We start from the raw sequence: 115343 nt of genomic DNA, 5'->3' as shown, positions 1-115343 counted from the left end.
CCACGGACCCCGCCGTACGGCGGGCGATCGAGGCCGCGCAGGCGGCTGCCCAGGTGCCCGACCATCCACGCCTGGACCAGGTCTTCGACGTCTTCGCCGAGGCGGGGTCGCTCTGGATAGTGAGCGAACTCGTCCCGGCGAGGCCACTCGCCGCGCTCCTCGCGGAGCGGCCCCTCAACCCCTACCGGGCGGCCGAGATCGGTTCCGACGTGCTCACGGCACTGCGGGTGCTGCACGCGCACGGCTGGACGCACCGCAACATCACGGTCCGTACGGTGCTGGTCTGCGACGACGGGCGCGTCGTGCTGACCGGGCTGGCGGCCGGTGCGGCGGAGGAGGCGCTCTGCGGATACGTCCCGGTGCCGCAACCGGACGAGGAGAACGCCTACGGGCCCCCGGCGGTCGAGTCAGGACCCACCGGCCCCTACGAGCCACCGGCCGTCGAGGCAGGCCCCTACGAACCGCCCGCCGTGGAGCCGGGCCCGTACGGGGCACCCGTCGACGAGGCCGGCCCCTACGGCCCCGCCGACGGATCGGAACCCGCCGCCGCCTACCAACCCCCGGCCGTGGGACCCGGACCGCACCGGCCCTCCGCGGCCGAGCCCGCTCCGGAGGCGCTGCCCGCGCCCCGGGCGTCCACCGACGGGGTGCCGGTCTCCGGGTCCCGCGCCGAGATCGAGGTGGCACCTCCCGCGGCCCCGCCCGCGCCGGGGAGTGCCGCGCAGTTGCGTGCCGCCCGTGCCGGAGCCATCGCGGCGTACCGGGCGGGAGCCCGCGCCGCTGCCCGCGCCGGTGAGGACCGGGATCGCGCGGACCATAACCGCGAAGGCGGCCCCGGGACGGACGCACGGGAGGAGCCCGCCGCTCCTCCGGCCCCCGGGCGCCCGCAGCTGCCCAGCACCTGGGGCAGGCCGGCCGAGGGCCCGTATCCGTACGACGACGAGGACGACGACGAGGACGGCGACGGCGACGAGGGCGACGGCCAGGGCCCCGGCGGCCCCGTGCCCCCCGGCCAGCGCGTCCACCTCGCCGGCACCTGGGGCGACGGCCCCGGCTCCGGCCGTCCCGTGCCCGCCGGCGGTTCCGGAGGACGGGGCGGCTCCGGTGAGGACGCGCTGCGCGCCGACGCCCGGCGCCTCGGCGGTGGACCCGCCGGGCGACCGGACAGGCTGCCGGAGCCGGTGGCGGCCCGCGCGTCCGCCGGGGGCTGGGACGAGGTCGTCGCCGCGAGCGGTGCCACCCCCGCCTACCGGGGCCCGGCCACGCCCCTGGCCGCCGAACGCGCCCGGCAGGCCCGTATCGCCGTCGTCGGAGCCGTCACCGAGCGCTGGGCGCCCGAACAGGCGGGGCCCGTCCACGACAACTGGCAGCTCGCTCCGCCCATCGGCCCCTCCACCGACCTCTGGGCGCTCGGCGCGCTGCTCTACCGCGCCGTGCAGGGCCACGCACCGTATCCGGAGGAGAACGCCGCCGAGCTCGTCCAGATGGTCTGCGGCGAACCGCCCGCCTTCGCCGAGGAGTGCGGCCCGTTGCGCCCCGTCGTCGAGTCGCTGCTGCGTCAGGACCCCACGGAACGGCCCGACTTCGAGGAGCTGAGCGGCTGGTTGCGCTCCCTCGTGCGCTCGGCCCCCGAACCCGAGGCCGGCGCCGACATCGTCACGATGCCGCCCGCCGACGCCACCCGTCTGCCGGTCGTACGCCGCCGGGGCGAGCTGGTGCGCCGTCGCAGAGGACGCGGTGGCGCTGCCCACGGCCGGCACCGCCAGGGGAAGGCACGGCGCCGCGACACGCAGCAGGCTTACGAGCAGCCGCACACCTACGAGGAACCGCAGACCTACGAGAAGCCGGCACGCCCGCCGCGGGAGCCCAAGGGGCCCAAGGTGCTGCGCCAGCCGCAGCCCGGCGGCAGGGCGCCGCGACGGCTCGGACGGCTGCTGCTGGTCCTGGTCCTGCTGGCGATGGCCGCAGCCATCGCCTACGCCATGCTGTTCATGCCCAAGGAGGGCGAGGGCACGGGGGCGGCGCCCTCGGACTCCATTGCACCGGCGGACCCCGGCGGCAGCCCGTCCACCGGGGCGTCCTCGTCCTCAGGATCCTCCGGTCCGTCGGGTTCCCCGGGCTCGGAGAAGCCGCAGACCAGCCGCTCCGCCGTCGCCCTGGCGTCCGGTTACGAGCTGCGCAAGGACCCCGAGGGATTCGAGATCGGCGTGCCGGAGGACTGGCAGCGCAGCCCGGCCAACGCGGACCGTCAGGTCCGTTACGGCAGTGACGGGTTCAGTGTCCTGGTCGTGCCCGGCAGGGACACCGTCAAGGCCAACGGGAGCGACCCGCTGGACTACCAGCGGACCGCGGAGCCCGAGCTGAAGCCCTTCCGCGACTCCAGCTGGGCCACGTCCACCGGTCTGCGCCGCGTCGACGTCGGACGACAGGTCATGGCGGAGGGGCAGTTCACCTGGCAGGAGAGCGACGGCCGTCAGGTGTACGTCCGTAACCTGGTCGTGATCGTCGACGGCAGGTACCACATCGTGCAGGTCATCGGCCCGGAGGAGGAGCGGGACAAGGTCTCCGACATCTACGGCCAGGCCATCTCCAGCTACCGCGCGGGCTCCTGACGGGACGACAGCGTAAAGCGACAAGCATCACAGTGCGGTCTCGTGGGCGGTGCGAGGTTCCGTGGCACCGCCTCCCGTCCGTAACCTGGCGTCCCAAGGAACGGGGCGGGGACACACGTGGAACACGCACAGGGCACGGGCGCAGGGGTCGTACTGGCCGGACGGTACCGGCTGGGTGACGTCCTGGGCCGGGGCGGCATGGGCAAGGTGTGGCGCGCCCACGATGAGGTGCTCCACCGGACCGTGGCCGTCAAGGAGTTGACCGCGGGTCTGTACGCCACCGAGGCGGACCGGGCCGTGCTGCACGCCCGGACGCAGAAGGAGGCGCGCGCGGCGGCCAGGATCACGCACCCGGGCGTCGTCACCGTCCATGACGTCATCGAGTACGACAACCGCCCCTGGATCGTCATGCAGTACGTCGACGGGCCCTCGCTCGCCGACGCGGCCAAGGAGTCCGGCGAGGTCGAGCCCCGCGAGGCGGCCAGGATCGGGCTGCACGTGCTGAGCGCGCTGCGGGCCGCCCACGGCGCGGGAGTCCTGCACCGGGACGTGAAACCGGCCAACGTCCTGCTCGCCCGGGACGGGCAGGTCCTGCTGACCGACTTCGGGATCGCCGCGATCGAGGGCGACTCCACCATCACCCGGACCGGCGAGCTGGTCGGCTCCATCGACTACCTGGCACCCGAGCGCGTGCGCGGCGGCGATCCGGGCCCCGCGTCCGACCTCTGGTCGCTGGGTGCCACGCTCTACACGGCCGTCGAGGGCAACTCGCCGTTCCGCCGTACGTCGCCCATCTCCACCATGCAGGCCGTCGTCGCCGAGGAGCCGCCCCCGCCGGCGCGCGGCGGCGCGCTGGCGCCCGTGATCACCGCTCTGCTGCGCAAGGAACCCTCGGACCGTCCGACGGCCGAGGAGGTGGAGCGCATGCTGCTGGACGCGATGGAGGGGCGGAGGCCGCGTGCCGCGCAGGCGCACGTGCCGACACAGCGGCTCTCCGAGGACGACCTGCGCGCCTTCCCCACGCCGGAGGACTCCACGGCCCGGCTCCCTCAGCCCCAGCCGCAGACCCCGCTGCCCGTGCCCCCGTACACCGCGGCGTCCACCACGCGGCCCGGCCGGGGCCGGTGGCGCACCGTCCTCGTGGTCGTCGCCGCGGCCGCGGTGATCGGCGGGGCGGCCGGTCTCGTCGCGATCAAGGCGCAGGACCGGAGCGGAGGCACGACCGGGGGCGGGGTGGAGCAGAGCGCCACCGGCCCGGACCCCTCCGCCCCCGCCTCCGCGTCGGCCTCCGCCGTCGACGGTCAGGCGGGGGACGGGAACGACTCCGCGACGAAGGACATCCCCGACGGCTGGAAGCGGGTCACTGCCCCCGAGGGCTTCAGCATCGCCGTACCCGAGGGCTGGGAGCGGAAGGCGGACACCGGCCAGATCGACTACACCCCGGACAACGGCGCGCACAGCGTCCGCATCAGCCTCGACCCCGATCCGGACTTCGGTAACTCGTACGCGCACATGCGGAGCATCGAGAAGGACCTGTCCAGGCGCCTGCCGGAGTACGAACGTCTGACGCTGGAGGAGAACGTCTTCCGCGACCGCCCTGGCTCCCGCTGGGAGTTCACCTGGGTCGAGTCCAAGGACCACGCGGGGCCGCGCCACGGCATCGACCAGATGTACTTCGCGGAGACGGGCGGGCCGGAGTACGCGCTCTACTTGACCGGGCCCGAGGAGGACCGGGCGGAGAACCGGAAGATCTTCGAAACCATGCTGCGGAGCTGGGAACCGCCGGAGGAAACCGCCTGAGGGCCGGGAGCGGACCGACCGCCGGCCGAATTCATGATCTCCGGCTCCTGATCCCGCGAACGACGGTGGATCGCCCCTGATCAGCGGTTATGCCGCCAGTGATCACTGGCTGAATGGGCGGACGCCGCAGGAGTGTCCGGCGGGGTCTGTGAAAACCTGTTACCCACGGGTACCCAAAGTGCGCGGGTGGACATACTCTCGCCCTCATGACGGACTCGCAGGCACCCACGACCACCTCCGCCGCCTCCGGCAGCCGCGTCGGCACCAATCCCGTGGCCGCCGCCCCGGCGAACGCGCGCACCGCCGCCGACGTGGTGACACCCGAGGTGATCGCCCAGCTGACCCGTGACGTCGTGGGCACCGGCCGCACGGCCAACCACAGCCCCTTCACCGGGGAGAAGCTGGCCGACCTGCCCGAGTCCACGCCCGAGGACGTCCAGGCGGCCTTCGACCGCGCCCGCGCGGCCCAGCCCGCTTGGGCCGCCACGCCGGTCCGGGCCAGGGCGGCCGTGCTGCTCCGCTTCCACGACCTGGTCCTGCAGCGCCAGTCCGAGGTCCTCGACCTCATCCAGCTGGAGACCGGCAAGGCGCGGCTGCACGCCCACGAGGAGGTGCAGGCCGTCGCCGTGGCCGCCCGGCACTACGGGCGCCGGGCCGCGTCCTACCTCAAGCCCAGGCGGCACACCGGGGTCGTCCCGACCCTCACCAAGGTCACCGAACTCCGCCAGCCCCGCGGGGTCGTCGGCCAGATCGCCCCCTGGAACTACCCGCTCGAACTGTCCGTCGGCGACGCGCTGCCCGCCTTCGTCTCCGGCAACGCCGTCGTGATGAAGCCCGACACGGAGACCGCGCTGACCGCCCTGTGGGCACGTGACCTGCTGATCGAGGCCGGGCTGCCCGCCGAGGTGTTCCAGGTCGTCATCGGTGAGGGGCCCGTCGTCGGCCCCGAGGTCGTCAGCCGCGCCGACTACGTCTCCTTCACCGGCTCCACGCGGACCGGCCGTGAGGTCGCCCAGGGTGCCGCCGCCCGGCTCGTCGGGGTGTCCCTCGAACTGGGCGGCAAGAACGCCATGCTCGTCCTGGAGGACGCCGACGTGGAGAAGGCCGCAGCGGGCGCCGTCCGCGCCTGCTTCTCCTCCGCGGGGCAGCTCTGCATCTCCATCGAGCGGCTGTACGTCCACGAGTCGGTGGCCGACGCCTTCGTGGAGCGCTTCGCCGCCCGCACGAAGGCCATGCGGCTCGGCGGCTCCCTCGCGTACGGCGCCGACATGGGATCCCTCGTCGGCGAGCGGCAGCTGGAGACCGTCAGCCGGCACGTGGCGGAAGCCGTGGAGAAGGGCGCCACGCTCGTCGCGGGCGGCGTCGCCCGCCCCGACATCGGCCCGCTCTTCTACGAGCCGACGATCCTCGACGGTGTCGAGGCGCCCATGGCGGTGTGCGGCGAGGAGACCTTCGGGCCCGTCGTCTCCATCTACCGCTTCAGTGACGACGACGAGGCCGTCGACCTCGCCAACGCCACCCCGTACGGTCTCAACTCCAGTGTCTGGACCAGGAACGCCGGGCGAGGACACCGCGTCGCCGCGCGGCTGCGGACCGGCACGGTCAACATCAACGAGGGGTACGCACCCGCGTACGGCAGTGTCCAGTCGCCCATGGGCGGCATGAAGGACTCCGGGCTCGGCCGCCGGCACGGCTCCGAGGGCATCCTGAAGTACACCGAGGCCCAGACGGTGGCGCAGCAGAGGCTGATGCCCCTCGCGCCGGCCTTCGGGATGGACGACGAGAAGTACGCCGCCTTCATGACCCGCAGCCTCAAGGCGATGAAGGCCTTCCGGCTGCGCTGAGCCGCACCCCCCAGCGCCCCCATCCGCCCTTTTCGCACCGAGGAGAGCCATGTCCCAGGACAGCCATGCCCAGAACCAGGCCGGCCGGGCCGTTCCGGCCGCGGACGACGCCGCGTACGACTACGACGTCCTCGTCGTCGGCTCGGGCTTCGGTGGCGCGGTCTCGGCCCTGCGGCTGAGTGAGAAGGGATACCGGGTCGGCGTCCTGGAGGCCGGCCGCCGCTTCACCCGCGCGACCCTGCCCAAGAACTCCTGGGACATCAAGAACTACCTGTGGGCCCCGGCGCTCGGGCTGTTCGGCATCCAGCGGGTGCACCTGCTCGGAAAGGTGATGGTGCTGGCCGGCGCGGGCGTCGGCGGCGGCTCCCTCAACTACGCCAACACCCTGTACGTGCCGCCGGCGCCCTTCTTCGAGGACCGCCAGTGGGCCGGCATCACCGACTGGAAGGCCGAGCTGGCGCCGTACTACGACCAGGCGAAGCGGATGCTCGGAGTGCGGCTCAATCCGACCGTGACCCCGGCGGACGTCCACCTCAAGGCCGTCGCGGAGACCATGGGCGTCGGCGACACCTTCCACCTGGCGCCGGTCGGCGTCTTCTTCGGCGACGGGAAGGACGCCGACGGGACCGCGCGCGCGAAGCCCGGGGCGGAGACGGCCGACCCCTACTTCGGCGGCGCCGGCCCCGCCCGCAAGGCCTGCTCCCAGTGCGGCGAGTGCATGACGGGCTGCCGCCACGGCGCGAAGAACACCCTCAACGAGAACTACCTCCACCTCGCGGAGAAGGCCGGTGCCGTGATCCACCCGATGACGTCCGTCGTCGCGGTCACGGACGGCCCGGACGGGGGCTACCGCGTGTCGACCGTGCCCACGAACCGGCGGCGCAAGGCCGAGCCGACCGTACTGCGGGCCCGGAACGTGGTCGTCGCCGCAGGCACGTACGGCACCCAGACCCTGCTGCACACGATGAAGGACGAAGGGCTGCTGCCCCGGCTGTCGCCCCGGCTCGGCGAACTGACCCGGACCAACTCCGAGGGTCTGGTGGGGGCACAGACCAGCGACCACCGCTACCGCAAGAAGCACGGCACCGGTAAGGCGGACTTCACCCGGGGTGTCGCCATCACCTCGTCGATCCACCCGGATGAGAACACCCACATCGAGCCGGTGCGTTACGGCAAGGGCTCCAACGCGATGGGCGCGCTGACCATCCTCCAGGTGCCCTACAGCACCCACCGGGTGCTGGGCTGGTTCGGCAACGTGGCCAGGCACCCGTGGCTGATGATGCGGTCGCTGTCCAACCGGCGCTGGTCGGAGCGGACCATCATCGGCCTCGTCATGCAGTCCCTGGACAACTCGCTGACCGCGTACCGCAAGCCCGGCGGCCTCGGCAAGGGCCTGCTCACCGCACGGCAGGGCCACGGCTCGCCCAACCCGACGCAGATAGCCGAGGCCACCCAGGGCGCGACGCTGCTCGCCCAGGAGATCAACGGCTTCGCCGGATCGAACGTCGGCGAGCTGATGGGCACGCCGCTCACCGCCCACTTCCTCGGCGGCTGCCCGATCGGAGCCGGCCCGGAGGAAGGCGTCATCGACCCGTACCACCGGCTGTACGGGCACCCGGGCATCTCCGTGGTCGACGGTTCCGCGGTCTCCGCCAACCTCGGGGTCAACCCGTCGCTCACCATCACCGCGCAGGCGGAGCGTGCGATGTCCTTCTGGCCCAACAAGGGCGAGGCCGACCCGCGCCCCGCCCAGGACGCGGCCTACGAACGGCTCGCCGCGGTCGAGCCGCAGGCGCCCGCCGTGCCGAAGGAGGCCTTCGGCGCGCTGAGGCTGCCGTTCCTGGGGATCCCGGTGGTACCGCCGAAGGCGGCCGCGGAGGAGGCGTGAACGCGGGAACGCGAAGGGGCTGCACCCCCCTCCGAGTGCAGCCCCTTCACGTACCTGTCGGTGACGCGCCTACGCGGCGGCGTCACCGCTCTTGCGGCGCCGCACGACGAACATCGCGCCGGCACCGAGCACCACGGCCGCGCCACCCGCGAGGGCGATCACCGGAGTGGTGGAGGACGAACCGGTCTCCGCGAGGTTGCCGGTGACCTTGGCGGTGTCGCCGACGGGCTTCGTGTCGGGGACGGGGATCTTGCCGCCCTCCTGGGGCTCCGTGCCGCCGCCGCCGTTCCCGGTGTCGACGATCTGGAACTTGTAGGCGACGTCCTGGAAGCACGGCACGGCCTCGAGTTCGTCACCGAAGACGAGCCCGCCGCCGAGGCTGAAGCCGGCACCCACGGGGGCACTCGCCTCCACCTTGAGGCGCAGGTCGATGTCGACCTCGTAACCGGGCTTGATCGAGTCGGTCTCGCCGACGTAACCGGACGAGCTGCCCAGGTCCTCGATGTCCTCCCAGGTGCCGTCCGCCTCGTTGAGCGCCTGCAGCCGGACCTGCTTGGTGGTGAAGAGCTTCTCGCCTGCCTTGTCGGCGGCGGCGCCCGCGAAGAAGGCCACGTTCTTCACGGTCTTCTTCGAGTCGTTGTAGATGTTGAAGGTGAACCGGTCCCAGCCACTGCCCCGGGCGATCTTGCCGGAGAGGCCGTTGATGGACAGCTCCAGCGGGCGCGGCTCGCACTCGCCGAGCGGCTCGTCGTCGCCCTCGCCCTCGTCCTCGGTCTCCGAGGCGGTGGGCGTCGGCTTCGCGGACGCCGTCTCCGACTCGGTGGCCGTCGGGGTCGGAGAGGTGGTCCCGGGCGCGACACCCTCGGACGACTCCGTCTCCGACGGAGTGGTCGTGGCGGTCTGCGACGCGGACTCGGTGCTGTCCGGGGTCTCCGTGGCGGACGGTGTCTCGCTCGGGGTCTCCGTGGGAGCCGGCGAGGTCGTCTCGGTCGTCGTGGTCTCGGTCTCCGCGAACGCGGCCGGTGCCGAGAGCAGGACGACCGGGCCTATGACGGCGGTGGCGGCAGCGAGTGCCAGGGTGCGGCGAAGCTTCATCTGGGGCCTCAGCGAGTCCGTGGTACCGCGCGAGTTGCGGTACGGCGCGAAAAGAGTGAACGGGCCTGCCGTCGTGGGGCACGGAACGAGCCGGTGTGTTCGCCATGCATGACCTGTGAAGTGCGGAAACGGTTGTACTCGCTTTCACATAATCTTTATGTGGCGCTCGCCACACGCTGTCGCGCCGTGCTCATTTCGTGATCCTGTCCGGCGCAACTCCCGGCGCCGCGGAGCGGTCGAACCCTTACCGAGTCACAGCAGTCACACAGCTATGCCGATCCCCAGAGGTTCGCGATGACACGCCTTTCCCCGAGAACAGCGCTGCGCCGTACGGCAGGAGGCCTCGCCGTCGCAGGGCTGCTCGCCGCCGGCTCACTCGCCGGCGGCGCCCCGGCGCAGGCGGACGGCCCCGCCTTCACGCTCGGTGGCCCCGCCGAGACGGCCCTGCACCCCTACCCGGAGACCGGAACCCCCCAGAAGTCCTCGCTCGGGCTCACCGTCCACAACCCGGACCCGGACCCGGAGAGCACGGGATACGAGGGCGAGGTGACCTACACCCTCGACCTCGGCGGCATCGCCGGCATCGCCGAACTCTCTCCCGCGCAGGACACCGGAGCGGACTGCGAGATCACCGGGGACACGGCCGTCTGCCACGACCACGGCGTACACGCGGGCCTCAGCTCCGTCGCCGACTTCGACCTCGCGGCCGCCAAGGGCAGCAAGGACGGCGCCTCCGGCACCATCGAGGTGACCGGATCGGCGGACGGGGTCGCCTTCACACCCTTCGCGGCGAAGGTCACCATCGGCGGCCCCGACCTGGTCATGAAGCAGCTCCCCTTCGAGCAGCGGCTCCGGCCCGGCGACCTCCAGCCCGCACCGATCACCTTCACCAACAAGGGCACCACCGCCGCCGACGGCGTCCTGCTGACCCTCATGTACTCGCGTGGACTGGACATCCCCGAGCGCTACGCCAACTGCGAGTACAGCGGCGAGGCCGGGGAGGAGCCGTTCGAGGGCTTCGTCTGGGCCACCGCGCTGTGCTCGGTCCCGGGCTCCTACGAACCGGGCGCCACCTACACACTGGCGGCGCCGCTGTCCGTCGAGGCCACCGACCGCGCGTACCACGACACCTTCGTCTACCGCATCGACGAGGACGGCGCCGCGCAGCGCTCCGCGCAGCGCGCGGGCGCGCCCTTCACCAGGGGCACCGGCCCCGAACTGGCCCTGAGGAAGGTCACGGCCTCCGCCCGGAGCGCGGACCTCGATCCCCGGGACAACCAGCAGGAGGCAGACTTCCGTACCGAGAACACCGCGAACTTCGTGGCGGTCGGCAGCGAGACGGTCGGCGCCGCGGGTGAGACCGTCACGGTCGACATCGGGTTCCGTAACGACGGACCGGCCTGGATCGGCAACCTCCGGTCCGGCGAGCCCGTCGCCGCCTTCGACTTCACCGTCCCCGAGGGCGCCGTGGTCACCGGGAAGCCGGACTCCTGCCAGGGCGTGACGGCGGAGGGGAAGTACCGGGAGGACCGGACCGGCGCGCCCCGCTACGTCTGCGACACCTCGATGACCGTGCGCGACGGGGCCGAGGTCTCGTACCCGTTCGAACTGAAGATCACCGCTGTGGTCCCCGGCGCCGAGGGCGCCGTCCGGATCCGCGACCCCTGGCTGAGCGACCCCGGCCTGCCCTTCGACCCGAAGCCGGCCGACAACACCGCACAGCTGGTGCTCAACGGCGGCGACTCCGGCTCCGCGAACACGGGCGGCACGTCGGAGGGCACCACAGGGACGGGCTCGACCGAGGGGGGCGCCGGCGGTGACACGGGAGGTCAGGGCACGCAGACGTCCGGCACTCCGGGTACGCCGTCCGCGTCGGGTACGAGCGGGAACACGGGAGCGTCGGGCTCCGCGTCGACGGACACGGGCGGTGGCCTCGCCTCCACCGGATCGGTCGCGCTGACGGCCTCCGCCGCCGGGGCGGTCGCCCTGGCCGCCGGTGGTGTGCTGTACGCCACGACCCGGCGCCGCGCACAGCGGGTCTGAGGTCCGTCGTCCACGACACGGACCGGAGGCGGCCGGTCCCGGGCGTTCCCGGGGCCGGCCGCAGGGGTGACCGGACCGCTGTCCCCTGCCGACCGGTCACACACGCCGGGCCGTGGTCCCACGACGCACCTGGGTACGTCGCACGTCCCGGCGGAGCCACGCGTGGATTCCTGCCGATGCCGCCCCTGGCCGGCACGGACACCCGGACCAACGAAGCGGTCCCGGACCCGGTCACGCGCCGTACGGGTGAGTCGGGGCCCGAACGCGGGTGCGGCCGTTCAGCCTTCGCGCGCGTCGCACCCGGCTGCTCCCGTGCCTCGCACCCGGCCGCTTCCCGTATGTCACACCCGGCCGCGGCACAGTTCCAGCAGCGTCATGGCGAGGGCCGTTCCCGGCTTGCCGAGGGCGTCGCTGTAGTGGCTGAGGACCTCCATCTCCCGGGAGAGGTTCACCCGCCGGCCGCCGGACGTGATCCTGGCCTCCTGGATCACCGCCGAGACGGCCATCCGTTCCTGGACGAGGCCGATGATCCGGTCGTCCAGCGCGTCGATGCGGGCCCGGGCGCCCCCGATCAGGGACGCCGCCTCGTCGGTGTGCGCGCCGGTCCGCTCGGCGGCCGTCTTCGTGGGTGCGGTGCTGGTCATCTGTGACTCCCGGTGGGCTGAGGCCCCCGGAGCGACAGGCCCGGAACGCCAGAACGCCCCGGGCCTGTCGGCCCGGGGCGCCTTGGAGAAGTTGCTTGTCAGTTGCTCAAGCAGCACGACCATGGCAGCCGGCGGGCCGGGTGCCATAGGTAAAGACGAAGATCGTGTGCTGACGCATGGGGCAAGTATGACCCCGCCCGGGGCCCGGGTCCACGCAGGGCCCGGATGGTGAGACGGGAGCCCGGCGGGGCGATGTCCCACGGCCGGTAGAATTGGGTGGACCGACCCCTCTCCACCGCCGGAAGGCCGCCCCAGTGCCAGCAGCACCCCCCGCCGCCCCCGACACCGCGACCGACGTCGTCCTGGTTGTCGACTTCGGCGCCCAGTACGCCCAGCTCATCGCCCGCCGTGTCCGTGAGGCCCGGGTCTACAGCGAGATCGTCCCGTCCACCATGCCGGTGGCCGAGATGCTGGCCAGGAACCCCCGGGCGATCATCCTGTCCGGCGGCCCGTCCTCGGTGTACGCGGAGGGCGCGCCCAGCATCGACCGCGCGCTGTTCGAGGCCGGTGTCCCGGTATTCGGCATGTGCTACGGCTTCCAGATCATGGCCACCACCCTCGGCGGCACGGTCGACGACAACGGCGCACGCGAGTACGGCCGCACCCCCCTCGCCGTCTCCAAGGCGGGCTCCACCCTCTTCGAGGGCACCCCCTCCGAGCAGCCGGTCTGGATGTCGCACGGCGACGCCTGCTCCGCCGCCCCCGAGGGCTTCACCGTGACCGCGTCCACGGACGTCGTCCCGGTCGCCGCCTTCGAGAACGACGAGAAGAAGCTCTACGGCGTCCAGTACCACCCGGAGGTCATGCATTCGACCTACGGCCAGCAGGTCCTGGAGCACTTCCTCTACCGCGGCGCCGGCATCGAGCCGACCTGGACGACCACCAACGTCGTCGAGGAGCAGATCGCCCTGATCCGCGAGCAGGTCGGCGACAAGCGCGCGATCTGCGGCCTCTCAGGCGGCGTGGACTCCGCGGTCGCCGCGGCCCTCGTGCAGAAGGCCATCGGTTCCCAGCTCACCTGCGTGTACGTCGACCACGGCCTGATGCGCAAGGGCGAGACCGAGCAGGTCGAGAAGGACTTCGTCGCCGCGACCGGCGCGAAGCTGAAGGTCGTCGACGCGGAGAAGCGCTTCCTCGACGCCCTGGCCGGTGTGTCCGACCCGGAGCAGAAGCGGAAGATCATCGGCCGCGAGTTCATCCGCGTCTTCGAGCAGGCCCAGCTGGAGATCCTCCAGGAGGACGGCCCCGAGGTCGCCTTCCTCGTCCAGGGCACCCTCTACCCGGACGTCGTCGAGTCCGGTGGCGGCACCGGCACCGCCAACATCAAGTCCCACCACAACGTGGGCGGGCTCCCCGACGACATCGAGTTCCAGCTCGTCGAGCCGCTGCGCCAGCTGTTCAAGGACGAGGTCCGGATGGTCGGCCAGGAGCTCGGCCTGCCGGAGGAGATCGTCCAGCGCCAGCCGTTCCCCGGCCCCGGCCTCGGCATCCGCATCGTCGGCGACGTCACCAAGGAGCGGCTCGACCTGCTGCGCGAGGCCGACGCCATCGCCCGCGAGGAGCTGACCGCGGCCGGCCTGGACCGCGACATCTGGCAGTGCCCCGTGGTCCTGCTCGCGGACGTCCGCAGCGTCGGTGTCCAGGGCGACGGCCGCACCTACGGCCACCCGATCGTGCTGCGCCCGGTCTCCTCCGAGGACGCCATGACGGCCGACTGGTCGCGACTTCCGTACGAGACGCTGGCGAAGATCTCGACCCGCATCACCAACGAGGTCGCCGAGGTCAACCGCGTGGTGCTCGACGTGACGAGCAAGCCGCCGGGGACGATCGAGTGGGAGTGACCCCTGCTCCCTGAGGTCAATGCCGATGCCGTCGCTCATTCGTTTGGGCGGCGGCATCGTCGTATCCGCTGGGTACGCTGGCTGAGGAGACGAGACTCAGCCAGATGGGAGCCATCATGAGTGCCGCACCCGACGACGATCTGGCCGAGCACTACCACTACCCCGTCCCCCCGCCACAGGGCTGGGTGGCGGAGGATCTCGATCAGCTTCCGGACCTGCCGCGGCACACAGAGCTGATCGACGGGAGTCTCGTCTTCGTGAGTCCGCAGCGGAAGTTCCACACGCGCGTGATGTGGTTGCTGGAGAGGGCGCTGCTGGCGCACCTCCCGACCGGCCTGGACGTAGACCGGGAGATGAGCATCAGGCTCGACAGCAGCAACAGACCGGAGCCGGATCTGCTGGTCTACCGCGCTGAGGCGGACACGGGTCCCGATCAGACGTGGTACGCCCCGGAGGACGTCGTCCTGGCCGTCGAAGTGGTGTCGCCCGATTCCGTCGGCCGGGACCGTGACGTCAAACCACGGAAGTACGCGGCTGCTGGGATCGGACACTTCTGGCGGGTCGAGGCGAACGACGACGGCTTGCCCATCGTGTACGTCTACGAACTCGACCCCGCGCTCAAGGCCTACACGCCGACAGGAATCCATCACAACAAGCTCAGGCTGGATGTGCCGTTCCCGGTCGAGGCTGACCTCACGGAGGTCTACAACCGGGGCCGGTGACCGGGGGCGGTAAAACGCATGGCCCGTCGGGGAGCTGCCGTGCCAGGCTGAGGCGCATGTCAGCCGAAGAAGTCCGCGCGCTCATGTCCGCCCCCGGCAACGACAGCCTGATCTGGAACACCCCGCTGTCCGAGGCGCATGCCGCCCAGCTGATCGCCGCTTGCGCGCCTGCTCCCGGCGCGCGGATCGCCGACTTCGGCAGCGGCTGGGGTGAACTGCTGATGCGCCTGGTCGAAGCGGCGCCCGGATCCACCGGGGACGGTGTCGAGACGGACCCGGACGCCGTCGCGCGGGGGGTGCGGCTCGTGGAGGAGCGGGGGCTCGCCGACCGGGTGAGGTTCCACGAGGTCCCGGCGGCGGAATACCCGGGCGAGGACTACGACCTCGCCGTCTGCATCGGTTCCTCGCATGCCTGGCCCGGCGGCACCCCGGAGGCGCTGAAAGCCCTGAAGGCAGCCGTACGGCCCGGCGGGAGGGTGCTGTTCGGCGACGGGTTCTGGGAGCGCGAGCCCTCGCCCGCCGCGTTGGAGGGCCTCGGCGCGGAACCGGACGACTTCGGCTCGCTCCTGGAGCTGATCCGGCAGGCGGAGGCCGCGGGGCTCAGGGCGCTCCAGGTGACCGTCGCCGACCAGCGCGAGTGGGACCTCTTCGAGTCCGCGGCCAACATCGGGCGCGGGGAGCGCTGGGCGTCGGCCGACCCGGGGCACCGGCTGCACGCCGCGGTGACCGAGGCCGTCGACGCGCGCCGCACCGGGTACTACGGCGGATACCGGGGGACGCTGGGCCTGGCCTACCTCGTCCTCGGCGCCTGAGAATCGCACATTTAAGCGACGCGTGACCCCGGCCCGCCCCGATGCGGGGACAGCCCGCTCCGTACGGCACAATTCGCAGAAATAAGCGGCGAGTTGGTTCGATCAGGGTGGGAAAGGGCGGCGTTCTCCGTGGCGTTGGACGAGGCGAGGGCGAAAAGCACGCACGGCGGTGGCTGTACGTGCGGTGACTGCCCGCACGGAGCACGCGAAGGCCATCGGCGGGCCGTGGCCGCCTTCCTCACGAAGCGGGACGAACTCGCCGCCGGCCAGGGACTGCCGGGCGGAGTCGCCCAGTCCGTCTCCGCGTCCCGGCAGTGGGTCTCGGACGAGCTGACCGAATCGGCCCGCACGGTCGCCGAACGCAGCCGCGAGGCCGGTGACGCCTGGCTCCACACCCTCTGGCGGCGCACCCTGGCCGTGGTCTGGGCCGGTGTCGCCCTGCTGGTCGTCGGCGAGTCCGTCACCGCCATCGGCGCCGGCTGGTCCACGGCCCGCACCGCGGGCCTGATCGCCGCCTGCGTGACCGCGGGCCTGCTGACCGGTGCCGCCCGCGTCCACCGGGCCCGCGGCGGCCTCCTCGCCCCGCTGATCGGCGAGGACAACCGGCTCTCCACCTCGCGCACCGTCGCCGCCTCCTGGGTGCTGCTCGCCGTCTTCGCCGTGCTCGTCCTCGCGCTGCAACTGGCCGGGGCGTCCGACCACGCCGACCGCGACACCCTGATCGAGGGCCTGGACCTGGTCCGCTCGGCCGGCGTCCTGACCGTGCTCGCGCTGGTCTGCGCCGTCGCCGTCGTCGTACGCCGGGTGGTGACCGTGCGCGTGCTGTCCCAGCGGCTGCAGAAGCTCCGCGCCGACCGGCCGCGCGCCGCCGATCTGCTGACCGACGACTCCGGGCGCGGCAGCTTCACCGATGTGCAGTACGTGCTGGTCAGCACCGTTGCCGTACTCTTCGCCGCGGTCCGCCTGGCCCGCCGCCCGGAGCAGTTGCCCGACCTCCCGTGGGGCCTGGCCGTCCTGGTGGCCGTCTCGGCGGTGACGTACTTCGCCGGGAAGTACGCGGAGGGTGGCCGGCCGGTCATCCTGTCGGTCGTGCGGGCCAGGGAGGCCGGGGACCTCGACGCCCCGATCCGTACCGGCGACGACATCGAGATCCGCGGCGCGGGCTTCGTCCCGCCCGGAGCGGGCAGCCCCGACCGGCTGGCGCGGGTGGTCGTCAGGATCGGCCGGGTGCACGTGCACGTACCGCTCATCCCGGTCACCGGAGGCTTCGCCAACCCGGCGGACACCGTGCTCACCGTGCCCGTACCGGTCGAGGTCGAACCGGGCGCCGTGGAGGTACAGGTGGTCACGGCGGCGGGGGTGGAGACGAACTCCTGCGTCATCGATGTCATGGACTGAGCCGCACACCTGGTGAGCGGCCCCGAACCCGGCGTACGTATGGTCTGTCCGAAGGCCAACGGAAGGCGGAGCGGTGATGCACGGGTACAGGGGCGGTTCCTACGGACTGGACGAGCCCAGGAGTCTCAGGGACCGGGCGGGGGAGTACGCACTCCTTCCCCTGCGGATCTTTCTCGGCGTCACCTTCGTCTACGCGGGGCTGGACAAGCTGACCGACGGCGCGTTCCTGTCGGCGAACGGGGCGGGTTCGATCGGCGAGATGATGCACGCCGTACGCGACAGCGCGGCGATCCCGGGCCTCGTCGACCTTGCGCTGAAGAGCCCCTCGGGCTTCGGTTACGCCATCGCGATCGGTGAACTCCTCGTCGGCCTCGGCACCCTGGCCGGTCTGTGGGCCCGGCTCGCGGCACTCGGCGGGGCGCTGATCTCGCTGAGCCTGTGGCTGACGGTGAGCTGGCAGAGCACGCCGTACTACTACGGCAACGACCTGATCTACCTCATGGCCTGGCTGCCGCTGCTTCTCGCCGGCGCGACCTACTGGTCGGTGGACGCCTTGCGGGGCGGGCGGCGCCCCGGGCGGATCTGAGGACACCGGGCCCCTGCTGACGGGACATCCGCCGGCACTCAGGGCGCCCTGGTGGAACCACTGTGCGAGGGCTCACGGGCCGCCGCTCCCTCCGCCGCCGTCCTCCGCGCCGCGCGCCGTCGCCGCGCGCGGTAGCTCACCCACGTCACCGTGGCCGCAAGCCACAGTCCGCCGAGGAACACGGCGGCGAAGTACGTCCACGGTGCGTTCCACGCACCTGCCGCGTCCGCCGCGTAGCCGCCCGCCAGGGTGAGCATGACGAGGCCCGCCACCGCGCGGCCCGGCCGGAACTCATGACGCGGCACGGATGACCTCCAGTTGTCCGATTCCGGTCCCCATGCCCAGTTCGAGGGTTCCGGCGGGCTTGCTGTTCTCCGCGGGGCCGATGGTGCGCCGGATGTGCCGGTCGGGGGCGATGTCCACGTCCTTGCGCCGGTCCGTGGGGAGCCGGATGTCGCCGAGGCCCGCTTCGGCGTCCACCTTCACCGTCACCCCCGCGGGCACGACGACGAGCGCGCGGCCCGCCGCGACCTGGACGCGGGTGCGCAGGGTCTCGCCCTTCGGCACGGTGATCCGGGAGAGGTCCAGCTTCGCGATACCGGTGTTGACCTTGTACTCCGGCCGGACCGTGGCCACCGACGCGGGACGCCACTCCTTGCGGACCCAGTCGGTACCGATGTCCCGGGGGATGGCGGAGGCACCCGCGAGCAGCCCGGCCGTGATCATGGCCAGCACGATCGTGCCGAAGCCGGTCCTGCCGACGACGGACGCGATCAGCAGGCCCAGGCCGAACACCCCCAGGGCGGCGGCGAGTCCGATCTGCAGACTCGTCCCCAGCGGATGGGTCTCCCAGCTCAGCCCCGTCCCCAGGCCGCCCGCGACCATGGCGAACAGGAACACCAGGCCGGCGATCGAGCGCGGGCCCCGGGTGCCCTGCACGCGGTGGGGAGGGCGGAACGGGTCGTCCGGAGTCGCCCTGCGCCCGCCCGGCTCCGCCGCCTCGGAGACCGCGTCGGCGGGGCCCCACAGATAGCCGGTCCCCGCCGGGCCGGTCGTGCCGTCCTTGACGATCGGATCCCGCCACCAGGACGGGCTGCCCGGGGAGGGCGGCGCCTTCACCTCGGGGGGTGCCCCGTGTCCGGCGGTGTGCGCCGCGCTCTTCGGGGTGTACGCCGCCGTGCCCGGCGCTTCCTCGGGGGGCACGGTCCGGCGGTGCTGCGTCCAGACGGAGAAGCCGACCACGGTCAGCGACAGCATCGCGGCGAAGGCGAGCATCCCGCCGTTGTGCAGCATCGACAGCAGCAGCCCGCAGCCCACCAGGGCCAGCAGCAGCGCGACGAGGGAGGCGCCTTCGACCCGGCCCGAGAGCAGTCGGCGCGCCTCGTTCCCGTCCTCGCCCTCCACCGGGAGGAGCAGCCACGCGAAGCCGTAGAAGATCAGGCCGACGCCGCCCGTCACCGCGAGGACACCGAGCACGATCCGGAAGATCACCGGGTCCACGTCGCAGTACCGGCCGAGCCCGCCGCACACCCCGGCCACCACTTTCTGCCGCGGACTGCGCTGCAGCCGCGGTCCCGGCTCGGGGGGCGGAGCGACGCCGGGGGAGGCGTCCTGGGGAACGGTCATGGGTCCATGGTGACGGCCCGTACGCCCTCGTGGGGCCCCCGACGACCCTGGCCGATCCCTGATATTGCCTCCCGGAGGTCCCCGGGGGCCCGGACCGCACGGCAGCCGGGCCCTCAGGGTCGAGTCCGGGCAGACCCTGATGCCACGACCCGCCGGAACGTGTGACGATCGGTGCATGCCAGCAGCCACGACCCGAGCCCCGAGCTCCCACGCCCCGGACCCGGAGGAGCCGGCGCCGCGCAAGCTGTACCGCAGCGCCGACGGACGGATGCTCGGCGGCGTCGCGCGCGGACTGGCCGGCCATATGGGACTGCCCGTCGTCTGGGTCCGGTTCGTCTTCCTCGGACTGTTCTTCGCGGACGGCCTGGGCGCCCTGCTCTACGCGGTGTTCTGGATCGTCGTGCCGCTCGGGGTCGGCGGGGTCGGCGGAGCCGGCGGGGTGGATCGGTCCATCTTCGAGACCGCCCCCGACGGGCGGCGCAGACTCCGCAAGCCCGACAAGGGCCAGGTCTTCGCGCTGGTCGCACTGCTCGTCGGCGCCATGATCTTCGTCGGTAACGTCGACATGGGCAGCAAGGCGGACCGTTACGTCTGGCCGGCGCTGCTGATAGGCGCGGGCTCCGTCCTGGTGTGGCGCCAGGCGGACAACGCGCGACGGGCCCGCTGGATGGAGGCCGGACGCAGTCGCAGGGTGCTGCACCTGGCGCGAGGACTCGCGGGCGTCGCGCTCGTCGGCCTCGGCCTCGCCGCCTTCATCGTGGTGCGGGGCTCGGCGGCCCAGCTCGGTACAGCGCTGACCGCCGCCATCGCCGTGCTCACCGGAATCGCGCTGCTCGCGGGCCCCTATCTCGTACGGATGACGCAGGACCTCTCCGAGGAACGCCTGATGCGCATCCGGGCCCAGGAACGTGCCGAGGTCGCCGCCCACGTCCACGACTCGGTCCTGCACACGCTCACCCTGATCCAGCGCAACGCGGACGACGGCGGCGAGGTCCGCAGGCTCGCCCGCGCGCAGGAACGCGAGCTGCGCAACTGGCTGTACGACCCCTCGGGTACGGGCAAGGACGAGGACGACGAGCCCACGAATCTGGCCGAGGCGGTCAAGCGTGCCGCGGCCGAGGTCGAGGACAAGCACGGCGTCCCGCTGGAGGTCGTCGTCGTCGGCGACTGCCCGCTCGACGAGAAGCTGGCGGCCCAGATGCAGGCCGCACGCGAGGCGATGGTCAACGCCGCGAAGTACGGTGGCGAGGGCGGCGCCGTCCAGGTCTTCGCCGAGGTGGAGGGCCGCACGGTCTTCGTCTCCGTACGGGACCGGGGGCCTGGATTCGACCTGGACGCGGTACCGGGCGACAGGATGGGCGTACGAGAATCGATCATCGGCCGGATGCAGCGCAACGGCGGTACGGCGCGGCTGCGTTCGGTGCCCGGCGGGGGCACGGAAGTCGAGCTGGAGATGGAGAGGGCGAGCCAATGACCGAGAACACCGAAGCGACCGGGGGCCCGGAGCGCCGGGTACGGGTCGTGCTCGTCGACGACCACCGCATGTTCCGCACCGGGGTCCAGGCCGAGATCGGCCGCACCGAGGAGACCGGGGTGGAGGTCGTCGGCGAGGCCGCCGACGTCGACCAGGCGGTCACCGTGATCACCGCGACCCGGCCCGAGGTCGTCCTCCTCGACGTCCACCTCCCCGGCGGCGGCGGCGTCGAGGTGCTGCGGCGCTGCGCCCCGATGATGGGCGCGGTCGAGAACCCGGTGCGCTTCCTGGCGCTGTCCGTCTCGGACGCCGCCGAGGACGTCATCGGGGTCATCCGCGGTGGCGCCCGCGGCTACGTCACCAAGACGATCACGGGTAGTGACCTCGTCGACTCCGTCTTCCGGGTCCAGGAGGGCGACGCGGTGTTCTCCCCGCGGCTGGCCGGCTTCGTCCTGGACGCGTTCGCCTCGACGGACGCCCCGCCGGTCGACGAGGACCTGGACCGGCTGACGCAGCGCGAGCGGGAGGTGCTGCGGCTGATCGCCCGGGGGTACGCGTACAAGGAGATCGCCAAGCAGCTGTTCATCTCGGTGAAGACGGTCGAGTCCCACGTCTCGGCGGTGCTGCGCAAGCTCCAGCTCTCCAACCGGCACGAGCTGACCCGGTGGGCGACGGCCCGGCGGCTGGTCTGAGCCGCGCGCACGCTCAGGCGGGGGCGAGAGAGATGTTGAGCTTCTCGCCGGTCCTGCGGTAGCCGATGGACGCGTAGATCCGCTCGACGTCGGGGCCGCCCGGCTCCAGCCACACGGTGTCGAAGCCGCGGTCGAAGGCGGTGCGGGTCAGCCAGGCGGAGAGCGCCGCGCCGACGCCCCGGCGGCGGAAGGCGTCGGCGACGGCCAGGCCGGCCAGTTCGCCGATTCCGTCCGCCGGGGCCGAGCAGCCGCCCGCCCCGGCGGGCAGGCCGTCCACGGTGGCGAGTGCCGAGACCCCGCCACCCGCCGTCGCCCCGCGGAGCCACGCGATCTCTCCGTCGTCCGGACCGCCCGCGCCGCCGAATCCCGTGTGCTGCACGGATGCCGCGGTGATGAACTCCGTGTCGGTGACGGGCTCGGCGACCCGGAGGCCGTCCACCGGTTTCGGCGGGACGAGGCCTTCAGGGGCGCAGGCCATGACCGGTGCGCGGTTCTCCACGGTGAAACCGGCGGCCAGCAGGGCCGGTTCGACGGCCGGAGCCCAGGCGGGCAGGAATTCCAGCCGGGGCAGCCGCTCGTGTTCGCGGAAGGCCGCGACCAGGTCGCCGATGTCCCGCGCGGTGGGCTCGGCGTGGCGGTCGGGGATGGCGTAGTTCGCGAACTTCAGGTCCCAGCCCGGGTTGTGGCGCACGGTGAACGGCCCCACCCGGTAGTGGTCCGGGGAGCGGAGGGCGAGGGTGCGCGCGTAGTTCTGAATGGCGGTGTCCATGGGCCCGAGAGCCTAGGCGACGCGGGTCGCTCCGGCGAAAGGCATTTCGGAGATCGGCGCGATACGTACGGGCGCTCCGGGGCGCGGGGCGTGGATCATCTGCCCACCGCCGATGTACAGCCCGACATGGGTGACCCCCGGGTAGAAGAACACCAGGTCCCCCGGCGCCAGTTCGGAACGCGACACGCGCTGACCCGCGTTGATCTGTGTGTAGGTCGTCCGGGGCAGGGAGATGCCCGCCGTGCGCCAGGCGGCCTGGGTGAGCCCGGAGCAGTCGAAGGAGGAAGGCCCGGTGGCGCCCCAGACGTACGGCTTGCCGAGGGCCCCGTACGCGAAGTCGACGGCCTGGGCCGCGCGGGCGTCGGGGGCGGCCACGGAACCGCGCGGGGTGCTCCGGTCGGCCCGCACGGCACTGCCGCCGTGCGCGGCGTCGGCCGAGCGCTCGTAGGCGGCGCGCTGGTCGGCGGTGAGGGTGGCCAGCAGCTTGCGCGCACCGGCGAGCTTGGTGCGGACGGCGTCCTTCTGCTTCTTCAGCTCGGCCTGGCGGGACGTGAGGACCGCCAGCTCGTCCTGGGCCCGCGCGCGGAGCCGGGCGATGTCGCCGATCTGCCTGCGCACGCCGTTGATCGCACCGGCCTGGCGGTCGCCCGCCCGGTCCTCGAAGGAGGCGCGCTCCAGATACTCGTCCGGGTCCGAGGAGAGGGCCAGCCGCACGGCCGGGTCGATCCCGGCGCCGCGGTACTGGGCGGTCGCGTAGGAGCCGAGGGCGTCGCGTGCGGTGTTGAGGCGCTCGGTCCTGCGGGCGGCCTCGTCACGCAGGGCGTCCAGGGACTTCTCCGAGGCCGCGGACTGTTCCTTCGCGCCGTTGTACTTCTCGGTGGCCACCTCGGCGTCGTGGTAGAGACGGTCGACCTTGGCCTCGACCTGGGCCGTGGTGAGCTGGGGGTCGGCCTGTGCGGCGCCTTCGAGGGCGGTCGCGGTCGCCGCCCCGGCCAGGGCGAGGGTGGCCGCCGTGCGGGCGGCGGGCCCGGTGAACAGGCGCTGCCTGGGCTTGCGGTGAGCGGCTTCTCGATGGGCGGCCACGGGGGTGGTGCGTCCTTCCGTTCGACTGCCCGGCGGTGGGTGCCGCGGGCCCGCCCGGGTCCGGCGGCGGGTCACCACAGGGGGGAGTGGACCGCCGCCGGACTCCGGCGGGGAGACCGGGGTGCCGCCCCGGTGCGGGGGCGGCGATGGAGATCCGGTCACCTGGGAGGGACGCTAAACCCGGCACAGAGGGAAGAGGCGTAATGACAGCTATTGCCCTCATGTGCTGTTTCGTTTCCGTCGGATGACAGGAAAATTCAGCCGGAGTCCGGCAATTCGTGCAGACCAAGGGGCAACTCATCGGTAAGTCGTACCTGGCCGAAGAGTGGTGATATGGCCGCGGTTAGGCTGCGGCCATGGACGTACTCATCAATGTCTTCGTGGCCTTGCACATCATCGGTATCGCCTCCCTGCTGGGCGGCTTCCTGACGCAGATGAAGGCCATGGGGGCGGGCGAGGCCCGCTTCGTCCCGGCCATGCTGCACGGTGCGCTCACCATGCTCGTCACGGGTGTCGCCCTGGTCGGGCTCAACCAGGCCGACGACCAGAGCGTGAACAACATCAAGATCGGCGTCAAGCTGCTGGTCCTGATCGTGATCCTGGCGCTCGTCTACGTGAAGCGGGACGACGAGAAGGTGGACAAGGGCGCGTTCGCCGCGGTCGGCGGACTGACGGTCGCCAACATCTTCATCGCCACGCTCTGGACCTGAGCGGCGGCGGTCGCACGGAGGAGGGCCCGGGGACCGACCCCGGGCCCTCCTCCGTGTGTGAGTGGCGTGGCTACGCCGGGCGCACGCTGCCGTAGATCGGCATGTAGTAGATCGACTCCTCGCGGACGTTCGCACCCGGCTTGGGCGCGTGGATCATCATGCCGCCGCCCTTGTAGATGCCGACGTGGCTGATGTCGTCGTAGAAGAAGACCAGGTCCCCCGGCCGCAGATCCGCCGTGGCCACCCGGGTGCCGACCTCGACCTGGTCCCAGGTGGTGCGCGGCAGATCGACGCCCGCGGCCTTCCAGGCGGCCTGGGTGAGTCCGGAGCAGTCGTACGAGGACGGGCCCGTCGCCCCCCACACGTACGGCTTGCCGATCTGGGCGCGTGCGAAGGCCAGGACCTGCTCGGCCTTGGAGGCGTAACCGCTGTCGGAGCCCGTGCCCGAGTCTCCCTGCGCGGTCTCCGCCGCGGCGGGCTGCTCGGCCTTCGCCTTCGCTGCCTGCTGCCGGGCCAGCTCCTCGGCCTTGCGCTCGGCCTCCGCCTCCTTCTTGCGCTCCAGCTCCGCGATCCGCGCCTTCTCCTCGGCGGTCAGCTTCGACAGCAGGGTGCGCGCCTCGGTGAGCTTCGTCTGCACCTGCTGCTTGCTGGTCCGCAGGGAGGCCTGCGACTCGGTGAGCGTCTCCAGGCTCTTCGTCGCCTCGGCACGCTTGGCCGCCGCCTCCTTCTGCTGCGTACGGAAGTCGGCCACCGCCTTCTGCTGCCGGCTGGTCATCCGGGCCATCAGCTGGTCCTGGTCGAAGTACGACTGCGGGTCGTCCGCCAGGAAGAAGGTCGCCGTGGGGGCGATCGAGCCGCTCCGGTACTGCGCGGCCGCGTAGTTGCCCAGTTCGCGGCGGGTCTCGTTGAGCTTGTCGGCCCGCTTCGCCGCGGCCTCCAGCAGTGCGTCCACCTTGGAGCGCTGCTCGGCCGAGGCGGTCTTCGCCTTGTTGTACTGCTGCGTCGCCGTGCCGGCCTGCCGGTAGAGGTCGTCGACCTTCTTCTGCACTTCCTCGATGCCGGGCTTGGGCTCGAGGGGGGCAGCCGTCGCGCTCTGCGTGGAGAGCAGGGTGACGGAGGCGAGTGCCGCGGTCGTGAGACCTACGGCAGGGGTGGTGCGCACGCGGGTGCGCGGCTTGCGATGCGACGCCAAGGCCGGCATCTCCTTCCGTGGACCGCCTGCCGGGTTAGCGATGGGGGTCCCCCCAGGCCGTTCGGGCACTGGGGGAGGGTTCGGGCGGAACGGAAGGCTGCCCTACGGTCCGATGGAGACGGACCGGTTCACCCCGGTGCTGCGTGTGGGTCCCCGGTCCCGCGCCCCTTCGGAGGGTACGGATTCGGCGGGGGTGCCCGTGCGGCGCGGTTCGCCTCAAGGGGGTACGGGGCACCCGTCGGAGCACGCTAGCCAACCCGTGGTGTCCCTGTGAAGGTTGATGTTCGATATGCCCGATACATTTTCGTGACCTTTTCCCGGTGGTGGTCCGCATGGCCGGAATCAGCCCTGGAATCTCACGTTCCGTGGGGGGTCCGTTCCGTTCCGCGCCCGGCTCCGGACTCTTGTCATCGATGCGGCCCGGGCTGTCGGTGCGGCCGCCTAGACTCGTGAGGCGATGAGCAGCCTCTTTGACGACAGTTTCCTGACCGGCCTCCAGCAAGGGGAGGACGGCTCCCCGCCGCCCCCCGAGGAGCACGCACCCGAGACGGTGCCGGAGGGCCTCTTCGAGGACGTCTTCGACGCGCCTCCGCCGCCGCGCGAGGCCTACTACCGCGACGGTGCCCCGCGCCCCGTCGTCGACTCCGCCGCGCTGCTCGACGGGCTGAACACCGAGCAGCGCGCAGCCGTCGTGCACGCCGGCTCCCCGCTGCTCATCGTGGCCGGCGCCGGTTCGGGCAAGACCCGGGTGCTCACCCACCGGATCGCCCATCTCCTGGCCGAGCGCGGGGTGCACCCCGGGCAGATCCTCGCGATCACCTTCACCAACAAGGCCGCCGGCGAGATGAAGGAGCGCGTCGAGGACCTCGTCGGCCCGCGCGCCAACGCCATGTGGGTCATGACGTTCCACAGCGCCTGCGTACGGATCCTGCGCCGGGAGTCGAAGCGCCTGGGCTTCACCTCGTCGTTCTCGATCTACGACGCCGCCGACTCCAAGCGTCTGATGGCACTGGTCTGCCGCGATCTCGATCTCGACCCGAAGCGCTACCCGCCGAAGTCGTTCACGGCGAAGGTCTCGAACCTCAAGAACGAGCTGATCGACGAGGAGACCTTCGCGGGGCAGGCGGCCGACGGGTTCGAGAAGACGCTGGCGCAGGCCTACGCGCTCTACCAGGCGCGCCTGCGCGAGGCGAACGCCCTCGACTTCGACGACATCATCATGACGACGGTCCACCTGCTCCAGGCGTTCCCCGACGTCGCCGAGCACTACCGCCGCCGCTTCCGGCACGTCATGGTCGACGAGTACCAGGACACCAACCACGCGCAGTACACCCTGGTGCGCGAACTGGTGGGCCCGGCGGGCGAGGGCGACGCACCGGGCGAACTGTGCGTCGTCGGTGACGCGGACCAGTCGATCTACGCCTTCCGCGGCGCGACCATCCGCAACATCCTCCAGTTCGAGGAGGACTACCCGGACGCGACGACGATCATGCTGGAGCAGAACTACCGCTCCACGCAGACGATCCTGTCGGCGGCCAACGCCGTCATCGAGCGCAACGAGAGCCGCCGTCCCAAGAACCTCTGGACGAACGCCGGCACCGGCACCCGGATCACCGGCTACGTCGCGGACACCGAGCACGACGAGGCGCAGTTCGTCGCCGACGAGATCGACCGGCTGACGGACTCGGGCGACTCGAAGGCGGGCGACGTCGCCGTCTTCTACCGCACGAACGCCCAGTCCCGTGTCTTCGAAGAGATCTTCATCCGTGTCGGACTGCCCTACAAGGTCGTCGGCGGAGTGCGCTTCTACGAGCGCAAGGAGGTCAGGGACGTCCTGGCCTACCTCCGGGTGCTGTCCAACCCCGAGGACACCGTCCCGCTGCGCCGCATCCTCAACGTGCCCAAGCGGGGCATCGGTGACCGGGCCGAGGCGATGATCGACGCCCTTTCGATGCGCGAGAAGATCTCCTTCCCGCAGGCGCTGCGCCGTGTCGACGAGGCGTACGGCATGGCAGCCCGGTCGGCGAACGCCGTGAAGAGGTTCAACACGCTGATGGAGGAGCTCCGCACGATCGTGGAGTCCGGCGCGGGACCGGCGGTCGTGGTGGAGGCCGTCATGGAGCGGACGGGCTATCTCGCCGAACTCCAGGCGTCCACCGACCCGCAGGACGAGACCCGTATCGAGAACCTCCAGGAGCTCGCCTCCGTCGCTCTCGAATTCGAGCAGGAGCGGGCGGAGGAGGAGGGCGCGGGCACGCTCGCCGAGTTCCTGGAGAAGGTCGCGCTCGTCGCCGACGCCGACCAGATCCCCGACGAGGACGAGGACGGCTCCGGTGTCGTCACGCTGATGACGCTGCACACCGCCAAGGGCCTCGAGTTCCCCGTGGTGTTCCTGACGGGCATGGAGGACGGTGTCTTCCCGCACATGCGCGCGCTCGGTCAGGTGAAGGAACTGGAGGAGGAGCGCCGGCTCGCCTACGTGGGCATCACGCGTGCCCGCGAGCGCCTTTACCTGACCCGGGCGGCGATGCGGAGCGCATGGGGCCAGCCCTCGTACAACCCGCCGTCGCGGTTCCTGGAGGAGATCCCGGACCAGCACCTGGAGTGGAAGCGCAAGGGGCCGATGGCGGCGTCGGCGGGACCGACGTCCGGCATCACGTCGTCCCTGTCCTCGGCCCGCTCGAAGTCGGGGCCGTCGGGGTTCGCGACCCGGCGCACCTCCGAGAAGCCGGTGGTCACGCTGGCGGTCGGGGACCGGGTCACACACGACCAGTTCGGTCTGGGCACGGTGACGGCGGTCGACGGGTTCGGCGACAAGGCGAAGGCGACGGTCGACTTCGGCGACGAGAGGCCGAAGAAGCTGCTCCTGCGCTACGCGCCGGTCGAGAAGCTCTGAACAACCGGCCGTCACGCTCCGAACCGGCCGTCACGCTCCGAACCGGCCGTCACGCTCCGAACCGGCCGTCACGCTCCGAACCGGCCGGAAGGTGCTCACCCGGCCGGTTCAAGCGCGTTGATCCGGCCGGGGCGACAGGCTCCGCCCGGCCCGCGGCGCTGATCCGGCCGGGCGGGCGGCCGCCGGGACGTCATGGCCCGGCGCGGGCGGTCCCTCAGTACGGGTTGACGCCGTGGCTGCGGAGCCAGGGCATCGGGTCGATAGCGGAGCCGCCGCCGGGCCTGACCTCGAAGTGCAAGTGCGGGCCGGTGGAGTTGCCGGAGTTCCCCGAGTAGGCGATGACGTCGCCGGCCTTGACCGAGCCGGAGCGGATCTTGGTGGTGCTGAGGTGGCAGTACCAGGTCTCGGTGCCGTCGGCCGCGGTGACGATGGCCATGTTCCCGTAGGCGCTGTTCCACTGGGTGCGGACCGTGCCGTCGGTCGCCGCCATCACGGGGGTGCCGTAGGAGACGGGGAAGTCGATGCCCGTGTGCACGGACATCCAGTTCACACCGGCCTGACCGTAGGTGGCGCTGAGACCGTGCTGCTGCACGGGGAGGACGAACTTGGGACGCAGCGCCTCACGGCGTGCGGCCTCCTCCTCGCGCTTCTTCTTCTCGGTGGCCTGACGCTCCTTCAGGTCGATGCGCTCCTGGGTGCGGCTGGCACGGTCGGCGAAGTTCTCGGCGTCGGCGCTGAGGTTGGCGAGCTGGGTGTCCAGCTTGTTGTTGGCCACAGCCGGCTTCACCAGGTCCGCGGCGGCCATGGACGTGGTGTCGTCCTTCGTCTCCTCGCCCCCGCCCACACCGCCCACGGAGGCGGCGGCGATGCCCGCGACGCTCATGACGCAGGCGGACGGGACGGCGACGGTGAGGAGCGCGGAGCGCTTCGCGGGGGTGCGGCGCCGGCCACGGCTGCCGCCGCGGGGGGCGGAGGAACGGCCCACAGGGTGTGCGGGGATCTCCACGGCGGCCGATTCCGCGGTCACGTCGACGGCCTCGGGCGTCGTCCCGCCGACTTCGGTTCCGGTCTCGGGTGCCTCGTCGTACACGTCCGTGTACGCGCCTGCCGTCCCCGCCGCGTCGGTCCCGAAGTGATCGTGGGAGCCGGGGGAGTCCTGGAGGTCGTGGGAGCCGAAGTCGTGGGCGCCGGTTCCGTCGAGCGAGGCGAACTCTGCCGTCCCGTACGACTCGTAGGACACCGACGGCTGTTCGTGTGAGGGGTACGACGTCTGTTCGGGTGCGTACGTGGCGCTCTCGGGCGTGGCGCCGGTGTTCCAGGCGGTGGCGTCGTAGGTGCCGGTCTCGGCGGCCGCGTAGCTCTCGTAGCCCGCGGTCTCGAAGGCGGGAGTGCTGAACGAGCCGGTGGCGTAGGCCGTGGTGTCGAACGTGGTGGTGGGGAAGGCGCCGGTGTCGCCCGCCGCCCACTGGCCGGTGTGGTCCCAGCCGGTGGTGTCCCACTGGCCCGTCGCGTCGGCCGGTGCCGGGATCCCGGCCTCGGGCATCCAGCCGGCGGTGGTGTCGTAGCCCTGAGGTGCCTGCGGGTGGGCCTGGGCGTCATAGGCGTCGTAGGAGGCCTGTTGATGTGCTCCGGTGTCCCACTGGCCGCCGTCGTACGCCGGGGCGTAACCGTCGCCGTACGTCGTCGCGGGGCTGCTGTCGTACTGGCCCGGGAGGGACCCGAAGAGCGGGTCGGTGTCGAAACTGCCGGTGGAATGGCTGTCGTATCCGGCATGCCCGGCGTGGGGGTGCTGGTCGTTCACCAACTTCTCTCTCGCCTCGGCAGCAGGACCTGTTCCGGGGTCCGGTGGGGGATCCCGGGGTGAGCAGTGGCCGCGACTGTACCCGGCGGTAGGTGAGGACGACAATCTTCGGGGGCTTTCAGTCCCTCAGGAAACGGGCAATCGGCTGCCTTTCGGTGGACCGAAGAGGCAGCCTTGGCCGTATGTTCGAAACGCGTTCTATTTGTTGGGGGTTCGGCGGTCCGGCGATCGGCTCACGCGACGGAGGCGGCCCCCGGAGCGCCGACGTCCGCGCCGTCGGACTCGAGTGCCTGCCGGATCGCGGAGGCGACCGCGGGGTGCACCGGAAGGGCGAGGTGGCCGATGCCGGTGACGCGCACATTCACCGCGTCGAGGTCGGGATGGTCGACGCAGGCCGTCTCGACGGGAAGGATCACTCTGTCCAGCTCGCTCCAGAAGCTGACGAACCGCGTCCGGCAGCCCGGGGCGGGGCGCCGCAGTTCCTCGATGAGCTCGGAGCCGCTGCGCATCTGCCTGACGATGGGGTGCGCACCGGCCAGCGGGACGGCGGCGGTGCCCCCGTGCGGCGTGCCGAGGGTGACGAGCGTGCGCACCCGGCGGTCCCCGCCGAGCCGCTGGACGTAGTACCGCGCGATCAGGCCGCCGAGGCTGTGGCCGACGATGTCGACCTCCCGGTGCCCGGTGCGGGAGCAGATCTCCTTCACGTGGCGGCCGAGGAGTTCGGCCGCCGTGCGGATGTCGCAGGTCAGGGGCGAGTAGTTGAGCGACTCCAGATGGTGCCAGCCGTGCCGGGCCAGGGAGCGGCGGAGCAGGACGAAGACGGAGCGGTTGTCGATGAAGCCGTGCAGGAGGACGACGGGCGGGCGGTCGCCGCCCGTGGTGGGCAGTGCGGTCGCATCCGCCGAACGGGTGATCCCGTCATCGGCACCCGGCCTGGTGCCGGTGCGGGTGCCCTTGGCGGCGGCCGCGTCGAGGGCGGGCCGGGTCGTGGGGGACCGGCGCTCCGGGGTGAGGCCGGACGGGTAGACCAGCGCGTGCCCGGCGAGGATCACCAGCTCCAGCGCGGTGGCTCTGATCAGCGTCGACGACAGCCAGGCGGGGCGCAGGCACGGGCCGCGCAGCAGTAGGGGTAGGAAGGACAGGACCTTCATGGCCGACCTCCTGCACCGGCGTGCGGGGAGGTGGCTCCCTGCCCCGGACGCCCTCACGGGTGCCGCCGGGGCCCGGCGGCCCTGATGCGCCGGGGTCGTACCACCGTGCCGTGCGGCTGACGGCGCGGTGGTACGACGACCTCGTTGCGGCTCCCTGGCGGCGTCCCCCGCGCGGCCCGTGGACCGCCCGGTGCTGGGAACGACGCCGGCGAACATGTCCCATGTGTGATTTCCCCCTCCCGGTCCACCGCGAAACGACGCCGTGCGGGATGCTGTAGATAACGTTCGTTCACATCACCGGCCCTCCGGGCACGGCAGACGCATGTGGAGGCATTGATGGGTGTGACCGGTCCTATCCGCGTGGTGGTGGCAAAGCCGGGCCTCGACGGCCATGACCGCGGGGCCAAGGTGATCGCGCGGGCGCTGCGGGACGCGGGCATGGAGGTGATCTACACGGGGCTCCACCAGACCCCCGAGCAGATCGTGGACACGGCGATCCAGGAGGACGCCGACGCCATCGGCCTCTCGATCCTCTCCGGGGCGCACAACACACTCTTCGCCAAGGTCATCGAGCTCCTGAAGGAACGTGACGCGGAGGACATCAAGGTGTTCGGCGGCGGCATCATCCCCGAGGCGGACATCGCTCCGCTGAAGGAGCAGGGCGTCGCGGAGATCTTCACCCCGGGTGCGACGACCGCCTCGATCGTCGACTGGGTGAACGCACACGTCCGCCAGCCCGCGGAGGCCTGAGCCCGCGGTCCGCCCGCGCCTGATCCCCTTCCGACTCGTCGTGGTCATGCCGCGTGATTCCCTGCCGGCTCCTCGTGGTCACGCGCTGTCCCGGGACAGCTCCGCGTCCATGGCGGCGCGCAGGCGCAGGGTGGACACCAGGCGCAGGAACGCCTCCGACCAGTAGCCACCCGCACCCGGCGAAGCGCCTTCCGGCTCGTCCGGCGTGGTGGTGAGGACCGCGAGGCGGTCCGCCTCGGCGGGGTTCAGGCAGCGCTCGGCGAGGCCCATCACCCCGCTGAAGCTCCAGGGGTAGCTCCCCGCGTCCCGGGCGATGTCGAGGGCGTCGACCACCGACCGGCCGAGCGGCGCGTCCCAGGGCACGGAGCAGACGCCGAGCAGTTGGAAGGCCTCCGAGAGACCGTGCGCGGCTATGAAGCCGGCGACCCAGAGCGCTCGCTCGGGGGGCGGCAGGGTGGCGAGGAGTTTCGACCGCTCTCCCAGCGACGCCGTCCCGGGGCCGTTCGCCGGGGGTGTCGAGGGGGCGCCGAGCAGCGCCCGCGCCCAGTCGGGATCGCGCTGCCGCACGGCGGCCCTGCACCAGGCGGCGTGCAGGTCACCGGCCCATCCGTCGGCGACCGGCAGCGCCACGAGCTCGTGGGCCGGCCTGCCGCCGAACCTCTCCCGCCAGACACCGAGCGGGGTGGCCTCCACCAACTGGCCGAGCCACCAAGACCGTTCCCCACGCCCCGAGGGCGGTGCGGGCACCACGCCGTCGCGCTGCATCGCGGCGTCGCACTCGTGCGGCGCCTCCACCGCGATGGACACGGCACCCCCCGTGCGGTCAGGGTTCACACAGGAGGTGGCACGGTCCGCCATCCGCCGGGCGAGCGCGGAACCGGGCAGCGCGGACAGCAACTCGGCAGCCGTGGAACGCACGTTGCGGCTGCGGTCCGCCAAGGCCTCCTCCAGGAACCCCTCGTCGTCCCCCGAGAGGCCGGCGCGCAGGGAATCGAGGAACATCAACCTGTCCTCGGCCCGCTCCGAGGACCATGTGGAGGTGAGCAGGGCGCGGGCCCCGCCGGGGTCCTGCTCCCGCAGGGCGTCGAGAACCGCGACCCGCTCGGCGAAGAGGCCCTCCTCCCAGAGCTGCCGCACCGCCTCCGGGTCCGTCGTGTCCGGCCGCCGCGCGTGCCGTGACGAGGCGCGCAGGGCGAACCTCCACTCCGGGTTCAGTCCGGCCAGCCAGAGCCCGCGTGGCCCGGCGAACGCCAGGACGTGCGGCCGCAGATCCGTACGCGCTCTCGCCGCGTCCAGCAGGGCGGGCAGCAGTTCCGCCGGGGCGCGATAGCCGTGCGCACGGGCGGAGGCGAGCCACTGGGGGATCAGCTCGGTGAGGTCGGGGGCCGCCCCCCGCCGCCCGCCGCCGGGCGGCGCCGAGCGGTCGGCGAGCAACTGGGCGAGCCGGCGGCGGGCTGCGGCGGGCAGCGGTGGCCGGTGGTCTGCCGGTGCGGGCACGGGCGGTGCCGCCCCGGTGGCCGGGCGGAGGCCCGCTCTGCGGCGCACGGTGTGCGCAGCGGCCGCGTCGAGCAGTGCCGAGGGGGAGACCGCGGAGCCACCCTCCGTCCGCACGGGCCGTCGGTCGGTGCCGAGCAGGGCCGAGGTGACGAGGTCTTCCCATGAGGCGCTCACAGGCACGCCGGTCGTGGTGACGGTGGTGGGCATCGGGTTCCTTCCGGTGGTCCGGGAGCCATGGGCGGGGTGCTGCGGCGGGTCGGGGATCGCGGCGGGGCGGGAGGCTGCTTCCGGTCGGGGATTGCGGCGCGGCGGGTTGCCGTGGGGCCGGGGCTGCCGCGCGTCGGACGGGAGTGTGGGGTCGGAGTCCGCGGTGCGTCAGGTGAGGGCCACGGCCGCGGCCGCGTCCTCTCCGACGCCGTCGGAGAATTCGGGGCGCCAGGCCACGAGCGGGTCGAAACCCCGGTGTCCGCACTCGCCGAACACCGTCAGGGGATTGCCCCCGGAGAGCGCCACGAGCTTCCACAGGCCCGGCCGGGACAGCGCCGGGGCCGCGACCGGAAGCGCGGAACCGTCCGCGGCACCGACCAGTTGCCATCCGTCCTCCGACGGCGTCGGTACGACATCGCGCAGGGTGACCGGCCAGGCGTCGAGCCACGGGTCGTCCCGCAGCGCGTTCCCGTACGCGACGACGGCGTCCGCCGTCGTGCCGCCCGGCGGACGTGCCGCCGTGACGACAGGCTCACCGAAACGTGGTCCCAGCTCCACCCGCAGCCCTCCGCCGCCGGGATACGGCGTCACCTCGGCGTCGATCACGGCACCCACCGGCAGGGCATGGGCCGGGGCGCGCCCCGGCGCACCGTAGGACAGCAGCAGGGCGACGCGCCCCGAACGCCCGCCGTGCAGCCAGATGCGGCGCGCGACGATCCTGCCGTCCGGGGTGTCGTACTGCGAGAGGACCAGCCAGCGGTCGCGGACGGCCGGTCCTCCGGCCGAGGTGGTCAGCCCCACCCTCGAACGGACGGTCGCCGCCAGTGGGCCGGGCAGCCGGTCGAGCCCGAGCCAGGCCGTGTCCAGCAGATGCAGGAGCGCGCACTCCTCGAGCAGCCGGGCCGGCCAGCCGGGCCCCGAGGCCGGTATCGATTCGAGCTCCCTCACACGGCCCGCGAGTCCTGGAGCCTGCGCGTCGACCATGCGGGCCGCCGTCTCCTCCCACAGCCCGTACCCAGGCGGGCCGGCCGCCGCGAGCCCGCCGCGCAGCAGATCGGTGAGCCGTCGCTCCAGCTCCTGCGCGCCGCCCGTGACGCGCTCGGCCCTGCGCTCGGCGCGCCGGGCCGCCGCACGACCCGCGGACGAAGCGGGCGCCGCCTGCGGACCCGGCGCCCCGTCGACCGTGCGGGACGCCCCGTCAGGAACGCCGGCCGGCGCCTCTTCCGCCGTCCTCCGCCCCGCCGGCCGATCGGAGCGCCTGGGTTCTCCCCCGTGAGATAGCACCATGGAGACGACGGTAGAGGGCGGCACTGACAATCGGCTCCGGCCGCCGATTCAGGGCGTTCCGGCACGTCTTGACCGTTCGGCCCCGGTGCGCTTCTCTGCGAGGAGGACGTCTCATGGGAGAGAACCGGGGGGTTCCGATGAACCGCGTCATGCGTCACACCCATGCCGAACGCACCGTCCGTGCGGCTGTGTCGGTGTCAGCCGTCTGTGGCCTCGCGCTCGGCCTAGGCGCCTGCTCCGACACCGTCGACGGGGCCGTGAACCAGACCTACGAGGTGACGTACGAGGTCACCGGTACGAGCGCCGACGAAATCCGGTTCCACGGCGGTGGCGGCAAGGCCATGGAGCCCGAGATCGAAACCGTCACGTCACCCGCGCTGCCGTGGAGGAAGACCGTCACCCTGCGCGGGATCATGCCTCCGGCGGTCATGCCGGCCGCGTCCGACGCGGGGGCGGCGGACCTCGCCTGCACCATCACCTACAAGGGCGAGGTCATCGAGGAGATGACGGGCGAGGAACTGCTCACCAGCGGCGGATGCGTCGCGGTCTCACCCGTCCCGGACTGATCCGCCGTCCGCTCGCGACCGGTCCCGGACCGCCTTCCGGGACCGGTTGTCAGTGGCATGGTGCACCGTGGAAACCGCATCGGGTCGACCGATCCGGAGGGGGATCCATGACCGTGTCCGTACAGACCGACGCAGCCGGCCGCGAAGCCCTGAGGCCGCACGCCGAGCACACGTTCGCCGGTGAGCTCGAGGCGCTCGCCGCCGCCGACGACCGCCCCAGACCGGCTCGTTGGAAGCTCTCCCCGTGGGCCGTCTCCACCTATCTGCTCGGCGGGACGCTCCCGGACGGCACACTGATCACGCCGAAGTACGTGGGCCCGCGCCGTCTCGTCGAAGTCGCCGTGACCACGCTGGCCACCGACCGTGCGCTGCTGCTCCTCGGAGTTCCCGGCACGGCCAAGACCTGGGTGTCCGAACACCTCGCCGCGGCCGTCAGCGGAGACTCGACCCTGCTCGTCCAGGGCACCGCGGGCACCCCGGAGGAAGCGGTCCGCTACGGGTGGAACTACGCCCAGCTGCTGGCCGACGGGCCCAGCCGTGAGGCACTGGTGCCGAGCCCGGTCATGCGGGCCATGGCGGAGGGCATGACCGCGCGGATCGAGGAGCTCACCCGCATCCCCGCCGACGTGCAGGACGCTCTGATCACGATCCTGTCGGAGAAGACGCTCCCCGTTCCCGAGCTGGGACAAGAGGTGCAGGCGGTCAGGGGGTTCAACCTCGTCGCCACGGCGAACGACCGCGACCGCGGGGTCAACGAGCTCTCCAGCGCCCTGCGCCGCCGCTTCAACACCGTCGTGCTGCCGCTGCCCGCGACACCCGAGGCCGAGGTGGACATCGTGTCCCGCCGCGTCGCCCAGATCGGCCACTCGCTGGACCTGCCCCCGGCGCCGGACGGAATGGCCGAGATCCGGCGCGTCGTCACGGTCTTCCGCGAACTGCGCGACGGCATCACCACGGACGGCCGCACCAGGCTCAAGTCACCGTCCGGCACGCTCTCCACGGCCGAGGCCATCTCCGTCGTCACCGGAGGACTCGCGCTCGCCGCGCACTTCGGCGACGGCGTCCTGCGACCCGGCGACGTGGCGGCCGGCATCCTCGGGGCCGTCGTCCGCGACCCCACGGCCGACCGCCTGGTCTGGCAGGAGTACGTGGAGACGGTCGTCCGGGAGCGGGAAGGCTGGAAGGACTTCTACCGCGCCTGCCGTGAGGCCGCCGAATGACCTCCCGCACCGGCGGGACCGCCGTTTCCGGGGGACCGCTGCTGCTCGGCGTGCGCCACCACGGGCCGGGCTCCGCCCGTGCGGTCCTGGCCGCTCTGGACCACGCGCGGCCGAGCGCCGTCCTCGTCGAAGGCCCGCCGGAGGGCGACGCGTTGCTGCCGCTCGCCGCACACGGCCGGATGCGTCCGCCGGTCGCGCTCCTCGCGCACGCCGTCGACGATCCCGGTCGAGCCGCGTTCTGGCCCATGGCCGACTTCTCGCCCGAGTGGGTGGCGATCCGCTGGGCTTCGGCGCACGGGGTCCCCGTGCGCTTCGTGGACCTGCCCGCGGCGCACTCGCTGGCGCTGACGGAACCCAAGGAGGACGGCGCGGAGGACGGCCGGGGCATCGATCCGATCGGAGTTCTCGCCTGGGCCGCTGGCTACGACGACCCCGAGCGCTGGTGGGAGGACGTCGTCGAGCACCGAGAGGCGGACGGCCGGACGGCCGATCCGCGCGCACCGTTCGCCGCGCTCGCCGAGGCGATGACGGCCCTGCGCGAGGCGTACGGGGACGGAGGGCACCCGCAGGACGCCGTCCGCGAGGCCTGCATGCGGCTTCAGCTGCGCGCCGCCCGCAAGGAGTTCGGTGACGACGTCGCCGTGGTCTGCGGTGCGTGGCACGTGCCCGCGCTCCACGCGAGGACGACGGTCGCCGCCGACCGGGCACTCCTCAAGGGGATGCCCAAGGTGAGGACGGAACTGACCTGGGTGCCCTGGACCCATCGCAGGCTCGCCCGGCGAAGCGGATACGGCGCGGGGATCGAGTCCCCCGGCTGGTACGGGCACCTCTTCGGTGCACCGGACCGGCCCGTCGAGCGCTGGATGACGAAGGTGGCCGGACTGCTGCGCGACACGGACAGGACGGTGTCCTCCGCGGACGTCATCGAGGCGGTCAGGCTCGCCGGGACCCTGGCGGCACTGAGAGGCCGGCCGGCCGTGGGACTGACCGAGGCGACCGACGCCGTCAGGGCCGTCATGTGCGAAGGGTCCGACGTGCCGCTCACCCTCGTCCGGGACCGGCTTGTCGTGGGCGAGACCCTCGGAGAGGTCCCGGAGACCGCCCCGGCCGTCCCTCTCCAGCGCGACCTGGACCGGCAGCAGCGGAGGCTCAGGCTCAGGCCCGAGGCCGGGAGGCGCGACCTGGAGCTCGACCTGCGCAAGGACACCGACGCGGCCCGCAGCCGCCTCCTGCACCGGCTGCGGTTGCTCGGGGTGCGCTGGGGCGAACCCACCACGGGGCGGGGAAGCACGGGCACGTTCCGCGAGAGCTGGCGGCTGCACTGGGAACCGGAGCTGTTCGTCCGGATCGCCGAGGCCGGCGTGTGGGGCACCACCGTGCTCGGCGCCGCGACCGCCAGGGCGGAGGCGGACGCGGTCTCGGCGCCGTCGCTCGCCGGGGTCACCCACCTCGCCGAGCAGTGTCTCCTGGCCGGTCTGTCCGAGGCCCTGCCCGTGGTGATGAGGGCCCTCGCCGACCGGGCCGCCCTCGACGCGGACGTCGGCCACCTCGCCGACGCGCTGCCCGCACTGGCGCGCTCCCTGCGCTACGGAGACGTGCGGTCCACCGGCACCGCGGCTCTGGGAGAGGTCGCCGTCGGTCTCGCCGAGCGCGTCTGCGTGGGCCTGCCACCGGCCTGCACCGGCCTCGACGCGGACGCGGCCGTGGAGGCGTACGGACGGGTGGACGGCGTGCACACGGCGGTCGGGCTGCTCGCCGACGCCACCGGGGCGGAAGGGCTGCCCGAGCGGTGGGCCGGCGTCCTGCGCGAGCTCGCCGTCAGGGACGTGGTCGCCGGGGTGATCCGGGGTCGTGCCGCGCGCCTGCTCCTGGACGGAGGGCGACTGGCCGGGAACGAGGCCGCGCGCCTGATGGGGCTGGCCCTCTCGCCCGGCACCGCACCGGCCGACGCGGCCGCCTGGGTCGAGGGGTTCGTCGGAGGAGCGGCGGGAGGCGGCCTGCTGCTCGTCCACGACGAGCGTCTCCTCGCGCTCGTCGACACCTGGCTGACGGGCATACCGGCCGACACCTTCACCGACGTACTGCCCCTGTTGCGCCGCACGTTCTCGGCCTACGAGCCCGGTGCGCGTCGCGCGTTGGGCGAGCTCGTCCGCCGCGGGCCGGATGCCGGCGGGGGACACGACGGGGGTGGGCCCGCCGCCCCGGGCTTCGGTGACGGACTCGACGAGGCACGGGCGGAGGCGGTGGTCCCGGTGCTGCGGCTGCTGCTCTCCACCGGCATCCCGGCGGAGTCGGGGACGGACGGATGACCGAGGCCGGGACCGGTACGGAGGAGAGGGCGATGGACGCGGAACCTGCCGACGACGAGCGTCTGCGGCGCTGGCGGATGGTGCTCGGGGCGGACGGAGCCGAGAGCACCGGACGTGCGCTCACCGGACGCGACGAGGCGATGGACGGTGCGCTGACCGCGCTGTACGACGGGGGGAGGAAGCCTGGCGGGCGGGGCGGAGCCGAACGCTCCGCGGGGCTCGGTGCCTCCGCCCCGTCCGTGGTCCGCTGGCTCGGAGACATCCGTACGTACTTCCCGGCCTCCGTCGTCCAGGTCATGCAGCGCGACGCCATGGACCGGCTCGGGCTCTCCGAACTGCTGCTCGAACCGGAGATGCTGGAGGCGGTCGAGCCCGACGTCCATCTGGTCGGCACCCTGCTCTCGCTGGCGAAGGCGGTGCCGGAGACGACGAAGGAGACGGCCCGGGCCGTCGTGCGCAAGGTCGTCGAGGACCTTGAGCGCAGGCTCGCCAGCCGTACCAGGACGACCCTCACCGGCGCTCTGGACCGCTCGTCGAGGGCGGGCCGGCCACGCCACCGCGACATCGACTGGGACCGCACGGTCCGGGCCAACCTGAGGAACTACGTGTCCCTGCCCGGCAGGGAGGGCGCCGGCACGGTGGTGCCCGAGCGTCTCGTCGGGTACGGGCGCACGGACCGGTCGGTGAGGAAGGACGTGATCCTCTGCGTCGACCAGTCGGGATCCATGGCCGCCTCGGTCGTCCACGCCGCCGTCTTCGGCGCGGTGCTCGCCTCGATGCGCACCCTGAGGACCCGGCTCGTGGTGTTCGACACGGCCGTCGTCGACCTCACCGACCAGCTCGACGACCCGGTCGACGTGTTGTTCGGCACACAGCTCGGCGGCGGGACGGACATCAACCGCGCGCTCGCCTACTGCCAGTCGAAGATCACCCGTCCGGCGGACACGGTGGTCGTCCTCGTCAGTGATCTCCACGAGGGAGGGATCCATGACGAGATGGTCGAGCGGGCCGCCGCGATGAAGGCGTCCGGTGTGCAGTTCGTGACCCTGCTCGCACTCTCCGACGAGGGAACGCCCTCCTACGACCGGGAGCACGCGGCCGCACTGGCGGCACTCGGCGCCCCGGTCTTCGCCTGCACCCCGGACCACTTCCCCGAGGTCATGGCGGCGGCGATCGAGAAGCGGCCCCTGCCGATACCCGACACCGGCCGGTGACCGGCCGGTCACGGTCGAGGTCCCAGCCCGGTCCCGGGCCGAGGTCCCCCCGGGCCGGGAACCGTCGCGGGATCCTGGCCACGGGCCGCCCAGGAACCCCGGCCGCGTACGGCTCGCGCTGCCGCGCCGACGTGCCGTTTTGTCCCTCGCACCCCGATCACCAGCACGGTCTGTGACCGGTATCACCGCTCAGGTGTGATCTGCAATTTAGGGTCCGGCGCGGCGCGGGGGATAACCTGCCGGATGGACATGCCGCGTACCGGGTCTCCGTGTGCGCCTCCCTTGTGACTGCGCAGTCACGTTGCCCTCGCGGCACGCCCACGCAGAAAACGAACCGCGAGACCACTAAAAGGGACGGACGCGCGTGGACCTGTTCGAGTACCAGGCGAGGGACCTCTTCGCCAAGCACGGTGTACCGGTGCTGGCCGGTGAAGTCATCGACACGCCTGAGGCAGCCCGCGAGGCGACCGAGCGGCTGGGCGGCAAGTCCGTCGTCAAGGCGCAGGTGAAGGTCGGCGGCCGTGGAAAGGCCGGCGGCGTCAAGCTGGCGGCAGACCCGGCTGAGGCGGTCGCTCGCGCGACCGACATCCTCGGCATGGACATCAAGGGCCACACGGTCCACAAGGTGATGATCGCCGAGCTGTCCCCGGAGATCGAGGCGGAGTACTACGTCTCGTACCTCCTCGACCGCACCAACCGCACCTTCCTCGCCATGGCCTCGGTGCAGGGCGGCATGGACATCGAGGAGGTCGCGGAGAAGACCCCCGAGGCCCTCGCGAAGGTTCCGGTCAACGCCGTCGACGGCGTTGACATCGAGAAGGCCCGCGAGATCGTGGCCCAGGCGAAGTTCCCGGCCGACGTGGCCGAGGGCGTCGCCGAGGCCATGGTGACCCTGTGGGACACCTTCGTCGCCGAGGACGCGCTCCTCGTCGAGGTCAACCCGCTGGTGAAGACCAAGGACGGCCGCATCCTGGCGCTGGACGGAAAGGTGTCTCTCGACGAGAACGCCGACTTCCGTCAGCCCGGCCACGAGGCCCTCGAGGACAAGGCCGCGGCCAACCCCCTCGAGGCCGCCGCCAAGGCCAAGAACCTCAACTACGTCAAGCTCGAGGGCGAGGTCGGCATCATCGGTAACGGTGCCGGTCTGGTCATGTCGACCCTGGACGTCGTCGCGTACGCCGGTGAGAACCACGGCAACGTGAAGCCCGCCAACTTCCTCGACATCGGCGGCGGCGCCTCCGCCGAGGTCATGGCGAACGGCCTGGAGATCATCCTCGGCGACCCGGACGTCAAGTCCGTGTTCGTCAACGTCTTCGGTGGCATCACCGCCTGCGACGAGGTCGCCAACGGCATCGTCCAGGCCCTGGAGCTGCTCAAGTCCAAGGGTGAGGACGTCACCAAGCCGCTGGTCGTGCGCCTCGACGGCAACAACGCGGAGCTGGGTCGCAAGATCCTCTCCGACGCCAACCACCCGCTGGTTCAGCGTGTGGACACCATGGACGGCGCGGCCGACAAGGCCGCCGAGCTCGCCGCGGCTGCGCTGTGACGTTGCGCGTCTCCGACACGACAAGGGACTAAGGGACTCCAACACCATGGCTATCTTCCTCACCAAGGACAGCAAGGTCATCGTCCAGGGGATGACCGGCGCCACGGGCATGAAGCACACCAAGCTCATGCTGGCCGACGGCACCGACATCGTCGGTGGCGTGAACCCCCGCAAGGCGGGCACCTCCGTCGACTTCGACGGCACCGAGGTACCCGTGTTCGGGTCTGTCGCCGAGGCGATGGAGAAGACCGGCGCCGACGTGTCCGTTCTCTTCGTGCCGCCGGCCTTCGCGAAGGCCGCCGTCGTCGAGGCGATCGACGCCGAGATCCCGCTGGCCGTCGTGATCACCGAGGGCATCGCCGTCCACGACTCGGCAGCCTTCTGGGCGTACGCCGGTTCGAAGGGCAACAAGACCCGGATCATCGGCCCGAACTGCCCCGGTCTGATCACCCCCGGCCAGTCCAACGCCGGCATCATCCCGGGCGACATCACCAAGCCCGGCCGCATCGGTCTCGTGTCCAAGTCCGGCACGCTGACCTACCAGATGATGTACGAGCTCCGTGACATCGGCTTCTCGTCCGCCGTCGGTATCGGTGGCGACCCGGTCATCGGTACGACGCACATCGACGCCCTCGCGGCGTTCGAGGCGGACCCCGAGACCGACCTCATCGTGATGATCGGCGAGATCGGTGGCGACGCCGAGGAGCGTGCCGCCGACTACATCGCGAAGAACGTCACGAAGCCGGTCGTCGGCTACGTCGCGGGCTTCACCGCCCCCGAGGGCAAGACCATGGGCCACGCCGGCGCCATCGTCTCCGGCTCCTCCGGCACCGCCGCCGCCAAGAAGGAGGCCCTCGAGGCCGCAGGCGTGAAGGTCGGCAAGACGCCGACCGAGACCGCCAAGCTGGCGCGCGAGATCCTCGGCGGCTGACCGCCACCGCGTCACCGCTCCACAGCGGAAACGGCGCGGGCCCGCACTCCTGGACGAGGGGGTGCGGGCCCGCGCCGTTTCCGTTCCCGGGCGCAGGTCAGGGAATGCGCGGAACCAGCCGCTCCGGGCCGTGCGCGAGCTCGTCCCTCAGTGCCTTCTGCAGCTCCACGTCCTGCGCCGTGAGCTTCTCGGGCCCGCCCAGCGGGGGGACGCCGCCGACACGTTCGGCCGGGGCCAGCGGCTGCTCGTAGTGGGTGGGAGCCGTGTGGAGCGTGAAGGTGGTCGCGCCGATGAGCAGCACCCCGAAGCAGAGCGCGGCACGGGTCCAGAGCACCGCGACGCGTTCGCCGCCCGCACGGACCGCCGGGGCCGCCGGGGGCGCGGGGACGTCCTCCGCGAGGGCGAGTGCGGCGAGCGGTTCGCGGAGCGGTGCGGGCCCGGTGCCGGGGTCCGCCGGCTCCGCCTGTGCGGGCAGCCGCTCGGCGACGGCGGCCCGCGCGTTCAGTAGTCTGCCCGCCGCCGCGAGCGTGCTCGCCTCCGTCTCCGCCGCCGTCTCCGGCAGGCCCAGGCCCACGCCGTCGTGGAGCAGGAGTGTGCGGCGGTACGAAGGCGGCAGGCCGAGAAGTGCGTCGAGCAGCGCACGCCGCGCGGGATCCTCGGGCAGCGGATCGGCGTTGCGGTGGCCTCGGCGCAGCCGGTGCCAGGGCGACATCGCGTACTCGTACGAGGCCGCCCGCACCCACCCCGCCGGGTCGCGGTCCCTGGCCACCTCGGGCCAGCGCTGCCACGCGACCCTGAATGAGTGTTCGACGGCTTCCAGGGACAGTTTCCGGTGGCCGGTCAGCAGGTAGATCTGGCGGGTGAGGCCCGGTGCGGTTCGCCCGTACAAGGCGTCGTACGCCTCCTCGGCCGTGAGGCCCTCCACCGGCTCCGGGACAGGGCCGGTCCCGTCCGGCGCGGTCGCTTCCGGTGAGGGCCGGCCCGGCGGCGGGCCGTCCGGGGAGAGTGCGTCCGGGGCGGGTCGGGAGCCGGGCCCGGGCGTGGGCGTGGGCATCGTGCCGCTGCCGCCCGGTTCGGCGGGGCGGGACGGCTCGATGCCGGGTTCGGCGCAGCCGATCAGCCTGGTGTACGCCGCGCGTCTGCGGCCCCGAGGGCCGGCGCGCCCCGTCTCCCAGGCGCGGACGGTGGCGGGCGTGACGCCCACGGCCGCAGCGACCTGTCGCTCACTCAGTCCCTTTGCCTCGCGCAGCCTGCGGCGCTCCTTGGGCGAGGGCAATGGGGCGGTGGGGGCCGGACGGGCGGTGCTCCGCGTCATGCCCGGCCTCCATCCCCGAATACACTGCACCGGGTGAAAAAGTACATAAACGTATATTGAGCGACACGGCGGCTATTCGCCCGTTACACGGAATAAGCGCGTGTCGTTGGCAGCATGGCGGCGTGACCCAAGTGACCGAGCGCAGCCCGATGTTGTCGGCCGAGCGGAGCAGGTCCGCCGCACTGGCCTCCGCCTTCGTGCGCGGAGTGCTCGCGGCGGGGCTCGGGCTCGGCTCGCTGGCCGTCCTGGTCATGCTGCTGTGGATCAGTTCTCCGTACCCCGACAGCGGACCCGGAGGTGCACTCCACGTGGCGGCCGGCCTCTGGTTGCTGGCTCACGGAGCCGAACTCGTCAGAGCCGACACCATGGGAGGGCACCCCGTGCCCGTGGGGACGGTCCCCCTCCTGCTCGGTGTGCTGCCGGTGTGGCTCGTGCTTCGGGCCGCCCGGGACTCCGCGGAGACCGACGGGAAGCCACCGACGGGGAGTTCGGCACTCGGGGCGTTCTGTGCGGTGAGCGCCGGATATCTGCTGGTCGTGCTTGCCGCCGCGGCGTACGCGCGAGGCGGAGCACTGCCCGCCGACCGGGCGTCGCTCGCCTTCCCCGTCACCGTCGTGGTGGCCGTCGCGGCCGCCGCGGGCGTATGGGCGGCGCGTGGCCGGCCGCTGACCCCGCTGCTGGTCTGGGCGCCGCTCAGGGTGCAGGAAGCAGCCGCGCGCTCCCAGGTCCGGGCCGGGGCCGGTGTGGTCCTCCGGTCGGCGGCCGCCGGTGCGCTCACGCTGCTGGGAGGCGGGGCGCTGCTGGTCGCGGTGGCGCTGGTGTGGCACTCGGGCGCGGCGACGGAGTCCTTCCTGGGCCTGTCGGATGACTGGGCGGGCCGGATCTCCGTCGTCCTGCTGGCGGTGGCGCTGGTTCCGAACGCGGCGGTGTGGGGTGCCGCCTACGGCCTCGGGCCCGGATTCGCCCTGGGTACGTCGTCCCTGGCCACCCCGCTCGCGTTCACCGGGCCACCCGCGCTGCCGGACTTCCCCCTGCTCGCCGCGGTGCCGTCGCACGGCCCGGGGACCGGTGCGAACTGGGCGGCGGCCGCGGTGCCGGCCGTGGCGGGTCTGGTCGTCGCCCGGTTCGTCGCTCGGGGGGCGGCTCCCGTGCGCGGGATGCGCGAGGAAGCGTGGGGTCAGGGCCGGACCGCACTGGTGGCGGGCCTGGCGGCCCTGGGCTGTGGGGCCGGCGCGGCGGTGCTGGCGTCGATGTCGGGGGGCCCGTTGGGTACCGGCGCCCTGGCGGAGTTCGGCCCCGTGTGGTGGCTGGTGGGTCCGGCCGCTCTCGCGTGGACGGCCGTGATCGGCCTGCCGGTGGCGCTGTCGCTCAGGGCGTGGCGACTCAGGGAGCACCGGTGGGGATGGCGCCTGGACGCCGCGAAGGACGGGGCGGCGCAGACGGCGGAGCAGGCACCGAACCCGGCCCCGAAGCCGGAGCGAGGAGCGGAGAAGGGGGCCGGGGACGCGGGCGGACAGGAGGAGCCGTACGACTTCCTGTCGGCCGGCCCGTGGCACCAGGAGGGGGCGAGGGAGGCCCGCTGGGCGGCGCTCAAGAAGAAGTCGGGTGGTCTGATGGCCGACTTCTCCGCGCGGCCGCGGACACAGGAGCGGAATCCCGCCCAGGTGCCGGAGGACCCGGTGACCATGCCCGGGCCGGTGCCGTCCCCCGCGGCGGAGCCCGCTCCGGGCCCCGCCGAAGCGTCTGCCCCGACGTCCGCTCCTGCCTTCGGCACCGCACCCGGCACCGCACCCGGGGCGGAATCCGGAGCGGAACCCGGGCCGGCGACCTCATCGGGCCGGGAGTCCGGGCCCGATGAGCAGGCCGGCCGGGTTCCGGATGCCCCTGGGTACTCGGAACCCGGCCGGGAAACCGCTCCGTAGCGAGCGTCCCGGTACTACGGGTGGCGCTACTTCTTCACGCCGAAGAAGGGCTCCAGCGGGTCCGGCAGCTTGTCGTTGCAGGCCAGGGCGCCGGACTTGGTGAGCGCGTCGTTCACGCAGGTGTAGTAGTCGCGGTAGACCAGCTGGACCGTGTAGCCGGTCGCCACGATGGCCAGGGCCAGTACCGCCGTCACCAGACCGCTGACGGCTGCCGTCGTCTGCTGCCGGCTGTTGTTCTGCGCGGGGGTGGAGCCGGGTGCGGACCCCGGCAGCGGGGGAGTGGCCGGGCGGTCTGTGCCGCTCGTGTCCGCCGGGGTCTTCCGGGGGCCACCGCGGAGGGCGCTGATCGACCAGTACACGGCGAGGGCGCCGAGCAGCATCGCGATCTCGGGGAAGTCGAAGAGGGCGAAGAAGAACGCCCACATTCCACCCAGCACCGCGTAGCGTGCGCGCCGCTGGGCGGGGTCGGTCGGGTCCCAGCGCAGACCCCCGGGGCTGCCTTCGGGGCCACCCCCCTGACCGCCGGTGCCGCCGGGTCGGCCGCCGAACCCGCCGCTCTGACGGCCGGGCTGCTGGTCGCTCCACTGACTGCCCCAGACCGGGCGGTCGTCGGAGTTCCCCTCGTTGCCGTCGCCGTTGCCGCCTTCGCCGTGGTGTCCCGGCGTGTGGGAAGGGTGGCGCGGCTGCCAGGGCTGGTCGGGCCGGTCCTCGGGCGGTGCCGCGAACGGATTGTCGTCGGACGGTCCGGAGGGGCCCGGGCCCCCGGAGGAGGAGCCCGGCCCCCTGGAGGGTTCCGGTCCCGACGGGGAACCCGATCCCGAGGAGGAGTCCGGTGATGAGGACTGGCGTTCCCGCATCAGCATGGATGCCCGCTCGGGCAGCGGGTGGCCAAGGGCGGTGCGGAGGCGGTCCGGCATGTGGTGAACGTCTTCCCCATCTCGTCATTTCCGCCCGGGGGCGGTTCCCTGTCCCCTGACGCTACCTCCCGGCCACGCCCCCGTCCCGTGGGGGCCGCCGGGTGTGCCGGTATCGTTGCTGACGGTCGGACCGTTCGTAGAGTTCCCCGTATCGGGGGACGAGCTTCTTTCGTACGACCATACAAACGCACCTCCTGTACATCGCGTACCTGCTGCATCACGCGAGAAAGGGCCCCGCCGTGGCCTCCCCGCCCCCCTCCGCCGCTCCGGCCCGCGTGGTCGTGCTCGTCTCCGGCTCAGGCACGAACCTCCAGGCACTCCTCGACGTGATCGGTGACGACCCCGAGGGCTACGGCGCCCGGATCGTCGCCGTCGGCGCGGACCGCCATGGCACCGTCGGCATCGAACGCGCCGAGCGCGCCGGGCTCCCCACCTTCGTCTGCAAGCTCGGTGAGTACGCGAACCGTGACGAGTGGGACGCCGCCCTGACCGCGGCCGTGGCGGAGCACCGTCCGGACCTCGTCGTGTCCGCCGGGTTCATGAAGATCGTGGGCAAGGGCTTCCTGGCCGAGTTCGGCGGCCGCGTCGTCAACACCCACCCCGCCCTGCTCCCCAGCTTTCCCGGTGCGCACGGCGTCCGCGACGCGCTCGCGTACGGCGTGAAGGTCACCGGGTGCACCGTCCACTTCGTCGACGACGGCGTCGACACCGGTCCGATCATCGCGCAGGGCGTGGTCGAGGTGACCGAAGAGGAAACGGTGGAGGGTGAAGCCGCCCTCCACGAACGCATCAAGGAAGTCGAGCGCAAGCTGCTCGTCGAGGCCGTGGGGCGACTCGCCCGTGACGGCTATCGCATTGAGGGACGAAAGGTTCATCTCGGTCATGTCGGTGAATAAGCCCATCCGCCGCGCCCTGGTCAGTGTCTACGACAAGACGGGGCTCGAAGACCTCGCCCGCGGTCTGCACGAGGCGGGTGTCGAGCTGGTGTCCACCGGCTCCACCGCCGGGAAGATCGCAGCCGCCGGCGTACCGGTCACCAAGGTCGAGGAGCTCACCGGCTTCCCCGAGTGCCTCGACGGCCGCGTCAAGACGCTGCACCCCCGGGTGCACGCGGGCATCCTCGCCGACCTGCGCCTGGACGCCCACCGCGAGCAGCTCGCCGAGCTCGGTGTGGAGCCGTTCGACCTCGTGGTCGTCAACCTCTACCCGTTCAAGGCGACCGTCGCCTCCGGCGCCTCCGACGACGAGTGCGTGGAGCAGATCGACATCGGCGGTCCGTCGATGGTCCGCGCCGCCGCCAAGAACCACCCGTCCGTGGCGGTCGTGACCAGCCCGGAGCGCTACGCCGACGTCCTCGCCGCGGTCAAGGGCGGCGGCTTCGACCTGACCGCCCGCAAGCGGCTCGCCGCCGAGGCCTTCCAGCACACCGCCGCGTACGACGTGGCCGTCGCCGCCTGGTTCGCCGACGGCTACGCGGCCGGGGACGACTCCGGCTTCCCCGACTTCTCCGGTGCGACCTTCGCGCGCAAGAACGTCCTGCGCTACGGCGAGAACCCGCACCAGCCCGCGGCGCTCTACACCTCGGGCGAGGGCGGCCTCGCCGAGGCCGAGCAGCTGCACGGCAAGGAGATGTCCTACAACAACTACACGGACACCGACGCCGCGCGCCGCGCCGCCTACGACCACGCCGAGCCGTGCGTCGCGATCATCAAGCACGCCAACCCGTGCGGCATCGCCGTAGCCGGGGACGTCGCGACGGCGCACCGCAACGCGCACGCCTGCGACCCGCTGTCCGCGTTCGGCGGAGTGATCGCCGTCAACCGGCCGGTGACCGTCGAGATGGCCGAGCAGGTCGCGGAGATCTTCACCGAGGTCATCGTCGCCCCGGCGTACGAGGACGGCGCCGTCGAGGTGCTGGCCCGGAAGAAGAACATCCGGGTGCTGCGCTGCCCCGACGCCCCGGCCTCCACGGTCGAGGTCAAGCCGATCGACGGCGGAGCCCTTCTCCAGGTCACCGACCGGCTCCAGGCCGACGGCGACGACCCGGCGAACTGGACCCTGGCGACCGGCGAAGCCCTGTCCGCCGAGGAGCTGCAGGAGCTCGCCTTCGCGTGGAAGGCGTGCCGCGCGGTCAAGTCCAACGCGATCCTGCTCGCCAAGGACGGTGCCTCCGTCGGCGTCGGCATGGGCCAGGTCAACCGCGTCGACTCCGCGAAGCTCGCCGTCGAGCGGGCGGGCGAGGAGCGGGCCCGGGGTGCCTACGCAGCGTCCGACGCCTTCTTCCCCTTCCCCGACGGTCTGGAGATCCTGACCGCCGCCGGCATCAAGGCCGTCGCGCAGCCGGGCGGCTCGGTCCGCGACGAGCTCGTCGTCGAGGCCGCGAAGAAGGCGGGCGTGACCATGTACTTCACGGGCACGCGCCACTTCTTCCACTGACCCCCAGGTCGTAGCGCCACCGCAGGCCGCTCCCTTTCCGGGGGCGGCCTGCGGTGCGTCCCGGCGCGCGGAGTCCAGTCGTCACTCTGTTCTAATGAATGGCCTTGTCGGGCCGTGACGGACGGGACCGGTGCGACCGGCCGGCAGTGACCAGTGAGGGACTCCGTTGCGGGGGCATCGTGCTTGACCTGAACCAGAGCGAGACAGGCGTGTCCGGCGGGCAGGCCCCGGAACCGGCCGCGAGCAAGACGCACCCGGCGCCGCCGCTGCGCCCGTACCTGATCGCCGCCGCCGTGCTGTGCGCGCTCTACTTCCTCTACGGGTACCTGCGCTACAGCCACTTCCAGTCGCCCTCCTGGGACCTCGGCATCTTCGAGCAGGAGGTGCGCGCCTACGCGGGGTTCGACGCCCCGGTCGTCGACATCAAGGGCCCGGGTTATCTGATTCTGGGCGACCACTTCAGCCCCGTGGTGGCGCTCCTCGTCCCGCTCTACTGGATCTGGCCGTCCGCGGTCGCCCTGCTGTTCGCCCAGGCCGCCCTGTTCGCCGCGTCCGCCGTCGTGGTCGGGCGTACCGTCCAGCAGATTCTGGGCGGCCGCTCGGGCCTCTGCGCGACCGTCGCGTACGGACTGTCGTGGGGGCTGCAGGAAGCGGTGAAGGCCGACTTCCACGAGATAGCCCTCGCCGTCCCGCTGATCGCGCTCGTCTGCCGCGCCCTGCTCATGGAGCGGTGGCGGGCCGTCGTCCTGTGGTCGCTGCCGCTGGTCCTGGTCAAGGAGGACCTCGGGGTCACCGTCGCCGTCGTCGGCGGGCTCCTGGCCCTGTACGGACGCCGGCTCCAGGGCTTCCTCCTGGCGGCTTTCGGCGTCCTCGCGTTCGCGCTGACCGTGCTGGTGCTCATACCGGCGGCCAGCAGCGCGGGGACGTACGACTACTGGAAGAAGATCGAGGAGAACGGCGGGCAGGAGGTCTCTCCGCTCGACTCCGTCCTCGGCGTCCTCGACTCCTCCGTCAAGCTGGAGATGCTGGTCTTCCTGGTCGGCATCACCGCGTTCATGGCGCTCCGCTCACCCTTGATCCTGCTGGTCCTGCCCACTCTCGGCTGGCGGCTGCTCTCCCAGGACTCCAACCACTGGGGGATGGTCTGGCACTACAGCGCGATCCTGATGCCGGTGGTCTTCCTGGCCATGGCCGACGGCATCCGCCGCAGTCGGGGGTCGAAGCGGCCCTGGCTCGTCTCGTACGCGAACGTCGCCGTCCCGATGGCCGCGGCCGTCGCCGTCGCCCTCACCCAGCACCTCCCGCTCCGCGACCTGCTGCGGCCGGAGACCTACAGGACGGACGCGCGCACCCACGCGGCCGAAGCGGCGCTCGACGCCATTCCGGTGGGCGCGCGGGTGGAGACGGACATCACGCTGATGGCGCACCTGACCGCGGACCGCACCGTCTACTGGATCGGCGGTGCCCCGGGTACCGCACCCGACGTCGTCGCGATCAACCTGGACTTCGGCTGGTCGCGGCCGATCGACGACCCGGTGAAGTACGCCGAGCAGCTTCACCCGGAGGCGCGCTACCGGATCACCCGGGAAGCGGGCTCCTTCGTCGTCATGGAGCGGACCTCGAAGGAGCCCGGAAACGGCTGAAGGCCGCACACCCGCCGGGTGGGCGGGTGTCACGGCCTTCGTGGGTGCCCCGCGAACGGAGTGTGCAAGGCGGTGCTGCGCGTCAGTGGCGCGGACGCTGGAACCACTCCGCGCCGTCCTGCTTGGCGCAGAACACGACGACCATGATGCCCAGCGCGATGCTGATGAGGGCGAAGACGTTCGTCGTCAGGAGGCTGATGACGCTGAAGAGCGTGACGAGCGAGCCGTAGACGATCGCCGAGATGCGGATTCCGTTACCGCCGGAGGTGAACTTGGCGGCGGTCAGGATCGCCCACAGCGCGATGCCGAGGGTCAGGATGCCGAGGACGACGAATATGCCCATGCTGATGTCGGCCGCGTCCTGGGTGCTGGTCGAGCTGTAGGACGACTCGGCTTCGGACAGCTTGTCGCTCAGCCAGGCGCCCCCGATGACCATGAAGATCGCGCCGATGACCTGGAAACCACCCAGGACGTAGAGCATGATGCGGGCAGCCTTCACGCCGCCCGGCATCGTCGCCGGTCCGCCCGGGAAGCCGTAACCGCCCTGGACCGGGGGTGCCTGCGGGTAGCCGTAGCCCTGCTGGGGAACGCCCTGCGGGGCCTGCTGGGGGTAGCCGTAGCCCGGCTGCCCGCCCGGCTGTCCACCCTGCTGCTGGCCGTAGGGGTTGTTGGGGTCGCCGAAGCTCATGGCGAGATTCCTCCGTTGTGAAGTGCGGGGACGACGCGGCCCGCGCGGAGGAATCGTGTGCATTCTGAACGGTGGTCCCCCCGACACTGTCCGCGGTGATGCGGGACTTATCGTCGTCATGACATCCATATTTTGTCCAGTCGATTGCGGAATGCGTTGTGCAAGTGCAATCTCGCGTCCACGTGACAGACCAGGATTGGTACGTGGGCGGGGTCATCCGCGAGGATGGGTGTCATGACTGCCCAGATTCTCGATGGCAAGGCCACCGCAGCTGCGATCAAGTCCGATCTGACCGTCCGCGTGGCGGCCCTCAAGGCACAGGGCATCACCCCCGGCCTCGGGACCCTGCTCGTCGGTGACGACCCGGGCAGCCGCTGGTACGTGAACGGCAAGCACCGTGACTGCGCCCAGGTCGGCATGGGATCCATCCAGCGCGAACTCCCCGACACCGCCACCCAGGAGGAGATCGAGGAGGTCGTGCGGGAGCTCAACGCCAACCCCGACTGCACGGGTTACATCGTGCAGCTCCCCCTCCCCAAGGGGATCGACACCAACCGCATCCTGGAGCTGATGGACCCGGCGAAGGACGCGGACGGGCTGCACCCGATGAGCCTGGGCAAGCTCGTACTGAACGAGACCGGCCCGCTGCCCTGTACCCCTCAGGGCGTCGTCACCCTGCTCCGCCGTCACGGCGTCGAGATCAACGGCGCCCATGTGGTCGTCGTCGGTCGGGGCGTCACCATCGGCCGGCCGCTCCCGCTGCTGCTGACGCGCAAGTCCGAGAACGCGACCGTCACCCAGTGCCACACCGGCACCCGTGATCTCTCGGCGCACCTCAGGCAGGCGGACATCATCGTCGCGGCCGCCGGCGTGCCCCACCTGATCAAGCCCGAGGACGTGAAGCCCGGCGCGGCCGTACTGGACGTCGGCGTCAGCAGGGACGAGAACGGGAAGATCGTCGGCGACGTCCACCCCGGTGTGGCCGAGGTGGCCGCATGGGTCGCCCCGAACCCGGGCGGCGTCGGGCCCATGACCCGCGCCCAGTTGCTCGTCAACGTGGTCGAGGCGGCCGAACGCGCTGCCGCCGAGGCCACCGCCGCCTCCGCCGGCTGAACCGGACCGGAGGAGCGCCATGGGTGCTGGTACGAGTCCGGCGGACGGCAGGCACGCGGACCTCGCGCGCGCGGACGACACGCAGGCGGACGACGCGCGGGCGGACGTGTCCGCGGATGCAGAGGGGCCCGGCGCGGTGAAGGCGTCCGAGGGGCGCCGGGTGTCCGCGCGGCCCGAGGAACGTGAAGGGCCCGGGGCAGCGAAGGGCGACGCGTCCGGGGAAGCCGGGGAGGCGGACACGCCCGCCCCCGCCGGAGCACCCGGCACCGCGGACCCGGACGGAGGCGCCGGCTCGGAAGGCGCCGCGGATGCCGGCGGTGACGCCGGACCGGACGCCGCAGGAGCCGGCCCGGACGGGGACGCCGGGGAGACGGGGGCCGGTGGCTCCACATGGGCACCTTCGCGCCGCTTCTCGCTGACCCGTGACACCGCGCGCCCCGAGGGCGGCGGCCGGGCGGCACCGGGGGACGCGCCCGCGCCCGCCCGGCAGTGGCCGCTGCTCACGGTGCTGTGCACCGCAGGGCTCGGACTGCTGATCGTCGGGGCCGACCCCTTCGCCCAGGCGTTCAGGATCGGCACGATCCTGATGGGCGTCGCCCTGCTCGCGGGAGCGGTCCTGCGCTGGGTGGTCCCGTCCGTCGGCATGCTGGCGGTACGGTCCCGGTTCACCGATCTGGTCACGTACGGCTTGATGGGCACCTTGATCGTGCTGCTCGCGCTGATGGCTCAGCCGAAGCCGTGGCTGCAGGTCCCGATCCTGCAGGACGTGGTCCACTTCACGATCCGCTGAGAGGCGTCCGCCTCCGGGAGGACCGCTCCCTCCGGAAGGCGTCCCTCCCCTGAGGGAGTGTCCGTCCCCTCCCCCGAGAAGGGACGGACACCGGACAGGTCGCCGGTGCGAGAAGCACCGGGATGCGGCGACTTGAACGGCCTGCCCTGTCCTGGATCAAGAGTCATGGACATGGGGCGGCGGGTTCAAGGGATGCCTTGCCCCTGTGGCACGGAAGTGACCATTCCGCCACGGTGTGATCGTCAGGCAACGGTGGAGCCCCCGGACCGCTCGACAGGCGCTACGCCACCCGGTGGAGAGTGCGCTCCTGCCGAATGCCCCAGTGCGCCCCTCCACCCGGAACCGGCGGCGTGAGCTCGTGCATCCTTCTGGGTAGTGCGAAACGCGGGGCCAACTCCGGTCGCAGGAGGAGGACCCGGTGCCGGTGTACCGGGGCGCGTCGGGAACACCCGGTGGGGATCGCCTGGGTGGACGACTGGGGGGTGAGCAATGCCTCGCTGGAAGGCGCTACCGCAAGAACTCGATCCGGAGTTACGGGAGTTCGCGGAACGGCTGCGCGGACTGGTGGACCGCAGCGGCCTGAGCCTGGCTGCGGTGGCCGACCGCACGGGCTACAGCAGGACGGCGTGGGAGCGCTATCTCAACGGCAGGCTGCTCGCGCCCAGGGGGGCGATCGTCGCGCTCGCCGAGGTGACGGGTACACAGCCGCACCACCTGACGGCGATGTGGGAGCCGGCGGAACGGGCCTGGAGCCGTTCCGAGATGCGCCACGACATGACCATGCAGACCATCAGGATCTCCCAGGCGCGTGCGGCGCCCGGTGAGGCGGGTGTGGCCGCGGCCCCCGTGGCGAACAGGCGCGCGAGCCGCACGGCAGGCCGCGCTTCGGCCGGTGGCGCTCGGGGAGCCTCCTCGGCCGAGGGGACCGGAGGTGCGGGACGCGACCCGGGCCGCCCGCAGGCGGTACCCGTCCGCCGGGGAACGGCTTCGCGGCTCCCGCGGCAGCGGCGGCCGAACTCGGCACCGGATCCCGGGAGGAGCGGAAGTGGAACGGCCGGTGAGCCCCGTCGGGGTCGCCCTCGCAGGGTGGCGCTGTTCCTGGCGGGTGTCGTGGGCGCGCTCCTGCTGATGGCCGGGGCGGTGCTGCTCGTCGATCTGGGCGGGAACGACGACGGCCCCGGCGCGGTGGCCGGGACACCGTCCGACGGACCCGTCACCGGCGCGACCCGGTTGCCCTCCGGCGTCAGGTGCGGAGGTGCCGACTGCACCGGAAAGGATCCGGAAACCACGGGCTGCGGCGGTCAGTTCGCCGGCACGGTGGCCCGGACGACCCTCGGCGCGGAGCTCGTCGAGGTCCGCTACAGCGAGACCTGCGGGGCGGCATGGGCCCGTATCACCCGGGCGTCTCCCGGCGACACCGTGAAGATCACCGCCGGCTCTGCGGAGCAGGTGGGAACGGTGGACGCCGACGCCGACGCGTACACCCCGATGATCGCGGTCCGAAAGGCCTCCGACGCCGAGGCGTGCGCGACCCTCGCCTCCGGGGAGACCGGCTGCACCACGGCGGAGTGATCACGCGAGCGGCGGCTGCGGTGTGTGACCGACTGTGTGCGGTCCCACAGGGGGGCGGGCGGCCCGGGCTGCGAGGGTCGGATAGCCTGACGGCTGGATATCTCTTCACATCAAGATTCAGAGATGTCCAGCACCAGGGGCAGGGACCCCCACCGCCAGCTGTCTAACGGAGATCGCCATGACCCGCACTCCCGTGAATGTCACCGTGACCGGCGCAGCCGGCCAGATCGGCTACGCGCTGCTCTTCCGCATCGCCTCCGGCCACCTGCTCGGCCCGGACGTGCCGGTCAACCTGCGACTCCTCGAGATCCCGCAGGGCCTGAAGGCCGCTGAGGGCACCGCGATGGAGCTCGACGACTGCGCGTTCCCGCTGCTGCGCGACATCGAGATCACGGACGACGCGAACGTCGGCTTCGCCGGTGCCAACGTCGCCCTCCTGGTCGGCGCCCGCCCGCGCACGAAGGGCATGGAGCGCGGCGACCTGCTGTCTGCCAACGGCGGCATCTTCAAGCCGCAGGGCAAGGCCATCAACGACAACGCCGCGGACGACATCAAGGTCCTCGTCGTCGGCAACCCGGCCAACACCAACGCCCTCATCGCACAGGCCGCCGCCCCGGACGTACCGGCCGAGCGCTTCACCGCGATGACCCGTCTGGACCACAACCGCGCGATCTCGCAGCTGGCCGCCAAGACCGGTGCCGCCGTCTCCGACATCAAGCGCCTGACGATCTGGGGCAACCACTCGGCGACCCAGTACCCGGACGTCTTCCACGCGGAGATCGCCGGTAAGAACGCCGCAGAGGTCGTCAACGACGAGGTGTGGCTGGCCGACACCTTCATCCCGACCGTGGCCAAGCGCGGCGCCGCGATCATCGAGGCCCGTGGCGCGTCCTCGGCCGCCTCCGCGGCCAACGCCGCCATCGACCACGTGCACACCTGGGTCAACGGCACCGCCGAGGGTGACTGGACCTCGATGGGTATCCCGTCGGACGGCTCCTACGGCGTCCCCGAGGGAATCATCTCCTCGTTCCCGGTCACCACGAAGGACGGAAAGTACGAGATCGTCCAGGGCCTGGACATCAACGAGTTCTCCCGTGCGCGCATCGACGCGTCGGTGCAGGAGCTCACCGAGGAGCGCGACGCGGTCCGCGAGCTCGGCCTGATCTGACCGGAGTCCGGCCACCGGCCGGATCCGGAGCCGTAGGAGGGCGCCCCCGGCAGCGACTGCTGCCGGGGGCGCCCTCCTCTGCGTGCTCGGCCGGTCCGTGCCCGGACCGGCCGAGTGCGCTCAGCGGCATCTGCGCCCGTTGTGGTCGACGGGTGCTCAGCGGTCGCCGTGTCCGGAGTGACCGAGGCGTGCTCAGGTACCGAGCAGCCGGGCGGCGAGGCCGCGTACGGCGTCCGCCGCCCCGCGCTGCAGCAGGGGGCCGAAGGTGACACGTGCCGCGCCGAGCTCGCCCAGCCCGCGGGTCGCGGCCGGGCCGTCGGGAGCGCCGAGGGCGTTGAGCGGGACCGGAACCGCGGCGGCCAGACGGGGAAGATCGTCGGCCGGTGCCATGATCGGGTACACGCAGTCCGCGCCGGCCCCGGCGTAGAGGCGGGCCCGGCGGACCGTCTCCGCGACCACGTCCGTGACTGCCGGATCACTGTGGATGTAGGTGTCGATACGGGCGTTGACGAAGAGGGGGTCCCCCGCAGTGGCGCGCACCTCCGCCAGCCGGTCCGCCTGCCGCCGGGCGTTGACGAGAACGCCGTCGGCCGAGTCCTCCAGATTGCAGCCGACCGCGCCGGCTTCCAGGAGACGTTCGACGAGTTCGTCCGGGGCCAGGCCGTACCCCGCTTCGACGTCGGCCGACACGGGAACGGACACCGCCCGGGCGATCCGGGAGACCGCCGCGAACATCTCGGCGGCGGGGGTCCGCCCGTCGGCGTGACCGAGGGAGGCGGCGACGCCGGCGCTCGGTGTGGCCAGGGCCGGGAATCCGGCGTCCTCGAACACCTGGGCACTCGCGGCGTCCCACGGGCCGGCCAGTACGAGGGGGTCACCAGGGGGACGGCCGTGGTGCAGGGCGCGGAAGACGGACACGGGCTCGTTCATCAGGGCGCCGGTGCAGAAAGAACGGGATGGTCATGCCGGGCCGGGGTCGGGGCCACGGGGTCCGACGCCCCGGTGTCCGGCGGCTCGTGCCCCGTGTCCGGCGGCTCGGCCGGGACCGGGTGGCCCGTGTCCCGGCCGCCGGCGGTTCACTGCTTGGTGTCGCCGGGCGTGTAGTGGCCCGGAGTCAGACGGGCGGCCACCCCGAACCGGTTCCAGGCGTTGATCACCGTGATGGCGGCGATCAACTGGGCGAGCTCGGCCTCCTCGAAGTGCGCGGCGGCCTTCGCGTAGACCTCGTCCGGCACGAACCCGTCGGTCAGGACGGTCACCGCCTCCGTCAGCCGGATCGCCGCCAGCTCCTTCTCCGTGTAGAAGTGCTGCGACTCCTCCCAGGCGCCGAGCTGGATGATCCGCTCGACGGACTCGCCCGCGGCGAGGGCGTCCTTCGAGTGCATGTCGAGGCAGAACGCGCAGTGGTTGATCTGTGAGGCGCGGATCTTCACCAGTTCGAGGAGCCTCGGGTCGAGTCCCTTACGGGAGGCCGCGTCCAGCCGGACCATGGCCTTGTAGACGTCCGGGGAGAGTTGGGCCCACTGCAGACGGGCCGGGTGCTGAGGGGCGGTCTCGGTGGGTGCGTGGTGATGCGTGTGCGTGGTCATGGGAAGGACGCTAACGGTCGGATGGCGCACCGGTATGGTCCATTTCCATGACAGATTCCTGGGCCGCTTTCGGCGCCGACCTGCACATCGAACCGGTCGGCGCCGGCCTGCGCAGCGGGCTGATGAACGCACTGCGGGAGGCCGTACGCACCGGGCGGCTGACCCCCGGCACCCGGTTGCCCTCCTCCAGGACGCTCGCCGCGGACCTCGGGATCGCCCGCAACACCGTCGCCGACGCCTACGCCGAGCTCGTGGCGGAGGGCTGGCTCACCGCACGACAGGGATCGGGGACCAGGGTCGCCCGGCGGGCCGCGGCGGGCCGCAGCGTCGGGGCCGCCGGCCCGGGGGCCAGGACCCGGACCGTGCGCCGCCGCCCCGCCCACGATCTGATGCCGGGGTCGCCGGACCTCTCCTCCTTCCCGCGCGCCGAGTGGCTCAAGGCTATGGCAGGGGCTCGCGCTGGAGCGGCTGTCGCGCTTCCGGCACCAGGACACGGAGCCGGGCCGCGACGGACTGGTGATCGGCTACGGCACACCGTCGGAGAGCGGCTGGGCGGGCGCACTCGACGCGCTGTGCCGGGTGCTCCCGTAGACGGGGTGTGAGGGGATGCGGGGGAGTGGGCGGCACCGGGTTTCAGTCGCAGAGGTCATGCATCTAATCTGACTGGCAGTTCGCGGGTGGGCAGCCACCGGCTCTTGGGTCACGACGGGGGAGAACAGAACATGGACAGGCGCAAGCTGAGGTCGGGCACCGTCGTGCTCGGCGGCATGGGCGTACTGGCGGCAACGCTCACCGCGTGCGGTTCCGAACCCGACAGGCGGTGCGTCGACCCGGTGACCCAGGAGATCCTGCCCAGTTACGAGTGCGAGGACAGCAGCGGCAGCGGTTCGTACTACTACGGCGGCAGCAACTACAAGAACCGCATGTCCGGCGGAAGTTTCAACAAGTCGGCGGTCGAACGCGACGGTTTCGGCTCCTCCGGCTCCAGCGGCGGCTGACGACCTCATGGAACGCCGCACCACGGAACCGCGTCCCGGCTGGCAGGAAACCGTCGAGGAACAGGGCCTGATCTACCCCCTGACCCGCTACCCGGACGGATCCCTGCGCCCTTACTGGGACGAGAGCGCCTACTACGTCTTCTCGCTGCCCGAGGTCGAGGCGCTGGAAGAGGTCGTGGAGGAGCTCCACACGATGTGTCTGGCCGCAGCCGCGCACATCGTCGAGCACGACCGCTTCGCCGATCTCGGCATCACCGACACCCGGCTCGCGCGACTGGTGGCCGAGTCGTGGCGGCGCCGTGCCGAACTCCCCTCCCTCTACGGCAGGTTCGACCTCCGGTACGACGGGACCGGACCGGCCAAGATGCTGGAGTACAACGCGGACACCCCCACCTCACTGGTGGAGGCCGCGAGCCCCCAGTGGTTCTGGATGGAGGACCGCTTCCCCGGCGCCGACCAGTGGAACTCCCTGCACGAACGTCTCGTCGATGCGTGGAAGCGCCAGGCCCCGCTGCTGCCGCCGGGCCCCCTGCACTTCGCCCACTCCGACGGCGACGAGCTCGGCGAGGACCTGATGACGGTGGCGTATCTGCGGGAGACCGCCGCGCAGGCCGGGATCGACACCGAGGCGCTGTCCGTCGAACGGATCGGATGGGACAAGCTGTCCGGCCGCTTCGTCGACGAGCGGCTCCGCTTCATCCGGAGCTGCTTCAAGCTGTATCCGTGGGAATGGCTGACGACGGACCACTTCGGACCGCACGTGCTGGACACCCTGGACAACGGCGGAGGCACCGGCAGCACCTGCTGGATCGAGCCCGCCTGGAAGATGCTCCTCTCCAACAAGGCGCTGCTGGCCATCCTCTGGGAGCTGTATCCGGGACACCCCAACCTCCTCCCCGCCTATCTCGACGGCCCCCGTGAACTGGCCGGGGCCGACGGCGCCGGTTATGTCGCCAAGCCGCTGCTCGGCCGTGAGGGCGCCGGCGTCACCGTCCACGAACCGGGCAGCGCCGAGGCGCTGCGTGACGAACCCTGCTGCTACCAGGAGCTGGCACCCCTGCCCGACTTCGCCGGTAACCGTGTGGTGCTCGGCGCCTGGGTGGTCGAGAACGAGTCCGCCGGACTCGGAATCAGGGAATCGGCGGGGCTGGTCACGGACGAGTACGCCCGCTTCCTGCCCCACGTCATCCTCTGAGCCACCGGCCGGCGGCCCCGTCGAACCGGGGTTCCCGTCGAACCGGGGTTCCCGGTCGAACGGGGTGCCTGCCGAACCGGGTGCCCTGCGGAGCAAGATGTCCGCCGAACAGGGGGCCCGCCGAACCGGGTTCAGCCGGTCAGGACGCCGCGAAGCTGGTCCAGGCCCCAGTCCAGATCCTCCTTGCTGATCACCAGGGGCGGGGCGATCCGGATCGTGGAGCCGTGGGTGTCCTTGACCAGCACCCCACGCTCCATCAGCTTCTCCGAGATCTCCCGGCCCGTGCCGAGAGCCGGGGAGACGTCGACGCCCGCCCACAGGCCCCGGCCCCGCACGGCCCGGACCGCGCCGCCGCCGGTGAGCAGACCGAGCTCGGCGTGGAGATGGTCGCCCAGCTCCGTGGCACGCTGCTGGAACTCACCGGTGCGCAGCATCGCGACGACCTCCAGGGCGACCGCACAGGCCAGCGGATTCCCGCCGAACGTGGATCCGTGCTCCCCCGGCCTGTAGACGCCGAGCACCGCGGCGGAGGACACGACGGCCGAGACGGGCACGACGCCACCGCCCAGGGCCTTCCCCAGCACGTACATGTCGGGCACGACCCCCTCGTGCTCACAGGCGAACGTGCGGCCCGTGCGGCCCAGACCCGACTGGATCTCGTCGGCGATGAACAGGACGTCCCGCTCCCGCGTCATCTCCCGCACCCCCGCCAGATATCCCGGCGGCGGAACCAGCACCCCGGCCTCGCCCTGGATCGGCTCCATCAGAACCGCGACCGTGTTCTCCGTCATCGCCTCGCCGAGTGCGGTGAGATCCCCGTACGGCACGATCTCGAACCCTGGTGTGTACGGGCCGAAGTCGGCCCGCGCCTCCGGGTCCGTGGAGAAGCTCACGATCGTGGTGGTCCTGCCGTGGAAGTTGTCCGCGGCCACGATGATCTTCGCCATCCCGTCGGGAACGCCCTTGACGCGGTAGCCCCACTTGCGGGCCGTCTTCACCGCCGTCTCCACGGCCTCCGCCCCGGTGTTCATGGGGAGGACCATCTCCATGCCGCACAGCTCCGCGAGCTGCGTACAGAAATCGGCGAACCGGTCGTGGTAGAAGGCGCGCGAGGTCAGCGTCACGCGTTCGAGCTGAGTCCTCGCCGCGTCGATCAGCCTCCGGTTGCCGTGCCCGAAGTTGAGCGCCGAATAGCCGGCCAGCATGTCGAGGTAACGGCGCCCTTCGACATCGGTCATCCAGGCGCCGTCCGCCGAGGCGACGACGACCGGCAACGGGTGGTAGTTGTGCGCGCTGTGCGCCTCGGCGGAGGCGATGGCGGTTTCCGTGGTCGACACGGGATCTCCGTTCGTCGTGCGGCGTGGGCGGGGGTTGTGCCCACTTTGTATCGTCGGTCGGATTCAGGACCTGGAAACCTTCGCCGTGCGGCGCGCCCCGCCGGCCCCGTGCCAGGCCCGCATCCGCATCGCGGCCGCGTTCCTGGCCCGGGTCGTCTGCCGCTCAGCCGTCGAGGAGCTCCTGCCGGTGCGACCGCCCGCGCACACCGCCTCCAGGCCGCAGCGCCGCCCAGGTGAGCGCCGAGCCGGCCACCAGACCCGGTATCACCCACCACCAGTGATCCAGGCGCGCGTACAACCCGGAGCCCTCCGGTGCCGCTGACGAGGCCGGCGACACGGAGGCCGGTCCCACCGCGGGCGACGCGCCCGCCGGCGCGCGCCCCTCTCCGGAACCGAACAGGCCCGCGCTCTCCCAGGGTTCGGGGAAGAGGGCGGGGCTTCCTCGCTCCGTGTCCGGTCCGCCCATCAGACCGAGCTGCCGCAGGAGGGCGATCAGCTTCTCCGGCTCGGCGGCCCGGTGCCAGCGTCCCCGGTAGGTGTCGGGCACCTCCGTGGCGGTATGGATCCAGACGGTGCCGGTGTCCTCACCGGGGAAGACCCGGTCGCTCCTGACCGGCCGCAGGTCGAGCGCCATCCACGTGACATTGACCTGACGCGTCCCGGTCGAGCCGTCCAGTGACGCGGGCTGTGCACGCCCGCCCTCGTCGCCCGGCCCGAGCAGCTTCTCCAGCGTGCTGTACCGCGCATCGGACTCGGGGAGCGCGACTGCCTCGCCGCTCGAAGGAGAGGTGATCAGCACACTCGTCGGCCCGCCCGCCGACGCCTCGGGTGCCGACAGCAGGCTCAGCCAGGCCGCCGCCGCGAGAACACCGAGGCGACGTGCCCACCTCGCTCCCCGCCGCGCTCCCCGTGTTTTCCTCCCCGCGCCACCGGACTCTTCGCCCCAGTCGTTCCGCGGCGCGCCGGTCCGTGTCCCCGACGATGCCTCCCATGCCGCCCCTTGCTGCCGCTCCCGCATGACGTCCCCCTGTCCGGCCGCTGCCTGGCCGCTGTCCGGCCTTCCGGGCAGCGTCGCCCTGGATACACCGGCCGAGGGCTTCGGGTTCCGTCGAAGGGAAACCGGTCGAAGGCCGGACGGCACATCCGCCGTTCCGGATCGCTCACAGCGTGGATTCGGCGATCTCGCGCGCCCGTGCCATGTCATCCACGCCCTCCAGCCGGAACGTCATCCGGGCGTCCCGCATCCACAAGAGGGTCGGACCGGCGGTCCGTTCGGTCCTGATCCACCGGTCGCCGTCCTCCCCGACCATCATGAACTCCAGGCGATGAGGCTCCGCGAACCAGGCGGCGCCACCCGGATCCCCCGCCCGGCCGCCCAGGTCCTCATCCGTGCCGCCGCGGTGCAGTTCCACCCATTCCGGAGGGACGCGCACCTGCTTGGTGAAGTACGGGTCGAGACCGGCCGCGAACGCGTCGAGCCGTATCGTCCGCCCACCCTCCTTCCAGCACAGCGTGACCATCGACCGGCCCTCGGGCAGCCCGGTCACCGCCACGCTGTCCGGATCGCCCAGCACGTCCGGCACCACCGGCCGGAATCCCGCACGCCGGACCGCATCCGCCATGGACAGCGGGATGCCGCAGCCCGGCCCTCGCGCCCCCTGTGCGGGGGCACCGCCCGGTGTGCCGGGCACCCACCGCACCTCGACCCCGCCCAAGTCGAACCACTCGACGACGGCCGCCCGCACGGGCGGCGTGAGCACCAGCACGACGAGCAGACCCGAGAGGGCGGCGATCCCCGCACGGATGTGTCCACGCCACCACGCACGGGCCCGCTCCAGACGCCCCGCGGGCCTCCGCACGGGCACGGGAACCCCTTCCGCGACGATCTGCGCCAGGACCCTCTCGGCCATCGTCGCACCGGCGGCTTCCGGGACGTCCAGGCCTTCACGCAGGGCCAGCAACTCCGCTCGCAGCCGCTCCCGCGGCCCGCTTTCCGGCACCTGTCCGCTTTCCGGCGCCCCGGGACGCTCCCGCTGCCCGTCTTCCGACACTCCGGGAAGCTCCGACACCGCGGGAAGCTCCGGCTCGTCGCCGTCCGTCGCCCTGCCCATCGCCCTCATCTCGCTCCCGGTCCGTCCGGATCGGGACCCAGCTGCCCGCCGAGCCGCCTCTCCAGCTTCCTCAGCGCGCGGTTGAGCCGGGACTTCACCGTCCCCCGTGGCCAGCCGAGTGTCCGTGCTGTCTCCGCCTCGTCCATCTCCAGCAGATAGCGGCAGGTGACGACCTGACGCTGCTCCTCGCTCAGCTCATCCAGCGCGGCTGTCAGCACCGCCCGGCGTTCCCTGGCGAGGGCAGCCGCGGCGGGGTCCGCCGACTCGGGTATCAGTGGCTCCGCACCCCGGTGGCACGCCTCACGCCCCGCCACCGCCCGCGCGCGCCCTGCCGAGCGGACCGTGTTTCTCGTCTCATTCATCACGATGCGCAGCAGCCACGGCCTGAAGGGCGCACCCTCCCGGAACCGCCCCAGCGCCTGATACGCCTTGAAGAAGGCGGACTGCACCACGTCCTCCGCGTCCGCTCCCGCCCCGAAGGCGACCGCCGCCCGCAGCGCGACGCCTGTATGGGCGCGCACCAGCAGCGCGTATGCCTCCGCCTCCCCGGCACGCACACGTGCGATCACCTGGGCCTCCCCGGCGTCACGGCCGACGGACCGCCCGCCGGCACGCTCGCCACCACCGCTCCCACCCCCGTCGTCGATGGTGCGGCCCTCCTCCAGGCCCGGCTGTGGAGCCCCTTCCCGCGTCCTCACATCTTTCCTACACCGGTTGCCGGAGATCGGTTCCACACCTGAGACAATGAGTTCATGGCCTCTGATCGACCCCGCGTGCTCTCCGGAATCCAGCCCACCGCAGGCTCGTTCCACCTCGGCAACTATCTCGGTGCGGTCCGCCAGTGGGTGGCGCTGCAGGAGTCCCACGACGCCTTCTACATGGTGGTGGACCTGCACGCGATCACCGTTCCGCAGGACCCGAAGGAGCTCCGCGCCAACACGCGGCTCGCCGCCGCCCAGTTGCTGGCGGCCGGGCTCGACCCGGAGCGGTGCACGCTCTTCGTCCAGAGCCATGTCCCCGAACACGCCCAGCTCGGCTGGATCATGAACTGCCTCACCGGTTTCGGCGAGGCGTCACGCATGACGCAGTTCAAGGACAAGTCCGCCAAGCAGGGTGCGGACCGGGCGACCGTGGGCCTCTTCACCTACCCGGTGCTCCAGGTCGCCGACATCCTGCTGTACCAGGCCAACCAGGTCCCGGTCGGCGAGGACCAGCGTCAGCACATCGAGCTCACCCGGGACCTCGCCGAGCGGTTCAACGGCCGCTTCGGCCCGACGTTCACCGTCCCGGCGCCGTACATCCTCAAGGAGACGGCGAAGATCTTCGACCTGCAGGACCCGGCGATCAAGATGAGCAAGTCGGCGTCCACGCCGAAGGGGCTGATCAACCTCCTCGACGACCCGAAGGTCACCGCCAAGAAGGTCAAGAGCGCGGTCACCGACACGGACACCGTGATCCGCTACGACGCGGAGAAGAAGCCCGGTGTCAGCAACCTGCTGAGCATCTACTCCACCCTCACCGGCACCGCCGTCACGGATCTGGAGCAGAAGTACGAGGGCAAGGGCTACGGCGCGCTCAAGACCGACCTCGCCGAGGTCATGGTGGAGTTCGTCACTCCGTTCCGCACCCGGACCCAGGAGTATCTGGACGACCCGGAGACCCTGGACGCCCTGCTGGCCAAGGGAGCCGAGAAGGCCAGGACCGTCGCCGCCGAGACGCTCGCACAGACCTACGACCGGATGGGCCTTCTGCCCGCGAAGCACTGAGTCCAAGGACCCTGGCGAGACGACGTCCGAAGGGGCCACACTGGCGTCGGCACCACCGAAGAGCAACTCTGGAAGATTGAGGAGAACGATGTGGGGACCGTAACGCTTGGCGTTTCGATCGCGGTCCCGGAGCCGCACGGCAGCCTGCTCCAGGAGCGGCGCGCGAGCTTCGGGGACCCTGCCGCGTACGGCATCCCCACCCACGTCACCCTCCTTCCGCCGACGGAGGCCCAGGCGGCCGACCTGCCGGCGATCGGGAACCACCTCTCCCGGATCGCCACGGCCGGCCGCCCCTTCCCGATGCGGCTCTCCGGCACGGGCACCTTCCGGCCGCTGTCGCCGGTCGTCTACGTCCAGGTCGTCGAGGGCGCCTCGGCCTGTTCCTGGCTGCAGAAGCGGATCCGGGAGGCCTCCGGGCCCCTGGTGCGCGAGCTGCAGTTCCCGTACCACCCGCACGTGACCGTGGCGCACGGCATCGCGGAGGAGGCCATGGACCGCGCGTACGCGGAGCTCTCCTCGTACGAGGCCGCCTGGACCTGCGGTTCCTTCGCGTTGTACGAGCAGGGCGCGGACGGGGTCTGGCGCAAGATCAACGAGTTCCCGTTCGGTGGCGGCGGCAGCGCACCGGCCGTGCCCGCCCAGGGCGGCAGCTCCATGGACCGGCCTTCCCTTCACACCTGAGCCCCCGCCCTGATCCGCGCGAGAGCGGACGCGGGCCCACCGCACCCGTGCGATCGGCAGGCGGGCCCACCGTGTGCGATCCGCACGCCGGGCCCACCGCGCCGGACCGTTCCGGCCGCCGCGGGCCCACCGCCCCGCGGCCGGACATGGGTCCTGGTGCCCTACCGCACCGGCAGCCGGCGGAACAGCGGACGCGGCACGTGCCGCAGGGCCGACATCACCACCCGCAGCGCCCCGGGCACCCACACCGTCTCCGAGCGCCGCCTCAGCCCCGTCACGATCGCGTCCGCGACGGCGCCGGGAGTGGTGGCGAGCGGCGCCTCCTCACGCCCCGCCGTCATCCGTGACCGTACGAAGCCGGGGCGCACGACCATCACATGCACGCCTGTCCCGTGCAGCGCGTCACCGAGCCCTTGGGCGAAGGCGTCCAGCCCCGCCTTGCTGGATCCGTAGATGAAGTCGGCGCGCCGTGCGCGTTCGCCGGCCACCGCGGAGAGCACCACCAGCGACCCGTGCCCCTGCGCCTGGAGCGCGCCCGCGCACACCAGCCCGGCGGAAACCGCGCCGGTGTAGTTCGTCTGCGCCACCCGCACCGCGGAGAGCGGCTCCTCCTCGTCGCGTGCCTGGTCGCCCAGCACGCCGAAGGCCAGCAGCACCATGTCGATGTCGCCTTCGGTGAAGAGCTTCCCGAGCACCTCCTCGTGGGAGGCGGAGTCGAGCGCGTCGAAGGCGACCGTACGGACGTCGGCGCCCAGCTCGCGCAGCTCCGCCGCAGCCCGTTCCAGAGCGGGGGAGGGCCGTCCGGCCAGGCGTACGGTCCGGGTGCGGCGTGCGATCAGCCGGCGAGCGGTGGCCAGACCGATCTCCGAGGTGCCGCCGAGGACGAGCAGGGACTGAGGGGCACCGAAAGCGTCCTTCACGGGATAACTCCTAGCGGGATGACGGAGAGGTGGCGGCGGAGCGGACAGGGCGGGACGGCGCCGGCGGAACCCGGCGGGCGGAGCGGTTCAGAGCACGAGGCGCCGCGACAGGTCGGACCGGAAGGCACCCTCCGGGTCCAGCTCCTGGCGCAGGGCCCGGAACTCCGCCAGCCTCGGGTACATCACGGCCGGCAGGCCGGGCCTCAGCCGCGCGTCCTTCGCCAGGCAGACCCGGCCGCCCGCCGCCGCCACCTCCTCGTCCAGCCCGTCCAGCAGGCGCGCGAGGCCCGGCAGGGCGGCGGGCAGTTCGAAGGAGAGCGTCCACCCCGGCGCCGGGAACGAGAGCCACCCCGGGCCGCCCTCGCCGAACCGCTTGAGCACGGCGTGGAACGCGGGGCACCGGCGCGCGGTGAGCTGCCGGACGATGCGGTGCAGGGTCTCCTCCTGCCCGTGACCGACGGTGAACTGGTACTGCACGGAGCCGGACCGGCCTCGGGCACGGCTCCGACCCGGTGCGGAGTCCAAGGGGTGGAAGAAGGTGGAGATCCTCTGCAGTCGCCGGGTCCGCACAGCAGGTGCACAGCGATGGCGGAGCTCGTTCAGGAGGGCCGTCGGCGTCCGGCCCAACAGACCTTCGGGAACGAGCGAGGCTGCGGTGGGCAGCAGGCCCGGACGGAAGGCGAGCGCCGTGCGCCGGGCGTGAGCCGGGAGCGCGTCCAGGGGTACGTGCTCCCCGCGGGTGACGACAGCGCGGCCGGTGGCTCTCCCGCGGGCCAGGAGGTCGATCCAGGCAGCCGCGTACGGGGTGCCGTCGCCGCAGGCGGAGAGAAGGGCCAGCGCCCCCTCCAGGTCCGCTGCCCGCGCGGTGTCCACCGACATCAGCGAGGTGGTGACGGGTCGCAGACCGAGGGTGGCCGAGAGGACGACACCGGTCAGTCCCAGACCGCCGAGGGTCGCGCCGAACAGATCGGTGCCCGGCAGCACCGTCCGCACCTCGCCGTCGGCGGTCAGCAGTTCCAGGGCGCGCACATGACGGGCGAAGGAGCCCGCGGTCCGGTGGTTCGTGCCGTGGACGTCGGAGCCGATCGCGCCGCCGACGGTGACATGGCGGGTCGCCGGGGTGACCGGGACGAACCAGCCGAGCGGGAGCAGCGTCTCCAGCAGGCGGTGCAGGCTCACTCCGCCGTCGCAGACCACCGTTCCCGCGACGGCGTCCACCGCGCGGATCCGGTCCAGCGCGGTCATGTCGAGTACGGAGCCACCGGCGTTCTGCGCGGCGTCGCCGTGGGAGCGTCCCAGCCCCCGGGCGACGACTCCACGCGGTCCGCGGCCGCGCACGACCACCGCGGCCTCCTCGTACGTACGAGGACGAAACCGCAGCGCGGTCGTCGGGGAGGTGCGGCCCCAGCCGGTCAAGGACACCGTGTCGACAGACATGGACGTGACCGTATCGCCAGGGAAAACCCATTTGAGGGATTTGTTACAGCACTCACCGAAATGGGTGATTGCCGTTCCGCGTCGCGACGGACGCCGGTTTTCTGCGCGGGGACGGGTACGCGTAGGGCATGGACTGGCTGAAAGAACTCCCCGTCATCGGGCCGCTCGTCGCACGGCTGATGGAGACGCACGCCTGGCGTTCCTACGAGACGCTGGAACGGGTTCACTGGGCCAGGCTCGCCGCGGCGATCACGTTCCTCAGCTTCCTGGCGCTCTTCCCGCTGATCGCGGTCGGTGCCGCGGTCGGTGCGGCGCTCCTCTCCCCCCAGCAGCTCGACGAGATCAAGGACAAGCTCGCCGACCAGGTGCCGGGGATCTCGGACCAGCTCGGCATCGACAGCCTGGTGGCCCACGCGGGCACGGTGGGGGTCGTCGCCGGTGCGCTGCTGCTCTTCACCGGGATCGGGTGGATCGGCTCGATGCGTGACTGCCTGCGCGCCGTGTGGGAGAAGGACGACGTGGACGAGGGGAACCCGGTCGTCCGCAAGATCAAGGACGCCGGTCTCCTGATCGGCCTCGGCGGCGCGGCGCTGGCGACCCTCGCCGTGTCCACCGTCGCCTCCACGGCCATCGGCTGGACGGTCGACCGCCTGGGTATCCCCGAGAACGGCGTGGGCGGGGTGCTGCTCCAGGTGGCCGCCGTCCTCGTGGCGATGTTCGCCGACTTCCTGATCCTGCTCTACCTGCTGACCCTGCTGCCCGGGGTCGAGCCGCCGCGCCGCCGGCTGATCGTGGCCGGTCTGGTCGGCGCGGTCGGCTTCGAGCTGCTCAAGCTGCTGCTCGGCAGCTACATGAGGGACGTCGCCTCCAAGAGCATGTACGGCGCCTTCGGCGTCCCGATCGCGCTCCTGCTGTGGATCAACTTCAGCGCGAAGCTGCTGCTGGTCTGCGCCGCCTGGACGGCGACGCCGAGCAAGGGCGCGAAGGGTGCCGACGTCAGCGACGGGGAAGGCGGCGCACCAGGTCGGGCAGCGGCCAGCGCCGGTTGACCAGGAACGCTCCCGCGGCCAGGACCACCAGCACTCCGCCGATGACGGACAGCGCGGTCCAGACCCCGCTGGAGCCGGCAGCGGCCGCGTGGGTCGTCGCGGCGGCCTTCCCGTCCTCCTCGTGGCCCTCCGTCCCCTCCTTGCCCTTCCCCGTGGCGGGCTCGGAGCCCTTGGAGGTCACGGCGGACTTCGGCGGCACCAGCTCACCGACGGGGGTCACCTTGCCGCTCGCCGCGAAGCCCCAGTCGAGAAGGCCGGCCGCCTCCTTGTAGACGGCGTGGCTCTCCTCCGCCGAGGGGTTCATGACCGTCACCAGGAGCACCCGTCCGTCGCGTTCGGCGATCCCCGTGAAGGTGTTGCCCGCGTGGGTGGTGTAACCGTTCTTGACGCCCGCGATGCCCTTGTACGGCTCCACCCCGATGTCCCCGGTGATCAGCCGGTTGGTGTTCTGGATCTCGAAGGTCTCCCGCTTCTTGCCCTTCTTCACCTCACCGGGGAACTCGGCCGTCGCCGTCGCGGCGTACTCGCGGAAGTCCGCCTTCTGCATCCCGCTCCGGGCGAACAGGGTCAGGTCGTAGGCGCTGGAGACCTGGCGGGGGGCGTCGTAACCGTCGGGTGAGACGACCGTCGTGTCGAGGGCCTGGAGCTCCTCGGCGTGACGCTGCATCGCGGCGACCGTCGCGGGCACGCCGCCGTACATCTCGGACAGCACGTGCACCGCGTCGTTGCCGGAGCGGAGGAACACCCCGAGCCACAGGTCGTGGACCGTGTACGAGTGGTCCTCCTTCACGCCCACCAGGCTGCTCCCCTCGCCCACGCCGGAGAGCTCCTCCTCGGTCACCAGATGGGTCAGCGTCTTCGGCTGCAGCGCGGGCAGGACCGTGTCGGCGAAGAGCATCTTCAGGGTGGAGGCGGGCGGCAGCCGCCAGTGCGCGTTGTGCGACGCGAGCACCTGCCCGCTCTCCGCGTCCGCGACGATCCACGACCGCGCGCTGAGGTCCTTGGGGAGCACCGGGGCACCCGGTCCCAGATTGACCTGGGTTCCCACCTGGCCGAGCCGTGAACCGCCCACGGTCGACATCGGGCCGGTCGGCTTCGGCTGGTTTTCGTCGGTCTTGTCCTTGTCGGCCGCCCCCGCGGGACTGACGACACATAGGGACAGCAACGCGGCAGAGATGACCGTCACGACGGTCTTTTTCAGAGCAGGCACGGTCGGAAACGTACAGGGCGTTGCCGGGGGCAGAGACCCGGATGGCCTGACCCGCCGGGCATACCGCTGGGACAGCCCACCCCGGGCGAAGCCGCCCGAGCGCGGCGGCGATACTGATTCCATGAAGCTCAGCCGCCCCGTTTCCTGGTTCCTGCTCGTCTTCGGGGCATGGAGCTGGGTCATCTGGGTCACCTTTGTCAAAAATCTCTGGAAGGACGGCAGCGGGCTCGCGTTCGACGACGCGGGAGACCCGACTGCGTACTTCTGGGTCCATCTCCTGCTCGCCATCACCTCGTTTCTTCTGGGGACGGCTGTAGGGGTCATCGGGTTCCGTGGTGTCAGGGCTTTGCGTCACGAAGGCAGATGACGGGCGGCGCGTGGGGCGCCGTCCGGACAGGATCGTTTCAGCGGGGGAGCGTACGTGGTTGTGGTCTTCGTACTCGTGGCGGTCGCGGTTCTCGCGCTGCTCGCGGGCGTGCACCGGTATGTGTGGCGCCGGCTGATCGGTGACACGACGCGGAAGGGCGGCGTAGCGCGCCGCGTGGGCACCGTCGCGGCCTTCGTGCTGCCTCTCCTGTCCGTCGGGGCCCTCGTCTCCAGCCGTGCCGGCTTCCCCTTCTGGCTGCAGCAGGTGCTGGCCTGGCCGGGCTACCTCTGGCTGGCCGCCCTGCTCTACCTGACACTGGCTCTGCTGGTGGGAGAGGCCGTCCGCCCCCTGCTGCGGCGGATACTCGCCCGCCGGGCCGGGACGGCCGGGACATCGGCCCCCGAGCGCGTCGGCCAGGCCCCCGCGACGGCTGAAGCGCCCGCGGACCAGGCCCCCGCGACGGCTGAAGCGCGCGCCGACCAGGCGACGGCGACACAGGCGACCGCGGCACAGACCACCGCGACACAGACCACCACCGCACCGGTCACCACCGCGCCCACCGAGGCCCCCGTCGTCGCCGACCCCTCGCGGCGGCTGTTCGTCGCCCGTGCCGTCGGCGGAGCGGCCGCCCTCGCCGGCCTGGGAACGGTCGGCAACGGAGCCTACGGGGTGCTGCGCGGCCCCCGCGTGAAACGGGTCACCGTCCCGCTGGCCGGACTGCCGCGCTCCGCCCACGGCTTCCGTATCGCCGTGGTCAGCGACATCCACCTCGGCCCGATCCTGGGCCGCGCGCACACCCGGCGCATCGTCGACACGATCAACGCCACCGGATCCGACCTGGTGGCCCTCGTGGGGGACCTCGTCGACGGCTCCGTCGCCGATCTCGGTACCGCGGCCGAGCCGCTCGCCGGCCTGGAGGCCCGCCACGGCAGCTACTTCGTCACCGGCAACCACGAGTACTTCTCCGGCGCGGCCGAATGGGTCGACCACGTACGCGAGCTGGGCCTGCACCCGCTGGAGAACTCCCGCGTCGAGGTCGCCGGCTTCGATCTCGCCGGGGTCAACGACGTCGCGGGTGAGAGTGAGGGCCAGGGGCCCGACTTCGCCCGCGCACTCGGCGACCGCGACCGCAGCCGCGCGTCCGTCCTGCTCGCACACCAGCCCGTCGTCATCGACGACGCCGTGGAGTACGGCGTCGGCCTCCAGCTCTCCGGCCACACCCACGGAGGCCAGCTCTGGCCCGGGAACCTGCTGGCCGGGCTCGCCAACCCGACGGTCGCCGGGCTCGAACGCTACGGCGACACCCAGCTGTACGTCTCGCGTGGTGCGGGAGCCTGGGGACCGCCGGTGCGTGTCGGCGCCCCCTCCGACATCACGGTGGTGGAGCTCGCTTCCCCGCACGCCTGATCCCGAAACCTGTGAGCCTCGGCACCGGCCTTCCATATGTGAATATCGTGTGATTGGGTGAGTGTGAACGTGCGGTGATGATGTGCCTCTCTGTGCACGCGGGCCGGGGCGGGTTGGCAAGGGAGCACGGCACATGCGGATCATCCGTCTACGGATTCTCGCGATTCTGGCGGTATTGGTCATCGCGGGCGTGGGCGCCTGGCAGCTGCTTCCCTCGGACGAGGCCGACCAGGCACCGATCACGGTCGGTACGTCCGACGAGGTCACCTCGCTCGACCCCGCCGGCGCCTACGACGCGGGCTCCTGGGCGATCTACAGCAACCTCTACCAGTCCCTGATGACGTTCAGGTCCGGGGCGGTCGTGCCGGAGCCGGACGCGGCCGAGAGCTGCGGGTTCATCGGCCAGAAGCTCCAGACGTACCAGTGCAGGCTGCGGGACGACCTGACGTTCTCCGACGGCCGCAAGGTCACCGCCGCCGACGTGAAGTACTCCTTCGACCGGATGCTGAAGATCAAGGCGGACGTCGGCCCGTCGGTGCTGTTCCCCAGCCTCGACTCCATCGTGTCCGAGGGCCGCACGATCACGTTCAACCTCTCGTCCCGGGACGCGACGTTCCCCCAGAAGCTGGCCACGGGCGCCGGGTCCATCGTCGACCCCGCCGAATACCCGAAGGACAGGCTCCGCACGGACAACCAGGTCGACGGATCGGGACCGTACACGCTGAAGTCGTACGAGCCCGGCGTGCTCGCCGAGCTGGTGCCCAACCCGGCGTACAAGGGCGCTCTGAAGAAGACGGGCGGCGCGGTCGACATCCGCTACTTCGAGGGTTCCGAGGCGCTCCAGGCCGCCTGGACGGCCGGCGACGTGGACGTCACGCACCGTCAGCTGCCCGCCGGGAAGCTCGCCGAGCTCGACCCGGGCGCCGGCGAACAGCGCGTCACCGAGGCGGACAGCGCCGAGATCCGCAACCTCGTCTTCAACGTCCGTGAGGGATCGCCGCTGGCGGACAAGAAGGTCCGCCAGGCCGTCGCCTGGCTCATCGACCGCGGGCCGCTGGTCACCAGGGTCTACCGGAACACCGTGGAGCCGCTCTACTCGCTGATCCCGCAGGGGTACATCGGGCACAGCACCCCCTTCTTCGACTCCTACCCGCAGTCGGACCCGGACCGGGCCAGGAAGCTGATGCGGGAGGCGGGTGTGACCCTCCCGTTGCACATCACCTTCGCCCACCGCGACGACGACGCCAACAAGGAGGAGTCCGCCGAGCTGGTCCGCCAGCTGGAGAAGGACGGGCTGTTCGAGGTCACGGAGAAGGCCGTGGAGTGGCAGGCGTTCCAGAAGGGGTACGCGGCCGGCGAGTACGACGCGTACACGCTGGGCTGGCTTCCCGACTTCCCGGACCCCGACACCTTCAGCCAGCCGCTGGTCGGCCGCGACAGCTCCCTCCACAACGGTTACACCAGCACCAAGATGGACGCACTGATCTCCGCCACGCAGCAGTACAGCGACCGCGGCCGGACCTCGGCCGACTTCAAGGAGCTGCAGGAACTGGTCGGCAAGGACGTCCCGCTGATCCCGCTGTGGCAGAAGAAGGACTACGTCGTCAGCAAGCAGTCCGTGTCCGGATCCCAGTACCTCTCCGACGGCACCGGGCTCTGGCGGCTGTGGGAACTCAGCTGGATCTGACGTCCCGCGCGCCCCGCGAGGGCGCCCCGGGCATGAACTCCACCAGGACGTCGTGGATTTGCCGCACGAGCGGTCGCAGTACCCGGAAACGGGAGAGCGCGATCGCCCGCGCGGCGATCGGCGCGGTGCGTTCGACGAGCCGACGGCTGCGTTCCGTGCCCTCGGACCGGTCGTAGACCCAGAACAGCACCAGGCCCATCTGCATAAGCCACATCAACTGCGGCAGCAGCCGCGCCAGTTCCGGGTCCGCCTTGGCCGAGGAGCCCGAAAGGCAGCGTTCGTGCAGGGAGATGACCGCTTCGCGTGCCGCGGCGGAATCCTCCGAGAACGGGGAGAGCGGGCTGTCCGGGTCCGCCGCGTTCTTGAAGAACTGCGTGGCGAAGCGGTGGTACTGCCCGGCCACGTCCAGCCAGCAGAGCAGCACGCCCCGGATGCGTACGGTGAGGTCCCTGTCCCCGGCGAGTACGGGCTGTACCGCCGCCTCGTGCTCGGCGGCCAGCCGGTCGTAGAAGCCCTGGACCAGGTGCTCCTTCGAGGAGAAGTAGTAATACGCGTTCCCGACGGAGACACCGGCCTCCTGGGCGATGGCCCGCATCGTGGTCCGGTCGTAGCCGCGCTCCTCGAAGAGCCGCAGCGCGGTCTCCAGGATCAGGGTGCGGGTCTGCTCGCTCTTCGGCGCCCTGGACTTCCCGGCCGGCTTCGCGCCGTCCGCGTCCGCCGCGTTCTTCTCTTGCTCCACCACGGTCCCAAGGCTAACCGGACGGCGGGTCCGGCCGCCCCGGGCGCCGGGGCCGCCGCAGCGCTCCGGAGGCGGACCGGAGCGCCGTGGGCACGGGGAGGAGCCGGCGCCTTCGCTCAGGCGCTCATCGAACGCGCGGTGTTCACCTGGGACATGACCCACTGGAAGGTCTCGGGGCCCGTCGCGGGGATCATCGTCTGGTGGTGCCGGCCACCGCTGGTCACCGTGATCTGCACGAAGCCCGTCGTGCGCTTCTCCTTCATGAGGAGGAACAGCAGACCGATGAGGCAGAACAGGGCGAAGACGATCGCGAGGACGATGCCCACGGTCGGGATCTTCTCCTCCGTGCGCGACATGTCGGTCGCCGTCCACACCGCGCCCTTGAGGGGCAGGGTGCCGGACGGGGTCACGATGCCGTCGTTCATCACCGTGATGTCACCCAGGGACAGCATCGGGACGCCGCCACCGCCCTGCTGCGCGGGCAGGTTGAAGCCGGGCTCCGTCGGCTGGCCCCCGGGGTAGCCGTACCCGGGGCCCTGCTGAGTCGCGGATTCGGGCAGCGGCTGCGGGTAGCCGTACGCCGGAGCGGCGTCCGGCGCCGGATAGCCGTAGCCCTGGCCGTCCGGCATCGTGGGCGGGTTGCCCGGCGGCTGGGGCGGGCCCCACTTGTATGAGTCGTCCGCGTACGGATTCGGATCGCTCACAGCGTTCCCCGTTCTCCTTCAAGCCATCTGCTCCCGCGCTGTGCTGCTCCGGGAGAGGTGAGCCGGTCACGGCTCCCCAGGACCGTACCGTCCCGGACCGCCCGATGCACCAAGAGGCCCCGCTTCCCGCACTGTCCGTGCGCGGAACGGGGCCTCTCGGTGCGACGCGTGGGTCAGAAGCGACGGGTGATCAGCGCGCGCTTCACTTCCTGGATCGCCTTGGTGACCTCGATGCCACGCGGGCAGGCGTCCGTGCAGTTGAACGTCGTGCGGCAACGCCACACACCGTCACGGTCGTTGAGGATCTCCAGGCGCTGCTCCCCGGCCTCGTCACGCGAGTCGAAGATGAAGCGGTGCGCGTTGACGATCGCCGCCGGGCCGAAGTACTGGCCGTCGTTCCAGAACACCGGGCACGAGGACGTGCACGCGGCGCACAGGATGCACTTGGTGGTGTCGTCGAAGCGCTCGCGGTCCTCGGGGGACTGCAGGCGCTCACGCGTCGGCTCGTTCCCCTTGGTGACGAGGAACGGCATGACGTCGCGGTAGGCCTGGAAGAACGGGTCCATGTCGACCACGAGGTCCTTGAGGACCGTGAGGCCCTTGATGGCCTCGACCGTGATCGGCTTCTCCGGGTTGATGTCCTTGATCAGCGTCTTGCAGGCGAGCCTGTTCTTGCCGTTGATCCGCATCGCGTCGGAGCCGCAGATGCCGTGCGCGCAGGAACGCCGGAAGGTCAGCGTGCCGTCCTGCTCCCACTTGATCTTGTGAAGGGCGTCGAGCACACGCTCCTTCGGGTCGATCGAGAGCTGGAAGTCCTGCCACTCGACCTCGTCGGAGACCTCGGGGTTGAAGCGGCGGATCCGGAACGTGGCCGTGATGTACGGGGTGTCGGCGAAGCCGGCCTCGGGCTCGGGGGCCTTGTCCGACTTCTCCAGGGTGGGGGTAGCCATCAGTACTTACGCTCCATCGGCTGGTAGCGGGTCGTGACGACCGGCTTGTAGTCGAGCCGGATCGACTCGGTGCCGTCGTCCGCGACCTCGCGGTACGCCATGGTGTGGCGCATGAAGTTGACGTCGTCGCGGTTCGGGTAGTCCTCGCGGTAGTGACCGCCGCGGGACTCCTTGCGGGCCAGCGCGGAGGTCGCCATGACCTCGGCCAGGTCGAGCAGGTTGCCCAGCTCGATGGCCTCCAGCAGGTCGGTGTTGAACCGCTTGCCCTTGTCCTGGATGGACACGTTGAGGTAGCGCGCGCGCAGCTCGGCGATCTTCTCGACCGCCGTCTTGATGGTCTGCTCGGTGCGGAACACCATCACGTTGGCGTCCATGCACTCCTGCAGCTCCGTGCGGAGCGCGTGGACCCGCTCGGTGCCCGTGGAGTTACGCAGCCGCTCGACCTGGTCCTGGACCAGCTGGGCCGGGTTCTCGGGAAGCTCGACGAAGTCGTTCTTCGCGGAGTACTCGGCGGCGGCGATACCCGAGCGGCGTCCGAAGACGTTGATGTCGAGCAGCGAGTTGGTGCCCAGACGGTTGGCGCCGTGCACGGAGACACAGGCGACCTCGCCGGCGGCGTACAGGCCCGGGACGACGGTGGTGTTGTCGGCCAGCACCTCGCCCTCGACGTTGGTCGGGATGCCGCCCATGGCGTAGTGCGCGGTCGGCTGGATCGGGATCGGGTCCGTGTAGGGCTCGATGCCGAGGTACGTGCGCGCGAACTCCGTGATGTCCGGGAGCTTCGCGTCCAGCTGCTCCGGCGGGAGGTGCGTGAGGTCGAGGTAGACGTGGTCGCCCTCGGGACCGCAGCCGCGGCCCTCACGGATCTCCGTGTAGATGGAGCGGGACACGACGTCACGGGACGCGAGGTCCTTCATGACCGGCGCGTACTTCTCCATGAAGCGCTCGCCGTCCTTGTTGCGGAGGATGCCGCCCTCACCACGGGCGCCCTCCGTCAGCAGGATGCCCATGCGCCAGATGCCCGTCGGGTGGAACTGGAAGAACTCCATGTCCTCCAGCGGCAGACCCCGGCGGTAGCAGGCGGCCTGGCCGTCACCGGTCAGGGTGTGCGCGTTCGACGTCACCTTGAAGAACTTGCCGGTGCCGCCCGAGGCGTAGATGACCGACTTCGCCTGGAAGACGTGGATCTCGCCGGTGGCCAGCTCGTAGGCGACGACGCCGGCGGACTTCTTGACGCCGTTCTCCTCGACGACCAGCTGGTCCAGGACGTAGAACTCGTTGAAGAACTCCACGCCCTCCTTGACGCAGTTCTGGTACAGCGTCTGGAGGATCATGTGGCCGGTGCGGTCGCCCGAGTAGCAGGCGCGGCGGACCGGGGCCTCGCCGTGGTTGCGGGAGTGACCGCCGAACCGGCGCTGGTCGATCTTGCCCTCGGGCGTACGGCCGAACGGCAGGCCCATCTTCTCCAGGTCGAGGACGGCGTCGATGGCCTCCTTCGCGAGGATCTCGGCGGCGTCCTGGTCGACCAGGTAGTCGCCGCCCTTGATCGTGTCGAAGGTGTGCCACTCCCAGTTGTCCTCCTCCACGTTGGCCAGCGCGGCGGCCATGCCGCCCTGCGCGGCGCCCGTGTGGGAGCGGGTGGGGTAGAGCTTCGTGAGCACGGCGGTGCGGCTGCGCTTGGTCGACTCGATGGCCGCGCGCATACCGGCGCCGCCTGCGCCGACGATGACGGTGTCGTACTTGTGGATCTGCATGGTTTTCCTCTGGTCCCTCTGTCCCGGCGCCTAGCGGATGTTCGGGTCGAAGGTGAAGATCACCAGCGTGCCCAGCAGGACGGTGAACACCGTGGCGGTGTACAGGAGCATCTTCAGCCAGAAGCGGGTGTTGTCCCGTTCGGCGTAGTCGTTGATGACCGTACGGAGGCCGTTGGCGCCGTGGAGCATGGCGAGCCACAGCATCGCCAGGTCCCATACCTGCCAGAACGGCGAGGCCCAGCGGCCCGCGACGAAGGCGAAGCCGATCTTCGACACGCCGCCGTCGAGCACCAGCTGGATCAGCAGGTGACCGATGACGAGGACGACCAGCACGATGCCCGACAGGCGCATGAAGAGCCAGGCGTACATCTCGAAGTTGGTGCGCGAACCCTTGGGGGTCCTGCCCGTGCGCTTGCGCGGGGGCTCGATGACCGGGGCCGGGTTGTCGACGTCGTACAGGCTCACGCCTTCGACGTCACCGATCGCGGAAGTGGAAGTAGGTGTCTCGGTGGACATCGGCCTCAGCTCCCGAAGACTTCACGTACGGCGTGACCGAGGACGGGGTACAGGGCCCCCACCATCAGCACGATCCAGATTCCCAGCACGGTCCAGAGCATCTGCTTCTGATAGCGGGCGCCCTTGGACCAGAAGTCCACGGCGACGATGCGGAGACCGTTCAGCGCGTGGAAGAGGATCGCGGCCACCAGGCCGTACTCGAGGAGCGCCACGAGCGGGGTCTTGTAGGTGGCCACGACGTCGTCGTACGCCTCGGGGGAGACACGCACGAGGGCGGTGTCAAGGACGTGTACGAACAGGAAGAAGAAAATGAGGACACCGGTGACTCGATGAGCCACCCAGGACCACATGCCTTCCCGGCCGCGGTACAGCGTTCCAGCCGGCACGGAAGAACCCTCCGGGAGCGGGGATTGGGGTCGGCCGGCTTGACTGTCGGTCTGACCCGGCCGGGTACGGTCCACCGGCCCCGGCCATCGTAGCGACGCTTTGTCGGTTCCATGGCGGCGGGGCCTCTGGTGTGATCAAAGCGGCAGTCAAACAGGCACGGACGGGCTACCGGGGGCCATATGCCGCCGGGGGGAACGGGCCGGGCGTCCGTCCGGCCTCCGTCACCAGCTCGATGATGCGGCCCCGGGCGAGTCGCCGCATCTCCTCCGCGGTCAGGGAACGCTCCTCGTCCGGTTCGTGCGTCAGCCGGGTGCGGATGGCCGCCAGCACCTGGTCGACGTGCTGGGAGGGGCGCAGGCCGTCGAGGCAGATCACGAAGACGTGGCCGAACCGGCTCTCGTACGCGGCGTGCGCGGCGCGCAGGGCCAGATGGGCGGCGCGGGGCGCGTCGTGGTGCAGGCACGGGGCGCTCTCCGCGGCGAGCGCCTCGGCGATGTCGGCGGGCGCGAGGTCGTACCCCGCCTCGTCGGAGGCGGCGAGCAGCGTCTCCACGTCCGGGTAGGGCCGGTGGGCGGCCAGCCGGAGTGCCCACCGGCGGCTTCCGCAGCACTCCAGCAGGGAGGCCTCGGCGAGGTCCCGGGGCCAGGCGTTGAAGCGGGCGAGGCCACTCGAGTGGGCACTCGTGCGTGTGCTCACCGACACTGGTTCCGGAACGGGGGCCTCCGTACGGGCCTCCCGAAGGGCCGGGGCGGGGCCCCGGTACTGGACGGGGACGGCCGTGCCGCCGGCCTGCTGCTGCGGCAGGTCGGGGTGCGGCTCGCTGGACCTGGACAGCGGGACTCCTCGAATGAATGACATCTGTGGCCCTGGAAAAGAGGGGCCGGAGAGCGACGAGGTTGCGCGAGGTGGGAGTGAGGACTGGTACGTATGTCCCTTCACGCTAGCGAGACGTGGAGGCGCACAACCAAATGATGCGAGAACTTCACCCGGACGGGAGAGTTTCGGAACGCTTGATGGACGAATCAACGGGGGAAATGCCCGACTTTCTTAGCTTCTTTGAACTGTTTCTCCCCCGATCCGGAGGTTTCTGACCGATGTCGCCCTCACGCGCACCCCTGGTGGCCGGCGCAGCCGTCGCGGTGGCAGCCGCCGTCACCCTCACCGTCGTCGTCTGGCCCGACGGCTCCGGCCCGCAGAACGGCGCCTCGGCCTCGGCCGGCACGTCCGCCTCGCCGTCACCCACCCGGAGCTACCCGCTCTCCACGACGCCGCGGACCATACCCGCGGTCCGGGAACACACCGCCGCACGCGGTCCCGGCTGGAAGCCGTCGAAGGACAGCGCGGTCGTCGCGGCCGACCCCGAGCTCGTGGACGAGGCGAAGCTGCTCGCCGGGGAGCTGAAGATCGGCTACCGGGGCGAGAAGTCCCCCCGGTCCGGTGACGTCGAGCTGGCCCTCGCGGCCTCCGGCAAGGGGGACCCCGAGTCGTACACGCTGAAGACCGAGGGTGACCGGGTCAGGATCAGCGGGCCCGGCGAGGCCGGCGTCTTCTACGGGACCCGCACCCTCAAGCAGTCCCTGAACACCGACGGCACCGTGCCCGAGGGCGTCGTCGACGACACGCCCGACAGGCCGCAGCGGGGGCTCAACCTCGACATCGCGCGCAAGCACTACACCGCGGACTGGATCGAGGACCGGCTGCGCGAGATGGCCGACCTCAAGCTCAACCAGCTCGGCCTCCACTTCTCCGACGACCAGGCCTTCCGGATCGAGTCCGACTCGCACCCCGAGGTGGTCTCCGAGGAGCACCTCACCAAGGCCGAGGTCCGCCGCATCCTGAAGCTCGCCCAGAGCCTCCACATCACGGTCGTCGGCGAGATCGACTCCCCGGGACACCTGGGTGCCGTCCTGCGCGCCCACCCCGACCTCCAGCTGCGCAACACGCAGGGCGTCGCACGGCAGGGCGCCATCGACATCTCGAAGGACGGGTCGGCGAAGATCGTCGACGACCTGCTGAACGAGTACGCCGAACTCTTCCCCGGCGACTGGTTCCACGTGGGCGCGGACGAGTACCAGGCCCTCACCGTCAGCAGCCCGCAGGCCTCCTACCCGCAGCTCGCCGCGGCCGCGCGCGAGAAGTACGGCACCGACGCCACCGTCCAGGACCTGGCGGAGGGCTGGCTGAACGACCGCGCCGCCGTCATCCGCAAGGCCGAGAAGATCCCGAAGGCCTGGAACGACGGGTTCTTCAGCGGCGGGACGGTCACCGCGGACAAGGGCATCGAGGTCGAGTACTGGACGGGCAAGGAGATCGGCGCCCGGCCTCCGCAGGACTACCTCGCCGAGGGCCGCAAGGTGGTCAACCTCAACGACGAGTACCTCTACTACGTGCTCGGCGAGCCCAACGACTTCACCTATCCGACGGGCAAGCGGATCTACGAGCAGTGGACCCCGTTCGTCCTGCGCGGGACCGAGCCCGTGTCCGAGCGCTACTCGAAGCAGATCCTGGGCGGCCGGTTCGCGGTCTGGGGCGACTTCCCGAACGCGCAGACACAGGCGCAGGTGGCGGCAGGGATCCGGATGCCGCTCAACGCGGTCTCCCAGAAACTGTGGGACCCGCGTGAGCCGAAGCTGACCTGGGCGCAGTTCGAGCAGCTGGCCGACGAGACCCGCTGAGCGGATCCGCCGCACTCGTCGCACCGCGCGTACCGCGCCGCCCGGGAGGGGCGCGGTACGCGCCGCGCACCCGCCCCGCCGGCCCGCGGGCGGGTTGACCCGTTTTCGCGCTTCCCCGCGGTGCCGGGCGGGAAGAATGACAGCCCGGACCGCGGGGGGAGCGCGACGTGGGTTTCTGGGGCTGCTATCTGGTGGGCCGCAGCGGTGAGCCGCTCATCGGCCACCCCGCGCTGCGCGGCGTACGCGAGCGGCTGACGCTGCGGGAGTACCGCGCGGACGGATGGCAGGTCTGGTCCCACCCCACGGAGCCGTCGCCGGGCAGCATGACCGCACTCGCCGGTGCCGCGCGGGCGCCGGTCCTCCTCGGCTTCGTCATGGACGGGGTCTGCGTGGCCGTCGAGGCGGCGGCGCCGCACAGCGGGTCCTGGTACGCCTGCCTCGGCCGGGCCGCGATGGCCGGACACCTCGGCCCGGAGGGGCTGACGCCGGAGGACCTCTTCCTGTCACCGGAGGACGCGGCCGCCCGCGCTGTCCGGTGGGCGGCCGAAACCGGCCGCGGCGTTCTCGAGGGACCGCTCCTCGAACTGCTTCGGATCGAGCGGCCCGAGTCGTCCGGAGAGGAACTTTTCTTCGCTTTCTTGGACCGTCTGGGCATCGAGAGCCTGTCCGACTGAGTCCCGCTGTGGTCTCCGGTGTCGGAAGAGTGACGCTTTTCAGCCATCTGGCGCAGTACGCGGTAACGGGAAGCGGTGTGCTCCCGGGGACCGACGGAACCGATGGGGGAGGCGTCGATGAGCCTGCTGGAGCTGATCGCTCGTGCCGATGAGCGAGGTCTGGCCGCGAGCGGGACCGCCTGTCTGGACCGCTGCCTTCCGGCGCCGGAGGACGGGCAGGATCCGGAGCCGCTGCGCCCGCTCTGGGCGGGCTGCGAGAACGGTGCGCAATGGGCCGCCCGGCTCGACGCCGTGCACACGGCGCTGGAGGGGCCCGCCGGGGGCGACCTCGTCGTGGCCCGCGTCCGCGCGCTGCTGGGCACCGCGCCCCGCGACTTCACGGCGGAGCCGCTGCGCGCGTGGGCGGACGCCTGCTCGCTGCTCGCGCTGGACGTCCACCGTGTGTACGACTTCCCGGCCGGTGACGGCGCCGAGGACCCCCGGGCCGGCGGATCCGCGGGCGCCGGACCGCTCGTCACGGGGGAACTCCGCCGCCAGGGCGAGATCCTGGAGAGCCTCGCCGAGACCGCGGGAACGGGCCTGCGCCGGGTCCTGGACCTGTCGACCGAGGGGCGGCGGGTGCTGCGTGCGGTGGTGTCCCGCCGCGCGCGGGGCGGTGGCCGGGCCGCTGGAGTACCCCTGGGATGACGTCATGAGGGGGAGGGGACGACGACCGGGGCCGCCACCCCCCACAGGAGAGGCCCCGGTCGTCTTCCACAGGGCCGCCGAGCGGCCCCGTACTCATCTCAGCGCCACGGGTGCGTTTTCTGTCACACCGCACTGGGTCAGGAGACAGTTGCAGGTTGTACAAGTCATGGACGGGGTGCCGTCCGACCACGTAGCGTGCTGAGTCGCGCAGGGTGGCGCAGTAGCGGTGACCAGCTACGATTCGGATCAGCAGGGCGGGTTGAGGGAGTGCTGGGGGACGACGCGGAGTTGACTGCCGCGGTGCTCGCGGCGCAGGACGGGGACGAGGACGCCTTCCGTACTGTGTACCGCGCTGTGCACCCACGGCTGCTGGGCTACATACGGACGCTGGTCGGTGAACCGGACGCCGAGGACGTGGCGTCGGAGTCCTGGCTGCAGATAGCGCGTGACATCGACCGGTTCAGCGGCGACGCGGACCGGTTCCGCGGCTGGGCGGCCCGGATCGCGCGCAACCGCTCGCTCGATCACATACGGATGCGGGGCAGGCGCCCGGCGATCGGCGGTGACGAGAGCGAACTGGAGGGCGAGGCGGCCGAGTCCGACACGGCGGGGGAGGCCCTGGAGTCACTGGCGACCGGACGCGCCATGTCCCTGATCGCGCAGCTGCCGCAGGACCAGGCCGAGGCGGTCGTCCTCCGCGTGGTGATCGGTCTCGACGCGAAGAGCGCCGCGCGGACCCTGGGCAAGCGCCCCGGCGCCGTGCGCACCGCCGCCCACCGAGGACTGAAGAGGCTGGCGGAACTGCTGGGCGCCGACCCGGGGCCGGAGGACGGCCTTCCGGCGGCAGGGGCGGAGCTCGACGCGGTACCCCCGCAGCGCCCCGGCCGCCAGGGCGCGGTGACGCCCGCCGGTGTGACGCATTCGCGTCCGTGGACGCAGAAGGACATGTGATGGCCGACGAGCAGCACGAGTGGCTTGACGCGGACGCGGCGGAGCTGTTGCTCCGCGGCGAGTCCGTCGAGCCCGTCGACGATCACGCCGGAGCGGAGGCCCGGATGTTGGAGGCCGCGCTGCTGGCGCTGCGGGCCCCCGCCGCCTCCGGTGCCGAACTGCCCGGCGAGGCAGCCGCGTTGGCGGCCTTCCGTGAGGCGTCCCGGAACGGGAAGCGGGCCGGCGCGCCCGCAGGACAGCAGGACGGTCTGAGCCCCGTACGCATCGGGGCCGTACCCGCGTCCCCGGTCCGGCGGCGTCCGCGCTGGACCCGCCCCGTGCGCTACGGCCTCGCCGTCTCGCTCGCCGGGTGCGCGCTCGGCGGGGTGGCGGTCGCCGGGAGCGCGGGCATGCTCGCCGTACCGTTCATCGGCCACGGCTCACCGGTCCCGGCCGCGTCCGTCTCGGCGGCCGAGTCTCCCGACGAGCTGGGCGCCGAGGCGCCCGACGCCGGTGAACCCTCGCTCCTGCCCTCCGTCCAGCCCCGTCCGTCCGGGTCTCCCGCGCCCTCCGACGTGCCGGGCCCGGGGGCGCGCGAGAGCGACGGGCGGACCGGGCCGGACGGCGGCGGCGCGACGGACCGTGCCGATGGCGCCGGCCAGGACGGCGGTACCGGTGACGGTCAGGACGGGGCGGACCCGAGCCGGACGCCCGAGCGCTCCCCGGCCGAGGTGTACAAGAAGTCGCTCAAGGCCTGCCGTGCCCACCGCGAGGACACGTTGAGCCGTGAGGAGGAGTCCCGGCTCCTCGAACTGGCCGACGGAGAGACCAACCTCGACCGCTTCTGCGACCGCCTCCTGGGGGCGGACGGCCGTGACGACGACGGGCAGGGCGACGACAAGGGCGCAGGCGGTGGCAAGGGCGAGGACGGCGAGGGGGCTCTGCCCTCGATCACCTTCCGTACGCCGTCCGCGGAGGGCACGCAGGACGACGCGCCGCAGGGCGGCGAGACCCCCGGGCCGAAGCCCGGATCCACGGCGAGCCCCGCGTCCACTCTGTCGTCCCTGACGCGCTGACCTGCGCGAACGCTGCGGCTGTAACGTTCTTCGGCGGTACGGCGCAGTAGTGAGTGCCGACTGGTCATCGGCCGCGCGACGAGCCGGGGTTCCCCCCGTACCTTCGGCTCAGCGCATCCGGCGCGGGCGGGACACGTTCCCCCGGTCCCGCCCGCGCCCCTCACCGGACCGGACGCTCCACCGGTGGGCGCCGGCCTCGTCGCCGCTCCGCACCCGGCCGAAGAGCCACGCGCCTCCCCCCTCTCCTCCCGTTCCCGCAGCCGCGCCCTCCCGTCCCCCGGGCCGCTCCTCGCCGTCCGGCCCCGCGTGAGCCGTCGCGGTGTCACGGGCCCTCTCGGAGCGGCCTCCCCCGTCCTGCCCGGCCGCCGAATACTGCGCATGATGGGAGCGAGCGGCAGGGCTCCCGGGCACGGGCTGTGAGCAAGGTCCCAGCAGAGGGAACCCGCAGGGCCCCGCGCCGCCGCTAGAGTCCGTCGCGAGCCTTGTTACCGAAAAGTAGCTTTGAGTGGGAGGCACAGCAGATGACGCGTGAGTCCGAGTCGGGACTGCCCATCGAGCCGGTGTACGGGCCGGAGGCACTCGACGGCTGGCGGGCCGAGGAGAAGCTGGGCGACCCGGGTGCCTTCCCCTACACGCGTGGTGTCTACCCCACGATGTACACGGGCCGGCCGTGGACGATGCGGCAGTACGCGGGCTTCGGTACCGCCACCGAGTCCAACGCCCGCTACAAGCAGCTGATCGCCAACGGCACGGCGGGCCTCTCCGTGGCGTTCGACCTCCCCACGCAGATGGGGCACGACTCGGACGCGGCCATCGCCTCCGGCGAGGTCGGCAAGGTCGGCGTGGCGATCGACTCGGTCGACGACATGCGCGTCCTCTTCGGCGGGATCCCCCTGGGCGAGGTCTCCACGTCGATGACCATCAACGCCCCCGCCGCGCTCCTCCTCCTGCTCTACCAACTGGTCGCGGAGGAGCAGGGCGTGCCGGCGGAGAAACTGACGGGCACGATCCAGAACGACGTGCTCAAGGAGTACATCGCCCGGGGCACGTACATCTTCCCGCCGAAGCCCTCGCTCAGGCTGATCGCCGACATCTTCAAGTACTGCAAGGCCGAGATCCCGAAGTGGCACACGATCTCGATCTCCGGCTACCACATGGCCGAGGCGGGTGCCTCTCCCGCGCAGGAGATCGCCTTCACTCTCGCGGACGGCATCGAGTACGTCCGGACCGCCGTGGCGGCGGGGATGGACGTCGACGACTTCGCGCCCCGGCTCTCCTTCTTCTTCGTCGCCCGTACGACGATCCTCGAGGAGGTCGCCAAGTTCCGTGCCGCGCGCCGGATCTGGGCGAAGGTGATGAAGGATGAGTTCGGTGCGAGGAACCCCAAGTCCCTGATGCTCCGCTTCCACACCCAGACGGCGGGCGTCCAGCTCACCGCGCAGCAGCCCGAGGTCAACCTCGTGCGGGTCGCCGTACAGGGCCTGGGAGCCGTCCTGGGCGGCACGCAGTCGCTGCACACCAACTCCTTCGACGAGGCCATCGCCCTGCCGACGGACAAGTCGGCCCGCCTCGCGCTGCGTACCCAGCAGGTCCTGGCGTACGAGACGGACGTGACGGCGACGGTGGACCCCTTCGCGGGTTCGTACGTCGTCGAGAGGATGACCGACGACGTCGAGGCGGCCGCTCTGGACCTGATGCGCAAGGTCGAGGACATGGGGGGCGCGGTCAGCGCGATCGAACGGGGCTTCCAGAAGAGCGAGATCGAGCGCAGCGCCTACCGCGTCGCCCAGGAGACGGACAGCGGCGAGCGTGTCGTCGTCGGCGTCAACCGCTTCCGCCTCGACGAGGAGGAACCGTACGAGCCCCTCCGCGTCGACCCGGCGATCGAGGCGCAGCAGGCGGCCCGCCTGGCGAAGCTCCGGGCCGAACGTGACCAGGGGGCGGTGGATTCGGCGCTGGCGGAACTCAGGAAGGCGGCCGTGGGAACGGACAACGTGCTGTACCCGATGAAGGACGCGCTCAGGGCGCGGGCCACCGTCGGCGAGGTCTGCAACGCGCTGCGGGAGGTCTGGGGCGCGTACGTGCCGACGGACGCGTTCTGAGGCGCCGGTTCATCCGGAAAGGGTTCTCCCGCTTCCCGGGGAGGGGGAGACCTGCCGCCGATCGGCCTTGGCCGTGGACCGGTTGCCGGGCGGCGACGAGGACTGATCCTCCGCATTCCGGACCGCTGGACGGAGTGTCGTATCCGCGTGCGACACTCCGTTCATGCTGGGTGTCACCGATCTTCCGACCTATCTCGCCGGCCTGGTGCTGATCATTCTGCTGCCCGGTCCGAATTCGCTGTACGTGCTCTCCGTCGCCGCCAGGCGCGGCGTGCGCACCGGCTATGTGGCCGCCGCCGGCGTGTGGACCGGGGACACGGTCCTGATGACGCTGTCCGCACTGGGCGCCGCCTCCCTGCTGCAGACGACGCCACTGCTGTTCGCCGTGGTCAAGTACGCGGGCGCGGGGTATCTGACCTGGCTGGCGATCGGGATGATGCGGACCGCCGTGTCGATGTGGCGTGAAAGGCACCAGCGGGCCGCGGAGCTGAAGGAGGAGAGTGCCGCACCGGCGGCGGGTGTGGAACACCCCTACCGCCGGGCGCTCGTGGTCAGCCTGTTCAACCCGAAGGCGATCCTGTTCCTGATCTCCTTCTTCGTGCAGTTCGTCGATCCCGGTTACGCCTATCCGGCGCTCTCCTTCCTGCTGCTTGGCACGCTGCTCCAGATCGGCAGCTTCCTCTACCTCTCGGTGCTCATATTCGGCGGCACCCGCCTGGCCACCGCGTTCCGCCGCCGCAAGCGGCTGTCGGCGGGGGCCACGTCGGCGGCGGGCGTGCTGTTCCTCGGGTTCGCGGCGAAGCTGTCGTTCAGCGGGGTCTGACCAAGCCGGACCCGGCGGCGGTGCTCAGTGGTGCCAGGCCTTGCCGCCCACGTTGTGGATCATCCGCTGGAGCACCTTCAGTGCGGCCACGAACTCCTCGTCGGGAATCCCGGCGTGGATCTCCGCGCTCGCCCCGCTGACCCGTTCGAACGCCTCGGCACGCAGCGCGTGCCCTTCGGCGGTCAGCCGGAGGCGGGTGGTGGGGTCCTCCGTGACCAGACCCTTGGCGACGAGGGCGTCGATCTCGGGCTCCAGCGAGTCGCCGACATTCAGGTAGCCGCGGAGCATCGCGACCACCTCCGCGCGCGGGCGGCCGAGTTCGTCCGCCTCGGTGAGCTGGTTGAGGACCCACCAGGGAGGCTGGGTCAGACCGTGTTCGGCCAGTGCGGCCCGGATGTGGGTCACGGTCGCTTCGTGGGCGGCCCAGCTCCAGTAGCCGATGGGCTGCCGTGCGAGTCCTGCGTCGTCATGTGAGTAGTCCATGTCCCGGACCGTAGGACCTCAATCAAAGTTGAGGTCAAGGCCCGCGTGGGTGGCGGAGGTGCCGGGCTCCGTGGATCCCGGCACCCCGCGCCGGCATCACATGCGGGCGTAGCCCGTCGCCGTCACCGTCTCGAAGGGGAGCCGCGCCACCGTCGCCGGGCCCGGGTCGGTGCCGAGCGTGCGCAGTGACGTCAGCTCCTGGGCCGTCAGTGCCCGGCGCACCAGCACGAACTCGTCCAGAGATCCCTTCAGGTACTCGGCGCCGTTCGGCCGGGTCCCCAGGTGGATGCCGGACACCTCGAACGCGTCACCACAGGTCACCGCGCCGGAGAGGCTTTCCGCCTCGTCGAGGACCGAACCGTCCACCGACAGCGTCAGCCGGTCGCCGGACCTCTGGAGTACGACGTGGTGCCACGCCGCGTTCCCGAAGGCCGTGCCCGCGCTCGTGTCGACCGCGTGCAACTCCGTGGTGGCGCTGTCCGTCTGGAGGTGGGCGGTCAGCCGGTCCTGCGAGGGTTTGGCGCGCAGCCACAGCTGACGTTCCGCACCTCCGGTGCCGTACGCCCAGAGCAGCACCTGATCGCCGGTGACCGCGGTGGCCGAGTACTTCCACCACAGGGCGACGGTGAAGTCGTCCGCTCCCAGTGCCTCGTCGGCACCGTAGGGGAGCTCGACGCCGTCGTCCGTGCCGTCGAGCGTCAGGGCGGAGCCGAATCTGCCGTCACCCGTGGCCGCGGAGCCCCGCACGTAGGCGTGGTTGCAGTGGGCGGAGGAGTCCGGTGTCGCCGGGCCGGCCGCGGAACGCTGGATCTGGTGGACCTCGGTGTTGCCCGGCTCCATCGACCACCAGACCCGGGGCAGGTCCGACGGGTAGCCGCCGCTGCCGCCGACCGTCGAGGCCGTGGCGGTGGTCAGCTCGGTCCGCGTCAGTGCCCGGTCGAACAGACGGACGTCGTCCAGCCTGCCAGTCAGCACGTCGGAACGGTCCGGCTTGGAGCCGACCCGCAGTCCTTCGGCCGCCGCCCCGGTCAGGGAACCGGTGAGGCCGGAGGCCTCCACGGCCGGCGCGCCGTCGACACTCAGCCGCAGGATGCCGTCGGCGCGTCTCAGGGCCAGCAGGTGCCAGTCCCCGTCCCCGTAGGCAGTGGACGCGCCGGTGTCCGGCAGGGCGACCTGGACGTGTCCCTCGGGTGTCTGGGCCCAGGCCAGCAAGCGGTCCTGGGCCGGCTGGGTGCGTACCCACAGGGAGGGCTTGCCGGATGTCGAGCCGTAGGCCCACAGCAGAGCCGCGTTGGGAGTCGAGGCCGTGGCCGAGTGGGCGAACCACAGGGTGTACGTGAAGTCCGAGGAACCGACGTCCAGGGCGGGCAGGTACGGGGTCTCGACACCGGGCCGGGTCGCCGACACGCCGATCGCACCCCTGCCCACGCGTCCCGTCGTCTCTGCGGGCAGTCCGTCGAGCAGGGTGCCGTCGGCGCAGTGGCCGGAGACGTCGTCCTGGATGCCGACGGAGACCATGGCCGGGGCGTCGGCGCGGTCGATCACCTGGAACGGGAGACGCACCGACAGCGTGTCCTCGGCGCCGGGAGCACCGCCCGCGGTGCGCAGTGCCGTCAGCTGGGCGGAGGTGAGCGCGGCCCGGTGGACCCGGAACTCGTCGAGCGCGCCCGCGTAGGAGTCGCTGGCCGTCGCGTCGGCCTTGGCGCCGAGCCGGATTCCGTCGACGCCCCGGTCGAGGGTGTTCGTCAGGGATCCGGTGACGCCGGTCGCCACCGCGGGCGGCCCGCCGTCCACCGACAGCGCGAGTTGGCCCGCTGTGCGCACCAGCGCCAGATGGTGCCACGCCCCGTCCCCGAACGCGGTGGACGCCGTTGTGTCCGGCAGCGCCAGCCCGGTGGTCCCCGAGGCGGTCTGGGCCCAGACGTAGAGCCGGTCCTGCGAGGGCTGCGCCCTGATCCACACCTGCGGCTCGGCCGAGCCCGTGCCGTACGCCCACATCAGGGCCTGCTGGGGGCTCGTGGCGGACGCGGAGTGGCGGAAGAAGAACGAGTAGGTGACGTCACCGGCGCCAGGATCCAGGGACGGAGCGTACGGCAGTTCGGCGTGGTCGCCCGCTCCGTCCAGGACGAGGGCCTGCTGGGAGCGGCCCGGGCCCAGTGCGGCGTCCCCCGCCAGATAGGCGTCGTTGGCGTCCGGCCCGGTGTCCGGGGTGGTCCGGCCGGCCGCGGGTGTGGGCTGCGGATGGGCCGGGCCGGTGGTCGTGCCGGGCACTCCCACGGAGGAGGGCGTGAACCGGTTGAAGTAGAGGTGCGCGGCGGAGAAGTCCGCACCGCCCTCGTACAGGAGCCCGATCTGGCCGTCCACGAGCTCGGCGAGGTCGGAGTACCCCGCCCGGTCGTCACTGATCGCGCTCCGGGAGGACTGCTGCCAGGTCACCCCCCGGTCGGTCGACCATCGCAACCCCATCTCCTGGCGGTCGGTGGGGTGGGTGGGGGCCGCGAACACGAGCGTGTCACCCGGAGTGCTGCGGTACGTCTGTCGCAGAGCGAGCACCGAACCCTGCACCTGAGGTGTCGTCAGGCCGGTCGCCGGCCGCTGGGCCGGCACGGTGGTCCCCCCGTCCGTGCTCACGGCGCGGGTGCGGTGGACGGGGTCCGTGTTGTTCCGTGCGTTGACGTACACGCTTCCGTCGTCGAGCTCGGCGACGGCGGGCTCACCCGGCTTGACGGTGTCCTTCACATGGGAGTTGGGGGTGGTGGACGCCTGCCAGGTCTCGCCGCCGTCGTCGCTGTACAGCACACCGATGTACGCGGTCGAGGAATCGGGTTCCTCGTACGCCCCCACGACCAGCCGGCCCCGGTGCGCGCCCTCGGTGAGCTGGATGCCGTGACCGGGGCCGGTGCCGTACCAGCCCTTGTCGGTGCCGGCGAACCGCGGCAGCGGACGGGCCGCGCCGAAGGTCAGCCCGTCGTCGGTGGAGCGCTGGACGTGCGGTGTCCGCCTGCCGCCGGGCTGTACCGGCTCGGAGGTCGAGAGCAGCAGGACGTCACCCGTGACGAGGTCGGCGACGGGCGCGGGATTGCTCCGGGTCCAGGGTGTGTGCGGATCGTCGGGGCTTCCGGTCGTCACCACCCGGACCGGGCTCCAGGTGCGGCCGTCGTTGGTGGAGCGCCGGACCACGAGGTCGATGGGACCGCGGTCGGCGCAGGAGGGCGAGCGGCGGGCCTCGGCGAAGGCGAGCAGCGCGTTCGTCCTGGTGCGGACCAGGGCGGGGATGCGGAAGCAGCCGTAACCGCCGGTCCCCGACCGGAAGAGGATCTGCTCGGTTCCGGTCAGGGCGTCGGCGGACGGTGCGCTGCCGGAGGCCCGGGCTGCCGGCGCGGCGACCGTGGGCACGGCGAGGCACGAGAGGAGCAGGCCCAGGCCCGCCAGTACCGCTCTCGTCCTGGTGCTGACAACGGGCAAGGGAAGGCTGCCTCTCTCGGCGGCACCGCAGCCGTCCCGGAAGGGGACGACTGCGGTGGGTGGGGGTGCGGGGTGTCGTGCCGGCACGGGGTCAGCCGGCCGGCGGGGCGTTCAGCTCGGTGCCCGTGAACCGGGCCGACGGGCCGGTGGAGCGGGCGGCGAAAGCGCTGAAGTTGGCGTTGAGCTCGTAGATCCAGGTGGCGTTGGAGGCGGAGCGGAAGGTGAAGCCCCAGCGCGGACCGTTGGCGTTGGTGTAGGTGAACGTGGTGGGCTCGGCGGCCGCGCCGTCGGCCACCCGGTCCCAGGTGCGCCAGACTCCGCTCCCCTGCGTGGTCTCGCCCGTGTTGTGGACGCCGCCCGTGGCGTCGCGCACCATGATCTCGGTCAGGCCCGACGCCGGGGAGACCACGGCGGTCGGCGACCCTTCGGCCACCACACCCGCGATGGTGCTCCACGCGCTGTAGGCACCGCCCTCGGCGTCCTGGGTGGTGGTGACGACGTTGCCCTGGCCGTCGTTGGCGAACACGCGGTAGCGGTACCCCGGATAGACGACGACGGCCGGAGTGCCGGTGACGGTCCGGTCGCCGAGTCCGGTCCAGGACGTGAGGGTGCCGGCCTCGTCGAACCGGGCGGTGACCATCGATCCGGCCGCGTTCCTGCCGAACAGCTGGATACCGTCACGGGCCGGGACGGCGGTCAGCGGACCGGAGAGGCCGAGGCCGTTCAGCGGCATCCAGGCCATGAACGAGACGTTGGGGCGCTGCTGGATCCGGTACCAGGGCCGTCCGTCCGTGTCGGTGGTGAACTGCACCAGCCTGCCGGTGGCCGTCTTCGTGGTCACGGGGTGCTGGGCCATGGCGCCGCCCAGGGAGAGCCAGGGCTCCCAGTCGGCGGAGGTCTTCGCCTTCTGGTTGAGCTGCCAGATGTCACCCGAGAGGTTGTGTCCCGTGACGACGACCCGGCCGTCCTCGTGCTCCGCGAGAGTCGGACGTCCCGAGAAGGCCTCGTTCCCCGAGACCGTCGCCCACTTTGCCGAGTTGATGTCCGAGGGGTCGGCGATCCTGCCGTGCACGAGGTGACCGATGTTGTCCGAGTAGGCGATCTCGAGGGAGCCGGAGGAGGACTGCATGATGGCGGCCGGGCTGTACTCCTCCAACCCGGCAGGCACCGGTGCCGGGGTGTGGGTGTTGACGATCCGGCACGCGTCGGGCGCACCGGCGACGCTCGTGTAGGCGGCCCAGCCCGAGGCGCCGACCGTCTTCTTGTAGACGGGGAAGTCCCGGATGTTCTCGTCGAAGCGGTAGTAGTGCGCGGCTCCGGCCGCGGTGATGCCCATGAGCGTGTCGCCGCCGACCGAGGTGATCCCCTTGGTGTACACGTTCCAGTCGGCCAGGCTCTCGACGACGTGGCGCTCGAGCCAGCGCTGGCTCGCGAAGTCGTAGCGGGAGCGGTACAGACGGCCGTCCGTCGCCGAACGCCCGTACACCACACCCTTGTCGGCCGCCACGATCAGGTTGTACCGCTCCCAGCCCTGGTCGAGGATCTTGCCGCTGTCCGCGGACCAGGCCTCGCCCTCCGAGTCGTACGAGAAGGTCCGCAGCACACCCTCGTTGTCCAGCACCCAGATCCGGTCGTCCCGGTCGATGGTGACCTGGTTGCGGTCCTCCGCCTTGGCCAGCCAGCCGAAGTTGTCGCTGATCTTCTTGTGGTGGATGTCCCAGGTGCCCGAGGACCGGTGGCTCAGGTAGAGGCCGTCGGACTTGATCCCGTAGAAGCGTGCCGACTGCCCGGCCAGCATCCTGCCGTAGACGTTCCAGCCCGTGTCGATGCTTCCGGCGGTCGGGAGGGTCCCGCCGGTGAGCGGGGTGGGCATGTCGGCGCGCAGCAGTTTGCCCGCCGAGTCGACCGCGTAGGTGGGGCCTGTCGTGGTGCAGGCGGCGGCCTCGGCAGCGTGCGCCGTGCCGGGGAGGGCGACGAGCAGGGGGAACGAGGCGGCCACGGCGGTGGCCGCCGCGATCCACCGTGGAGCGGTACGGGACATGTCTGAGGTCATGCTGCTGGACGCTAGGCGGACGCGGGTGAACGGTGCGGTAGCGAAAACATGAAGAAGAAACGCTTCGAAATGGCGTGTACATGAACAATGTGTGCCGGTCTCGACACACGGAGATCAGTGGCCCCAGCATCAACAGGTCCGTGACGTCGCGCACTTGGGGGATCCGTGCTGTCGTACCAGAAAATCGTGCGCGGCTTCCTGATGTCCCGACTGGTGCGGGGGCTGTGGGGCAGGACCGTCGCCCTTGCCCTGCTCGTGACGTTCGCAGTGGGCGCGGTGGCCGTGGCGGGGGCGGGCTTCCCGCTCTTCCCCGAACGGCTCCCCGCGGCCGAGGGCCCCGGGCAGCGCTGGGGCAGCGCGGAAGGGCGCAGCCACGAGGCCGACGCCGGGGCCAACACGGGGGCGCCGCGGACGCAGCGCGCCAAGTACCCGGTCACCCCGCCGCCGGCGGCACGTCCTTCCGCTCGCCCCAATGCCGTGAAGGTCACCACGGCACCCACGCCGGAGGTGGAGGGTTTCGACCCGGACACCAGCGAGGAGATCGTCGCCGAACGCGACGCGCACAGTCGCACGTACGCCAACGAGGACGGCACCCTCACCAGCGAGGTGTCCACCTCGCCCGTCAACTACCGTGACCGGGACGGGACCTGGCAGCCCATCCGGACCGGTCTCGCCGAACAGGACGGCGGCTGGACCAACAGGGCCGACGCCGTCGGCCTCGACCTCGCGGACCGGGCGGACGACGAGCGGCTCGTCACCCTCACCCTCGCCTCCGGCGAGCGCTTCGGTTACGCACTCGACGGCGCCGGGGCGGCCGCGGGAAAGGCGGAGGGCAGCCGTGTCACCTACGAGCAGGTCCTGCCGGACACCGACCTGTGGCTCGACTCCCATGCGGGCGGGGTCAAGGAAACGATCCTTCTGCGGTCTGCCGAAGCCCCCACGCAGTTCGACTTCCCCCTCGCACTCCAGGGCCTGACGGCCCGCACCGAGGACGGCGCGGTCGTCCTCGCGGACAGCGAGGGCCGCACGAAGGCGCTCATTCCGGCCGGCTTCATGGAGGACGCCGCGGGCGCGACCTCCCGGGCCGTGCGGTACGAACTGCGGGAGGAGGGCGGCCGGCAGACGCTCCGGGTGAACGCGGACGCCGCCTGGCTCGCCGAACCCGGCCGCGCCTACCCGGTCCGGCTCGACCCCTCCGTCGACGCCACCTCCGCCTCGACCTCGATGTACGTGCGGGACGGCGGGCCGTCCGTCGTCGGGTCGAGCGAGCTCCAGGTCGGCAGGAGCACGACCGGTGCGACGTACTCCTTCCTCGGCTTCCCCGGACTCGACGAGGAGCTGAGCCACCACCGCATCTTCGGCGCCCAGCTCCAGGTCGTGAACTACGACTCGGGATCGTGCCGACCGCGGGCGGTCTCCGTCCACCCGGTCACCGGCTCCTGGGCGCAGGGCACCGGCACGGCCTACCCGGGGCCCTCGGTGGCCGGCGCGCTCACCTCCAAGTCGTTCGCCTACGGCCACGTCGCCCTCGGGGCGTCCAGCTCGGCCTGTCCCACCGCCGGTGCGCTCTTCGACCTCGGCAAGGGCGGCCGCGACCTGGTCCAGCGCTGGGTCGACGGCACCCAGCCGAACTACGGCCTGTCGCTGCGCGCCTCACCCACGGACGCCCTCGCGTTCAAGAGGTTCACCGGGCACGCCACCGCCAACCCGCCGAAGCTCTTCGTCACGCACTCCCCGTACAGCGCCACCTACTCCTTCCCGAGCCCCGTCCCCGACCCGCCGGTCCTCCAGAACCAGGCCGGCAAGGTCAAGGTCAAGGTCACCAACAAGGGTGCGGAGACCTGGACGCCGAGCACCTACTACCTCGCCTACCGGGCCTACGACGCCAAGGGCCACCTGGTCACGCAGCAGCGCACCGCCAACCTGAGCGGCAATGTGGCGCGTGGGTCCACGGCCACGGTGGAGGCGACGATCAAGGCCCTGCCACCGGGCGCGTACATGCTGGACTTCACCATGGTCCGTACCGGCGGCAAGGTGTTCACGGACGAACAGGTGCCGCCGGGAAGGCTCACCCTCCAGGTCTTCGACATCGCCCCCGTCGTCAAGGAGCAGTTCCCGCCCAACGGATACCAGGCACAGACCCTGACCCCGCAGCTGTGGGCGAGCGGTGTCGACATCGATGCTCCGCCCGGGTCGTCCCTCCAGTACAAGTACGAGATCTGCGAGGCGGACAAGGACGGCAAGCCCGTCGCGTGCACCACCTCCGCGTACCAGACGGCCTCTGCCTACCCGGTACCGGCCGGACGCCTGAAATGGGGCACGACCTATCTGTGGCGGGGCTTCGTCAAGGACGCGTCCAACGAGGTGCCCACCGCCCAGGTGGCCCTGGTCGCGGCGGTCCCGCAGCCCGAGATCACCTCGCGGTTGTCCCAGGCGCAGGCCCAGGAGTTCGATCCGAACGTCGGCAACTTCACCACCTCGGCCGTCGACGCCTCGATCAGCGCCGTCGGCCCCGCCCTGACACTCGTCCGTACCTACAACAGCCTCGACCCCCGGCGCGACCTGGCGTTCGGCGCGGGCTGGACCACCCGGTACGACATGCGGATCACACCTGACAACGACGGCAGCGGCAACGTCGTGCTCCGCTACCCCGACGGTCAGGACGTCCGGTTCGGCAGGAACGCCGACGGCACCTTCGCCCCGCCCCCGGGCCGCTACGCCAAGCTCACGTACGACGCCACCGCCAACACCTACGCCTTCCAGGACAAGTCGGGGACCACCTACGACTTCTCCACCGGCGGTCTGCTCGTCAGGATCACCGACGCGTCCTCGAACGTCGTCAACTACACGTGGTCGTCGGGCAAGCTGCAGAGCGCCCGCCACGCCCGTAGCGGCCGGACCATGACCTTCACCTGGACCGGTTCCCACGTCACCGGGGTCTCCACCACCGCCGTCGGCGCGGCGGCCCGGACGTGGACGTACGGCTACACCGGCGATGTCCTCGACAGCGTCTGCGACCCGCTCGGCGGATGCACCCGGTACGGCTACGGGAAGGGCAGCCACTACGCCACCGGGGTGCTCGACGCCCGTCCCGAGTCGTACTGGCGGCTGGGTGAGGACGAGGGCACCGCGGCCGGGAGCGCCAAGGAGACGAACCTCGGCAAGGACCGGGGCACCTACAAGGACGTGACGCTCGCCCAGGGCGGCGCGCTGAGCGGTGACACGTCCACGGCGGCCAGGTTCAACGGCACCAGCTCGCGTGTGGACCTGCCGGCCGGGACCCTCAAGCGGAGCCGTGACACCGCGGTCGAGGTGTGGTTCAAGACCATCGCCTCGGGGACCGGCGGCCCGCTGATCGGTTATCAGGACAAGGCCCTGGGCACGGCACCGGGCGTCGGTGTGCCCGCCCTGTACGTCGGCAACGACGGGAAGCTGCGCGGCCAGTTCTGGACGGGCTCGGTGTCCCCGATCACGGACATCACCAAGAACGTCAACGACGGCCAGTGGCACCACGCCGTGCTCTCCCTGTCCGGCTCCACACAGTCCCTGTACCTCGACGGGAAGCTGTCCGGGACCCTCACGGGCAGGCAGCCGGTCGCCGGCGAGCTCACCCACAACCAGATCGGAGCGGCCCACGCCTCGACCCCGGCCTCCTGGCCGGGCTGGGGCACCACCGGAGCGCGCTCCTTCAACGGCACCATCGACGAGGTGGCCGTCTACCACCATCCGCTGGGAGCCGAGGCGGCCGCCGGCCACTACCGCGAGGCCACCCGCACCGCGGACGTGCTGACCGGGACGACGCTGCCCTCCGGCCGCAAGGCCTCGGAGGTGTCGTACGACGTCTCCCGGGACCGGGTCGAGGAGTACACCGACAGCAACGGCGGGACCTGGAAGATCGGCCGGCCCGCCGTCTTCGGCAACGACGAGGACCTCCGCCGCACGGTCGAGGTCCACGACCCGGCGGACTCCCCGTACTTCTACGAGTACGACGGCCTGACCGGCCAGATGCTGCGCTACGGCACGCCGCTGGGGCTGGGCGTTCCGGAGCCGGGGGAGTCCCCCGGCCCGGAGGACCCGCCGGAGCAGATCTGCACCGAACCGGACCCGGGGGACCCGTCGTTCTGCACCAACCCGCCGGGCGACGGCGGCAGTGAACCGGACTTCATCCGGCACCCCGTCGACGGCGTCGCGATCCAGAGCTACGAGTACGACGACAAGGGCAACCAGACCGGCGTCATCAGCGAGACAGGTGACAAGGTCACCCTCGGCTACGACGACCGCTCCAACGTGATCAGCCGGACCACGTGCCGGGCCAAGGGCGACTGCCAGACCGCCTGGACCACGTACCCCACGCCCTCCGGCGACCTGGACCTGCGGGCCGACCAGCCGTCCGAGACACGGGACGGCCGCTCCACCGGCCCCACGGACAACCACTTCCGTACGCAGTACAAGTACGACGCCCGCGGTCTGCTCACCCAGCAGGTCTCCCCGGACAACGGCACCGTCAGGAACACGTACACGACGGGGGCCGAGCCCGCGGTCGGCGGCGGCAACACGCCCACCGGTCTGCCGCTGACGTCGACCGACCCGCGGAGCAAGGTCACCCGCTACCGGTACTTCAGCAGCGGCGACCTGGCACAGATCACCGAACCCTCCGGTCTGGTCACCTCGTTCACGTACGACGCGATCGGCCGCAAGCTGACCGAGACCACCGTCTCCGACTCCCGGCCCGCCGGCGAGACCGTGACCATCACCTACGACGCGCTGAACCGCACCGTCTCCACCACGGAACCGGCCACCACCAACGTCGTCACCCTGCAGAAGCACCAGCAGCGCACGACGACCTCCTACGACGCCGACGGCAACGTCGTCGGCACCGAGGTCAGCGACGTGCTCGGGGGAGACGAGCCGCGCGCCATGACGTTCGAGAACGACGAGCACGGGCGTCCGGTGACGGTGACCGACGCGGAGGGCAGCGAGACGGCCTACACCTACGACGCGCTCGGCAACCGCGCGTCGATGGTGGACGCCAACGGCAACCACTTCGACTACGCCTACACCGCGCGCAGCTCGATGGCCGAAGCCCGGCTGCGCGACTGGGACGACGACGGCGGGGACGACGACTACACGGTCCTGCAGTCGTACGCGTACGACATGGCCGGCCGCGTCGCCCGGCACACCGACGCGATGGGCCGCACCATCGCCTACGAGTACTACGGCGACGACCTGGTCAAGTCGGTGACACTGGAGGACTTCCACGACCCCGACGGCAGCACGCGGGACATCGTCGTGTCGGCCAACACCTACGACGGCGCGGGCAACCTCCTGGAGGAGAAGGGCAACAACGGCAGACTCGTCACCGCGTACACCTACGACTCGGTCGGCCGCACCGCGTCGGAGGTCACCGACCCCGACGGCCTGGCCCGCCGCACCACGTACACCTACGACCTCGCCGGAAACGTGCAGACCGTCGCCAGCGGAGGCGCCGCCTCCAACGTGCCGTGGCCGGTCAACGCGACGCCGGAGACCGTCCGCTACACCTACGACGACGCCGGCAACGCCGAGCAGGAGACCGTCCAGGGCGTCACCGAGAGCCGGACCACCCTCTACGACTACGACCAGCGCGGCCTGGTGTCGTCCGTGACCGACCCGGGCGGCAACCGGACGGACTACGCCTACGACGAGATCGGCCGGCCGCTGTCCACCACCGCGCCGGAGGTGCTGACGGAGACCGCCGCCTCCACTCCGACCACGTCCCGCCCCACCACCTACACCGGGTACGACACCTTCGGGGCGGTCACCGAGTCCGTCGACGCGCTCGGCAACGTCAACCGCACCACCTACGACCGGCTGGGCCGGACATCCACCGCGACCGCTCCCGACTACCTGGCGCCGGGCGCCGCACAGGCCCTCACCCCCCGTGTCGGCTACGCCTACGACGCCCTGGGCAACATGGTGGAGTCCACCGACCCCCGCGGCGCCGTCACCAGCTACACCTACGACCGGCAGAACAGGCTCACCTCGAAGAAGGTGCCCGTCGGCCAGGACGACGAACGCGGAGAGTGGTCGTACACGTACACCCGCACCGGTCAGCTCCTGTCGGTCACCGATCCGACGGGCGCGCGGGCGGAGACGACCTACGACGACCTGGACCGGCCGGTCACGAGCACGCAGATCGAACGCAGGCCACAGCCGGGGGCGTTCACGACCCGCAACACCTATGACGACGCCGGCAACGTCGTCCGGCAGACCCTGCCCGGTGGCGGCGACAGCACCTTCGTGTACGACGGGCTCGGGCAGCTGGTCCGGGCGACCGATCCGGGCAATGTGGTCAGCCACCTCGGCTACGACATGAGCGGACGTGAGGTCCGCACCACCGACGGTCAGGGCCGCACCTCGGCCAAGACGTACGACACCCTGGGCCGGCTCGTCGAGGACTCCGACCTCGACGCCACCAACAGCCCGATCCGCGAGGTCACCTACGGATACGACGCCGCCGGCAACCTGACCTCGGCCACCGACCCGCTGGGCGACGTCACCAGTTACGAGTACGACGCCCTGGGCCGGCTCACGAGCCAGCGCGAACCGGTGACCGACGAGAAGTCGATCACCACGTCCTTCGGTTACGACGCGGTCGGCAACCGCACCCGCTACACCGACGGGCGGGGCAACACGACGCTGTACACGCTCAACACGCTCGGCCTGACCGAGTCGGTGACCGAACCCGCCACGGAGAGGGACCCGGGCCTCGCGGACCGTACCTGGACCACTTCGTACGACGTGGAGGGCCTGCCGGTGAAGGTCGTGGCCCCGGGCGGAGTCGTCCGGGAACGCACCTACGACCGGGCCGGGCTGCTCGTGGGGGAGACCGGCAGCGGCGCCGAGTCCGAGACCGCGGCCAAGACGTTCCGGTACGACGCGGCCGGCCGCCTCACCCGGGCGTCCGCGCCCGGGGGCGACAACACGTACACGTACGACGACCGCGGTGCGCTGCTCGAGGCGGCCGGCCCCTCGGGGGACGCCACCTACGCGTACAACAGCGACGGCCTGCTCGTCTCCCGCACGGACGCGGCCGGTACGGCGAGCTTCGGCTGGACCAGCCGGCAGCTGACCTCGACGACCGACCCGCTCACGGGCAGCACCCAGAACTACGGGTACGACAGTTCAGGCGCGGTCGATCGGATCGACTACGGTGCGGGCCAGTCACGCGAGTTCACGTACGACGAACTGGGCCGCCTGGACACCGACACGGTGTCCACGTCCACCGGCGCGCCCATCGCCTCGACCGATTACGGCTACGACAGCGACGACCACCTGACCAGCAAGAAGACCGCCGGTACGGCCGACGCGGGTGAGAACACCTACGGCTACGACGACGCCGGCCGGCTGACCTCCTGGACCAGCGAGGGCACCACCACCGAGTACGGCTGGGACGACAGCGGGAACAGGACCGGGAACGGTGAGAAGGCCGCCACCTTCGACGAGCGCAACCGGCTGCTGTCGGACGGGGACTACACCTACGACCACACGGCCCGTGGCACCCTCGCCTCCCGGACCAGCTCGGGCCTGACCGAAGAGTTCGCCTTCGACGCCTTCGACCGGATGACGACGGCGGGTGAGTCGGGTACCGAGTACACCTACGACTCGCTGGACCGCGTCGCGTCCCGCAACGGCGCGGACTTCAGCTACGCGGGTCTCACGCCGGACCCGGTCAAGGACAACAACTCCACCTACGGGCGCGGGGCCTCGGACGAGATCCTCTCCGTCCTGGAGGGCACCGGAGACGCGCAGCTGACCGTCACCGACAAGCACGGCGACGTCGTCGGGGACATGTCGGCGACCGACGGTACGGCCTCCGCCCTGACGGCGTCCACGGCCTACGACCCCTTCGGGGAGACGACCGGCGACACCACCGGCAACGCCGGCTACCAGGGCGACTGGACCGACCCGGACACCGACCAGGTCAACATGGGAGCCCGCTGGTACGACCCGGGCACCGGGGCGTTCGATTCGCGCGACTCCTACACCTACGCCTCCGGCAGCTCGATCCTGGCCAACCGGTACACCTACGGCGCCGGATCGCCCATGGACTACAGCGATCCTGACGGGAACTGGCCGAGCTGCGGGTTCTGCTCGAAGGTCATAAAGAAGATCAAGAACAACAAGTACGTGAAGAAGGCGTACAAGACCGCCAAGAGGGTCAAGGACGCGGTCGTCTACGCGGTCCGAAACCCCCGCGCCGCCCTCAGCAAGGCCCTCGACTTCGCGGGGAGGGCGGTCAACTACCTCTACCGGAAGTCCGGCCTCAAGACGATCGTCGACTACGGGAAGAAGATCTACCGGTCCGCCGAGAGGCAGACGCGCGAGTGGGCGAGAGAGAAGGCCGCGCAGGCCAGACAGGCGTACCACGCGGCGAGAGCGGCGGTCACCAAGAAGGCCAGACAGTTCGCCGCCCAGGTGGCGAAGCACAATCCGATACCGGCCATCACCGCCGCGATGAAACCGCTGATCACGATCGGCGTCGCGATCGTCACGGCAGATCCCAACCTTCCGGCGATGCTGGTCAACGGCGCAGCGGACGTGATCCAGGACGTCGCGAAGGCGACCGACGCGCTCCGTGACGCTGTGGCTCAGCAGGTCGGGGCGGTAGTCGAGACGGTCAGGGACGCCGCCGACTGGGGCGCGGTGTGGGAGGGCGTCAAGGACGTCGGCAACTTCGTGGGCGAGGTCACCGGCTTCAACGACATCAAGGCCTGCGTCACCACGGGCGACATGGAGGCGTGCGCCTGGGCCGCGGCCACCGTCGGCGGACTGGTCCTCGGAGGTGCGGGCGCGGGCGTGGTCCGGGCGGCGAAGGCCGGCCGGATGATGTCGAAGGCCGCGAAGTACGCGGACGACATCGGGAAGGCCGCCGACAAGCTGGAGCGGGTCGAGACGGCGGTCGACCGCGTCGAGACGGCCGTCTCCTGCACGAGCATGGCCGCGGACGCCATCGGTAACAGCTTCGTCGCCGGCACCGAGGTGGTGATGGCCGACGGCTCCCGCAGACCGATCGAGGAGGTCGAGGCGGGGGACGAGGTCCAGGCGACCGATCCGACGACCGGGAAGACCTCCGACGAGGAGGTGACGGCCACGATCAGGGGCGAGGGCCTCAAGCACCTGGTCCATCTGACGGTCGACACGGACGGCGACCGGGGCGATGCCACGGACGTCATCACCGCGACCGTCGGTCACTCCTTCTGGGTGCCCTCCCTCGGCGAGTGGGCCACCGCCGGCGAACTCGAAGCGGGCCAGTACCTGCGGACGGGCGGCGGTTCATGGGTCCAGGTGACGAAGGTCGCCGACTTTACGCGCTCGGAGCGGGTCTTCAACCTCTCGGTGGACAGCGTCCACACGTACTACGTGGCGGCGGGTGACAAAAGCGTCCTCGTTCACAATATGGGGCGGAAGCCCGGGCAGCGACCCAACTACGATGCTGAAGGGCCGCACACGACGTTCGTCCGCCACGGCGAGACGGGACGAATCAAGAAGTACGCCGAGTGGGCCCCGCAGACGAATCCTCGCAACCCGGCTCCGTTCGAACTCGTGAAGCGGTTCGACCTGGAGGGGCCGGAGCACACGAACGCGGATGGCACAGTCGTGCCGACCCCTCACATCAACTCACCGAACGGCGGCGACGCGCGTGCACCCGAAGACTGGGAAAAGCCCCTCGGATGCTCCTGAAGGGCATCAGGGAATGCGTTTCATCCCATCCTGGTACGCATCCAACTGCGACGGGGAATGGGAGCACGAATACGGCATCAGAATGGCCACGACGGACAATCCCGGGTGGCACATCGAGATCGACGTGAGCGAGACGGACATGGAGAGCGCGAACGTGGAACGCGTGAGGCGCGATCTTCCAGGGGGAGGGTGGATGATCGCTTGGAACGACGGAACCGTCTTCCACGCGGCCTGCGACCCACTCTCCCTCCACGAGGTGGACGCGTTCTTCGAAGAGCTGGCCGGACGAACCGCTCCGGGCTCCGGAGAGCCTTCGCACTGAGAGATGCCTGCGCCGAGGACCGTGGGTGCAGGGCAGGTCCGGGCGGTCGGGTGGCGGACGTGAACACCGTCGGGCGGTAACCGACGCCCTGAAAGTGGCTGTGGTCCGTGTACAGCCGCAGCGGATGCCGCGTCCCCCGGCTCCGCCCCGGCCCTCAGCCCACCCGCTCCCGCAGCGCGACCTTCGCCGCCTGCGCGGCCATCGCCCGCTTCAGCCGGGGGCCGAACGGTTTCTCCACCAGGCGGTGCAGCGCGTACGCCAGCAGGAGCATGCAGCCCACCGCGGCCACCACCGTCACCTGCGGAGGCAGGTGCAGTGCCCGGTTCATGATGCGGATCGCGAACCAGCCCAGATGCTCGTGGAGCAGGTAGAACGGGTAGGTGAGCGCGCCGGCGACCGTCAGCCAGCGCCAGTTCGCCCAGCCGAGCCATCCCAGGGCCACCGCGGCGACGGCGACGAACGCCAGGGTCACGATCGCCTGGATGACGTAGGGCGAACGCGCGAAGTCGCCTTCCATGCCCGGGTGCCAGAGGGCCGTGACCGAGTAGCGCTGGCCCAGGAGCCAGCTGGTGATCACGATGCCCCACAGCAGCAGGTCGCTGCCGTAGCGGTGGATCAGGTAGAGCGCCAGGCCGCCGACGAAGTACGGGGCGTGGTCCCGCATCACCAGGGCGTCGGTGAGCGGCGTCTGCGCGATCCGGGCGAAGACGGCCGCGAACGTCCAGCCGATGCAGAAGACGACCACCCGGCGGTACGTCACGCCCCGCCAGACCACGAACACGGCGAACAGCAGGTAGAACCGCATCTCCACCCAGAGCGTCCAGCACACCCCCAGTACCCGGTCCACCCCCATCGGCTGCTGGAGCATCGTGAGGTTGACCAGGAGCTCGTCGAGCGGCAGCGGGCGGACGACCACCGGCAGCAGCACCGCGGCGCCGGTGATGAGGACGATCGCCGCCCAGTAGGCGGGATACAGGCGGGCGACCCGGGAGCGGAAGAAGTCACCAGGACTCCGGCCCCAGCTGCTCATGCAGATCACGAAGCCGCTGATGATGAAGAACAGCTGCACCCCGAGACTGCCGTACGTCGCGAACGACGACAGCGTGGGGAACTTCAGGCCGGGCGACTGCCCCCAGGCCTCCGCCACCGGGCCGTTCTTGCCCGCGTAGTGGTACAGGCAGACCATCAGGGCGGCCAGGATGCGCAGCCCGTCGAGGGCCCGCAGACGGCCCCCGCCCCCGCGTTCGGCGGGACGGGGTTCCGGGCGGTCGATCGGTGCCTGGGCAGGCAGGGGCGGCGCGCTTGTCACTTCGGTGGTCCTTCCACGTCTTCCACGGTCTTCCCCCCGGGAAGACGGACGGTCGTGCGTGACTTCAGCCGCCGTTGACCCGGCCCGCGCCCGGCAGGCGGCGGCTCGCCGCCCGCTGCCAGGTCCTGGCCTGCCGCGCGAACCTGCGCACGGTGGGGTTGCGGGGGATGAAGCCGAGCTGCGAGGGCAGTGCTCCGGGCAGGGCGAGCGCCGTCAGACGGCGGCGCCGGAAGTAGCGCGCCCGGCCGGACGGGTGCTGCTGGGCCAGGAACGCCTCGGCCGCGGTACGCAGTTCCGGGTAGATCTTCGGCTGCATCGCGAAGCCGACGGAGGTGACCAGCCCGGTGAGCTCCCGCTGGACGCCGCTCTCGTCCGGCAGTGCCCACGCGGTGACCGCCTCGGGGTCCTCCAGGTCGGGCAGCAGGGCGTCGACGATCGTCAGCGGCACACGGTTGCTGTTCTGATAGGGGGTCAGCCCGCTCAGCAGCGCGTCCGTCCCGATACGGGCGACCGGGATGCCGTAGAAGGCGGCGGCGGTGAGCAGAGCCGTGGAGAACGCGCCGACGACGAGGGCCGGAGTCAGCCGCTGGTAGACCACCTCCGCGATGACCGGGGCGTCCAGGACGGTCAGCTCGGCTCCCAGCCGCTCCGCCTCCTCCTCCAGGGCGCGGGACCAGCCCGCCGGGGCGGCGGGGTGCGGCTTGAAGACGATGTGGCGGTGCCCGAGCCCGACGGCACCGCGCACCATGCGCACATGGAGGTCCTCCTCCTCCGCGGGCGTCAGGACGTCGATCGCCGACAGGTACTGGCCGAGCAGCAGCGCGGGAGCTTCCTGATGCCGCAGGCCGGTGAACGCGGGTGCGGCGTCCGACAGTTCGGACAGCACCTTGAGGAACTCGGCCGTGGGGACCAGCTCGGGTTCGACGTCGAACTCGGACAGCAGCAGGGGCCTGAGGCCCGGCACCAGATCCAGGTGGAGGAGCCGCTGCACCCGGGTGCCGATCAGCGGGTCGATCCTGCTCCGGGTCGGGCCGTAGCTCATCAGGCCGTCGGCGTAGACGTGGACGGGGCTCTCGCTGAAGATCTTCGCGACGGCGTTCGACGGGTTCGCCTGGATGGACTCGCAGGCGATCTCCACCGGCCCGTCACCGAGGTCCCAGGCCAGACGCAGATACCGCTCCCAGAGCAGGGTGTCCTGGTCGCGCGGGAACCAGCCCGCGGGGTGGAAGGGGCTGAGGAAGTCGTTCCAGGAGATCACGGCGTCGAACTCGGGCCGCAGGCACTCGAATCCGTCCATCCGGTCGAGCGGGGTGCCCACTTCCGGGGCGTACGAGGTGTCGCTGACGACCAGCAGCCGACGGTGTTCGTCGCGCGGGCCGAACAGGCCCGCCCGGATCGCGGCGGTGACCGTGGCGGCGGCGTACTGCGAGCAGGCGAAGAAGAGCTGGGTGGAACGGCGGCCGGGCATCAGGTGGTGGCTCCTGTGGTGACGGAGGGGACGGTCCCCGCGGGGACCGGGCGGCGGCGGAGCCGGCGGAGCCGCGCCGCCCGCTGGTCACCGAGCGAGTCCAGGGTGTCGCTGAGGAGGTCCTGCGGCAGCCGCTGGAGTGCGGCCGCGCTCATGGAGCGCAGCTTGCGTGCGACGGCCGGTTCGAACCTCTCGATGGAGTTCAGGTGGTGCGCCATGACGGCCGTGTAGGTGCGGACCGCCTTCGGCAGCAGCTTGTCCGCCTCGGGATCCCGCGTGGTCTCCTCGATGACCTGGTCGAACGCCCGGATGAAGTCGAGCTGCCGGACGTCGCCGATCTGAGTGAGTGAGGAGGCGACACCGCGCCGGTAGAACACGCCGAGCAGGCCGACCGCGGCGAAGCTCTCCGCCTCCCGGTGCAGACGCCAGATCCACGGGCGGTCCTCGGCCGTCCGCAGCCCGTCCGTGAAGTGCAGCAGTCCGCGGTCGACGAGACGGCGGTGGTAGATGCCGGCCCAGGCGTACGGATAGTCCACCGACGTGGTGCGGCCGGCCGGGAGGATGGCGTCCCGCGGACTGAAGGGAACGCCCCGCAGCCCGTGCGGCACCCGGTGCACGGTCCGTGCCCTGCCGGTGACCTGCACGTGGTCGGCGCGGACGAAGTCGCACCCCAGGTCCTGAGCGGCGGCGAGCAGCCGCTCGTAGTAACCGGGGGCGAGCCAGTCGTCGCCGTCCAGGAAGGTGAGGTACTCCCCTGTAGCGGCGTCCAGTCCGGTGTTCCGCGCGGTGGCGAGCCCGCCGTTCTGTTCGTGTCTGATCACGACCGCCCCGGGGATGTCGTCCCGCGCACGGCGCAGGATGTCGGTCGTCCCGTCCGTGGAGCAGTCGTCGACGAGGACGAACTCGAAGTCCTTGCGCGCGTTGGCACGCAGGCTTCTGAGGGTGTCGGGCGCGTATGTCTGCACGTTGTAGAACGGCACGATGACGGAGAGCTTGACCACGGGCTTCACGCTAGGCGGCGGCCTGTCATGCGGCTTGTCCCCGGCAAGGACAAGGGATGAACGAGCCGTGTCGGCTCCGTTAACCTGTCCGTCCCACCTGGGCGAAAAGGGCCGTCCGAAGCCCGATCCCCAAGCGTCGGCGGGCTGTTAACCATCTGTTGCCCCCGCGTTGGGCCGCTCCTCGGAATGCCTTCCTAGCTTCTTGGACGTGCCCCCCCGTACCGAAGACACGGCCCCTCCGGCCGACACCCCAGCAGCCGGCCGAGCGGTCCTCCGCATCGCCGTGCTCGCCGACTCCGACACCCGCTGGAAGTGGGGCGCGCTCACCGCGCGCCGCCTCTCCGGGGCCCCGGAGTCCGCCGCGGCGGACCGCCCGGTGGAGATCAGCGGGCTGCTGCTGCGGGGCCGGGCCACGCCGACACCCCGCCAGCTCGCCGAAGTCGGCGAGGTCGGGATCGACGCCGCCCGGGTGCGTGAGGTGACGGCCGTCGAGTTCCTGCACACGGTGCGGGACGAGGCGTACGACGTCGTCGTCCTCGCCCTCGTGGGCGGCGCGGTCCAGGCGATGCTGCACGGCCTGGCCGCACTGGAACTGCCCCGCAGGCCCGTCGTCGTCACGGGCTACGTCGGAGTCGTCTACGAGAAGCTCGCCGACGGACTCCTGCTGCGCCACGGCGCGGACGTCGTCCTCGCCAACTCCCGCCACGACGCCGCGCGGTTCCGCGCCGTGTACGAAGGCGTGGGTGCCGACGCGTCGTCCGTCACCGAGGCGGCCCTGCCGTTCCTCGGCGGGGAACCGCACGGGGCGGAGGAGGGCCGCGACACCGTCGTGTTCGCGGCCCAGCCCTCCGTACCGGCATCCCGCGCCGAACGCACGTACCTGCTGCGCCGGCTCGTCGAGCACGCCCGGCTGCACCCCGGCCGCGAGGTGCTGCTGAAGCTGCGCTCCAAGCCGGGCGAGCACACCACGCACATCGAGGAACTCCCCTACCAGCGGCTCGCCGAGCGGATCCCCGGCGGTCTGCCGCCCAACTTCCGGCTGGTGTACGGGCACATGGGCGAGGTCCTGGACCGCACCGACCTGCTGGTCACCGTTTCCTCGACCGCCGCGCTGGAATCGCTGCACCGGCGGATCCCGACCGCGATCCTCTCCGACCTCGGCGTCCGCGAGGCCCTCGGCAACCACCACTTCATCGGATCGGGCCTGATCACGTCCTGGGACCACCTCGACGGCGGCATGCGCCCGGAACCCGACGAGGAGTGGCTCGCCGGCCAGGGCGTCGCCGCCGACGGCTCGTACGCCTCCGCCTACGACACCGCCCGCGGCCGCGTCGAGGAACTGCTGGCCGCCGGGCCGCTTCCCCGCCTCGCCCCCTACTACACGCCCGCCACCGCGCCCGGATACCTCCCCGGCATCCTCGCCCGCCACCACCTGGGCCCCGACGGCCACCCGCTGCCGGGCGCCGTCACGCCCAGGGAGACGGGCCGGGTCCGGGGTGCCGTCCGCGAGACCGTACGCAACGCGGCGCGCGGCGCCTATCGCCACGGAGTCCAGCGGGTAGCCCCCGTGATCCGGCGGATGGGCGAGCTGTGACCACCGATCCAGGAGCCTCCATGACCCCGACCCCCACCGTGCTCGCCGTGATCCCCGCCCGCGGCGGATCCAAGGGCGTGCCCGCTAAGAACCTCGCCCAGGTCGGCGGCGTGCCCCTCGTCGCCCGGGCCGTCCGCGCCTGCCTCGCCTCGCCCGAGGTCACCGACGTCGTCGTCACCACCGACGACCCGGCCATCGCGGCGGCGGCCAGAGCGGCGGGGGAGGCGCTCGGGGAGGACGCCCGGCTGCACTGCGTCCAGCGCCCCGCCGCCATCGCCGGTGACACGGCGACCAGCGAGGACGCCGTTCTGCACGCCCTGCACGCCTACGAGTCCACGACGCACGGCCGGAAGGCCGACGTGGTGCTCCTGGTCCAGTGCACCAGCCCCTTCATCACCCGTGCGGACATCGACGGCGTCGCCACCGCGGTCGCCCGCGACGGCGCCGACACCGCCGTCACCGTGGCCCCCTTCCACGGCTTCGTGTGGCGCGACGGCAGCGAGGCCGAGGACGAGACCTACGGCGTCAACCACGACAAGGCCGTACGCCCCCGCCGCCAGGACCGGCCCCAGGACTACCTGGAGACCGGCGCCGCCTACGCCATGGACGTCGAGGGCTTCCGTACCCACCGCCACCGCTTCTTCGGTCACACGGCGCTCGTACGGACCGACCCCGCCCGGGTCCTGGAGGTCGACGACCCGCACGACCTGGCCAGGGCCCGCGCCCTCGCGCCGCTCCTGGACCCCTCGCCGTACCCCACGCGGGCGGACATCGACGCCGTCGTCCTCGACTTCGACGGCACACAGACCGACGACCGCGTCCTCATCGACTCCGACGGCCGCGAGATCGTCGCCGTGCACCGGGGCGACGGCCTCGGGATCGCCGCCCTGCGCAGGGCCGGCCTGCCGCTCCTGATCCTCTCCACGGAACAGAACCCGGTCGTCGCCGCCCGCGCCCGCAAACTCCAGGTCCCCGTCCTGCACGGCATCGACCGCAAGGACCTGGCGCTCAAGCAGTGGTGCGAGGAGCAGTCCATCGCTCCCGACCGCGTGCTCTACGTCGGCAACGACGTCAACGACCTGGCCTGCTTCGGTCTGGCGGGCTGGCCCGTCGCCGTGGCGAACGCCCACGACTCGGTGCGTGCCGCCGCGCGCGCCGTGACCACCAATCCCGGCGGCTCCGGGGCCATCCGCGAGATCGCGGCCTGGCTCCTGGGCCCCACCCTCACGCTCCCCACCGAAGTCCCCGCGACCCCCACCAAGTAAGGAAGCACCACCATGAGCAACACCTCCCGCCTGCGCACCTTCGGCACCCGTACCGCCGGCCCCGGCCACCCCGTGTACGTCACCGGTGAGATCGGCATCAACCACAACGGTGACCTCGACAACGCCCTCGCGCTGATCGACGTGGCCGCCGACGCCGGCTGCGACGCCGTCAAGTTCCAGAAGCGCACCCCGGAGATCTGCACCCCGCGCGACCAGTGGGACATCGAGCGCGACACCCCCTGGGGCCGGATGACGTACATCGACTACCGTCACCGCGTCGAGTTCGGCGAGGCCGAGTACACCGCCATCGCCGAGCACTGCGCGAAGCGCGGCATCGACTGGTTCGCCTCCCCGTGGGACACCGAGGCCGTCGCCTTCCTGGAGAAGTTCGACGTCCCCGCCCACAAGGTCGCCTCCGCCTCGCTCACGGACGACGAGCTGCTCCGCTCGCTGCGCGCCACCGGCCGCACCGTGATCCTCTCCACCGGCATGTCGACGCCGAAGCAGATCCGTCACGCGGTCGAGGTCCTCGGCAGCGACAACATCCTGCTCTGCCACGCCACCTCGACGTACCCGGCGAAGGCCGAGGAGCTCAACCTGCGGGTCATCAACACCCTGCAGCAGGAGTACCCGAACGTCCCGATCGGCTACAGCGGGCACGAGACCGGCCTGCAGACGACCCTCGCCGCCGTCGCGCTGGGCGCCACGTTCGTCGAGCGCCACATCACCCTGGACCGCGCCATGTGGGGCTCCGACCAGGCCGCCTCCGTCGAGCCGCAGGGCCTCACGCGCCTCGTCCGCGACATCCGCACCATCGAGGCGTCCCTCGGTGACGGCGTCAAGAAGGTCTACGAGTCCGAGCTCGGCCCGATGAAGAAGCTCCGCCGGGTCGCGGGCGTCGTCGCCGAGGGCGAGAACGCGCCGGCCGCCGAGCCGGTCGCGGTCTGACGGGCCGACCGGTGAACCTCGCCTTCGTCGAGAGCCCGGTCCAGCTCCTGAACGTCCTGGAGTGGACCCACACCCGGGGAGGAACCGACACCACGATCGTCGTCCTCCCCCCGGTCGACCCGATGTCGCGCGGACAGCTGCGCAGGATGGCGGAGCTGGCCCGCGACGAGGGCATCACCGTCCGCTGGCAGGAGGCGCGCGGGGAGACCGGCGCGCCTCTGAAGGCCCTGCGGGCGCTGACCGGACTGACCCGCAAGGCCGACCGCATCGTCATCGGGGACCCGTTCTCCCGGTATGTGCAACTGCTGCTGAGCCTGGTCCGCACCCGCCGGATCACGGTCGTCGACGACGGCACCGCCACCATGGAGTTCGTCGCCCAACTGGCGCGCGGAGAACGACTGGTGCGGTGGCACCGCAGGGGCAGCGGAGGCCCGCGCGAGCTGCTCCTGGCCCCGGTCACCTCCGCGGCCCGGCGAAGCTTCACCCCGTCGGCGTCCCGCACGGTCGAGGTGTTCACCGCCATGCCGGTGGAGGCCCCGGAGGACATCGAGGTCACGGCGAACACCTTCGCCTGGACCCGGGAACGCTTCGGCCCGCCCCTCATCACCAAGGGCGCCGACCTGGTCGGCACCTCCCTGGTGGAGACGGGGGTGATCGACCCCGTCCCGTACGAGGAAGCGGTCACCGCACTGGCCCGCGCCCACGGCGCGACGCGGTACTTCGCCCACCGCCGGGAGTCCGCGGACAAGCTCCACGCCCTGGAATCCGCCACGGGCCTGGAGATAGTCCGCCCCGACCTGCCGCTGGAACTCATCGCCCGCAGAGGCCCCATCGGCCACACGGTCCTGAGCTTCCCGTCCACCGTCGTCCACACCCTCCCCCTGGCCCTGGTGGGCACGGGAGTGAAGGTCGCGGTGTGCGACATAGCGCCGGAATGGCTCCGCGACACGGCGTCCCCGCGCGCGCAGGGCTTCCTGAGCGGCGTCACGGAGACGGCCAAGGACGTGCAGCGGCTGGCGCCGTGGCGCGTCACGGCGGTGGCGGCGACGGAGGGATAGGCGCCCACAACCGGTGCCGCCGCCCGGCTGCCCGTCTCCTGGAGCCGGGCGGGTTCCGAGGCACGCTCCAGGGGGTGTTCACTCCTTCCGGTGGGCCGCCGTATCGCCGGCGGGTCCGCACGGGGCGCGGAGTCCGGAGGGGCGCAGGCTCCAGACCACATCACGGATCGCGGACGCATCGCCTGGTCCGTCCTCGTCGTCCTGGTGCCGGTCGACGACGACGCGCCCGCATTGCACGTATCCCGTGCCGCTGCGGGACCGCAGACGGACCACCAGACGGGTGTCCCGCCACTCCGGCGGGACGCCGGATTCCTCGTAGACGCGCGAGAACTCGGAGTCGTCGACCGTGTGGAGTTCGAGGTCCTCGTACCGCTTCACGAGCTGCATGGACTCGACCGCCTCGAAGTGGAGGACCAGCCGGCTGTCCTCCACCCCGTCCTTGCGGGACCGGAGCAACAGGCGCGAGTGGCTCACCCCGTAGCCCCAGACACGGAAGGTCCGGCCGAACCGGCGGAGGAGGGTGGACTGCGCGCCGCACGGTCTGCTGGTCAACGGGATGCCGCCTCTGCGTCGATGGGTGCCTTCACGGGAGTGTGCGCGATCAGTTCGAGTTCTCCCGGGCAGCGCTTCCGCCTCCCCGAACCACCTGCCGCTCCACACTCCAGCGCCTGAACGCGAGGGCGAAGGCGGCCCCAGCGAGCAGCGCGGGCGCGGCGCACTGTGCCGTCAGCGACGCCCCCCACTCGGGGCCCATGTGCTCTGTCATGCCGCTGGGGTACTGGCAGGTCGCCTGGGCGGGAAGAAGCTGTACTCCAGTGTCCTGGGCGCATGGAACCCCAGTCCCAGGCTGCACGCTTTTCAGACCACAGTGGTTTCCGGATAGCCACTGATTAGTTGCACGGGTCAAATTTCTGGGTCTCCGAAGTCGTCCGCCACACGATGCTGAGCGACCGTCACGATTCGGTCCGCAAGCTCGGCGAGCCATGCACCAGCGCTCAGCGGCTCCGGCGGGTCCACCTCCATACCCAGCTCAGCGACCGCGAGTACGTAGTCGGACTCCCCGAGAGGCAGCGCGAGCAGGTCGCGCAATTCACCGGCCAGCTGTGCCACCAGACCTGGGTCGGTCCCACCTGCGTAGTCCTGAAGCGCCAGATCGTGGTCGCCGAACTCGTCCACCATGTCCTGCGAGAACCAGCCACCAAGGAGCTGAGCGAGCTCCGGGAACCGGGCATGCCACTCCCAGTGAGTGCGAGGAGTCGAGGGCGGTGGGGCCGCTCCGTTATCGACGCTCTCGCTCAGCTGGCTGGCGAGCCGCAGCAACCAGGCCTGGATCTCCGAGTCCGGAAGCCCCACGTCCGGCACCGGGTAGAACTCCCCCAGGCGCAACCGCAACCGCCCTGGGGGGTTCTGGGCGTACTCCCGCAACTGATGCACGGCGGTCGCGATGGCCCACGGGCGAGTCCGCCAACTGTGCCGGAGATAGGCTTCGAGGGCCTCCTCATCATGCGCAGTACGGCCCAGATGCGCCCGAATGACCTGGTCCAGCTCGCCGTATTTTCGGTCGTGTTCAATGGGCCTGAGGGACACAGTTCCTCTAGAGATAGATCGGAAAGGTGGAGTGGACGACGAACCCGTGCGGACTCTCGTCGCTCCGCTTGAGCGTGACCCTGGCGGCCCGCACATCCAAGGAGTCCCTGCTCGCCAGCATCATTGCCTGCAGCATCACGCGCCCGACCGGCTCTCGGCGTGAGGGCCAGGCCGCCTCGACCGTGAGTCGCTGACGAGTTGACTGAGCCAGCCAGCGGTGGATCATCTGCTCGTTACTGGTGACCACCTGTTGCGTAGCCCACTGGGCCGTTGCCTGGTCGGGGTAGGTCGCGGCACGGTTTTGCCGAGCGGTCATGAGTGCTCTCGTTGCATGTGATCGTTGATTGTGTCGATGATTGCTTGCAGTCTGTCCCGGGTGGCCCAGGAGAGATGACTCGTGAGTCCGCCCACCCCCGGAAAGAGGACGAGGGCGCGCTGCGCTTCGGTTGCGTAGGCGACTGCCCGCTCGGCGCAGTACGGATGCTCGTCGGTCACGGACGAACGGATTAGTTCTACGAATGAACGATCCCCCTCGTCCGCGAAAATGGCTCCGAAACCGAACAGGTAGGGAAAGGTCTGCAAGAACTCTCTCCCTCCCATTGTGAGCTCATCGTACTCGGGGGCACCTTGCCGGTCGGCCATGCGAACCAGTTCTGCCAGAATGCTCAAATACTCCGCCGGGTCCATATCGCCGGCCGCGCGAACGGCCTTCCTTCTGAATTCTGATGGGAATGAATTCAGCATTCCGAATTTCTCAATAAAGGTAGACGCGGCATCCAGTGCGCCGGACGAAGAGTAGACCGAGCAATTCCAGTTGGCCACCCAGTCGTGTCGGATCAAGCGAACGTAGCGCCGAATCTCATCGTCAAGGGAAAGTTGTCCCTCGGACTCTTGGACTGCGATAGCGATATCCAGGACTCTTTGTACAGGCCCGTCGGAGAGTAGTGACGCAGGAAAAGTTTGCACGGATCCAACCTCTCTCAAGGTGCCGCATGTGGCATAGCAGTCAAGACGATGAAGGGGGGTTCCAGCCCTTGCTTGTAGATCAGTCGCACCTGGACCCAGCTCCTCTCCTCCACTGTGGCGCTCATGCCGTCCGCATCATAGTCTGAACGCGAGACCGTGCGTCCGACTACTTGTCCGGGGAATTCCATGTAAAGGGGTGGCTGAAGCTCGGATTTGTTGGGGTCGTATCCGGGTCTATTCTTGACCTTCTTTTCGACACTATCGATCCAGTCCGCGATTCTGTTCTCGTTGGCGTCGTTACGCAGGACGTCTTGGGTGTACTTCTGGGCTGACGAGAGGTCAACGAAGGATGAGGCGTCCGGAACCTTCAATTGGTCACGCAGTCGCATTCTCATTTGATCGTCGGTTAGGCCTACGTGTTTGTCGATGGGATGACTTCCGAACATTCCTTCCTGGTTGGCGAGATCCATTGGATAGTAGATTTGATTCGGATCCTGGCC

At 71.4% G+C, this 115343-nt stretch carries 91 protein-coding genes and 1 pseudogene (2 of these 92 cut by a window edge); 51 read left to right on the top strand and 41 right to left on the bottom strand.

Features of this window, described 5'->3' with window-relative positions; genetic code table 11:
• The 4 genes from LWJ43_RS12620 to LWJ43_RS12605 all read left to right on the top strand — a co-directional run.
• Positions 1-2612, top strand: the 3' portion of a protein-coding gene (locus LWJ43_RS12620) for a protein kinase (RefSeq protein WP_277332381.1). It extends 220 nt beyond the left edge of the window; only the last 2612 of its 2832 coding nucleotides appear in the window; the start codon falls outside the window, past its left edge; it ends in the stop codon at positions 2610-2612.
• Positions 2613-2729: 117 nt separating this feature from the next.
• On the top strand, positions 2730-4412 hold the full coding sequence (locus LWJ43_RS12615; RefSeq protein ID WP_277332380.1) for a serine/threonine-protein kinase: 1683 nt from the start codon (positions 2730-2732) through the stop codon (positions 4410-4412).
• A gap of 206 nt (positions 4413-4618) precedes the next feature.
• On the top strand, positions 4619-6256 hold the full coding sequence (locus LWJ43_RS12610; RefSeq protein WP_277332379.1) for a succinic semialdehyde dehydrogenase: 1638 nt from the start codon (positions 4619-4621) through the stop codon (positions 6254-6256).
• Positions 6257-6305: 49 nt separating this feature from the next.
• Complete coding sequence (locus LWJ43_RS12605; protein ID WP_277332378.1) at positions 6306-8144, top strand: GMC oxidoreductase; 1839 nt, start codon at positions 6306-6308, stop codon at positions 8142-8144.
• A 69-nt stretch (positions 8145-8213) separates the two neighbouring features.
• Here LWJ43_RS12605 and LWJ43_RS12600 read toward each other — a convergent pair whose 3' ends face one another.
• Positions 8214-9239, bottom strand: coding sequence for an LAETG motif-containing sortase-dependent surface protein (locus tag LWJ43_RS12600; protein WP_277332377.1), 1026 nt, complete (start codon positions 9237-9239; stop codon positions 8214-8216).
• Positions 9240-9533: 294 nt separating this feature from the next.
• Between LWJ43_RS12600 and LWJ43_RS12595 the strand changes: the two genes are divergently transcribed.
• Positions 9534-11282 carry a COG1361 family protein gene (locus tag LWJ43_RS12595; protein WP_277332376.1) on the top strand — a complete coding sequence of 583 codons (1749 nt, stop codon included), beginning with the start codon at positions 9534-9536 and terminating at the stop codon, positions 11280-11282.
• A 341-nt stretch (positions 11283-11623) separates the two neighbouring features.
• On the opposite strand, the gene LWJ43_RS12590 is transcribed toward LWJ43_RS12595, so the two are convergent.
• On the bottom strand, positions 11624-11926 hold the full coding sequence (locus LWJ43_RS12590) for a chorismate mutase (RefSeq protein ID WP_277332375.1): 303 nt from the start codon (positions 11924-11926) through the stop codon (positions 11624-11626).
• Between the two features lie 314 nt (positions 11927-12240).
• On the opposite strand from LWJ43_RS12590, the gene guaA reads away from it, so the two are divergent.
• The 5 genes from guaA (at position 12241) to LWJ43_RS12565 (ending at position 17345) form a co-directional block, all read left to right on the top strand.
• Entirely contained in the window at positions 12241-13827 is a 1587-nt protein-coding gene (gene guaA, locus LWJ43_RS12585) for a glutamine-hydrolyzing GMP synthase (RefSeq protein WP_277332374.1), read from the top strand.
• Positions 13828-13943: 116 nt separating this feature from the next.
• Positions 13944-14549, top strand: a complete 606-nt coding sequence (locus LWJ43_RS12580) for a Uma2 family endonuclease (RefSeq protein WP_277332373.1) — start codon at positions 13944-13946, stop codon at positions 14547-14549.
• A 56-nt stretch (positions 14550-14605) separates the two neighbouring features.
• Positions 14606-15361 (top strand): SAM-dependent methyltransferase, encoded by a 756-nt coding sequence (locus LWJ43_RS12575; RefSeq protein WP_277332372.1) that lies wholly within the window; start codon positions 14606-14608, stop codon positions 15359-15361.
• Between the two features lie 129 nt (positions 15362-15490).
• A complete protein-coding gene (locus LWJ43_RS12570) occupies positions 15491-16759 on the top strand; it encodes a hypothetical protein (RefSeq protein ID WP_277332371.1) in 1269 nt (422 codons plus the stop codon).
• 76 nt (positions 16760-16835) lie between these two features.
• Positions 16836-17345, top strand: a complete 510-nt coding sequence (locus LWJ43_RS12565; protein ID WP_277332370.1) for a DoxX family protein — start codon at positions 16836-16838, stop codon at positions 17343-17345.
• Positions 17346-17383: 38 nt separating this feature from the next.
• Here the strand turns inward: LWJ43_RS12565 and LWJ43_RS12560 are convergent, their stop codons facing one another.
• Complete coding sequence (locus LWJ43_RS12560) at positions 17384-17650, bottom strand: hypothetical protein (protein ID WP_277332369.1); 267 nt, start codon at positions 17648-17650, stop codon at positions 17384-17386.
• Positions 17637-18971 (bottom strand): PspC domain-containing protein, encoded by a 1335-nt coding sequence (locus LWJ43_RS12555; RefSeq protein WP_277332368.1) that lies wholly within the window; start codon positions 18969-18971, stop codon positions 17637-17639. The genes LWJ43_RS12560 and LWJ43_RS12555 overlap by 14 nt, the downstream gene beginning before the upstream one ends.
• A gap of 175 nt (positions 18972-19146) precedes the next feature.
• Here LWJ43_RS12555 and LWJ43_RS12550 point away from each other — a divergent pair, with 175 nt between their 5' ends.
• Positions 19147-20445: an ATP-binding protein gene (locus LWJ43_RS12550; RefSeq protein WP_277332367.1), complete on the top strand. Its 1299-nt coding sequence runs from the start codon at positions 19147-19149 to the stop codon at positions 20443-20445.
• Positions 20442-21137, top strand: coding sequence for a LuxR C-terminal-related transcriptional regulator (locus LWJ43_RS12545; RefSeq protein ID WP_031096516.1), 696 nt, complete (start codon positions 20442-20444; stop codon positions 21135-21137). The genes LWJ43_RS12550 and LWJ43_RS12545 overlap by 4 nt, the downstream gene beginning before the upstream one ends.
• A gap of 13 nt (positions 21138-21150) precedes the next feature.
• Here the strand turns inward: LWJ43_RS12545 and LWJ43_RS12540 are convergent, their stop codons facing one another.
• Both LWJ43_RS12540 and LWJ43_RS12535 read right to left on the bottom strand, forming a co-directional pair.
• Positions 21151-21906 carry a GNAT family N-acetyltransferase gene (locus LWJ43_RS12540; protein ID WP_277332366.1) on the bottom strand — a complete coding sequence of 252 codons (756 nt, stop codon included), beginning with the start codon at positions 21904-21906 and terminating at the stop codon, positions 21151-21153.
• Between the two features lie 12 nt (positions 21907-21918).
• The gene (locus LWJ43_RS12535; protein ID WP_277332365.1) at positions 21919-22989 is read right to left on the bottom strand and encodes a C40 family peptidase; all 1071 of its coding nucleotides are present in this window, start codon (positions 22987-22989) and stop codon (positions 21919-21921) included.
• 356 nt (positions 22990-23345) lie between these two features.
• Here LWJ43_RS12535 and LWJ43_RS12530 point away from each other — a divergent pair, with 356 nt between their 5' ends.
• A complete protein-coding gene (locus LWJ43_RS12530; RefSeq protein WP_014154518.1) occupies positions 23346-23699 on the top strand; it encodes a hypothetical protein in 354 nt (117 codons plus the stop codon).
• Positions 23700-23769: 70 nt separating this feature from the next.
• On the opposite strand, the gene LWJ43_RS12525 is transcribed toward LWJ43_RS12530, so the two are convergent.
• Positions 23770-24900: a C40 family peptidase gene (locus tag LWJ43_RS12525; protein ID WP_277332364.1), complete on the bottom strand. Its 1131-nt coding sequence runs from the start codon at positions 24898-24900 to the stop codon at positions 23770-23772.
• 448 nt (positions 24901-25348) lie between these two features.
• On the opposite strand from LWJ43_RS12525, the gene pcrA reads away from it, so the two are divergent.
• Positions 25349-27787, top strand: a complete 2439-nt coding sequence (pcrA, locus tag LWJ43_RS12520; RefSeq protein WP_277332363.1) for a DNA helicase PcrA — start codon at positions 25349-25351, stop codon at positions 27785-27787.
• A 214-nt stretch (positions 27788-28001) separates the two neighbouring features.
• On the opposite strand, the gene LWJ43_RS12515 is transcribed toward pcrA, so the two are convergent.
• Together LWJ43_RS12515 and LWJ43_RS12510 are read right to left on the bottom strand one after the other, a co-directional pair.
• Positions 28002-29588 carry a M23 family metallopeptidase gene (locus tag LWJ43_RS12515; protein WP_277332362.1) on the bottom strand — a complete coding sequence of 529 codons (1587 nt, stop codon included), beginning with the start codon at positions 29586-29588 and terminating at the stop codon, positions 28002-28004.
• Positions 29589-29821: 233 nt separating this feature from the next.
• Complete coding sequence (locus LWJ43_RS12510) at positions 29822-30739, bottom strand: lipase family alpha/beta hydrolase (RefSeq protein WP_277332361.1); 918 nt, start codon at positions 30737-30739, stop codon at positions 29822-29824.
• Between the two features lie 336 nt (positions 30740-31075).
• On the opposite strand from LWJ43_RS12510, the gene LWJ43_RS12505 reads away from it, so the two are divergent.
• The gene (locus tag LWJ43_RS12505; protein WP_277332360.1) at positions 31076-31489 is read left to right on the top strand and encodes a cobalamin B12-binding domain-containing protein; all 414 of its coding nucleotides are present in this window, start codon (positions 31076-31078) and stop codon (positions 31487-31489) included.
• A gap of 78 nt (positions 31490-31567) precedes the next feature.
• Here LWJ43_RS12505 and LWJ43_RS12500 read toward each other — a convergent pair whose 3' ends face one another.
• Together LWJ43_RS12500 and LWJ43_RS12495 are read right to left on the bottom strand one after the other, a co-directional pair.
• The gene (locus tag LWJ43_RS12500) at positions 31568-33193 is read right to left on the bottom strand and encodes a DUF5691 domain-containing protein (RefSeq protein ID WP_277332359.1); all 1626 of its coding nucleotides are present in this window, start codon (positions 33191-33193) and stop codon (positions 31568-31570) included.
• Positions 33194-33361: 168 nt separating this feature from the next.
• Positions 33362-34480: a hypothetical protein gene (locus tag LWJ43_RS12495; protein ID WP_277332358.1), complete on the bottom strand. Its 1119-nt coding sequence runs from the start codon at positions 34478-34480 to the stop codon at positions 33362-33364.
• Between the two features lie 149 nt (positions 34481-34629).
• Here LWJ43_RS12495 and LWJ43_RS12490 point away from each other — a divergent pair, with 149 nt between their 5' ends.
• From LWJ43_RS12490 to sucD, 6 genes are all read left to right on the top strand, one after another.
• Complete coding sequence (locus tag LWJ43_RS12490; protein ID WP_277332357.1) at positions 34630-35046, top strand: hypothetical protein; 417 nt, start codon at positions 34630-34632, stop codon at positions 35044-35046.
• Between the two features lie 107 nt (positions 35047-35153).
• The gene (locus LWJ43_RS12485; RefSeq protein ID WP_277332356.1) at positions 35154-36266 is read left to right on the top strand and encodes an ATP-binding protein; all 1113 of its coding nucleotides are present in this window, start codon (positions 35154-35156) and stop codon (positions 36264-36266) included.
• Positions 36263-38575 carry a DUF5682 family protein gene (locus LWJ43_RS12480; protein ID WP_277332355.1) on the top strand — a complete coding sequence of 771 codons (2313 nt, stop codon included), beginning with the start codon at positions 36263-36265 and terminating at the stop codon, positions 38573-38575. Before LWJ43_RS12485 ends, LWJ43_RS12480 begins: the two co-directional genes overlap by 4 nt.
• A gap of 32 nt (positions 38576-38607) precedes the next feature.
• Positions 38608-39789, top strand: coding sequence for a VWA domain-containing protein (locus LWJ43_RS12475; RefSeq protein WP_277332354.1), 1182 nt, complete (start codon positions 38608-38610; stop codon positions 39787-39789).
• A 364-nt stretch (positions 39790-40153) separates the two neighbouring features.
• Positions 40154-41335 (top strand): ADP-forming succinate--CoA ligase subunit beta, encoded by a 1182-nt coding sequence (gene sucC / locus LWJ43_RS12470; RefSeq protein ID WP_277332353.1) that lies wholly within the window; start codon positions 40154-40156, stop codon positions 41333-41335.
• 46 nt (positions 41336-41381) lie between these two features.
• Entirely contained in the window at positions 41382-42266 is an 885-nt protein-coding gene (gene sucD / locus LWJ43_RS12465; protein WP_277332352.1) for a succinate--CoA ligase subunit alpha, read from the top strand.
• Between the two features lie 97 nt (positions 42267-42363).
• On the opposite strand, the gene LWJ43_RS12460 is transcribed toward sucD, so the two are convergent.
• Positions 42364-43581, bottom strand: coding sequence for a transcriptional regulator (locus LWJ43_RS12460; RefSeq protein ID WP_277332351.1), 1218 nt, complete (start codon positions 43579-43581; stop codon positions 42364-42366).
• A gap of 131 nt (positions 43582-43712) precedes the next feature.
• On the opposite strand from LWJ43_RS12460, the gene LWJ43_RS12455 reads away from it, so the two are divergent.
• A complete protein-coding gene (locus tag LWJ43_RS12455) occupies positions 43713-45503 on the top strand; it encodes a cell division protein PerM (RefSeq protein ID WP_277335875.1) in 1791 nt (596 codons plus the stop codon).
• 26 nt (positions 45504-45529) lie between these two features.
• Here LWJ43_RS12455 and LWJ43_RS12450 read toward each other — a convergent pair whose 3' ends face one another.
• Positions 45530-46420 carry a hypothetical protein gene (locus LWJ43_RS12450; RefSeq protein WP_277332350.1) on the bottom strand — a complete coding sequence of 297 codons (891 nt, stop codon included), beginning with the start codon at positions 46418-46420 and terminating at the stop codon, positions 45530-45532.
• Between the two features lie 239 nt (positions 46421-46659).
• On the opposite strand from LWJ43_RS12450, the gene purN reads away from it, so the two are divergent.
• The 3 genes from purN (at position 46660) to LWJ43_RS12435 (ending at position 50499) form a co-directional block, all read left to right on the top strand.
• The gene (gene purN / locus LWJ43_RS12445) at positions 46660-47316 is read left to right on the top strand and encodes a phosphoribosylglycinamide formyltransferase (RefSeq protein ID WP_277332349.1); all 657 of its coding nucleotides are present in this window, start codon (positions 46660-46662) and stop codon (positions 47314-47316) included.
• Positions 47303-48856, top strand: coding sequence for a bifunctional phosphoribosylaminoimidazolecarboxamide formyltransferase/IMP cyclohydrolase (purH, locus tag LWJ43_RS12440; RefSeq protein ID WP_277332348.1), 1554 nt, complete (start codon positions 47303-47305; stop codon positions 48854-48856). Before purN ends, purH begins: the two co-directional genes overlap by 14 nt.
• Positions 48857-49035: 179 nt before the next feature.
• Positions 49036-50499, top strand: coding sequence for a DUF2079 domain-containing protein (locus LWJ43_RS12435; RefSeq protein ID WP_462100880.1), 1464 nt, complete (start codon positions 49036-49038; stop codon positions 50497-50499).
• Between the two features lie 82 nt (positions 50500-50581).
• Here the strand turns inward: LWJ43_RS12435 and LWJ43_RS12430 are convergent, their stop codons facing one another.
• Positions 50582-51187 carry a hypothetical protein gene (locus LWJ43_RS12430; protein ID WP_277332346.1) on the bottom strand — a complete coding sequence of 202 codons (606 nt, stop codon included), beginning with the start codon at positions 51185-51187 and terminating at the stop codon, positions 50582-50584.
• A 234-nt stretch (positions 51188-51421) separates the two neighbouring features.
• Between LWJ43_RS12430 and LWJ43_RS12425 the strand changes: the two genes are divergently transcribed.
• From LWJ43_RS12425 to LWJ43_RS12410, 4 genes are all read left to right on the top strand, one after another.
• A complete protein-coding gene (locus LWJ43_RS12425; protein WP_277332345.1) occupies positions 51422-52300 on the top strand; it encodes a bifunctional methylenetetrahydrofolate dehydrogenase/methenyltetrahydrofolate cyclohydrolase in 879 nt (292 codons plus the stop codon).
• A gap of 19 nt (positions 52301-52319) precedes the next feature.
• Positions 52320-53090 (top strand): DUF3017 domain-containing protein, encoded by a 771-nt coding sequence (locus tag LWJ43_RS12420; RefSeq protein WP_277332344.1) that lies wholly within the window; start codon positions 52320-52322, stop codon positions 53088-53090.
• Positions 53091-53579: 489 nt separating this feature from the next.
• A complete protein-coding gene (locus LWJ43_RS12415; RefSeq protein ID WP_277332343.1) occupies positions 53580-54662 on the top strand; it encodes a DUF2690 domain-containing protein in 1083 nt (360 codons plus the stop codon).
• Positions 54663-54840: 178 nt separating this feature from the next.
• On the top strand, positions 54841-55830 hold the full coding sequence (locus LWJ43_RS12410; RefSeq protein ID WP_277332342.1) for a malate dehydrogenase: 990 nt from the start codon (positions 54841-54843) through the stop codon (positions 55828-55830).
• Positions 55831-56022: 192 nt separating this feature from the next.
• Here the strand turns inward: LWJ43_RS12410 and LWJ43_RS12405 are convergent, their stop codons facing one another.
• Both LWJ43_RS12405 and LWJ43_RS12400 read right to left on the bottom strand, forming a co-directional pair.
• The gene (locus tag LWJ43_RS12405; protein WP_277332341.1) at positions 56023-56760 is read right to left on the bottom strand and encodes an isocitrate lyase/PEP mutase family protein; all 738 of its coding nucleotides are present in this window, start codon (positions 56758-56760) and stop codon (positions 56023-56025) included.
• Between the two features lie 146 nt (positions 56761-56906).
• Positions 56907-57419 (bottom strand): carboxymuconolactone decarboxylase family protein, encoded by a 513-nt coding sequence (locus tag LWJ43_RS12400; protein WP_277332340.1) that lies wholly within the window; start codon positions 57417-57419, stop codon positions 56907-56909.
• A gap of 47 nt (positions 57420-57466) precedes the next feature.
• On the opposite strand from LWJ43_RS12400, the pseudogene LWJ43_RS12395 reads away from it, so the two are divergent.
• The 3 genes and pseudogenes from LWJ43_RS12395 to LWJ43_RS12385 form a co-directional block, all read left to right on the top strand.
• A pseudogene (locus LWJ43_RS12395) lies at positions 57467-57970 on the top strand (GntR family transcriptional regulator); the annotation flags it as partial.
• Between the two features lie 171 nt (positions 57971-58141).
• A complete protein-coding gene (locus tag LWJ43_RS12390; protein WP_277332339.1) occupies positions 58142-58417 on the top strand; it encodes a hypothetical protein in 276 nt (91 codons plus the stop codon).
• A gap of 7 nt (positions 58418-58424) precedes the next feature.
• A complete protein-coding gene (locus LWJ43_RS12385; protein WP_277332338.1) occupies positions 58425-59612 on the top strand; it encodes a glutathionylspermidine synthase family protein in 1188 nt (395 codons plus the stop codon).
• A 131-nt stretch (positions 59613-59743) separates the two neighbouring features.
• On the opposite strand, the gene rocD is transcribed toward LWJ43_RS12385, so the two are convergent.
• From rocD to LWJ43_RS12365, 4 genes are all read right to left on the bottom strand, one after another.
• Positions 59744-60949, bottom strand: coding sequence for an ornithine--oxo-acid transaminase (gene rocD, locus LWJ43_RS12380; RefSeq protein ID WP_277332337.1), 1206 nt, complete (start codon positions 60947-60949; stop codon positions 59744-59746).
• A gap of 163 nt (positions 60950-61112) precedes the next feature.
• Positions 61113-61748 (bottom strand): hypothetical protein, encoded by a 636-nt coding sequence (locus LWJ43_RS12375; RefSeq protein WP_277332336.1) that lies wholly within the window; start codon positions 61746-61748, stop codon positions 61113-61115.
• A gap of 361 nt (positions 61749-62109) precedes the next feature.
• Entirely contained in the window at positions 62110-63060 is a 951-nt protein-coding gene (locus tag LWJ43_RS12370) for a hypothetical protein (RefSeq protein ID WP_277332335.1), read from the bottom strand.
• 5 nt (positions 63061-63065) lie between these two features.
• The gene (locus tag LWJ43_RS12365) at positions 63066-63758 is read right to left on the bottom strand and encodes an RNA polymerase sigma factor (protein ID WP_462100879.1); all 693 of its coding nucleotides are present in this window, start codon (positions 63756-63758) and stop codon (positions 63066-63068) included.
• A 54-nt stretch (positions 63759-63812) separates the two neighbouring features.
• Between LWJ43_RS12365 and trpS the strand changes: the two genes are divergently transcribed.
• A complete protein-coding gene (trpS, locus tag LWJ43_RS12360; RefSeq protein WP_277332334.1) occupies positions 63813-64826 on the top strand; it encodes a tryptophan--tRNA ligase in 1014 nt (337 codons plus the stop codon).
• A gap of 90 nt (positions 64827-64916) precedes the next feature.
• Entirely contained in the window at positions 64917-65507 is a 591-nt protein-coding gene (locus tag LWJ43_RS12355) for a 2'-5' RNA ligase family protein (RefSeq protein ID WP_277332333.1), read from the top strand.
• 161 nt (positions 65508-65668) lie between these two features.
• Here LWJ43_RS12355 and LWJ43_RS12350 read toward each other — a convergent pair whose 3' ends face one another.
• Entirely contained in the window at positions 65669-66427 is a 759-nt protein-coding gene (locus LWJ43_RS12350) for a decaprenylphospho-beta-D-erythro-pentofuranosid-2-ulose 2-reductase (RefSeq protein ID WP_277332332.1), read from the bottom strand.
• A gap of 87 nt (positions 66428-66514) precedes the next feature.
• The gene (locus LWJ43_RS12345) at positions 66515-67864 is read right to left on the bottom strand and encodes an FAD-binding oxidoreductase (RefSeq protein ID WP_277332331.1); all 1350 of its coding nucleotides are present in this window, start codon (positions 67862-67864) and stop codon (positions 66515-66517) included.
• Between the two features lie 128 nt (positions 67865-67992).
• Here LWJ43_RS12345 and LWJ43_RS12340 point away from each other — a divergent pair, with 128 nt between their 5' ends.
• Positions 67993-68913 carry a YihY/virulence factor BrkB family protein gene (locus LWJ43_RS12340; RefSeq protein ID WP_277332330.1) on the top strand — a complete coding sequence of 307 codons (921 nt, stop codon included), beginning with the start codon at positions 67993-67995 and terminating at the stop codon, positions 68911-68913.
• On the opposite strand, the gene LWJ43_RS12335 is transcribed toward LWJ43_RS12340, so the two are convergent.
• The gene (locus tag LWJ43_RS12335; protein ID WP_346771983.1) at positions 68861-70123 is read right to left on the bottom strand and encodes a D-alanyl-D-alanine carboxypeptidase family protein; all 1263 of its coding nucleotides are present in this window, start codon (positions 70121-70123) and stop codon (positions 68861-68863) included. The genes LWJ43_RS12340 and LWJ43_RS12335 overlap by 53 nt on opposite strands.
• Before the next feature lie 121 nt (positions 70124-70244).
• On the opposite strand from LWJ43_RS12335, the gene LWJ43_RS12330 reads away from it, so the two are divergent.
• The 3 genes from LWJ43_RS12330 to LWJ43_RS12320 all read left to right on the top strand — a co-directional run bounded on the left by LWJ43_RS12330 (position 70245) and on the right by LWJ43_RS12320 (position 73584).
• Positions 70245-70490, top strand: a complete 246-nt coding sequence (locus LWJ43_RS12330) for an SCO4848 family membrane protein (protein WP_031096590.1) — start codon at positions 70245-70247, stop codon at positions 70488-70490.
• Positions 70491-70550: 60 nt separating this feature from the next.
• Positions 70551-71897 carry a metallophosphoesterase gene (locus LWJ43_RS12325; RefSeq protein ID WP_462100947.1) on the top strand — a complete coding sequence of 449 codons (1347 nt, stop codon included), beginning with the start codon at positions 70551-70553 and terminating at the stop codon, positions 71895-71897.
• Between the two features lie 133 nt (positions 71898-72030).
• Positions 72031-73584: an ABC transporter substrate-binding protein gene (locus tag LWJ43_RS12320; protein WP_277332327.1), complete on the top strand. Its 1554-nt coding sequence runs from the start codon at positions 72031-72033 to the stop codon at positions 73582-73584.
• On the opposite strand, the gene LWJ43_RS12315 is transcribed toward LWJ43_RS12320, so the two are convergent.
• From LWJ43_RS12315 to LWJ43_RS12285, 7 genes are all read right to left on the bottom strand, one after another.
• Positions 73571-74326: a TetR/AcrR family transcriptional regulator gene (locus LWJ43_RS12315; protein WP_277332326.1), complete on the bottom strand. Its 756-nt coding sequence runs from the start codon at positions 74324-74326 to the stop codon at positions 73571-73573. The two genes, LWJ43_RS12320 and LWJ43_RS12315, sit on opposite strands and share 14 nt — an antisense overlap.
• Before the next feature lie 113 nt (positions 74327-74439).
• Complete coding sequence (locus tag LWJ43_RS12310) at positions 74440-75027, bottom strand: hypothetical protein (RefSeq protein WP_277332325.1); 588 nt, start codon at positions 75025-75027, stop codon at positions 74440-74442.
• Positions 75028-75200: 173 nt separating this feature from the next.
• Entirely contained in the window at positions 75201-75977 is a 777-nt protein-coding gene (locus LWJ43_RS12305) for a succinate dehydrogenase iron-sulfur subunit (RefSeq protein ID WP_205018454.1), read from the bottom strand.
• Positions 75977-77731 carry a succinate dehydrogenase flavoprotein subunit gene (gene sdhA, locus LWJ43_RS12300; protein ID WP_277332324.1) on the bottom strand — a complete coding sequence of 585 codons (1755 nt, stop codon included), beginning with the start codon at positions 77729-77731 and terminating at the stop codon, positions 75977-75979. The genes LWJ43_RS12305 and sdhA overlap by 1 nt, the downstream gene beginning before the upstream one ends.
• Before the next feature lie 30 nt (positions 77732-77761).
• The gene (locus tag LWJ43_RS12295) at positions 77762-78247 is read right to left on the bottom strand and encodes a succinate dehydrogenase hydrophobic membrane anchor subunit (protein ID WP_277332323.1); all 486 of its coding nucleotides are present in this window, start codon (positions 78245-78247) and stop codon (positions 77762-77764) included.
• 5 nt (positions 78248-78252) lie between these two features.
• Positions 78253-78633, bottom strand: coding sequence for a succinate dehydrogenase, cytochrome b556 subunit (gene sdhC / locus LWJ43_RS12290; protein WP_104788456.1), 381 nt, complete (start codon positions 78631-78633; stop codon positions 78253-78255).
• 166 nt (positions 78634-78799) lie between these two features.
• Positions 78800-79330: a 2-oxo-4-hydroxy-4-carboxy-5-ureidoimidazoline decarboxylase gene (locus LWJ43_RS12285; protein ID WP_462100946.1), complete on the bottom strand. Its 531-nt coding sequence runs from the start codon at positions 79328-79330 to the stop codon at positions 78800-78802.
• Between the two features lie 398 nt (positions 79331-79728).
• Between LWJ43_RS12285 and LWJ43_RS12280 the strand changes: the two genes are divergently transcribed.
• From LWJ43_RS12280 to leuE, 7 genes are all read left to right on the top strand, one after another.
• Positions 79729-81309: a beta-N-acetylhexosaminidase gene (locus LWJ43_RS12280; protein WP_277332321.1), complete on the top strand. Its 1581-nt coding sequence runs from the start codon at positions 79729-79731 to the stop codon at positions 81307-81309.
• A 167-nt stretch (positions 81310-81476) separates the two neighbouring features.
• On the top strand, positions 81477-81983 hold the full coding sequence (locus tag LWJ43_RS12275; protein WP_277332320.1) for a hypothetical protein: 507 nt from the start codon (positions 81477-81479) through the stop codon (positions 81981-81983).
• Positions 81984-82100: 117 nt separating this feature from the next.
• Positions 82101-82670, top strand: a complete 570-nt coding sequence (locus LWJ43_RS12270; protein WP_277332319.1) for a hypothetical protein — start codon at positions 82101-82103, stop codon at positions 82668-82670.
• 267 nt (positions 82671-82937) lie between these two features.
• Complete coding sequence (locus tag LWJ43_RS12265; RefSeq protein ID WP_277332318.1) at positions 82938-83621, top strand: RNA polymerase sigma factor; 684 nt, start codon at positions 82938-82940, stop codon at positions 83619-83621.
• Positions 83621-84676, top strand: coding sequence for a hypothetical protein (locus LWJ43_RS12260; protein ID WP_277332317.1), 1056 nt, complete (start codon positions 83621-83623; stop codon positions 84674-84676). Before LWJ43_RS12265 ends, LWJ43_RS12260 begins: the two co-directional genes overlap by 1 nt.
• Positions 84677-85197: 521 nt before the next feature.
• Entirely contained in the window at positions 85198-86778 is a 1581-nt protein-coding gene (locus LWJ43_RS12255) for an acyl-CoA mutase large subunit family protein (protein ID WP_277332316.1), read from the top strand.
• A gap of 163 nt (positions 86779-86941) precedes the next feature.
• Positions 86942-87601, top strand: coding sequence for a leucine efflux protein LeuE (gene leuE, locus LWJ43_RS12250; protein ID WP_277332315.1), 660 nt, complete (start codon positions 86942-86944; stop codon positions 87599-87601).
• A 24-nt stretch (positions 87602-87625) separates the two neighbouring features.
• Here the strand turns inward: leuE and LWJ43_RS12245 are convergent, their stop codons facing one another.
• The 3 genes from LWJ43_RS12245 to LWJ43_RS12235 all read right to left on the bottom strand — a co-directional run bounded on the left by LWJ43_RS12245 (position 87626) and on the right by LWJ43_RS12235 (position 93602).
• Complete coding sequence (locus tag LWJ43_RS12245) at positions 87626-88084, bottom strand: MarR family winged helix-turn-helix transcriptional regulator (protein WP_277332314.1); 459 nt, start codon at positions 88082-88084, stop codon at positions 87626-87628.
• A gap of 96 nt (positions 88085-88180) precedes the next feature.
• Complete coding sequence (locus LWJ43_RS12240) at positions 88181-91549, bottom strand: LamG-like jellyroll fold domain-containing protein (RefSeq protein WP_277332313.1); 3369 nt, start codon at positions 91547-91549, stop codon at positions 88181-88183.
• Positions 91550-91640: 91 nt separating this feature from the next.
• Positions 91641-93602, bottom strand: a complete 1962-nt coding sequence (locus tag LWJ43_RS12235; RefSeq protein ID WP_277332312.1) for a tachylectin-related carbohydrate-binding protein — start codon at positions 93600-93602, stop codon at positions 91641-91643.
• Between the two features lie 186 nt (positions 93603-93788).
• Between LWJ43_RS12235 and LWJ43_RS12230 the strand changes: the two genes are divergently transcribed.
• Both LWJ43_RS12230 and LWJ43_RS12225 read left to right on the top strand, forming a co-directional pair.
• Positions 93789-103325, top strand: a complete 9537-nt coding sequence (locus LWJ43_RS12230; protein WP_277332311.1) for a LamG-like jellyroll fold domain-containing protein — start codon at positions 93789-93791, stop codon at positions 103323-103325.
• 13 nt (positions 103326-103338) lie between these two features.
• Positions 103339-103647, top strand: a complete 309-nt coding sequence (locus LWJ43_RS12225; protein WP_277332310.1) for an Imm53 family immunity protein — start codon at positions 103339-103341, stop codon at positions 103645-103647.
• Positions 103648-103801: 154 nt separating this feature from the next.
• Here the strand turns inward: LWJ43_RS12225 and LWJ43_RS12220 are convergent, their stop codons facing one another.
• The 3 genes from LWJ43_RS12220 to LWJ43_RS12210 all read right to left on the bottom strand — a co-directional run bounded on the left by LWJ43_RS12220 (position 103802) and on the right by LWJ43_RS12210 (position 107425).
• Positions 103802-104956 carry an acyltransferase family protein gene (locus LWJ43_RS12220; RefSeq protein ID WP_277332309.1) on the bottom strand — a complete coding sequence of 385 codons (1155 nt, stop codon included), beginning with the start codon at positions 104954-104956 and terminating at the stop codon, positions 103802-103804.
• 64 nt (positions 104957-105020) lie between these two features.
• Positions 105021-106424, bottom strand: a complete 1404-nt coding sequence (locus LWJ43_RS12215) for a polysialyltransferase family glycosyltransferase (protein WP_277332308.1) — start codon at positions 106422-106424, stop codon at positions 105021-105023.
• Positions 106424-107425 carry a glycosyltransferase family 2 protein gene (locus tag LWJ43_RS12210; RefSeq protein ID WP_277332307.1) on the bottom strand — a complete coding sequence of 334 codons (1002 nt, stop codon included), beginning with the start codon at positions 107423-107425 and terminating at the stop codon, positions 106424-106426. The genes LWJ43_RS12215 and LWJ43_RS12210 overlap by 1 nt, the downstream gene beginning before the upstream one ends.
• Before the next feature lie 208 nt (positions 107426-107633).
• Between LWJ43_RS12210 and LWJ43_RS12205 the strand changes: the two genes are divergently transcribed.
• The 4 genes from LWJ43_RS12205 to LWJ43_RS12190 are packed head-to-tail and all read left to right on the top strand — an operon-like array spanning position 107634 to position 112290.
• On the top strand, positions 107634-109019 hold the full coding sequence (locus LWJ43_RS12205) for a DUF6716 putative glycosyltransferase (RefSeq protein WP_277332306.1): 1386 nt from the start codon (positions 107634-107636) through the stop codon (positions 109017-109019).
• A gap of 20 nt (positions 109020-109039) precedes the next feature.
• Positions 109040-110284, top strand: a complete 1245-nt coding sequence (locus LWJ43_RS12200) for an acylneuraminate cytidylyltransferase (protein WP_277332305.1) — start codon at positions 109040-109042, stop codon at positions 110282-110284.
• Positions 110285-110296: 12 nt separating this feature from the next.
• Positions 110297-111232 (top strand): N-acetylneuraminate synthase family protein, encoded by a 936-nt coding sequence (locus LWJ43_RS12195; protein ID WP_277332304.1) that lies wholly within the window; start codon positions 110297-110299, stop codon positions 111230-111232.
• A gap of 11 nt (positions 111233-111243) precedes the next feature.
• On the top strand, positions 111244-112290 hold the full coding sequence (locus tag LWJ43_RS12190; protein WP_277332303.1) for a hypothetical protein: 1047 nt from the start codon (positions 111244-111246) through the stop codon (positions 112288-112290).
• Between the two features lie 78 nt (positions 112291-112368).
• Here LWJ43_RS12190 and LWJ43_RS12185 read toward each other — a convergent pair whose 3' ends face one another.
• From LWJ43_RS12185 to LWJ43_RS12165, 5 genes are all read right to left on the bottom strand, one after another.
• Positions 112369-112842 carry a hypothetical protein gene (locus tag LWJ43_RS12185; RefSeq protein ID WP_277332302.1) on the bottom strand — a complete coding sequence of 158 codons (474 nt, stop codon included), beginning with the start codon at positions 112840-112842 and terminating at the stop codon, positions 112369-112371.
• A 351-nt stretch (positions 112843-113193) separates the two neighbouring features.
• The gene (locus tag LWJ43_RS12180; protein ID WP_277332301.1) at positions 113194-113877 is read right to left on the bottom strand and encodes a contact-dependent growth inhibition system immunity protein; all 684 of its coding nucleotides are present in this window, start codon (positions 113875-113877) and stop codon (positions 113194-113196) included.
• A gap of 7 nt (positions 113878-113884) precedes the next feature.
• Complete coding sequence (locus LWJ43_RS12175) at positions 113885-114193, bottom strand: RNase A-like domain-containing protein (protein ID WP_277332300.1); 309 nt, start codon at positions 114191-114193, stop codon at positions 113885-113887.
• Positions 114190-114717, bottom strand: coding sequence for a hypothetical protein (locus LWJ43_RS12170; protein ID WP_277332299.1), 528 nt, complete (start codon positions 114715-114717; stop codon positions 114190-114192). Before LWJ43_RS12170 ends, LWJ43_RS12175 begins: the two co-directional genes overlap by 4 nt.
• Positions 114718-114857: 140 nt before the next feature.
• Positions 114858-115343 carry the final stretch of an RNase A-like domain-containing protein gene (locus LWJ43_RS12165; protein WP_277332298.1) on the bottom strand. Its footprint extends 1137 nt past the window's final position, so 486 of the gene's 1623 nt are visible here — the last part of the coding sequence; its start codon lies off the right edge, out of view — the gene reads right to left on this strand; it ends in the stop codon at positions 114858-114860.

Origin of the sequence: Streptomyces sp. JH34 (genome assembly GCF_029428875.1) — a bacterium.
Lineage (GTDB): Bacteria > Actinomycetota > Actinomycetes > Streptomycetales > Streptomycetaceae > Streptomyces.
This window is presented reverse-complemented; position numbering and strand designations above follow the sequence as displayed.

What these genes read in the sequence shown, in the direction of transcription:
- LWJ43_RS12610 (WP_277332379.1), top strand. Translation starts at nt 4,619, where the DNA reads ATGACGGACTCGCAGGCACCCACGACCACCTCCGCCGCCTCCGGCAGC.
- LWJ43_RS12605 (WP_277332378.1), top strand. Translation starts at nt 6,306, where the DNA reads ATGTCCCAGGACAGCCATGCCCAGAACCAGGCCGGCCGGGCCGTTCCG.
- LWJ43_RS12600 (WP_277332377.1), bottom strand. Translation starts at nt 9,239, where the DNA reads ATGAAGCTTCGCCGCACCCTGGCACTCGCTGCCGCCACCGCCGTCATA.
- LWJ43_RS12595 (WP_277332376.1), top strand. Translation starts at nt 9,534, where the DNA reads ATGACACGCCTTTCCCCGAGAACAGCGCTGCGCCGTACGGCAGGAGGC.
- LWJ43_RS12590 (WP_277332375.1), bottom strand. Translation starts at nt 11,926, where the DNA reads ATGACCAGCACCGCACCCACGAAGACGGCCGCCGAGCGGACCGGCGCG.
- LWJ43_RS12580 (WP_277332373.1), top strand. Translation starts at nt 13,944, where the DNA reads ATGAGTGCCGCACCCGACGACGATCTGGCCGAGCACTACCACTACCCC.
- LWJ43_RS12575 (WP_277332372.1), top strand. Translation starts at nt 14,606, where the DNA reads ATGTCAGCCGAAGAAGTCCGCGCGCTCATGTCCGCCCCCGGCAACGAC.
- LWJ43_RS12565 (WP_277332370.1), top strand. Translation starts at nt 16,836, where the DNA reads ATGCACGGGTACAGGGGCGGTTCCTACGGACTGGACGAGCCCAGGAGT.
- LWJ43_RS12555 (WP_277332368.1), bottom strand. Translation starts at nt 18,971, where the DNA reads ATGACCGTTCCCCAGGACGCCTCCCCCGGCGTCGCTCCGCCCCCCGAG.
- LWJ43_RS12550 (WP_277332367.1), top strand. Translation starts at nt 19,147, where the DNA reads ATGCCAGCAGCCACGACCCGAGCCCCGAGCTCCCACGCCCCGGACCCG.
- LWJ43_RS12545 (WP_031096516.1), top strand. Translation starts at nt 20,442, where the DNA reads ATGACCGAGAACACCGAAGCGACCGGGGGCCCGGAGCGCCGGGTACGG.
- LWJ43_RS12540 (WP_277332366.1), bottom strand. Translation starts at nt 21,906, where the DNA reads ATGGACACCGCCATTCAGAACTACGCGCGCACCCTCGCCCTCCGCTCC.
- LWJ43_RS12530 (WP_014154518.1), top strand. Translation starts at nt 23,346, where the DNA reads ATGGACGTACTCATCAATGTCTTCGTGGCCTTGCACATCATCGGTATC.
- LWJ43_RS12525 (WP_277332364.1), bottom strand. Translation starts at nt 24,900, where the DNA reads ATGCCGGCCTTGGCGTCGCATCGCAAGCCGCGCACCCGCGTGCGCACC.
- pcrA (WP_277332363.1), top strand. Translation starts at nt 25,349, where the DNA reads ATGAGCAGCCTCTTTGACGACAGTTTCCTGACCGGCCTCCAGCAAGGG.
- LWJ43_RS12510 (WP_277332361.1), bottom strand. Translation starts at nt 30,739, where the DNA reads ATGAAGGTCCTGTCCTTCCTACCCCTACTGCTGCGCGGCCCGTGCCTG.
- LWJ43_RS12505 (WP_277332360.1), top strand. Translation starts at nt 31,076, where the DNA reads ATGGGTGTGACCGGTCCTATCCGCGTGGTGGTGGCAAAGCCGGGCCTC.
- LWJ43_RS12500 (WP_277332359.1), bottom strand. Translation starts at nt 33,193, where the DNA reads ATGCCCACCACCGTCACCACGACCGGCGTGCCTGTGAGCGCCTCATGG.
- LWJ43_RS12495 (WP_277332358.1), bottom strand. Translation starts at nt 34,480, where the DNA reads ATGGTGCTATCTCACGGGGGAGAACCCAGGCGCTCCGATCGGCCGGCG.
- LWJ43_RS12490 (WP_277332357.1), top strand. Translation starts at nt 34,630, where the DNA reads ATGCGTCACACCCATGCCGAACGCACCGTCCGTGCGGCTGTGTCGGTG.
- LWJ43_RS12485 (WP_277332356.1), top strand. Translation starts at nt 35,154, where the DNA reads ATGACCGTGTCCGTACAGACCGACGCAGCCGGCCGCGAAGCCCTGAGG.
- LWJ43_RS12480 (WP_277332355.1), top strand. Translation starts at nt 36,263, where the DNA reads ATGACCTCCCGCACCGGCGGGACCGCCGTTTCCGGGGGACCGCTGCTG.
- LWJ43_RS12475 (WP_277332354.1), top strand. Translation starts at nt 38,608, where the DNA reads ATGGACGCGGAACCTGCCGACGACGAGCGTCTGCGGCGCTGGCGGATG.
- sucD (WP_277332352.1), top strand. Translation starts at nt 41,382, where the DNA reads ATGGCTATCTTCCTCACCAAGGACAGCAAGGTCATCGTCCAGGGGATG.
- LWJ43_RS12460 (WP_277332351.1), bottom strand. Translation starts at nt 43,581, where the DNA reads ATGACGCGGAGCACCGCCCGTCCGGCCCCCACCGCCCCATTGCCCTCG.
- LWJ43_RS12450 (WP_277332350.1), bottom strand. Translation starts at nt 46,420, where the DNA reads ATGCCGGACCGCCTCCGCACCGCCCTTGGCCACCCGCTGCCCGAGCGG.
- purH (WP_277332348.1), top strand. Translation starts at nt 47,303, where the DNA reads ATGTCGGTGAATAAGCCCATCCGCCGCGCCCTGGTCAGTGTCTACGAC.
- LWJ43_RS12430 (WP_277332346.1), bottom strand. Translation starts at nt 51,187, where the DNA reads ATGAGCTTCGGCGACCCCAACAACCCCTACGGCCAGCAGCAGGGTGGA.
- LWJ43_RS12425 (WP_277332345.1), top strand. Translation starts at nt 51,422, where the DNA reads ATGACTGCCCAGATTCTCGATGGCAAGGCCACCGCAGCTGCGATCAAG.
- LWJ43_RS12420 (WP_277332344.1), top strand. Translation starts at nt 52,320, where the DNA reads ATGGGTGCTGGTACGAGTCCGGCGGACGGCAGGCACGCGGACCTCGCG.
- LWJ43_RS12415 (WP_277332343.1), top strand. Translation starts at nt 53,580, where the DNA reads ATGCCTCGCTGGAAGGCGCTACCGCAAGAACTCGATCCGGAGTTACGG.
- LWJ43_RS12410 (WP_277332342.1), top strand. Translation starts at nt 54,841, where the DNA reads ATGACCCGCACTCCCGTGAATGTCACCGTGACCGGCGCAGCCGGCCAG.
- LWJ43_RS12405 (WP_277332341.1), bottom strand. Translation starts at nt 56,760, where the DNA reads ATGAACGAGCCCGTGTCCGTCTTCCGCGCCCTGCACCACGGCCGTCCC.
- LWJ43_RS12400 (WP_277332340.1), bottom strand. Translation starts at nt 57,419, where the DNA reads ATGACCACGCACACGCATCACCACGCACCCACCGAGACCGCCCCTCAG.
- LWJ43_RS12390 (WP_277332339.1), top strand. Translation starts at nt 58,142, where the DNA reads ATGGACAGGCGCAAGCTGAGGTCGGGCACCGTCGTGCTCGGCGGCATG.
- LWJ43_RS12385 (WP_277332338.1), top strand. Translation starts at nt 58,425, where the DNA reads ATGGAACGCCGCACCACGGAACCGCGTCCCGGCTGGCAGGAAACCGTC.
- LWJ43_RS12370 (WP_277332335.1), bottom strand. Translation starts at nt 63,060, where the DNA reads ATGGGCAGGGCGACGGACGGCGACGAGCCGGAGCTTCCCGCGGTGTCG.
- trpS (WP_277332334.1), top strand. Translation starts at nt 63,813, where the DNA reads ATGGCCTCTGATCGACCCCGCGTGCTCTCCGGAATCCAGCCCACCGCA.
- LWJ43_RS12345 (WP_277332331.1), bottom strand. Translation starts at nt 67,864, where the DNA reads ATGTCTGTCGACACGGTGTCCTTGACCGGCTGGGGCCGCACCTCCCCG.
- LWJ43_RS12340 (WP_277332330.1), top strand. Translation starts at nt 67,993, where the DNA reads ATGGACTGGCTGAAAGAACTCCCCGTCATCGGGCCGCTCGTCGCACGG.
- LWJ43_RS12330 (WP_031096590.1), top strand. Translation starts at nt 70,245, where the DNA reads ATGAAGCTCAGCCGCCCCGTTTCCTGGTTCCTGCTCGTCTTCGGGGCA.
- LWJ43_RS12320 (WP_277332327.1), top strand. Translation starts at nt 72,031, where the DNA reads ATGCGGATCATCCGTCTACGGATTCTCGCGATTCTGGCGGTATTGGTC.
- LWJ43_RS12305 (WP_205018454.1), bottom strand. Translation starts at nt 75,977, where the DNA reads ATGGCTACCCCCACCCTGGAGAAGTCGGACAAGGCCCCCGAGCCCGAG.
- sdhA (WP_277332324.1), bottom strand. Translation starts at nt 77,731, where the DNA reads ATGCAGATCCACAAGTACGACACCGTCATCGTCGGCGCAGGCGGCGCC.
- LWJ43_RS12295 (WP_277332323.1), bottom strand. Translation starts at nt 78,247, where the DNA reads ATGTCCACCGAGACACCTACTTCCACTTCCGCGATCGGTGACGTCGAA.
- LWJ43_RS12280 (WP_277332321.1), top strand. Translation starts at nt 79,729, where the DNA reads ATGTCGCCCTCACGCGCACCCCTGGTGGCCGGCGCAGCCGTCGCGGTG.
- LWJ43_RS12270 (WP_277332319.1), top strand. Translation starts at nt 82,101, where the DNA reads ATGAGCCTGCTGGAGCTGATCGCTCGTGCCGATGAGCGAGGTCTGGCC.
- LWJ43_RS12260 (WP_277332317.1), top strand. Translation starts at nt 83,621, where the DNA reads ATGGCCGACGAGCAGCACGAGTGGCTTGACGCGGACGCGGCGGAGCTG.
- LWJ43_RS12255 (WP_277332316.1), top strand. Translation starts at nt 85,198, where the DNA reads ATGACGCGTGAGTCCGAGTCGGGACTGCCCATCGAGCCGGTGTACGGG.
- leuE (WP_277332315.1), top strand. Translation starts at nt 86,942, where the DNA reads ATGCTGGGTGTCACCGATCTTCCGACCTATCTCGCCGGCCTGGTGCTG.
- LWJ43_RS12245 (WP_277332314.1), bottom strand. Translation starts at nt 88,084, where the DNA reads ATGGACTACTCACATGACGACGCAGGACTCGCACGGCAGCCCATCGGC.
- LWJ43_RS12235 (WP_277332312.1), bottom strand. Translation starts at nt 93,602, where the DNA reads ATGACCTCAGACATGTCCCGTACCGCTCCACGGTGGATCGCGGCGGCC.
- LWJ43_RS12225 (WP_277332310.1), top strand. Translation starts at nt 103,339, where the DNA reads ATGCGTTTCATCCCATCCTGGTACGCATCCAACTGCGACGGGGAATGG.
- LWJ43_RS12215 (WP_277332308.1), bottom strand. Translation starts at nt 106,424, where the DNA reads ATGCCCGGCCGCCGTTCCACCCAGCTCTTCTTCGCCTGCTCGCAGTAC.
- LWJ43_RS12200 (WP_277332305.1), top strand. Translation starts at nt 109,040, where the DNA reads ATGACCCCGACCCCCACCGTGCTCGCCGTGATCCCCGCCCGCGGCGGA.
- LWJ43_RS12195 (WP_277332304.1), top strand. Translation starts at nt 110,297, where the DNA reads ATGAGCAACACCTCCCGCCTGCGCACCTTCGGCACCCGTACCGCCGGC.
- LWJ43_RS12175 (WP_277332300.1), bottom strand. Translation starts at nt 114,193, where the DNA reads ATGACCGCTCGGCAAAACCGTGCCGCGACCTACCCCGACCAGGCAACG.